The sequence below is a fragment of the Georgenia sp. TF02-10 genome (assembly GCF_022759505.1).
Lineage (GTDB): Bacteria > Actinomycetota > Actinomycetes > Actinomycetales > Actinomycetaceae > TF02-10.
In genome coordinates, this window is the sequence record NZ_CP094289.1 from 2,795,218 (window position 1) to 2,908,090 (window position 112,873).

At 75.1% G+C, this 112,873-nt stretch carries 104 protein-coding genes, 2 tRNA genes and 4 pseudogenes (2 of these 110 running past the window's edge); 41 read left to right on the forward strand and 69 right to left on the reverse strand.

Going from position 1 to position 112,873, the window contains the following annotated elements:
• The 7 genes from MF406_RS12610 to rplU form a co-directional block, all read right to left on the reverse strand.
• Positions 1-433, reverse strand: the 5' portion of a protein-coding gene (locus MF406_RS12610) for a small multidrug efflux protein (protein ID WP_242894244.1). Its footprint begins 137 nt before the window's first position; 433 of the gene's 570 nt are visible here — the first part of the coding sequence; it begins with the start codon at positions 431-433; the stop codon falls past the left edge of the window.
• A gap of 101 nt (positions 434-534) precedes the next feature.
• Complete coding sequence (locus MF406_RS12615) at positions 535-1,287, reverse strand: MerR family transcriptional regulator (RefSeq protein ID WP_242894247.1); 753 nt, start codon at positions 1,285-1,287, stop codon at positions 535-537.
• 37 nt (positions 1,288-1,324) lie between these two features.
• Positions 1,325-2,494: a glutamate 5-kinase gene (proB, locus tag MF406_RS12620; RefSeq protein WP_242894250.1), complete on the reverse strand. Its 1,170-nt coding sequence runs from the start codon at positions 2,492-2,494 to the stop codon at positions 1,325-1,327.
• Between the two features lie 131 nt (positions 2,495-2,625).
• A complete protein-coding gene (locus tag MF406_RS12625; protein WP_242894252.1) occupies positions 2,626-2,880 on the reverse strand; it encodes a hypothetical protein in 255 nt (84 codons plus the stop codon).
• A 269-nt stretch (positions 2,881-3,149) separates the two neighbouring features.
• Positions 3,150-4,673, reverse strand: a complete 1,524-nt coding sequence (gene obgE / locus MF406_RS12630) for a GTPase ObgE (protein ID WP_242894254.1) — start codon at positions 4,671-4,673, stop codon at positions 3,150-3,152.
• A gap of 97 nt (positions 4,674-4,770) precedes the next feature.
• Positions 4,771-5,028, reverse strand: coding sequence for a 50S ribosomal protein L27 (rpmA, locus tag MF406_RS12635; RefSeq protein ID WP_242894257.1), 258 nt, complete (start codon positions 5,026-5,028; stop codon positions 4,771-4,773).
• A 48-nt stretch (positions 5,029-5,076) separates the two neighbouring features.
• On the reverse strand, positions 5,077-5,382 hold the full coding sequence (rplU, locus tag MF406_RS12640) for a 50S ribosomal protein L21 (protein ID WP_242897781.1): 306 nt from the start codon (positions 5,380-5,382) through the stop codon (positions 5,077-5,079).
• A 342-nt stretch (positions 5,383-5,724) separates the two neighbouring features.
• Here rplU and MF406_RS12645 point away from each other — a divergent pair, with 342 nt between their 5' ends.
• Positions 5,725-6,177 (forward strand): hypothetical protein, encoded by a 453-nt coding sequence (locus tag MF406_RS12645; protein WP_242894260.1) that lies wholly within the window; start codon positions 5,725-5,727, stop codon positions 6,175-6,177.
• Positions 6,178-6,289: 112 nt separating this feature from the next.
• On the opposite strand, the gene MF406_RS12650 is transcribed toward MF406_RS12645, so the two are convergent.
• The 3 genes from MF406_RS12650 to MF406_RS12660 form a co-directional block, all read right to left on the reverse strand.
• Positions 6,290-6,946: an SDR family oxidoreductase gene (locus MF406_RS12650; RefSeq protein ID WP_242894263.1), complete on the reverse strand. Its 657-nt coding sequence runs from the start codon at positions 6,944-6,946 to the stop codon at positions 6,290-6,292.
• A gap of 65 nt (positions 6,947-7,011) precedes the next feature.
• Positions 7,012-7,494 carry a glutathione peroxidase gene (locus MF406_RS12655; RefSeq protein WP_242894266.1) on the reverse strand — a complete coding sequence of 161 codons (483 nt, stop codon included), beginning with the start codon at positions 7,492-7,494 and terminating at the stop codon, positions 7,012-7,014.
• Between the two features lie 38 nt (positions 7,495-7,532).
• The gene (locus tag MF406_RS12660; protein ID WP_242894269.1) at positions 7,533-8,099 is read right to left on the reverse strand and encodes a MarR family winged helix-turn-helix transcriptional regulator; all 567 of its coding nucleotides are present in this window, start codon (positions 8,097-8,099) and stop codon (positions 7,533-7,535) included.
• Between the two features lie 264 nt (positions 8,100-8,363).
• Here MF406_RS12660 and MF406_RS12665 point away from each other — a divergent pair, with 264 nt between their 5' ends.
• Positions 8,364-8,789 (forward strand): organic hydroperoxide resistance protein, encoded by a 426-nt coding sequence (locus tag MF406_RS12665; RefSeq protein ID WP_242894272.1) that lies wholly within the window; start codon positions 8,364-8,366, stop codon positions 8,787-8,789.
• Between the two features lie 221 nt (positions 8,790-9,010).
• On the opposite strand, the gene MF406_RS12670 is transcribed toward MF406_RS12665, so the two are convergent.
• The 3 genes from MF406_RS12670 to MF406_RS12680 are packed head-to-tail and all read right to left on the reverse strand — an operon-like array spanning position 9,011 to position 12,274.
• The gene (locus MF406_RS12670) at positions 9,011-9,826 is read right to left on the reverse strand and encodes a carbohydrate ABC transporter permease (protein ID WP_242894274.1); all 816 of its coding nucleotides are present in this window, start codon (positions 9,824-9,826) and stop codon (positions 9,011-9,013) included.
• A complete protein-coding gene (locus MF406_RS12675) occupies positions 9,823-10,905 on the reverse strand; it encodes a carbohydrate ABC transporter permease (protein WP_371744487.1) in 1,083 nt (360 codons plus the stop codon). Before MF406_RS12675 ends, MF406_RS12670 begins: the two co-directional genes overlap by 4 nt.
• The gene (locus MF406_RS12680; protein WP_242894276.1) at positions 10,877-12,274 is read right to left on the reverse strand and encodes an extracellular solute-binding protein; all 1,398 of its coding nucleotides are present in this window, start codon (positions 12,272-12,274) and stop codon (positions 10,877-10,879) included. Before MF406_RS12680 ends, MF406_RS12675 begins: the two co-directional genes overlap by 29 nt.
• Positions 12,275-12,533: 259 nt before the next feature.
• On the opposite strand from MF406_RS12680, the gene MF406_RS12685 reads away from it, so the two are divergent.
• Together MF406_RS12685 and MF406_RS12690 are read left to right on the forward strand one after the other, a co-directional pair.
• On the forward strand, positions 12,534-13,154 hold the full coding sequence (locus tag MF406_RS12685; protein ID WP_242894278.1) for a hypothetical protein: 621 nt from the start codon (positions 12,534-12,536) through the stop codon (positions 13,152-13,154).
• Positions 13,155-13,156: 2 nt separating this feature from the next.
• Positions 13,157-13,471 carry a hypothetical protein gene (locus MF406_RS12690; RefSeq protein ID WP_242894281.1) on the forward strand — a complete coding sequence of 105 codons (315 nt, stop codon included), beginning with the start codon at positions 13,157-13,159 and terminating at the stop codon, positions 13,469-13,471.
• Between the two features lie 337 nt (positions 13,472-13,808).
• Here MF406_RS12690 and MF406_RS12695 read toward each other — a convergent pair whose 3' ends face one another.
• A complete protein-coding gene (locus MF406_RS12695) occupies positions 13,809-17,003 on the reverse strand; it encodes an Rne/Rng family ribonuclease (RefSeq protein ID WP_371744488.1) in 3,195 nt (1,064 codons plus the stop codon).
• Positions 17,004-18,161: 1,158 nt separating this feature from the next.
• Here MF406_RS12695 and MF406_RS18740 point away from each other — a divergent pair.
• The 7 genes and pseudogenes from MF406_RS18740 to MF406_RS12720 form a co-directional block, all read left to right on the forward strand.
• Positions 18,162-18,254, forward strand: a pseudogene (locus MF406_RS18740) (cytochrome ubiquinol oxidase subunit I); the annotation flags it as partial.
• Between the two features lie 103 nt (positions 18,255-18,357).
• Positions 18,358-18,600, forward strand: a pseudogene (locus MF406_RS18745) (cytochrome ubiquinol oxidase subunit I); the annotation flags it as partial.
• 91 nt (positions 18,601-18,691) lie between these two features.
• Positions 18,692-19,519, forward strand: a pseudogene (locus tag MF406_RS18750) (cytochrome ubiquinol oxidase subunit I); the annotation flags it as partial.
• Positions 19,520-19,733: 214 nt separating this feature from the next.
• Positions 19,734-20,936, forward strand: a complete 1,203-nt coding sequence (gene cydB, locus MF406_RS12705; protein ID WP_242894282.1) for a cytochrome d ubiquinol oxidase subunit II — start codon at positions 19,734-19,736, stop codon at positions 20,934-20,936.
• Positions 20,937-20,940: 4 nt separating this feature from the next.
• Positions 20,941-22,749, forward strand: a complete 1,809-nt coding sequence (gene cydD, locus MF406_RS12710) for a thiol reductant ABC exporter subunit CydD (RefSeq protein ID WP_242894285.1) — start codon at positions 20,941-20,943, stop codon at positions 22,747-22,749.
• Positions 22,746-24,821 carry an amino acid ABC transporter ATP-binding/permease protein gene (locus tag MF406_RS12715; RefSeq protein WP_242894288.1) on the forward strand — a complete coding sequence of 692 codons (2,076 nt, stop codon included), beginning with the start codon at positions 22,746-22,748 and terminating at the stop codon, positions 24,819-24,821. The genes cydD and MF406_RS12715 overlap by 4 nt, the downstream gene beginning before the upstream one ends.
• The gene (locus tag MF406_RS12720) at positions 24,822-26,744 is read left to right on the forward strand and encodes a GAF domain-containing sensor histidine kinase (RefSeq protein WP_242894290.1); all 1,923 of its coding nucleotides are present in this window, start codon (positions 24,822-24,824) and stop codon (positions 26,742-26,744) included.
• A 121-nt stretch (positions 26,745-26,865) separates the two neighbouring features.
• Here MF406_RS12720 and MF406_RS12725 read toward each other — a convergent pair whose 3' ends face one another.
• On the reverse strand, positions 26,866-27,114 hold the full coding sequence (locus tag MF406_RS12725) for a type II toxin-antitoxin system Phd/YefM family antitoxin (RefSeq protein ID WP_242894293.1): 249 nt from the start codon (positions 27,112-27,114) through the stop codon (positions 26,866-26,868).
• Positions 27,115-27,609: 495 nt separating this feature from the next.
• Between MF406_RS12725 and MF406_RS12730 the strand changes: the two genes are divergently transcribed.
• Positions 27,610-28,737 (forward strand): ATP-binding cassette domain-containing protein, encoded by a 1,128-nt coding sequence (locus MF406_RS12730; RefSeq protein ID WP_242894294.1) that lies wholly within the window; start codon positions 27,610-27,612, stop codon positions 28,735-28,737.
• A complete protein-coding gene (locus tag MF406_RS12735) occupies positions 28,734-29,561 on the forward strand; it encodes an ABC transporter permease (RefSeq protein WP_242894297.1) in 828 nt (275 codons plus the stop codon). The genes MF406_RS12730 and MF406_RS12735 overlap by 4 nt, the downstream gene beginning before the upstream one ends.
• Before the next feature lie 72 nt (positions 29,562-29,633).
• Here the strand turns inward: MF406_RS12735 and MF406_RS12740 are convergent, their stop codons facing one another.
• The 14 genes and pseudogenes from MF406_RS12740 to MF406_RS12805 form a co-directional block, all read right to left on the reverse strand.
• Positions 29,634-30,416, reverse strand: coding sequence for a hypothetical protein (locus MF406_RS12740; protein ID WP_242894310.1), 783 nt, complete (start codon positions 30,414-30,416; stop codon positions 29,634-29,636).
• Positions 30,417-30,418: 2 nt separating this feature from the next.
• Complete coding sequence (locus MF406_RS12745) at positions 30,419-30,586, reverse strand: CopG family transcriptional regulator (RefSeq protein ID WP_242894313.1); 168 nt, start codon at positions 30,584-30,586, stop codon at positions 30,419-30,421.
• Positions 30,587-30,740: 154 nt separating this feature from the next.
• The gene (locus tag MF406_RS12750) at positions 30,741-32,057 is read right to left on the reverse strand and encodes a BtrH N-terminal domain-containing protein (protein WP_242894315.1); all 1,317 of its coding nucleotides are present in this window, start codon (positions 32,055-32,057) and stop codon (positions 30,741-30,743) included.
• 373 nt (positions 32,058-32,430) lie between these two features.
• On the reverse strand, positions 32,431-33,045 hold the full coding sequence (locus MF406_RS12755; RefSeq protein ID WP_242897783.1) for a response regulator transcription factor: 615 nt from the start codon (positions 33,043-33,045) through the stop codon (positions 32,431-32,433).
• Positions 33,046-33,398: 353 nt separating this feature from the next.
• Positions 33,399-33,689: a type II toxin-antitoxin system RelE/ParE family toxin gene (locus MF406_RS12760; protein WP_242894318.1), complete on the reverse strand. Its 291-nt coding sequence runs from the start codon at positions 33,687-33,689 to the stop codon at positions 33,399-33,401.
• Positions 33,686-33,919 carry a type II toxin-antitoxin system ParD family antitoxin gene (locus MF406_RS12765; protein ID WP_242894321.1) on the reverse strand — a complete coding sequence of 78 codons (234 nt, stop codon included), beginning with the start codon at positions 33,917-33,919 and terminating at the stop codon, positions 33,686-33,688. The genes MF406_RS12760 and MF406_RS12765 overlap by 4 nt, the downstream gene beginning before the upstream one ends.
• A gap of 197 nt (positions 33,920-34,116) precedes the next feature.
• A complete protein-coding gene (locus MF406_RS12770; RefSeq protein ID WP_242894324.1) occupies positions 34,117-34,275 on the reverse strand; it encodes a hypothetical protein in 159 nt (52 codons plus the stop codon).
• A 193-nt stretch (positions 34,276-34,468) separates the two neighbouring features.
• Positions 34,469-34,732: a zinc finger domain-containing protein gene (locus tag MF406_RS19125; RefSeq protein ID WP_371744489.1), complete on the reverse strand. Its 264-nt coding sequence runs from the start codon at positions 34,730-34,732 to the stop codon at positions 34,469-34,471.
• A 12-nt stretch (positions 34,733-34,744) separates the two neighbouring features.
• A complete protein-coding gene (gene mutM, locus MF406_RS12780) occupies positions 34,745-35,785 on the reverse strand; it encodes a bifunctional DNA-formamidopyrimidine glycosylase/DNA-(apurinic or apyrimidinic site) lyase (protein WP_242894327.1) in 1,041 nt (346 codons plus the stop codon).
• A 212-nt stretch (positions 35,786-35,997) separates the two neighbouring features.
• Positions 35,998-36,720, reverse strand: a pseudogene (gene rnc / locus MF406_RS12785) (ribonuclease III); the annotation flags it as partial.
• A complete protein-coding gene (locus tag MF406_RS12790) occupies positions 36,717-37,304 on the reverse strand; it encodes a DUF177 domain-containing protein (RefSeq protein ID WP_242894330.1) in 588 nt (195 codons plus the stop codon). The pseudogene rnc and the gene MF406_RS12790, both read right to left, overlap by 4 nt.
• Before the next feature lie 250 nt (positions 37,305-37,554).
• Positions 37,555-38,058 (reverse strand): hypothetical protein, encoded by a 504-nt coding sequence (locus tag MF406_RS12795; RefSeq protein WP_242894332.1) that lies wholly within the window; start codon positions 38,056-38,058, stop codon positions 37,555-37,557.
• Complete coding sequence (coaD, locus tag MF406_RS12800; protein WP_242894335.1) at positions 38,055-38,588, reverse strand: pantetheine-phosphate adenylyltransferase; 534 nt, start codon at positions 38,586-38,588, stop codon at positions 38,055-38,057. The genes MF406_RS12795 and coaD overlap by 4 nt, the downstream gene beginning before the upstream one ends.
• A 262-nt stretch (positions 38,589-38,850) precedes the next feature.
• On the reverse strand, positions 38,851-39,570 hold the full coding sequence (locus tag MF406_RS12805) for an RsmD family RNA methyltransferase (RefSeq protein WP_242894337.1): 720 nt from the start codon (positions 39,568-39,570) through the stop codon (positions 38,851-38,853).
• Between the two features lie 383 nt (positions 39,571-39,953).
• Between MF406_RS12805 and MF406_RS12810 the strand changes: the two genes are divergently transcribed.
• The 4 genes from MF406_RS12810 to MF406_RS12825 all read left to right on the forward strand — a co-directional run bounded on the left by MF406_RS12810 (position 39,954) and on the right by MF406_RS12825 (position 44,458).
• On the forward strand, positions 39,954-40,718 hold the full coding sequence (locus MF406_RS12810; RefSeq protein ID WP_242894340.1) for a DeoR/GlpR family DNA-binding transcription regulator: 765 nt from the start codon (positions 39,954-39,956) through the stop codon (positions 40,716-40,718).
• A complete protein-coding gene (locus tag MF406_RS12815; protein ID WP_242894343.1) occupies positions 40,715-41,890 on the forward strand; it encodes a 1-phosphofructokinase family hexose kinase in 1,176 nt (391 codons plus the stop codon). Before MF406_RS12810 ends, MF406_RS12815 begins: the two co-directional genes overlap by 4 nt.
• A 50-nt stretch (positions 41,891-41,940) precedes the next feature.
• Positions 41,941-44,061, forward strand: coding sequence for a fructose-specific PTS transporter subunit EIIC (locus MF406_RS12820; protein ID WP_242894346.1), 2,121 nt, complete (start codon positions 41,941-41,943; stop codon positions 44,059-44,061).
• Positions 44,062-44,197: 136 nt separating this feature from the next.
• The gene (locus tag MF406_RS12825; protein WP_242894347.1) at positions 44,198-44,458 is read left to right on the forward strand and encodes an HPr family phosphocarrier protein; all 261 of its coding nucleotides are present in this window, start codon (positions 44,198-44,200) and stop codon (positions 44,456-44,458) included.
• Between the two features lie 140 nt (positions 44,459-44,598).
• Here the strand turns inward: MF406_RS12825 and MF406_RS12830 are convergent, their stop codons facing one another.
• Positions 44,599-45,042, reverse strand: a complete 444-nt coding sequence (locus MF406_RS12830) for a transferase (protein WP_242894350.1) — start codon at positions 45,040-45,042, stop codon at positions 44,599-44,601.
• Between the two features lie 373 nt (positions 45,043-45,415).
• Here MF406_RS12830 and MF406_RS12835 point away from each other — a divergent pair, with 373 nt between their 5' ends.
• Complete coding sequence (locus tag MF406_RS12835; RefSeq protein ID WP_242897784.1) at positions 45,416-46,396, forward strand: LLM class flavin-dependent oxidoreductase; 981 nt, start codon at positions 45,416-45,418, stop codon at positions 46,394-46,396.
• Here MF406_RS12835 and MF406_RS12840 read toward each other — a convergent pair.
• The 7 genes from MF406_RS12840 to MF406_RS12870 form a co-directional block, all read right to left on the reverse strand.
• Positions 46,393-47,973 (reverse strand): DUF6297 family protein, encoded by a 1,581-nt coding sequence (locus tag MF406_RS12840; protein ID WP_242894353.1) that lies wholly within the window; start codon positions 47,971-47,973, stop codon positions 46,393-46,395. The two genes, MF406_RS12835 and MF406_RS12840, sit on opposite strands and share 4 nt — an antisense overlap.
• Positions 47,970-48,668: an ABC transporter ATP-binding protein gene (locus tag MF406_RS12845; RefSeq protein ID WP_242894355.1), complete on the reverse strand. Its 699-nt coding sequence runs from the start codon at positions 48,666-48,668 to the stop codon at positions 47,970-47,972. Before MF406_RS12845 ends, MF406_RS12840 begins: the two co-directional genes overlap by 4 nt.
• A gap of 48 nt (positions 48,669-48,716) precedes the next feature.
• Positions 48,717-49,331, reverse strand: coding sequence for an MBL fold metallo-hydrolase (locus MF406_RS12850; RefSeq protein ID WP_242894371.1), 615 nt, complete (start codon positions 49,329-49,331; stop codon positions 48,717-48,719).
• Positions 49,332-49,573: 242 nt separating this feature from the next.
• Positions 49,574-50,107 carry an SRPBCC domain-containing protein gene (locus MF406_RS12855; protein ID WP_242894374.1) on the reverse strand — a complete coding sequence of 178 codons (534 nt, stop codon included), beginning with the start codon at positions 50,105-50,107 and terminating at the stop codon, positions 49,574-49,576.
• Positions 50,104-50,679 carry a helix-turn-helix domain-containing protein gene (locus tag MF406_RS12860; RefSeq protein ID WP_242894376.1) on the reverse strand — a complete coding sequence of 192 codons (576 nt, stop codon included), beginning with the start codon at positions 50,677-50,679 and terminating at the stop codon, positions 50,104-50,106. The genes MF406_RS12855 and MF406_RS12860 overlap by 4 nt, the downstream gene beginning before the upstream one ends.
• 345 nt (positions 50,680-51,024) lie before the next feature.
• On the reverse strand, positions 51,025-53,328 hold the full coding sequence (locus MF406_RS12865; protein WP_242894378.1) for an ATP-dependent DNA helicase RecG: 2,304 nt from the start codon (positions 53,326-53,328) through the stop codon (positions 51,025-51,027).
• A gap of 196 nt (positions 53,329-53,524) precedes the next feature.
• A complete protein-coding gene (locus MF406_RS12870) occupies positions 53,525-54,718 on the reverse strand; it encodes a transposase family protein (protein WP_242894381.1) in 1,194 nt (397 codons plus the stop codon).
• A 232-nt stretch (positions 54,719-54,950) separates the two neighbouring features.
• On the opposite strand from MF406_RS12870, the gene rpmB reads away from it, so the two are divergent.
• The gene (gene rpmB, locus MF406_RS12875; protein ID WP_242894384.1) at positions 54,951-55,142 is read left to right on the forward strand and encodes a 50S ribosomal protein L28; all 192 of its coding nucleotides are present in this window, start codon (positions 54,951-54,953) and stop codon (positions 55,140-55,142) included.
• A gap of 106 nt (positions 55,143-55,248) precedes the next feature.
• On the opposite strand, the gene MF406_RS12880 is transcribed toward rpmB, so the two are convergent.
• The 4 genes from MF406_RS12880 to MF406_RS12895 all read right to left on the reverse strand — a co-directional run bounded on the left by MF406_RS12880 (position 55,249) and on the right by MF406_RS12895 (position 58,712).
• On the reverse strand, positions 55,249-56,262 hold the full coding sequence (locus MF406_RS12880; protein WP_242894386.1) for an adenosine deaminase: 1,014 nt from the start codon (positions 56,260-56,262) through the stop codon (positions 55,249-55,251).
• A gap of 39 nt (positions 56,263-56,301) precedes the next feature.
• Positions 56,302-56,706: a pyridoxamine 5'-phosphate oxidase family protein gene (locus tag MF406_RS12885; RefSeq protein ID WP_242894401.1), complete on the reverse strand. Its 405-nt coding sequence runs from the start codon at positions 56,704-56,706 to the stop codon at positions 56,302-56,304.
• Between the two features lie 58 nt (positions 56,707-56,764).
• Positions 56,765-57,550, reverse strand: coding sequence for an alpha/beta fold hydrolase (locus tag MF406_RS12890; protein WP_242894404.1), 786 nt, complete (start codon positions 57,548-57,550; stop codon positions 56,765-56,767).
• A 172-nt stretch (positions 57,551-57,722) separates the two neighbouring features.
• Positions 57,723-58,712 (reverse strand): thiamine-phosphate kinase, encoded by a 990-nt coding sequence (locus tag MF406_RS12895; protein ID WP_242894406.1) that lies wholly within the window; start codon positions 58,710-58,712, stop codon positions 57,723-57,725.
• A 122-nt stretch (positions 58,713-58,834) separates the two neighbouring features.
• Between MF406_RS12895 and MF406_RS12900 the strand changes: the two genes are divergently transcribed.
• On the forward strand, positions 58,835-59,410 hold the full coding sequence (locus MF406_RS12900) for a DUF3515 family protein (protein ID WP_242894409.1): 576 nt from the start codon (positions 58,835-58,837) through the stop codon (positions 59,408-59,410).
• A 104-nt stretch (positions 59,411-59,514) separates the two neighbouring features.
• Here the strand turns inward: MF406_RS12900 and MF406_RS12905 are convergent, their stop codons facing one another.
• Positions 59,515-60,804: a D-alanine--D-alanine ligase family protein gene (locus MF406_RS12905; protein ID WP_242894412.1), complete on the reverse strand. Its 1,290-nt coding sequence runs from the start codon at positions 60,802-60,804 to the stop codon at positions 59,515-59,517.
• A gap of 226 nt (positions 60,805-61,030) precedes the next feature.
• Between MF406_RS12905 and MF406_RS12910 the strand changes: the two genes are divergently transcribed.
• The 7 genes from MF406_RS12910 (at position 61,031) to MF406_RS12935 (ending at position 66,596) form a co-directional block, all read left to right on the forward strand.
• A complete protein-coding gene (locus tag MF406_RS12910) occupies positions 61,031-62,197 on the forward strand; it encodes a PLP-dependent aspartate aminotransferase family protein (protein ID WP_242894414.1) in 1,167 nt (388 codons plus the stop codon).
• A gap of 599 nt (positions 62,198-62,796) precedes the next feature.
• Positions 62,797-63,252 carry an RDD family protein gene (locus MF406_RS19130; protein ID WP_371744492.1) on the forward strand — a complete coding sequence of 152 codons (456 nt, stop codon included), beginning with the start codon at positions 62,797-62,799 and terminating at the stop codon, positions 63,250-63,252.
• Positions 63,253-63,268: 16 nt separating this feature from the next.
• Positions 63,269-63,445 (forward strand): hypothetical protein, encoded by a 177-nt coding sequence (locus MF406_RS12915; protein WP_242894417.1) that lies wholly within the window; start codon positions 63,269-63,271, stop codon positions 63,443-63,445.
• Between the two features lie 226 nt (positions 63,446-63,671).
• On the forward strand, positions 63,672-64,226 hold the full coding sequence (locus MF406_RS12920) for a hypothetical protein (RefSeq protein ID WP_242894420.1): 555 nt from the start codon (positions 63,672-63,674) through the stop codon (positions 64,224-64,226).
• 154 nt (positions 64,227-64,380) lie between these two features.
• Complete coding sequence (locus MF406_RS12925; RefSeq protein ID WP_242897785.1) at positions 64,381-64,914, forward strand: sugar O-acetyltransferase; 534 nt, start codon at positions 64,381-64,383, stop codon at positions 64,912-64,914.
• 354 nt (positions 64,915-65,268) lie between these two features.
• Positions 65,269-65,982: a hypothetical protein gene (locus MF406_RS12930; protein WP_242894423.1), complete on the forward strand. Its 714-nt coding sequence runs from the start codon at positions 65,269-65,271 to the stop codon at positions 65,980-65,982.
• Positions 65,983-66,062: 80 nt separating this feature from the next.
• The gene (locus MF406_RS12935) at positions 66,063-66,596 is read left to right on the forward strand and encodes a gamma carbonic anhydrase family protein (protein WP_242894426.1); all 534 of its coding nucleotides are present in this window, start codon (positions 66,063-66,065) and stop codon (positions 66,594-66,596) included.
• Between the two features lie 85 nt (positions 66,597-66,681).
• Here MF406_RS12935 and MF406_RS12940 read toward each other — a convergent pair whose 3' ends face one another.
• The 6 genes from MF406_RS12940 to leuC form a co-directional block, all read right to left on the reverse strand.
• Entirely contained in the window at positions 66,682-67,542 is an 861-nt protein-coding gene (locus MF406_RS12940) for a 1-acyl-sn-glycerol-3-phosphate acyltransferase (protein ID WP_242894429.1), read from the reverse strand.
• A gap of 9 nt (positions 67,543-67,551) precedes the next feature.
• Entirely contained in the window at positions 67,552-68,484 is a 933-nt protein-coding gene (locus MF406_RS12945; RefSeq protein WP_242894432.1) for a cation diffusion facilitator family transporter, read from the reverse strand.
• Positions 68,485-68,503: 19 nt separating this feature from the next.
• Positions 68,504-69,016 (reverse strand): DinB family protein, encoded by a 513-nt coding sequence (locus tag MF406_RS12950; RefSeq protein ID WP_305852955.1) that lies wholly within the window; start codon positions 69,014-69,016, stop codon positions 68,504-68,506.
• A gap of 491 nt (positions 69,017-69,507) precedes the next feature.
• Positions 69,508-70,851 (reverse strand): UDP-N-acetylglucosamine 1-carboxyvinyltransferase, encoded by a 1,344-nt coding sequence (murA, locus tag MF406_RS12955; RefSeq protein ID WP_242894448.1) that lies wholly within the window; start codon positions 70,849-70,851, stop codon positions 69,508-69,510.
• 238 nt (positions 70,852-71,089) lie between these two features.
• Entirely contained in the window at positions 71,090-71,770 is a 681-nt protein-coding gene (leuD, locus tag MF406_RS12960; protein ID WP_242894451.1) for a 3-isopropylmalate dehydratase small subunit, read from the reverse strand.
• 10 nt (positions 71,771-71,780) lie between these two features.
• Positions 71,781-73,214 (reverse strand): 3-isopropylmalate dehydratase large subunit, encoded by a 1,434-nt coding sequence (gene leuC, locus MF406_RS12965; protein ID WP_242894453.1) that lies wholly within the window; start codon positions 73,212-73,214, stop codon positions 71,781-71,783.
• 74 nt (positions 73,215-73,288) lie between these two features.
• Between leuC and MF406_RS12970 the strand changes: the two genes are divergently transcribed.
• Positions 73,289-74,011 (forward strand): IclR family transcriptional regulator, encoded by a 723-nt coding sequence (locus MF406_RS12970; protein WP_242894456.1) that lies wholly within the window; start codon positions 73,289-73,291, stop codon positions 74,009-74,011.
• Between the two features lie 65 nt (positions 74,012-74,076).
• On the opposite strand, the gene MF406_RS12975 is transcribed toward MF406_RS12970, so the two are convergent.
• From MF406_RS12975 to gltX, 4 genes are all read right to left on the reverse strand, one after another.
• A tRNA-Glu gene (locus MF406_RS12975) sits at positions 74,077-74,149 on the reverse strand.
• A gap of 201 nt (positions 74,150-74,350) precedes the next feature.
• Positions 74,351-74,422: transfer RNA gene (locus tag MF406_RS12980), tRNA-Gln, on the reverse strand.
• Between the two features lie 166 nt (positions 74,423-74,588).
• Complete coding sequence (locus MF406_RS12985; protein WP_371744493.1) at positions 74,589-75,473, reverse strand: putative protein N(5)-glutamine methyltransferase; 885 nt, start codon at positions 75,471-75,473, stop codon at positions 74,589-74,591.
• A 110-nt stretch (positions 75,474-75,583) separates the two neighbouring features.
• A complete protein-coding gene (gene gltX, locus MF406_RS12990) occupies positions 75,584-77,104 on the reverse strand; it encodes a glutamate--tRNA ligase (RefSeq protein WP_242894459.1) in 1,521 nt (506 codons plus the stop codon).
• Between the two features lie 712 nt (positions 77,105-77,816).
• Here gltX and MF406_RS12995 point away from each other — a divergent pair.
• The gene (locus MF406_RS12995) at positions 77,817-78,995 is read left to right on the forward strand and encodes a MalY/PatB family protein (RefSeq protein ID WP_242894476.1); all 1,179 of its coding nucleotides are present in this window, start codon (positions 77,817-77,819) and stop codon (positions 78,993-78,995) included.
• Between the two features lie 36 nt (positions 78,996-79,031).
• Here the strand turns inward: MF406_RS12995 and MF406_RS13000 are convergent, their stop codons facing one another.
• Positions 79,032-79,805 carry a fumarylacetoacetate hydrolase family protein gene (locus MF406_RS13000; protein WP_242894479.1) on the reverse strand — a complete coding sequence of 258 codons (774 nt, stop codon included), beginning with the start codon at positions 79,803-79,805 and terminating at the stop codon, positions 79,032-79,034.
• 697 nt (positions 79,806-80,502) lie between these two features.
• Here MF406_RS13000 and MF406_RS13005 point away from each other — a divergent pair.
• Both MF406_RS13005 and MF406_RS13010 read left to right on the forward strand, forming a co-directional pair.
• Entirely contained in the window at positions 80,503-81,048 is a 546-nt protein-coding gene (locus MF406_RS13005; protein WP_242894482.1) for a hypothetical protein, read from the forward strand.
• Positions 81,049-81,285: 237 nt separating this feature from the next.
• Positions 81,286-82,560, forward strand: coding sequence for a heparan-alpha-glucosaminide N-acetyltransferase domain-containing protein (locus tag MF406_RS13010; protein WP_242894485.1), 1,275 nt, complete (start codon positions 81,286-81,288; stop codon positions 82,558-82,560).
• Positions 82,561-82,679: 119 nt separating this feature from the next.
• On the opposite strand, the gene MF406_RS13015 is transcribed toward MF406_RS13010, so the two are convergent.
• Both MF406_RS13015 and MF406_RS13020 read right to left on the reverse strand, forming a co-directional pair.
• Complete coding sequence (locus tag MF406_RS13015; protein ID WP_242894488.1) at positions 82,680-83,366, reverse strand: response regulator transcription factor; 687 nt, start codon at positions 83,364-83,366, stop codon at positions 82,680-82,682.
• Between the two features lie 50 nt (positions 83,367-83,416).
• Positions 83,417-84,571 (reverse strand): sensor histidine kinase, encoded by a 1,155-nt coding sequence (locus MF406_RS13020; RefSeq protein WP_242894491.1) that lies wholly within the window; start codon positions 84,569-84,571, stop codon positions 83,417-83,419.
• A 396-nt stretch (positions 84,572-84,967) separates the two neighbouring features.
• On the opposite strand from MF406_RS13020, the gene MF406_RS13025 reads away from it, so the two are divergent.
• Complete coding sequence (locus MF406_RS13025) at positions 84,968-85,762, forward strand: DUF4352 domain-containing protein (protein WP_242894503.1); 795 nt, start codon at positions 84,968-84,970, stop codon at positions 85,760-85,762.
• A 184-nt stretch (positions 85,763-85,946) separates the two neighbouring features.
• On the opposite strand, the gene MF406_RS13030 is transcribed toward MF406_RS13025, so the two are convergent.
• Positions 85,947-87,179 carry an IS110 family transposase gene (locus MF406_RS13030; protein WP_242894505.1) on the reverse strand — a complete coding sequence of 411 codons (1,233 nt, stop codon included), beginning with the start codon at positions 87,177-87,179 and terminating at the stop codon, positions 85,947-85,949.
• A 488-nt stretch (positions 87,180-87,667) separates the two neighbouring features.
• Positions 87,668-89,179 carry an APC family permease gene (locus tag MF406_RS13035; protein ID WP_242894507.1) on the reverse strand — a complete coding sequence of 504 codons (1,512 nt, stop codon included), beginning with the start codon at positions 89,177-89,179 and terminating at the stop codon, positions 87,668-87,670.
• Between the two features lie 68 nt (positions 89,180-89,247).
• Between MF406_RS13035 and MF406_RS13040 the strand changes: the two genes are divergently transcribed.
• The 6 genes from MF406_RS13040 to MF406_RS13065 all read left to right on the forward strand — a co-directional run bounded on the left by MF406_RS13040 (position 89,248) and on the right by MF406_RS13065 (position 96,135).
• A complete protein-coding gene (locus MF406_RS13040) occupies positions 89,248-91,932 on the forward strand; it encodes an RNA helicase (protein ID WP_242894508.1) in 2,685 nt (894 codons plus the stop codon).
• Positions 91,933-92,000: 68 nt separating this feature from the next.
• A complete protein-coding gene (ybaK, locus tag MF406_RS13045; protein ID WP_242894510.1) occupies positions 92,001-92,495 on the forward strand; it encodes a Cys-tRNA(Pro) deacylase in 495 nt (164 codons plus the stop codon).
• Between the two features lie 41 nt (positions 92,496-92,536).
• Complete coding sequence (locus MF406_RS13050; protein ID WP_242894512.1) at positions 92,537-93,166, forward strand: pentapeptide repeat-containing protein; 630 nt, start codon at positions 92,537-92,539, stop codon at positions 93,164-93,166.
• Positions 93,167-93,414: 248 nt separating this feature from the next.
• Positions 93,415-93,981, forward strand: coding sequence for a hypothetical protein (locus MF406_RS13055; RefSeq protein ID WP_242894514.1), 567 nt, complete (start codon positions 93,415-93,417; stop codon positions 93,979-93,981).
• A 103-nt stretch (positions 93,982-94,084) separates the two neighbouring features.
• The gene (locus tag MF406_RS13060; RefSeq protein WP_242894515.1) at positions 94,085-95,644 is read left to right on the forward strand and encodes an AlkA N-terminal domain-containing protein; all 1,560 of its coding nucleotides are present in this window, start codon (positions 94,085-94,087) and stop codon (positions 95,642-95,644) included.
• Entirely contained in the window at positions 95,641-96,135 is a 495-nt protein-coding gene (locus tag MF406_RS13065; protein WP_242894517.1) for a methylated-DNA--[protein]-cysteine S-methyltransferase, read from the forward strand. Before MF406_RS13060 ends, MF406_RS13065 begins: the two co-directional genes overlap by 4 nt.
• A gap of 120 nt (positions 96,136-96,255) precedes the next feature.
• Here MF406_RS13065 and MF406_RS13070 read toward each other — a convergent pair whose 3' ends face one another.
• Positions 96,256-96,831 carry an HhH-GPD-type base excision DNA repair protein gene (locus MF406_RS13070; RefSeq protein WP_242894519.1) on the reverse strand — a complete coding sequence of 192 codons (576 nt, stop codon included), beginning with the start codon at positions 96,829-96,831 and terminating at the stop codon, positions 96,256-96,258.
• 145 nt (positions 96,832-96,976) lie between these two features.
• Positions 96,977-97,642 (reverse strand): hypothetical protein, encoded by a 666-nt coding sequence (locus MF406_RS13075; RefSeq protein WP_242894521.1) that lies wholly within the window; start codon positions 97,640-97,642, stop codon positions 96,977-96,979.
• A gap of 58 nt (positions 97,643-97,700) precedes the next feature.
• On the opposite strand from MF406_RS13075, the gene MF406_RS13080 reads away from it, so the two are divergent.
• From MF406_RS13080 to MF406_RS13090, 3 genes are all read left to right on the forward strand, one after another.
• Positions 97,701-98,642 (forward strand): endonuclease/exonuclease/phosphatase family protein, encoded by a 942-nt coding sequence (locus tag MF406_RS13080; RefSeq protein ID WP_242894523.1) that lies wholly within the window; start codon positions 97,701-97,703, stop codon positions 98,640-98,642.
• A gap of 10 nt (positions 98,643-98,652) precedes the next feature.
• Complete coding sequence (locus MF406_RS13085) at positions 98,653-99,507, forward strand: YggS family pyridoxal phosphate enzyme (RefSeq protein ID WP_242894524.1); 855 nt, start codon at positions 98,653-98,655, stop codon at positions 99,505-99,507.
• 188 nt (positions 99,508-99,695) lie between these two features.
• The gene (locus MF406_RS13090) at positions 99,696-99,845 is read left to right on the forward strand and encodes a hypothetical protein (RefSeq protein ID WP_242894525.1); all 150 of its coding nucleotides are present in this window, start codon (positions 99,696-99,698) and stop codon (positions 99,843-99,845) included.
• A 284-nt stretch (positions 99,846-100,129) separates the two neighbouring features.
• On the opposite strand, the gene MF406_RS13095 is transcribed toward MF406_RS13090, so the two are convergent.
• The 10 genes from MF406_RS13095 to ilvD all read right to left on the reverse strand — a co-directional run.
• Entirely contained in the window at positions 100,130-100,564 is a 435-nt protein-coding gene (locus MF406_RS13095) for an acyl-CoA thioesterase (protein ID WP_242894527.1), read from the reverse strand.
• 146 nt (positions 100,565-100,710) lie between these two features.
• Positions 100,711-101,760, reverse strand: coding sequence for a biotin/lipoate A/B protein ligase family protein (locus MF406_RS13100; protein ID WP_242894535.1), 1,050 nt, complete (start codon positions 101,758-101,760; stop codon positions 100,711-100,713).
• A gap of 495 nt (positions 101,761-102,255) precedes the next feature.
• Positions 102,256-103,983 carry a citramalate synthase gene (gene cimA, locus MF406_RS13105; RefSeq protein ID WP_256463893.1) on the reverse strand — a complete coding sequence of 576 codons (1,728 nt, stop codon included), beginning with the start codon at positions 103,981-103,983 and terminating at the stop codon, positions 102,256-102,258.
• 722 nt (positions 103,984-104,705) lie between these two features.
• Positions 104,706-105,863, reverse strand: a complete 1,158-nt coding sequence (locus MF406_RS13110; RefSeq protein ID WP_242894536.1) for a branched-chain amino acid aminotransferase — start codon at positions 105,861-105,863, stop codon at positions 104,706-104,708.
• Positions 105,864-106,234: 371 nt separating this feature from the next.
• Entirely contained in the window at positions 106,235-107,278 is a 1,044-nt protein-coding gene (locus MF406_RS13115) for a 3-isopropylmalate dehydrogenase (RefSeq protein ID WP_242894538.1), read from the reverse strand.
• 271 nt (positions 107,279-107,549) lie between these two features.
• Complete coding sequence (gene ilvC, locus MF406_RS13120; protein WP_242894540.1) at positions 107,550-108,578, reverse strand: ketol-acid reductoisomerase; 1,029 nt, start codon at positions 108,576-108,578, stop codon at positions 107,550-107,552.
• 134 nt (positions 108,579-108,712) lie between these two features.
• On the reverse strand, positions 108,713-109,237 hold the full coding sequence (gene ilvN, locus MF406_RS13125; RefSeq protein ID WP_242894542.1) for an acetolactate synthase small subunit: 525 nt from the start codon (positions 109,235-109,237) through the stop codon (positions 108,713-108,715).
• 14 nt (positions 109,238-109,251) lie between these two features.
• A complete protein-coding gene (locus MF406_RS13130; protein WP_242894562.1) occupies positions 109,252-111,204 on the reverse strand; it encodes an acetolactate synthase large subunit in 1,953 nt (650 codons plus the stop codon).
• Between the two features lie 229 nt (positions 111,205-111,433).
• Positions 111,434-112,111, reverse strand: coding sequence for a VOC family protein (locus MF406_RS13135; protein WP_242894564.1), 678 nt, complete (start codon positions 112,109-112,111; stop codon positions 111,434-111,436).
• Between the two features lie 140 nt (positions 112,112-112,251).
• On the reverse strand, positions 112,252-112,873 hold the final stretch of the coding sequence (gene ilvD, locus MF406_RS13140) for a dihydroxy-acid dehydratase (RefSeq protein ID WP_242894566.1). Its footprint extends 1,088 nt past the window's final position; 622 of the gene's 1,710 nt are visible here — the last part of the coding sequence; its start codon lies beyond the right edge, outside the window — the gene reads right to left on this strand; its stop codon occupies positions 112,252-112,254.

A 112,873-nucleotide genomic window follows, 5' to 3' on the forward strand; every position in this document is an offset into this window, starting at 1 on the left:
ACTGCGTCGGGATCGCCAGGGGGCCGAGGATGCTCGCGCCCGGCACGCCAAACCGGACCAGCCACCTCTTGAACCGAACGCTCCCCTTCGACTCGGGCTTGGCGGGCTTGGTCGCGATCTCGGTCGCCAGAGTGCCGGTTGCCGCCCCGGCAACGTCCCCGGCCTCGACCCGGGTCCCGCGGCGGTTCACGACGGCGGTGCGGGCCCCCGAGCTGAGCAGCACGACGACGAGCACGCACAAGAAGTTCCCCGTGGCGGCCGCGATGCCGGCGACGAGCGGGTTGATGCCCCCGACCAGTCCGATCGCTGCCCCTCCCTCCCCCTCGATGAACGGGATTGCGGCCGCCAGCATCACGACGAACGGCTGGACGAGCTCGGGCACCTGGGCCACGAGCTCCTGGAAGTTGCGGACAAGGTTCTCGACGGGGTTCACGCTGCTCTCCTCACCTGGGTTCCGGCCGAGTCCTGGCTCGACCCACCCCCAAGGAGAGGCCGTGTTCCTAGAACAGGGTCAAGTCCCGTGACGAACGAGGATCAACCGGCATCCCCACTCGCACCTCGCTCGAAGCGGACGTGCTCGATCGCGAGGATGCCGGCGCGGCGAAGAACGTCGATCTGGGCCGGGTTGTACAGCTCGACCACCGCGTCGACGAACGTCTGCGCAGTGACGTGCTCGCTCTGGGACAGACGCGCCGCCGGGTCGTTCAGCCAGGGGTAGTCGAGGAGGTACTGCGCGATCGTGGCCGCAAGTCGCTCGACGAGGCGCCGCCGCGCTTCCTCGTCCGCGTCGGGAGGGAGCAGATCGAAATCCCGGGCGACGGCGTCGGTGTCGGTCTCCACCATCCTCAGGACGTCCGCGAGGGCCTCCTCGTCGTACAGCTGGCTGTAGAGGTGGATCATCGAGCTGTCGGCCTCCGACAGCCGCGAGGCGACCGACGCGAACCCCGCCGGCGCATCCGCGGGGGCGCCGTCGCGCAGGACCGCCGCGATATCGGCGCGGGCCTTCTGCAGCCGCTCGATGCTCGCTGCCATCTCGGCGTCGAGCTGGCGCAGCGCGTCCGGGGTGTCGTCCCCGCCCGCACCCACCTCGCCGATCTGCGACAGCGGCACGCCTAGCTCGGCGAGCCGCCGGATCCGCAGCAGGCGCACGAGGTGCGGCACCCGGTACTGCTTGTAGCCGTTGTGCTCGCGCTCGGGCTCGTCGAGGAGGCCGAGCCGGTGATAGTGCCGGATCGTGTTCACCGTCGTCCCCGCCAGCTCAGCGAGCTCACGCGTGCTCCACGCCACGTCGTCTCCGCGTTCCCGGGCTGCTCGCGGGAGCCCGTCAGCGGCCGGCCCGGGCCCGGGTCCGCACCCGGACCTGGGCGAGGTCGTCGCGGTGGACGACGGCGCGCGGGTGGTCGTCGTGCCCGGCCCCGCGCAGCTGGTCGGTGGACTTGCCCATCATCCGCGGCACCTCGCCGGACCCGTAGGCCACCAGCCCCCGGGCGACGACGCCCTCCGGCCCGACCAGCTCCACGACGTCGCCGGGCTCGAAGTCCCCGTCCACCCCGACGACGCCGGCGGCGAGCAGGGACCGCTTCCCGTCCGTGACGGCCCGGGCGGCCCCGGCGTCGATGTGCAGCCGGCCGCGGACCTGGGCGGCGTGCGCCAGCCACAGCCGCCGCGCCGACTTGCGCTTGCCGGTCGCGGCGAACCAGGTGCCCACGTCTTCCCCCTCCAGGGCGGGGCGGGCCAGGGCCGCCGAGGTGAGCACCACCGGGATGCCGGCGCCGGTCGCGATGGAGGCGGCGTCGAGCTTGGTCACCATGCCGCCGGTGCCGATGTCGCTGCCGCGCGCGGTGACCTCGACCCCGGCGAGGTCCGCGGGGCTGGTGACGGCGCGGACGAGCCGGGCGCCGCCGTCGGACGGCGGGCCGTCGTAGAGGCCCTCGACGTCGGTGAGCAGCACCAGCGCGTCGGCGCGGACCAGGTGGGAGACGAGGGCGGCGAGGCGGTCGTTGTCCCCGAAGCGGATCTCGTCGGTGGCGACGGTGTCGTTCTCGTTGACGATGGGCACGACGCCGAGGGTGAGCAGCCGCTCCAGCGCGCGCTGGGCGTTGGCGTAGTTGGTCCGCCGGATGAGGTCCTCGGCGGTGAGCAGCACCTGGCCGACCTGCTGGCCGTAGTAGGTGAAGGCCTCGGTGTACCGGGCCACCAGGATGCCCTGGCCCACGGACGCGGTGGCCTGGGCGGTGGCCAGGTCCTTGGGCTTGGCCGGCAGCCCGAGCGGGGTGATGCCGGCGGCGATCGCGCCGGAGGAGACCAGGACGATCTGCTGGCCGCGCCGCCCCCTCGCGGCGAGGATCTCCACGAGGGTGTGCAGGGCCGGCAGGCTGAGGCGCCCGTCGGCGGCGGTCAGCGAGGAGGACCCGACCTTGACGACGACGCGCCGCGCGCCGGCGAGGCCCGCCCGGTCGGCCAGCGGCTGGTTCACCGAGCCATCATCCCGCATCTGCCCGGCGCGCCCAGGATGCGCCCACGGGTGGCGCGACCGCGGACCCAGCGGGCTGCCGACAACGGTTCCGGCCGGGCCCGGGCCCGGGGTTCGGCTCGTCCGGGTGGCGCCGGCGAGCTGGACGGCGGTCAGCCCTTCAGGCCGCGGGGACGCTTGATGTCCTCCTCGGGCGTGCCGGTGTCCTCCTCGGCGCCGGCGGCCGGGTCGCCGCCGCCCTCCTCGCCGTGCACGGGGGGCGCCGGGGAGAGCTCCTCGTCGACGTCGTCCCGGGCAGCGCCGTAGGTGACGTCGCCGGCGCCGGTGGTCGACGGCGCCGGCCCGGACTCCGGCTCGTTCTCCCGGCCGATGGGGACCGGGGCGTCGTCAGGGCCTGGTGTGGTCATGCCCCTACGGTGGCACCGGTGGGCCGCCCGGGCACGCCGGGAGCCGGGCTGGACGACGGCGGCCGCCGCGGGCGCCGTCGCCAGACGGCAGGTGGCGGGGGCGGTCGTCGGCAGACGGCAGATGGCGGGGGCGGTCGTCGGCAGACGGCAGATGGCGGGGGCGCCGTCGGCAGACGGCAGATGGCGGGGGCGCCGTCGGCAGACGACAGGTGGCGAGGGCCGCCGTCGGCACATACGGCGGTCGGCCGGACGGCGGCCGGCGCGGCACGCTACGCGCGGTCGTCCTCCGGGTCCGTCCAGACCCCGCTCTCCCGCTCGGTCCACAGCTCCTCGCGGGCGGCGGCCTTGGCGTCCATGAGGTCGTGGTAGCCGCGGCGCTTCTCCGCCCGGGAGGGCCGAGCGGCCTCCTCCAGGCGCCGGTCGGACCCGCGGGGGCCGAGCAGCTCGGCCCCGGTGCTCAGGGTCGGCTCCCAGTCGAAGACCACCCCGCCGTCGGCCGGGCCGATGACGACGGTGTCCCCCGCGTGCGCGCCGGCGCGGTAGAGCTCCTCCTCCACCCCGAGCCGGGCCAGCCGGTCGGCGAGGTACCCGACCGCCTCGTCGTTGCTGAAGTCGGTCTGGCGCACCCAGCGCTCCGGCTTCGCCCCGCGGACCTGGTAGAAGGTGCCGTCCGGCCCGGCGACGGGGATGACGGTGAAGCCGGCGTCGTCCACCGGGGTGGGCCTCAGGATGGTGCGGGCCGGGGCGGGCTCCGGCGCGGCGGCCCTGGCGGCGGTGACGATCTCGGCGAGGGCGAAGGACAGCGGCCGGAGCCCCTCGTGGCTCGCCGTCGAGACCTCGAAGACGGGCAGGCCCCGCTGCTCCAGGTCGGGGCGGACCAGCGCGGCGAGGTCGCGGGCCTCGGGGACGTCGACCTTGTTGAGCACCACGACGCGGGGGCGGTCCATCAGCGGCACCCGGCCGCCGGCGATGTCCAGGTCAGCGGCATAGGCGGCGAGCTCGGCCTCGATGACGTCCAGGTCGCTGAGCGGGTCGCGGTTCGGCTCGAGGGTGGCGCAGTCCAGCACGTGGACGATGACCGCGCAGCGCTCGATGTGCCGGAGGAACTCCAGCCCGAGGCCCTTGCCGGTGGAGGCGCCGGGGATGAGTCCGGGGACATCGGCGACGGTGTAGCGCTGGTCGCCGGCCTGCACCACGCCGAGGTTGGGCACCAGGGTGGTGAAGGGGTAGTCGGCGATCTTGGGCCGGGCGGCGGACATCGCCGCGACCAGGGAGGACTTGCCGGCGCTGGGGAAGCCGACGAGTGCGACGTCGGCCACCGACTTCAGCTCCAGGACCAGGTCGGCCCGCTCCCCCTCCTCGCCCAGCAGGGCGAACCCGGGGGCCTTGCGGCGGGGGGAGGCGAGGGCGGCGTTGCCGAGCCCGCCGTGCCCGCCGGCCGCGGCGACGTACCGGGTGCCGGCGCCGACGAGGTCGGCCAGGACGGTGCCGTCCGGTGCCTTGACCACGGTGCCGTCCGGCACGGGCAGGACCAGGTCCGCCCCGTTCCGCCCGGCGCGCAGGTCCCCCGCGCCCGGGGTGCCGGAGGTGGCCCGCCGGTGCGGGGCGTGGTGGTAGCTCAGCAGCGTTGTGGTGCCGGGATCGACCTCGAGGACGACGTCGCCGCCCCTGCCGCCGTTGGCGCCGTCCGGGCCGGCGAGCGGCTTGAACTTCTCCCGCCGGATGGAGACGCAGCCGTTGCCGCCGTCGCCGGCGGCGACGTGGAGGACGACGCGGTCCACGAAGCTGGCCATGGTTCTCCTCTCCTCGGCGCGGGTCGGTTGGGCGGGGTGCCCCGGGATGCAGCAGGGGCGGACGGCCAGCGCCGTCCGCCCCTGGTGTCGGTTGTGCTCAGGCCTGGGCGAGCACCACGTTGACCACCTTGCGGCCGCGGCGGGTGCCGAAGGCGACGGCCCCGGCCTCGAGCGCGAACAGGGTGTCGTCCTTGCCCCGGCCGACGTTCTCGCCGGGGTGGAAGTGGGTGCCGCGCTGGCGGACGATGATCTCGCCGGCCTTGACGACCTGGCCGCCGAAGCGCTTCACGCCGAGGCGCTGGGCGTTGGAGTCGCGGCCGTTCCGGGAGGAGCTGGCGCCCTTCTTGTGTGCCATCTCAGACCTGCTTTCGTTCGTGAGGAGGAGCTTGCGCTGGCCGCGCGCTCAGCTGATGCCGGTGACCTTCAGGCGGGTCAGCTTGCTGCGGTGACCCATGCGCTTGCGGTAGCCGGTCTTGTTCTTGAACTTCATGATCGAGATCTTCGGGCCCTTCTCGTCCCGGACGATCTCGGCCGTGACCGTCACGTTCGCGACGGCGGCACCGGTGGTGACCTTCTCGCCGTCGACGAGCATGATCGGCTCGAGCTGGACGGTCTTGCCGGTCTCGCCGCTCAGCCGGTCCACGACGACGACGTCGCCGACGGACACCTTCTCCTGCCGGCCGCCGGCCTTGACGATCGCGTACACCACGTTGCTGCTCATCTCTGTCGTGTCGGTGGTGCCTGCACGCCCGGGGGCACCGCGGCCCCGGCGGGGTGAGACATTCTCCCGGAAACCGGCGCGCCCGAGCGGCGCACCGACGCTCAAGAGTACGCGGCGCCCGTGCCGGCGGCAAACGGCCGGGGCCGGCCCGGTGGCCGGCCCCGGTGTGGGATCGGGCACAGCGGCGGCGCGACGGCCGCCGGTCCCCCGGCCTGGGCGCCCCGCCGGTCCTGGCGCCGGGTCGGGACCCGGGGTCGGGACCCGACCCCTTCCTGCCGCGGCGAGAGCTGGGCCCGTGGCGATGTCGGTGGCCGGTGGGAGCCTTCGGCCATGGACACCACGGTTCCGCTCTCCGGCGCACAGGTGCTCGCGGCGTACTTCGCCGAGTCGCCGGCCCTGCGCCATCCCGCCCGCCGGGCGCGTGCCGCCCAGGTGCGCGCGCACCTGGAGGTCTACCTGGACACCGAGGGCGACAGCTGGCTCACCGACGATGAGCTGCTGCTCGTCGAGGCCGAGCGCCAGCTCGAGCCGGCCGGGGCCGTCAGCCGGGTCACCGGGCCGGAGGCGCTGGTGGCCATGCTGGCCGGCTTCGTCGACCCGGCGTGGCTGATGCCGGCACCAGCCCAGCGGCAGGCCCAGCTGGTGGTCGTCGAGGACCTGCTGGCGTGGCTCATCGACGGGCGGTTCGTGCACCCCGGCGAGATGGCCTGCTCGCTGCTGGAGATCGAGGTCCGGGTGCAGCAGGCCTGGCGGAACCTGCGGGCGCGGGAGCGGCTGCGGTGACGGCCAAGGGGCGTGCCCTCCGGGTGCCGCCCGGATGCTCCGGGGGCCGCTGGTCGCCGATCTGCTCGGTCGCTCCGCGCTCCGCGTGCCGTCCGGTCGCTCCGGCTGCGGCTCAGTCGGTCAGGTCTGCCAGTGCCACCGCGATCCGCTCGTCCCCGCTGATGGCCTCCACCACGAGGCCGGCGGTGGCCGGGTCGTCCAGGGCGGCGCAGATGACCCGCGCGACGTCCTCGCGGGGGATCGACCCCCGGCCCACCTCGCGGCCCAGGGTCACCGAACCGGTGCCCGGCTCGTCGGTCAGGCCGCCGGGCCGGATGATCGTCCAGTCCAGGTCCCGGGCCATCAGGTCCTCGTCGGCAGCCTTCTTGGCGTCGAGGTAGGCGGCGAAGACCTCGTCGTCGACCCCGGCCCCGCCGGTGTCGGCGCCCATGGAGGAGACCATCACGTAGCGGCGGACCCCGGCGCGCTCGGCCGCGTCGGCGAGCTGCACGGCGCCGGCCCGGTCGACCGTGTCCTTCCGGGCCGCGCCGCTGCCCGGGCCGGCGCCGGCCGCGAAGACGACGGCGTCCGCCCCGGCGAGGTGCGGGGCGAGCTCCTCGGCGGTCCCGCGCTCGAGGTCGTAGACCACCGGACGGACGCCGTCGGCCTCCAGGTCGGGGACGTGGGCGGGGTTGCGGACGAGGCCGATGACCTCATCACCCCGACTGGCGAGCTGGCGGCCGAGGTGACGGGCGACCTGGCCATGGGCCCCGGCGATGACGATGCGCATCCTTCGACCTTACCCGCGCGCATCCGTGCCGCACCGTGAGGACCGCCGGCCCCAGGACCGCACGGTCAGGCCGTCCACTCCTCGATGGTGCGGGTGATCTCGGGGGCGTCCGGGCGGACCCGCGGCCGGAAGCGCTTGACGCGTCCGTCCGGGTGGACGAGGAACTTCTCGAAGTTCCAGGTCACCCGGCCGGCCTTGCCCTCGCCGTCCGGGGTCTTGGTGAGCTCGCGGTAGAGCGGGTGCGCGTGACTGCCGTTGACCCGGACCTTCTCCGCCATCGGGAACGTCACGCCCCAGGTGGCCGAGCAGTACTCGGCGATCGCGTCGGCGTCGCCGAGCTCCTGGAGGAACTGGTTGCTGGGGAAGCCGAGGACGGTGAAGCCCGCGTCGCCGTAGGTGCGCTGCAGGTCCTCGAGCTGCTCGTACTGCGGGGCGAGCCCGCAGCGGGAGGCGACGTTGACGATGAGCGCCACCCGCCCGTCGGCCAGCTCCCCGAACGTGGTTCGCTCCCCGCGGAGCGTGGTGACCTCGATGCTGCTCAGGTCCATGCGACTTCCTCTCGGTTCGTCCGCCGACGGCGGTGTGCTCAGACGGGTCGGGCCGCCGTCGACGGCGCGGGCCGGGACGCCGACGGCGACGCGGGCACTGGCTTCGAAGTCGATGTCGACCGCGACGGCGACGCGGGTAGCGGCTCCGACGGTGCCGCGGGCCGGGGGAAGGTGGACACCGTCTCGCGCAGCCCGCTCAGCCGGGCGACGAGCTCGTGCGCCGCGCCCGGGTCGAGGTCCATCGCCTGGGTCAGGCAGTCCTCGAGCCACCCGAGCTGGCCTCTGACCTCTTGGCTGTCGGGGGTCGCGCGGACGCGGACCCGGCGACGGTCGTCCGGGTCGACCTCCCGGGAGACGAGGCCGGCCCGCTCCAGCCGGTTCAGCAGGCCCGCGACGCTGCTGGAATCCAGCATGAGGGTCTCGGCGATCCGCCCGGGGGTCGCCTCCTCGTGCTCCCACAGCACCGCGAGCACCATGAGCTGCTGGTAGGTCAGGCCCCACGGCGCGAGCAGGTCCCGGTACAGCTGCAGGGTCGCGTTCATGGCCGAGTACAGCGCGAGGCAGACCGCCTCGCTCAGCCGTTCGTCTCGCTCCTCGCCGCTCACGCCATAACTCTTGCATACAAGAAGCACGCGTGCAAGACTTTCCGGACGGAAGCCCGGCGGCCGGCGCCATGCCGCCGCCGGTCGAGCACGTCCTTGTGGTACTTGCGGCCCCTTCTCGCGCCGGGAAGGGGCCGCAAGTACCACAAGGACGTGCGCCTTCCGCACCGGACCGGCCCACGCCCGGCTGATCACGCGATGCCGTGGTGCAGGGCCGGCCACCGCAGAGCGCCTCCTCCTGGGGGCGCGCGATCGAGAGGAACCACCGTGAACGACCCCCTGTACACCACAGAGGCCCTGTCCACCGGCGCCGGCCGCGACGGCCACGTGCGCAGCACGGACGGACGGGTCGACCTGGACCTGGCGGTCCCGAAGGGGATGGGTGGCTCCGGCGACGGGGCCAACCCCGAGGAGCTCTTCGCCGCCGGGTACGCCGCCTGCTTCCACTCCGCCCTCCAGGGCGTCGCCCGGGCCCAGAAGGTCAAGGTCACCGACAGCTCGGTGGGCGCCCGCGTGCAGATCGGGCCGAACGGCCAGGGCGGGTTCGAGCTCGCCGTCGAGCTCGAGGTCACGATGCCCGGCGTCCCGCACGAGCAGGCCCAGGAGCTCGCCGAGGCCGCGCACCAGGTGTGCCCGTACTCCAACGCGACCCGCGGCAACATCGAGGTCAAGCTCTCGGTCGTCGAGGACTAGGACCGGTCAGTGCCGGGCGCGTCGCGGCGACGCTGCCCCGCCTGCACGGGCCCGGCGCCGCGCCGTCGGCCAGCGTCGGCGCTGCCCGGGCCCGCGCCGGTCGACACCAGTGCCGCGTCCGCCCCCGGCTGGCGCCGCCCGCGCGGGGCGCCGTCGCGGCCGACGCTGCCCGCCCGCGCCGGCGCCGCCCGGCGGCCGCAGCGGCCGTCGGCCCTCGGCCCCTACTCCCGCACCGCCCCCTCGAGCAGCCCCTGGATGAAGTGGCGCTGGAGGAAGAGGTAGAGCACCACCACCGGCAGCGCGACGATGACCGCGCCGGCGGCGAGCAGGGTCGTGCCCTGGACGTACTGGCCCTGGAAGAGGGCGAGGCCGAGCGGGGCGGTGCGCAGCTCGCCGTTGGGGGACATGACCAGCGGGATGAGGAACTCGTTCCACGTCCACATGAAGACCAGCAGCACCAGGGTCACGATCGCCGGCCGCGCCACCGGGACCAGGACCTGCCAGAGCACCCGGTGGTGGCCGGCGCCGTCGAGCCGCGCCGCCTCGATCAGCGAGCGGTTCGCGCCGCGGAAGTACGCCCGCATCCAGAACGTGCCGAACGCGACCGACTGCGCCACCTGCGGCAGCGCGATCCCCCAGACCGTGTTGGTCAGGCCGAGGATCTGCAGGTCGAAGAACAGCGGGACGACGATCGCCTCGGTCGGCACCATGATGCCGAGCAGGAAGATGTAGAACAGCACCTGGGAGCCGGGGAACTCGAACGCCCCGAAGGCGTACCCGGCCATGACGGACAGCACCGTCGAGGCGCTGACCACGATCAGGGCGACGAGCACGGAGTTGCGCAGGTACTGCGCGAAGTGGCCCTCGTCCCAGGCGCGGGCGAAGTTCTCCCAGTGCAGCCCGCCGGCGGCGGCGTCCGCGGCGGTCTCCGGCGCCAGCGCGGTGACGACGATGGCGAGCACCGGGCCGAGCGCCACCAGGGCGAAGAGGACGAGGATCAGGTAGTTCGCGGCCCGCTCGGTCGCCGAGACCCTCACCGCTGCCGCTCCCCGACGCGGTTGACGGCCAGGTTGAGCAGGAAGATCAGGACGGTCAGCACGACGGCGACGGTGGCCGCCGAGCCGACGTCGCCGAGCTGGAACGCCCGGCGGTAGACCTCGAAGCTCGGCACGCTCGTGGTCGTGCCCGGCCCGCCGGAGGTGGTGACGTAGACCAGGTCGAAGGTCTTCAGCGCGGCGATGACGGTCATGGTGAGGGCGACGACGATCTCCGCCCGCACGGCCGGGACGGTGATCGCCCGGAAGGACCGTACCGGGCCGGCGCCGTCGAGCGCGGCCGCCTCGTAGAGCTCGCCCGGGATGCGGGACATGCCGGCCATCAGCAGCACGGTGACCAGGCCGGTGGAGACCCAGGTGCCGATGAGGCCGACGGCGGGCAGCGTCCAGGTGAAGTCGCCCAGCCAGGCCCGGGTGACGGAGTCCAGCCCGACGGCGCGCAGGAACGTGTTGAGGTAGCCCTCGGGGGCGTAGATCTGCCGCCAGGCGACGGCGACGACGACCATCGCGATGACCTGGGGAAGGAAGATGACGGTGCGGAAGAACCCCAGGCCGCGCACCTTGGCCCGGGTGAGCAGCGCGGCGAGCACCAGGCCGATCCCGAGCGGCAGGACGGCGAAGAAGAAGATGAGGACCAGGGCGTGCCCGAACGCCGCGCGCAGCTGGGGGTCGGTCAGCACCTCGGCGTAGTTCGCCAGCCCGACGAAGGTCGCCAGGGTCAGCCCGTCCCAGTCGTACAGGGAGATCTGGACCGCCCGGCCGAGCGGGTAGAGCAGGAAGGCTGCGTAGACGACGAAGGCCGGGGCGAGGAAGGCGTAGGGCGTCAGCCCGTACCGGCCGAGCCGCCGTCGGGCGGTGCCGCCGGCGGTGACGTCCCGACGACGGCCGGTCGCGTCCCTCGATGGGCCCCGACGGCGGCCGGTCGCGTTCTCGGGTGCGTCCCGCCGTCGGCCGGTCGCGTCCGCGGGTGCGTCCCGCCGTCGGCCGGCCCTGGCCGCAGGTGCATCCTGCTGCCCGGCCGCCGGACCGGGCTCAGGACCCGCTGGCGACGAAGCCGGCATAGTCCGCCTCGACCTGCTCGGTGAGCTGCTGCGGCGTGATCTCCCCGGCCATCAGCTGCTGGAGGGCCTGGCCGAGCGTGTCGCCCATCGTCGGGGTGGCGTAGTCGAGGTACGGCAGGAGCTCGCCGTCCTCGGTCACCTCGGCGTAGGCGGTGAACACCTCGGCGAGCAGGCCGCCGTCGGGCGCGTGCTCCGCGGTGTCCACGACCGGCAGGTTCCCCGTCTCGGCGAGCACCCCCATGGCGTCCGGGGAGGTGATGAAGTCGAGGTAGGCCGCGGCGACGTCGGGGTCCTCGGCCTGGGAGGTGATGGCGAAGGGGATCCCGGTGCCGCCGGTGGTGACCGGGCCCTGGCCGGCCTCGGTCGGCGGCGGGGCGAAGAACCCGACCTCCTCGCCCATGGCGTCGCCGATGTCGGCGGCGAGCCAGGAGCCGGCGATGAGGTAGACCCCGGCGCCCTCGGTGAAGGACTGCCACACGGCGTCGTAGTCGGCGCCGTTGAACCCCTCGTTGAAGTAGCCGGCGGTGGCCCAGTCCTGCAGGACGGCGGCCGCCTGCTGGTTGATGTCGGTGTCCCAGCTCGCCCCGGGGTTGCCGAAGCCGAGGGTGCGGATCTCGTCGGCGTCGACGTAGGCGCCCTGGACCGGGCCGAAGACGTGCAGCGCCGGCCACTGGTCGAGGTTGCCCAGGAGCAGCGGCGTCTCGCCGGCAGCCTTGATCGTCGGGAGCTGCTCCTCGAGCTCGGCCCAGGTCTCCGGGACCTGCAGGCCGAGCTCGGCCAGCTTGGGCTTGGAGTAGTAGATCCCGACGACCTCGCCGACCTGCGGCAGCCCGTAGAGCGACCCCTCGCCGAAGGTGGCCCCGTCCTCGCTGTAGCTGGCGTACTGGCGCACGCTCTCCGGGAAGCGATCGGTCCAGCCGTACGCCTCCGCGTAGGGGTCCAGCGACCGCAGCTGGCCGGCGGCGACGAACTGCCCCATCTGCGCCCGGGCGTTGTTGGCCTGGGTCACGTCCGGGGCGTCGTTGCCGGTCAGCGCCAGGCGCAGGGTGGCGCCGAGGTCATCGTTGGACTGGGTCTTCCGCTCGATGGTGATGTTCGGGTAGCGCTCCATGAAGGCGGCGTTGAGCCGCTCCATCTGCTCGTTCTGCCCACCGCGGACCTCCTGGTCCCACACCACGAGGGTCTGCTCGGGGGCGTCGGAGATGTCGGTGACCACCTCGGTGGGTTCCGACGTCGTTCCGCCGTCGCCGTCCTGGGCGCCGTTCTGGCCGCCGCCCTGCGAGCCGGGCGTGCAGGCGGCGAGGACGACGGCGGCCGCGGCGGCCAGCGCCGCCGCGGCACCGCGTGCGGGACGCACTGGGGTTCTCATGCTGGGTCTCCTGTCTGCAGTGGTCCTCATTGTGCTGCAGGGCGGTGGTCGCGGCCGGCCGCGCGCCGCCGCGGCGCGCCGCGCGCCAGGCCAGAGGCAGGCAGAGGGTTGGACACCTCACCGATGTGCCAGATAGTCGGCCAGGTGGCACTTGTGCTCGACGACGAACGCCAAACGTCCCGGAACAACGTTCGACAGTCACGCTGCAGCAGGCATGCTACGTTGCGCTCACAGTTCGCTCCTATCGAAGGAGAACATCGTGGTTCAGTCTTTCGCGCTGCGCACACGGTCGGTTGTGATCGTCCTCTTCGGTGTCGTCCTCGCGCTGGTGATGGTCTTGACGTCGTCGCCAGCCACAGCCGCCGCACCGGATGACATAGACCGGCGGTCCTCGCCCTCGCTCCACATCACCGATGCGCCGCTGCTAGGCAAAACCGGCGCCGTACCCGCGACCGCGAGCGGCGATCTGCTCGATGGCGGCGTCGCGCTCGACGCTACAGGCTACAGGGTCGTCTGCAAAGGAAGCGTCGAGTACGCACATCTCTCCCGTGGGGCCGGTGGTGCTGTCTCGAAGATTCGGATCACCTGCACGGGCTCAGGCCTGAGCTCGGTCAACGTGCGGGTGCAAGGCCTGTTGCAGTTCGCAAGGTCATCCTCCCCGAACAACACCAACGTCAACTTCGTCCAGCGGGCGAGCAGCGATCAGTGGCAGCGGGTGATCGTGAATGGCAGCGCCGTGACGTTCTACCTACCCGAGGTCGGGGGGAATGGCGGTCGTGGCACAGGGTTTTGGCGGTCGACCGGCACCTGGTACTTCAAGCACCCCGGAGGGGACTCAACGGTGGGCTCGGATACCGTCACCGTCTTCAAGACGATCTGACCATGAGCCGGGCCCTGCACGCGGAGATGGTCGACCCTCGGTACGTCAACACAGAGGTGGACGATCCGGTTTACCGTGTCGACTTCTGGTCCACGACCTGGCCTGACTCCTGGCCCAGAGAGGACGATGTCCCCGACGATGCGCGTGGGCTCTTCACGGAGGAGTGGCGTGTCACCGGGGCGCGCAGCGTCCACGAGGTCGTCGCGTGGGCGGAGACGAACGGCGGAGGCCGGGAGTACGTCCTGGGAGTCGAGTTCCGATATGACGCCGAGAATGTGGTGCTAATCAGGCTGGCGGGCCAGTTGCCCGACGAGTGACGATCGACCTGAACAACAGCACCGACGGCGGCGGCTGCGTCCCACAACATGTAGCGTCTGAACGCCTCCTTGGGTCCATCTTTAGTGGCGCTCATCAAGAGCATGCCAAAAATGCAACGGGCTCCCGGGGTCACGATCACGATCGCGAAGTACATGCAGCGTTCGGATCCGAGCTGGCCGGGGGCCGCCTTCCCGGCTTCGTCGTGGTACTCCATGACCGCCACGGCGATCAGCGAGGAATACAGGCAACGACAGCACGACGAGCGACGCCGATGCCACCGCACGAAAACGCACTGAGCAGCCTATGCGGGTGAGGTCGAGGGGCGAGTTCTCGGCGTTAGGGCGCACTTGACCTGCCCCCGCGCTCAGGCCCGTCGAAGGGCGGCGAGAAGGTTGTCGTAGGGGGTGGCGATGCCGGCCCGACGGCGGGGGTGCGCCGTCGGGCCGGATCTGTCGTCTGGAGTGGCCCGGGGCACGCGGCCGGGGCCTGCCGCGAGGGGCGAGGGCCGCGCGAGCCGCCGGGCTGGGCTGCTACTCCCGCTCCCCCGCGTCCACCGTGACGATAGAGGTCTGCCCCGGCGTCACCACGCCGGTGGACATCGCCCGGCGGCTCCGCCGCGGGCGGCGGGCCGGCGCGGCAGCCGGGGCTGCCTCCGTGGCTGCCGGCGTCTCGGCCGGCTGTCCGGCCTCCCGTGGCGCGGCCTCGACCGCCGCGGGCGGCCCACCGACCGGCTCGCGCGGCCCGGCCTCGACCGGCTCGCGGGCCGGCTGCGTCTCCGGCGCCTGCGCGTCGGCGTCGGCGGAGACGAGGACCGGCTCCCCGGCCGGCGCCGCTGCCTCCTCGGCGGCGCCGTCGGGGCTCTGCGGCGTGGCCGGCGCCGGCTCGGCGTCGGGTCCGCCGCCCTCGGCATGCTCGCTGTGGGCGCTGGCCGCCGCGGCGGCGATGGTCGCCAGGGTGGCCTTGACAGCCTCCCGCGCGGCCTGGGCCGCCGGGTCCTCCGTCCGGTGCGGGCCGGGGCTCGGGCGCCGCCTCGGCCGGCGGCGGGGTGCGCCGGCCGCGGCGCCGCGACCCGCCGTCGTCCCGGGCCCCGTTCCCGGACGGCCCGCCGCCCGCGCCGTTGGTCCGCTCCACCGGGTGGTCGTGGACGATGAACCCGCGGCCGTTGCAGTGCTCGCAGGGGGTGGAGAAGGCCTCGACCAGGCCCTGCCCGACCCGCTTGCGGGTCATCTGGACCAGGCCGAGGGAGGTCACCTCGGCCACCTGGTGGCGGGTGCGGTCCCGGCCCAGGCACTCCAGCAGCCGCCGCATGACGAGCTCGCGGTTGGACTCCAGGACCATGTCGATGAAGTCGATGACGATGATGCCGCCGATGTCCCGGAGCCGGAGCTGGCGGACGATCTCCTCCGCGGCCTCGAGGTTGTTCCGGGTGACGGTCTCCTCCAGCGTGCCGCCGGAGCCGGTGAACTTGCCGGTGTTGACGTCGATGACCGTCATCGCCTCGGTCCGGTCGATGACCAGGGAGCCGCCGGAGGGCAGCCAGACCTTGCGGTCCATCGCCTTGGCGAGCTGCTCGTCCACCCGGTACGCGGCGAAGACGTCCTGCTCGGCGGTCCAGTGGTGCAGCCGGTCGGCTAGGTCCGGGGAGAGGTCCGCGACGTACGCGGAGATGGTCTCCCAGGCGGTGTCCCCGGCGACCACGAGGGACTCGAAGTCCTCGTTGAACACGTCCCGCACCACCCGCACGGCGAGCTCGGGCTCGCCGCGGAGGAGGACGGGGGCGCTCTTGGCGGCCTTGGCCTTGGCCTCGATGTCGGCCCACTGCCGCACCAGCCGGTCGACGTCGGCCCGGAGCTGTTCCTCCGAGGCGCCCTCGGCGGCGGTGCGGACGATGACGCCGGCGCCGTCGGGCACGATCTCCTTGAGCAGCTTCTTCAGCCGGGCCCGCTCGGTGTCCGGCAGCTTGCGGGAGATACCGGTCATCGCCCCGGACGGGACGAGCACGAGGTGCCGCCCGGCCAGGGTGATCTGGGAGGTGAGCCGGGCGCCCTTGTGCCCGATCGGGTCCTTGGTGACCTGGACCAGGACGGTGTCGCCGGACTTCAGCGCCTGCTCGATGCGGCGCGGCTGCCCCTCCAGGCCGGCGGCGTCCCAGTTGACCTCGCCGGCGTAGAGGACGGCGTTGCGGCCCTTGCCCAGGTCGACGAACGCCGCCTCCATGCTCGGCAGCACGTTCTGCACGCGCCCGAGGTAGACGTTGCCGACCATGGAGGACTGGGTGTGCCGGGCGACGTAGTGCTCGACGAGGATGTTGTCCTCGAGCACGGCGATCTGGTTGAGGCCCTCCTTCTCCCGCACCACCATGGTGCGGGTCACGGACTCGCGGCGGGCGAGGAACTCGGCCTCGCTGATCGTGGGCCGACGGCGGCCGGCCTCGCGGCCCTCCCGGCGGCGCTGGCGCTTGGCCTCCAGCCGGGTGGAGCCCTTCAGGGCCGTCACCTCGTCGCTCAGGCTGCGGGCGCCCTCGGTCTCGGACCGGCCGGACCGGCGACGGCGCCGCCGGCGGCGGGACCCGCCGCCCTCCTCGCCGTCGTCCTGCTCCGCGGGCTCTCGCTCGGTGACCGGCTCGGCGCCGCCGGCCGGGGCGGACGCGGGTTCGGTCACGACGGCCTGCGCGTGGGCCGGCTCCGTCTCGGCCTTGTCGGCGGGCTCGGCGCCGGTCGCCTCCGCGGTGGTCTCGTCCTCGGCGCTGCGGTTGCGCCGGCCGCGACCGCCCCGGCGACGACGGCGCCGGGCGGCGGTCTGCTCCTCGCCCGTGTCCTCCGCCTCGGTGCCCGCCGGCTCGGCCTGGTCGGCCGGCTCCCCTCCTGGCGCGGGGGCCTCGGTGGGCGCCTCGGTGGTGGGCGCCTCGGCGCGGGCGTCGGCGGCCGGGGCACCGGCCGGGGCGGTGGCGCGCCGGCGGCGCGGGCGGGCCTGGGACAGGTCGGGCGCCTGGAACAGCAGCGCGGCGGCGGGTAGTCGAGGGCCCTCGCCCTCCTCGTCCAAGGTGGCGGCGGGGCTGGCGGCGGTGGCGGCGTCGGGGTCCGTCGCGGCGGTGGTGTCGGCGGGCGGGGTGGCGACGGCGGCGTCGTCGTCACCGGTGTCCACGGGCGCCGCGCCGGTCGCGGTGTCGTCCTGGGCGGCGGTGGCCTCGGCCTCCTCCTCGGCGTCGTCGACGCTGGTCGGGGGCGTCGGTGCGGCGGAGGGCTGGGCGAGGCCGAGCTCGGCGAGGACGTCGAGCCGCTGCTCGGGGGTGCGGGGGGCGGAGGTCGCCCGGCGGCTGCGGCGGGCCGGGCGGGTGGGGCCGGCGGTGTCCGGGCCGGCGGTGCTGCCGGCGGCCTGGTCGGGGGCGGCCTGGTCGGTGGTCGGCGCGGGCGGCGCCTGGCCGACACCGTCGGCGGACGCTGCCTGGTCGCCGGCATCGGCGGGCGCTGCCTGGTCGGCGGGCGGCGCCTGGTCACCGGTCTCGGCGGACGCTGGCTGGTCGGCCGGCACGGCGGCCAGCTCCTCGGCGGCGGCCCGCGAAGAGCGCTTCGTGGTCCCGGCGCTGGTCGCCCGCCGCCGGGCGCGCGGCTTCGTCGGCTGCGCCTCGGCGGCGGCCTCGTCCGGCGCGGCTGCCGTGATCGGCTCGGCAGCATCCTGGTCCGGCTCCGCGGCCGGTGCCGGCGCGGCCGGCGCCTCGGAGACCTCGGGCGTCTCGGGTGCGGCCGCCTTGGCCCTGGACCTGGTCGTGCGGGCCGGGCTGCGGCGGGCGCGCGCCTTGGGCGCGGCGTCGTCGGCCCCGGGGTCGGCCTCGCCGGTGGCGGCCGTGTCCGGGGTCGGCCCGACGGACGGGGCGCGGCGTCGGCGGCGGCCTCGGCGCCCTCGGCGGCGGCTGCCGGGGCGGCCTCGGTCGTGGCGGTGGTGGCGCGCTTGCGCGGGGTGCGCCGCGCGGGGGCCTTGCCAGCGGGGGCTGCGGCGGCCGCCTCGCCGCCCTCGGCCTCGGCGGCGGGCGCCGTCGCCGCGGCCTCGGGGGCCGTGGTCCGGCTGGTCGCCCGGCGGGGCCGGCGCTTGGGCGCGGCGGCCGTGCCCGCGGCGTCGGTGCCGCCGTCAGCCGTGCTCGGCGCCGGCGCTCCCGCGCCGGTGACGTCCGCTGCGTTCGTGACGTCTTCGTTCTGCTCGCTCATGGGGTGAACCCCTCCACCCGGGACGCCGTCCACACCCCTCGGCGCCCGCAGGCAGGTCGTCGTCCGCGGCCGCGCCGCGGACGGAAAGTCCAGTGGGTACGTGCCGGGCAGGTGCACCGGCGCGCCGACGGACGGGCGACGCGCCGGCCAGGGGCTCGGCGTCACCGCGGCGGACGGCCCCCTGCTGCAGCGCGCTCGCCCGGGTGGCGAGGCGGCGCGAGGTGGGCCCGTGCCTGGGTGGTCGCGACATCGTCGGACCGAAGAGCGGGGTGTGGAGCGCTCTCCAGCCATAGAGAAGTATCGCACAGGGCGGCCGCCCGGGCGGGAGGGCACGCGGCGTAGGCGCGGGGAGCCCCGCCCCGGCCGGTCCTGACGGCGTGTCATCTCCCGGGACGTTGGTCCCGGGGCCCGCGCCGACCGGCTCCTACGTTGGACGGAGCACCAGCCGCGGCCCGCCCGCGGCACCAGCACGTCCCGAAGGGCGACCATGGAGACCCTCGACCTGGCCCGGTGGCAGTTCGGCATCACGACCGTCTACCACTTCGTCCTCGTCCCGCTGACCATCGGGCTGTCGCCCCTGGTGGCGATCATGCAGACCGCCTGGGTGCGCACCGGCAACGAGCGCTGGCACCGGCTGACCAAGGCTCTTCGGCAAGATCCTGCTGATCAACTTCGCCCTCGGCGTGGCCACCGGCATCGTCCAGGAGTTCCAGTTCGGGATGAACTGGTCGGAGTACTCCCGCTTCGTCGGGGACATCTTCGGCGCCCCGCTCGCCATCGAGGCCCTGGCCGCCTTCTTCCTGGAGTCCACCTTCCTGGGCCTGTGGATCTTCGGCGAGGGCCGGCTGCCGCGGTGGCTGCACACGGCCTGCATCTGGCTGGTGGCGATCGGCACCAACCTGTCCGCGTACTGGATCCTCGCGGCGAACTCCTGGATGCAGCACCCGGTCGGCGCCGTGTTCAACCCCGAGACCGGCCGGGCCGAGCCCGGACGGCGTCGGCGGCTTCCTGGAGGTGATGACCAACAACACCCTGCTCGCCGCCTACGCCCACACGGTCACCTCCGCCTTCCTCGTCGGCGGGACGTTCGTCGCCGGCGTGTCCGGCTGGTGGCTGGTGCGCTCGGTCCGCGCGGGCCGGGAGCGGGAGGCCCGCACGGTCTGGCGGGCCGGGGCCTACGTGGGGCTGGTCACCATGGTGATCGCCGGGGCCGGCGTCGCGATCAGCGGCGACGTGCAGGGCAAGCTCATGTACGTCCAGCAGCCGGCGAAGATGTCCGCCGCGGAGGCCCTGTGCGAGGGCGAGAGTCCGCCGGCTTCTCCCTGCTGACCGTCGGGGACCTCACCGGGGACTGCTCCAGCGTGCGCCACCTCATCCAGATCCCCGGGCTGACGTCCTACCTCGGCACCGGCTCGTTCAGCGGCCCGGAGAGCCTACCTGCCGGGGGTGAACGACGTCCAGGAGGAGTACACCGAGCGCTACGCCGACCAGTTCGGCACCGACGTGGACTACTCGCCCAACCTCGCCGTCACCTACTGGACGTTCCGGCTGATGATCGGCCTGGGGATGCTCTCCCTGGTGCTCGCCGCGGCCGGGCTGTGGCTGCTCCGCGGCGGCCGGGTCACCGGCCGGCCCTGGTTCGGCCGGCTCAGCCTGGCGGTCCTGCCGCTGCCGTTCCTCGGGGCCTCCTTCGGCTGGATCTTCACCGAGATGGGCCGCCAGCCCTGGGTGGTCCACCCCAACCCCGCCAGCCCGGTCGACCAGGTGTACCTGCTCACCCAGGACGGGGTGTCCACGGTGGTCGACGCCGGGTCGGTGATCACCTCCCTGGTCACCTTCACCCTGCTGTACGCCGCGCTGGGGGTGGTCTGGTTCCGGCTGGTCCGCCGCTACGTGCGCCAGGGGTCGAGCCGCTGCCCGACGACGCCGGCGAGGACGACGGCGACGGCGGCCGGCCGCCGTCGGCCAGCAAGGCCGAGACCGCCGAGCCGGTGCTGTCCTTCGCCTACTGACCCCCGAGCCGCCCGCCGCGCCGTCCCGAGACCTGGAGAGCCTCCCCATGGACCTGCCCACCCTGTGGTTCCTGCTCATCGCCGTGCTGTGGACCGGCTACCTCGTGCTCGAGGGCTTCGGCTTCGGCGTCGGCATGCTGCTGCGCCCGCTGGCCCGCGACGAGCAGGAGCGCCGGGTCATGCTGCGCAGCATCGGCCCGGTCTGGGACGGCAACGAGGTGTGGCTGATCACCGCCGGCGGCGCCACCTTCGCCGCGTTCCCGGAGTGGTACGCGACCATGTTCTCCGGCTTCTACCTGCCGCTGCTGGTCATCCTGCTGGCGCTGATCGTGCGGATCTGCGCCATCGAGTGGCGGGCGAAGATCAACGACCAGACCTGGCGGGACCGGTGGGACTGGGCGCACACCTTCGGCGCCTGGGTGCCGGCGGTGCTGTGGGGGTGGCCTTCGCCAACCTGGTCCAGGGCATGGAGATCGAGGTGGTGGACGGCAGCCACCAGGCTCGTCGGCGGGCTCTTCTCGCTGCTGACCCCCTTCACCCTGCTCGGCGGGGCGATGACCGCGACCGTCTTCCTGACCCACGGCGCGGTCTTCCTGGCCCTGAAGACCGACGGGGAGATCCGCCACCGCGCCGGCGTGCTGGCGCAGCGGCTGTCGGTGCTCAGTCTCGCCGTCGCCGGCACCTGGGCGGTGTGGGCGCAGGTCGCGTTCGCCGAGCGGGCCTGGACCTGGGCCGCGGTGGTGGTGGCCGCCGGCGCCCTGGTCGGGGTCGTCGTCGCCACCCGCGAGCGGCGCGAGGGCTGGGCGTTCGCGCTCAACGCGGTGGCGATCGTGGCCGCCGTCGTGCTCATCTTCGGCAGCATGTTCCCGGACGTCATGCCGTCCTCGCTGGACCCGGCGTGGTCCCTGACCGTCACCGAGGCGTCCTCCACGACGGCGACGCTGACCGTGATGAGCGTGGTCGCGCTGCTCTTCGTGCCGGTGGTGCTGGCCTACCAGGGCTGGACGTACTGGGTGTTCCGCAAGCGCCTGGTCGCCGACCCGGCCGGCGGCGACGCGGGGCTGGACCCGAAGGCGCCGGCGTTCGTCGGCGCGGCGGGCGACGGCGCGGGCCGCGGTGACGGCGCGGGCGGCGTCGCGGGCGGCGGTGACGGCCGGGGCGCCACGGTCGACGGCCGCGCGGCCGGCACCGGCGCGGCCGGTGGCCGGGCGGCGGCCGGCGACGGCGCGGACCCGGGCGGGGCAGACTGAGCCGGTGAAGCCCCTCGACCCCCGGCTGCTGCGGCACGCCCGCGCCGCCCGGCGCTACGTCGCCGGCACCGCGGTGACCGGGTTCCTCACCGCGGCGCTGGTGATCGCCCAGGTCCTGCTCATCGCTCACGCCCTCGCGCCGGTGGTCGACGGCGACGCCGGCTGGGCGCAGGTCCGGCCCCTGGTGGGGTGGCTGGCCCTGGTGCTGGCCGCGCGGGTGGTCGTGCTGGTGGTGCAGGAGTCGGTGGCCCACCGGGCCGCCCGGGACGTGATCGCCGACCTGCGCGCCCAGGTGCTGGCCCGGGCGGTCGCGCTCGGCCCGCGCTGGCTCGGCGCCGGGCACGGCGCGGCGGTCGGGACGCTGGTCACCCGTGGCCTGGACGACCTCGAGCCGTACTTCGTCCGCTACCTGCCCCAGCTGCTGCTGGCCGCCACGGTCACCCCGGCCACGCTCGCCGTCGTCCTCCGCCTCGACCTCGCCTCGGCGGCGATCCTCGCGGTGACCCTCCCGCTCGTGCCGGTCTTCATGTGGCTGATCGGGGTGCTCACCCAGCAGTTCGCGGCGGCGAAGCTGGCCACCATGGAGCGCCTCGGCGCCCAGCTCCTCGACCTGCTGGCCGGGCTGAGCACGCTGAAGGCGCTGGGTCGCGAGCACGGCCCGGGCGCCCGGGTGCGGGCCCTCGGCGAGGCCTACCGGCGCACCACGATGGGGACGCTGAAGGTCGCCTTCCTCTCCGGGGCGGTGCTGGAGCTCCTCGCGTCGCTGTCGGTGGCGCTGGTTGCGGTGACGGTGGGGATGCGGCTGGTCTACGGCCAGGTGGACCTCACCACCGCGCTGGCGCTGCTCATGCTCGCCCCCGAGGTGTACCGGCCGCTGCGGGAGGTCGGCGCCCAGTTCCACGCCTCCGCCGACGGCGTGGCCGCCGCCGACGAGGCCTTCGCGGTGCTGGCCACCGCTCCCCCGCCGCCCGGGCGGGTGGCGGCGCCGGACCTGCGCCGCACCGACGTCGTCCTCGACGCGGTCACCGTCGCCGCGCCGGGCCGGGACGTCCGCGCCCCGGACCGGCTCAGCGCCCGGCTGCGCCCGGGCCGGGTGATCGCCCTGGTCGGCCCGTCCGGGGCGGGCAAGACGACGGCGGCCGCGGTGGTCCTGGGGCTGCTGCGCCCGGACGCCGGCACCGTGCGGCTGGAGCCGGCCGGGCTGGGTGGCGGCCTGGACCTGGCCGACGTCGACCCGGCCGGCTGGCACGCCCAGGTCGCCTGGGTTCCGCAGCGCCCGGTGCTGGTGCCGGGCACCGTGAGGTCGGCCGTCCTCGGCTCGGCCGACGCCAACGTCACCGCGGCCGCGGACGCCGCCGCCCGGGCCACCGGCCTCGCCGACGTCCTCGCCGGGCTGCCCGCCGGGTGGGACACGCCGGTGGGCCAGGGCGGCGTGGGCCTCTCGCTCGGGCAGCGCCAGCGCCTGGCCCTGACCGCCGCGCTGCTGGGCACCGAGCAGCTCGTCGTGCTGGACGAGCCCACCGCGCACCTCGACGCGGCCGCCGAGCGCGCCGTGCTGGACACCGTCGCCGCGCTGCGCCGGCAGGGCCGCACGGTGCTGGTCATCGCCCACCGGGCCGCCCTGGTGGCGGCCGCCGACGACGTCGTCGAGGTCACCGCCAGCGCTCGGAAGCACGGGGACGGCCCCGGGGACGCCCCGCAGCACGGGGACGGCCGCGGGAATCCCCCGCAGCACGAGGGCGGCCCTGTGGGGGTCCCGCAGCCTGGGGGCAGTCCCGTGGGTGCCCCGCAGCGCACCGGGGTGGCCTCGTGACCGCCCCGCTCGCCCCCGCGCCGGCGGCCGGCGGGACCGGCCCCGGGCCGGCGACGCCGAGGCCGGCCCCGGCCCCGGACACCGAGCCCCGGCCGAAGCGCCGGTGGGCGCGCGGCCTGCTGCCCACCGCCGAGCGGCACGCCCTGCGCCGCGCCGTCGCGCTGCTCGACCTGGACCGGCTCCGCCTGCTGTGGGCGGTCCTGGCCGGCAGCGCCGGGCTGGCCAGCGCCGTCGGGCTCACCGCCACCTCGGCATGGCTGATCGCCCGCGCGTCCCAGATGCCGCCGGTGCTGGAGCTCTCGGTCGCCGCAGTGGCCGTGCGCACCTTCGGCATCTCCCGGGCGCTGCTGCGCTACCTCGAGCGGCTGGCCTCCCACGACCTCGCCCTGCGCGGCATGGCGGCGCTTCGGGAGCGGCTCTACCTCATCCTCGCCGCCGGCCGCGCCGACGCCGTCGCCGGCCTGCGCCGCGGCGACCTCCTCGCCCGCACCGGCGCCGACGTGGACGCGGTGGGCGACGTCGTCGTCCGCGCCGTGCTGCCGGCGGCGGTCGCCGCTGTGGTCGGCGTGGGCACCGTCGGCCTGGTGACCTGGCTGCACCCGGCCGCCGGCGCCGTGCTCGCCGCGTGCCTGCTGCTGGCCGGGGTCGTCGGGCCGTGGCTGAGCATGCGCTCGGCGCGGCTGGCCGAGCAGGCGCGGCTGACCGCGCGCGGGGAGGTCGCGGCCACCGCGATGACGATCCTCGACGGCGCCGCCGAGCTCACCGTGGCCGGCCGGGTGCCCCAGGTGCTGGGCCACCTGCGCCGGGCGGAGGGGGACCTGGCCCGGGCCAAGGACCGGGCCGCCCGGCCGGCGGCCCTGGCCGCCGGTGTCGACACCCTGGCCATGGGGCTGGCGGTGCTCGGCGCCCTGGTGCTCGGCGTGCCCGCCACGACCGCCGGCGCGCTGTCCCCGGTCGAGCTCGCGGTCATCGTGCTGACCCCGCTCGCCGCGTTCGAGGGCACCGCCATGCTGGGTCCGGCGGCCACCCAGCTCGTCCGGTCCGCGGCGGCGGCCCGGCGGATCATGGACCTGCTGGACGCCGCCGGCGGTAGTGCCGCCGCGTCGGCCGCTCCCGCCGACGGCGGCCCTGCGCCGGTGGCCATCTCCCCCGCCGACGGCGGCCTAGCCCCGGGCACCCCTACCGACGGCGGCCCTGCGCCGGTGGCCGTCTCCCCCGCCGACGGGCGCCCAGCCCCGGGCACCCCTACCGACGGTGGCTCCACCCCGCGCGCCGTCCCCGCCGACGACGGCGACGGCGGCGGCCGCGGCGTGGCTGGCGGTCCGCACCTGGCCGCGCGCGGCCTGGCGGTGGGCTGGCCCGGCGGCCCGACGGTCGCCCACGGCATCGACCTGGACCTGGTGCCCGGCCGCGCCGTCGCCGTCGTCGGCCCGAGCGGGATCGGCAAGACCACGCTGCTGCTCACCCTCGCCGGCCTCCTGCCCCCGCGCGCGGGCACGGTTGGGGTCGACGGCGTCCCGCTCGAGGCGGCGGGGCCGGTGGCCGGCGGCGCGGTGGTGCTCACCGCCGAGGACGCCCACGTCTTCGGCACCACCGTGCTGGAGAACCTGCGGGTGGCCCGCGGCGACGTCTCCGCCGCCGAGGGCGAGGCGCTGCTGCGCCGCGTCGGGCTCGGCGCCTGGCTGGCCGGGCTGCCGGCGGGCCTGGACACCCTGCTCGGGCCGGACGGGGCCACCATCTCCGGCGGCGAGCGCCGTCGCCTGCTCCTCGCCCGCGCGCTGGCCAGCCCGGCCCCGTTGCTGCTGCTGGACGAGCCGGCGGAGCACCTCGACCCGGCGACCGCCGACCACCTGGTGGCCGACCTGCTCCGCGCCGGTCCCGACGTCGGCACGCTCCTCGTCACCCACCGGCTCAGCGCCCTCGCCGCCGCCGACGAGGTGATCCTGCTCGGCCGGGGCGACGGCGACGGCGCGGACGCCGGAGGGGCTACCGTGCTGGCCAGGGGCACGCACGCCGAGCTGCTGGCGACCGTGCCCGTCTACCGCTGGGCCGCCGAGCAGGAAGCACGCTGAATGTCCCACCACCCCCAGCCGGCCGGCGGGGGCGATGCCGGCACCGCCGGCTGCCCCGCGCATCTCTCGGGAGCGCCGGCCGGCCCCGCTCACCAGGGCACCGCCCGCCCCCCGGACACCCGGGAGTCGGCCGCCGTCGGCCGCTCCGGCGACGTCGCTCACGCTCCTGGCCCCACCCAGCCTGACGGCGCCCAGCCGGGCACCGCCACCCGGGCGGCCGCCGTCGGCCAGCCCGACGACGGCGCACCGGCGGGCCGCCAGACCCTCTCCGCCGATACCTCCTCGCTCCTCGCCGCGGCGCTCCAGCTCACCTCCGAGCTGGACCTGCCGACCGCGATGCAGCAGTTCGTCGAGCGGGCGGCCCGGCTGACCGGGGCGCGGTACGCGGCGCTCGGCGTGCTGGACAGCCGCGGCGAGACGACGACGTTCGTCCAGGTCGGCGTCACCGAGGAGGAGCAGCGGGTCCTGGGGCACCCGCCGCGCGGGAGGGGGGTGCTCGGCGCGATCCCCATCGACGGCCCGCTCATCCTTGAGGACCTGACCAAGCACCCGGACTTCGGCGGCTTCCCCCCGGGCCACCCGCCGATGCACTCCTTCCTCGGGGTCCCGGTCCGGGTCGCCGACCAGGTGTTCGGGCGCCTCTACCTCGCCGAGAAGCCCGGCGGGTTCACCGCTGCCGACGCCGAGGACATGATGGCCCTGGCCCAGGCGGCCGCCGTCGCCATCGAGAACGGGCGCCTGTACGCCGAGGCCCGCAACCGGGAGCGGTGGATCTCGGCCAGTCAGGACATCACCACCACCCTCCTCGAGGGCACCGAGGAGGAGGAGGCGCTGGCGATGATCGCCGCCCGGGTGCGGGAGGTGGCCGAGGCCGACACCGCGCTGATCGTGCTGCCCTCGGTCGGGGACGCCTGGGCGTGCGAGATCGCCGACGGCTACCGCGCCGCGGAGCTCATCGGCCTGGTGTTCCCCCCCGACGGCCGGGCGCGGACGGTGCTGCGGGAGGGCACCGGCCTCATCGTGGACTCCCTCACCCGGCTGCGGACGCTGCGGCTGAAGGAGCTGGCCCAGTTCGGGCCGGCGCTGTACGCCCCGATGATGCTCCGCGGGGAGGGGACGGGCGTGCTCATCCTGCTCCGCCGGGTGGGCCGGCCGGAGTTCGGGCCCGGCGACCTGGCGATGGCCGAGTCGGTCGCCCGGCAGGCGGCCCTGGCCCTCGAGCTCGCCGCCGCCCGCCACGCCCAGGACGTCGCCGCCCTGCTGGACGAGCGGGCCCGCATCGGCCGGGACCTGCACGACCTGGCGATCCAGCAGCTCTTCGCCACCGGCATGCAGCTCGAGTCCGCCCGGGCCGAGCTCGCCAGCAAGGGCGAGGCGGGCCTGGCCGGGCTGCTCGAGCAGTCCCTGTCCAGCGTGGACGAGTCGGTGCGGCAGATCCGCTCCATCGTGCACTCCCTCCGGGAGCCGGACACCGCCGTCGTCCTGGTCGAGCGGCTGCGCCGGGAGGCCTCCCTGGCCCGGACCAGTTTGGGCTACGCCCCCTCCCTGGTCATCGACGTCGACGGGGAGGTGCTCGCCGACGACGCCGCGCAGGCGGCGCTGGTCCAGGCCGTCGACGACCGGGTCGGGGCGGACGTCGCCGACGACGTCGTGGCCGTCGTCCGGGAGGGCCTGTCCAACGCCGCCCGGCACGCCCGGGCCGCCTCGGTGCAGGTGCGGGTCAGCGTGCTCGGGAACGGGCCCACCGGCCGGGTGGTGGTGGACGTAGAGGACGACGGCGTCGGGGTGGACCCGGCCGTCACCCGCCGGTCCGGGCTCGCCAACCTCGCCGCCCGCGCCCGGCGCCACGGCGGCACGTTCTCGGTGGGCACCAACGAGCGGGGCCAGGGCAGTCTGCTGAGCTGGCAGGTGCCGCTCAGCTGAGCGGGGGGCGCTGCTGGGCGGGGGTGCCCGCGCGCACGGGCACGGCGGGGAGGTCGGCCGATCGCGGACCGGGAGGTGCGTCCGACGTGGCCCAGCCGAGCCAATCCGTCTCGGGCCAGGCTCAGCCGCGGTCCAGGTCGTGGTGCTCGACCCGGCCCGCGCAGGCGCGCTCGTGGGCGTCCAGCAGCCGGCGCGCGTTCGCCGGCGAGCGGAACAGGTGGGCCGTCTCCTGCCAGGCGGCGTACTCGTCCGCGGGCACGAGGACCACGTTCCCGCGCCGGGAGACGATCTCGACGGCGATGCGATAGTCGTTCACCTGCTCGATCAGGCCGAGCAGGTTCTTGCGGGCCTGGCTCGCCGTGACGGACATTCCGCACCTCCACGTGGACGCCATCATTGTGCCGGTGGGCGGTGACATTCAGTAGGTGGAGAGCGGCTCTGCATCCCTGACAGGCCGTGCCACACGCATGCTCGTTGGTGTCTCTGTTGCGGCGAGCGGCGCAGAGACTCGCATAACGCCGTCAGGGGTGTCCGATAATGCAGGAGTTCAATCTGATGCAGTCCGCGAGCGGCTGCGCGGAAGGGGCTCGTCTGCCTGCCTGTTCGCACAGGACACGATGCTCGACTGGACCGGATGGACGCCGTCGGAAACTGCATGACCAGCGGCCGCCGGCCAGGTGCGGCCGCCCCTTGCTGCCGTCAGCGAAATTCGCTGTCCAGCACCGCTCCGCAAACGGTACGTTTCTCCGGCCACGCTGCCCGCTACCCGCCAGTCACGCTGCCCGCTGCCAGTCCCGCTGCCGCTGCCCGCTGCCCCCGCCCGCGACAGAACGCCCTCGCGGACCGACACCTGGAGAATCAGCCCATGCCCGCAGACCTCGCCGTGGAGGCCGTCGGCCTCGTCAAGCACTTCGGAGAGACCAAGGCGGTCGACGGCGTCGACCTGGCCGTGCCGGCCGGCACCGTCCACGGCCTCCTCGGCCCCAACGGGGCGGGCAAGACCACGGTAGTGCGCATGCTCGCCACCCTGCTGCGCCCCGACGCCGGCACCGCCCGGGTGCTCGGCCACGACATCCTCGGCGAGCCGGACGCCGTGCGCACGAACGTGGGCCTGACGGGCCAGTACGCCTCGGTCGACGAGGACCTGACCGGCACCGAGAACCTGGAGATCCTGGCGCGGCTCTACGGGTTCGGCGCGGCGGCCGCCCGGCGGCGCGCGGCGGACCTGCTCGCCGCGTTCGACCTCAGCGACGCCGCCGGCAAGCAGGTCAAGACCTACTCGGGGGGCATGCGCCGGCGCATCGACCTCGCCGCCTCCCTGGTGATGAGCCCCCGGGTCCTCTTCCTCGACGAGCCCACCACCGGCCTGGACCCGCGCAGCCGCAACCAGGTGTGGGACATCGTGCGCCTGCTGGTCCACGAGGGCGCCACCGTGCTCCTGACCACCCAGTACCTCGACGAGGCCGACCAGCTCGCCGACCGGATCGCCGTCGTCGACCACGGCAAGGTCATCGCCGAGGGCACCGCCCCGCAGCTGAAGGCCTCCGTCGGCTCGGGCACGGTGAACCTGCGCCTGGCCGACCCCGCCCAGCGGGCCGAGGCCGCGCGGATCGCCGGGGAGGTCCTCGGCGGCAGCGTCACGCTCGGCGCGGACGCCACCTCCCTGGACGCCCAGGTGCCGGAGTCGAACGAGCCGGCGGCCGCGCAGGTGCTGCCCGCCCTGCAGGCCGCCGGCATCGCGGTGCCGGAGTTCAGCCTCGGCCAGCCCAGCCTGGACGAGGTGTTCCTCGCCCTCACCGGCAAGCCGGCCGAGGCCGGGGACGGCGTGACGGCGGACGGGACGACGGCGGGCCGCGGCGGGGCGAGCACGGCGGGTCCCGCCGGGGCGACGTCGGCGGGTCCCGCCGGGGCGAGGACGTCGGGCGGCGGTGCCGCGCCGCCGTCGGGCAGCGAGGAGGCGGCAGCCAGCTACGAGCGGGAGGAGGCCCGATGAGGACCCTGGACATCGGTGAGAACACGGCGCTGCGGGCGGCCATCGCCGTCCCGGAGCGGCCCGAGCGCTCCACGCCGGTCGGTGCGACGCTGACCTTCGCCCGCCGGGCGCTGCTGAAGATCAAGCACGTGCCCGAGCAGCTGATGGACATCACGTTCACCCCGGTGATCTTCACCCTGATGTTCACCTACCTGTTCGGCGGGGCGATCGCCGGGGACGCGCGCACGTACCTGCAGTTCCTGCTGCCGGGGATCCTCGTGCAGACGGTCCTGATCGTCACCGTGTACACGGGGTTCACCCTGAACACGGACATCACCAAGGGCGTCTTCGACAGATTCCGGTCGCTGCCGATCTGGCGGCCGGCGCCAATCGTCGGGGCGCTCATCGGGGACACGGTGCGCTACACCATCGCCTCGGCCATCACGATCGGGCTGGGCCTGGTGCTCGGGTTCCGGCCGGCGGGCGGGGTGGTCGGCGTCGTGCTGGCCGTGCTCCTGCTGCTCGTCTTCGCGTTCGCCCTGAGCTGGGTGTTCACCATCCTCGGGCTGCTCATGCGCACGCCGAACGCGGTCATGGGCGTCTCGATGCTCGTGCTCATGCCGCTGACCTTCGCGTCGAACATCTTCGTCGCGCCGGAGACGATGCCCTCGGTGCTCCGGGCGTGGGTGGACATCAACCCGGTGTCCTACCTGGTCACGGCGGTCCGGGGGCTGATGGGTGGGACGGCCACGTTCGCCGACGTCGCCTGGGTGCTGGTCGCGGCCGCGGCCATGACGGCGGTGTTCGCGCCGATCACGATGCGGATCTACCGCAACCGGTCCTGACCCCGGCCGAGGCGGCGCCGCTGCGCCGACCCAGGCAGCGGCACCCCCGGCCGGTGGTGCGCGGCTCGCCGGTCACGGCGAGTCCGGGTGGATCTCCATGTCACAGCCGTCCGGGTCGACCACATGGACCCGGGTGGCCGCCCGGTCGCTGATGACGTGGGCGCTCGGGTAGCCGGCCGACCGCAGGCGGGCCGCGAGGTCCTCGAGCGGCTCCTGGGTGGCGAAGCCGATCCGGGTCAGCGCGATCCGCTGGGTCGGGTCCGGGGAGTCGAAGGCCGGGAGCTCGCCGGGGGCGGACGGGCGGTGCAGCCCGATCACCCCTGAGCGGGTCCCTGCCCGCAGGCCCTGCCACCAGACGCCGTCGCCATGGTCGGGCTCGAAGCCGAGCCGGCGGAAGAACTCGGTGTCGCGCGCGAAGTCCGGCGAGTACCGCAGCGCGGAGACGGACAGCCGGGGGTCCGGCTGCGGAGACGCTGCACGGGTGTATCCGTAGTCGTCGAGCTGCTCTTCGTTGATCACGATCAGCTCGCCGCCCGGGCCGGTCAGGTAGCCCTGCCGGCCGTAGGACTCGTCCACGACGGCGATGTCGAGGCCGTTCTGCTCGCCGAGCTCGACGAGGCCATCGGCGCTCCTCGTGATGAAGCAGAGGTGCGAGAGCCCGTGCTCGCTCGCCGTTCCCGGTCCGCCAGCGGCGTGCACGATCACCCGGCCGGCGCCGGCCACGAGATCGGCGAACTGCGTCCCGCGGGTCAGGACCGCCGCCATCCCGACGGTCTCGAGGAACGCGACCATCCGGTCGGGGCGCGAGCTGAAGCGAACCGGGGCCACAGCGAAGTCAAGAGAAGGTCTGCTCACGTCTACTCCTCGTCTTCCAGGTACTGCTCGAGGGCACGCTGCACCAGCGCGGACAAACTGCTGTTCTCGTCGATCGCGCGGTGCTTCACGGCGACGACGAGGCGAGAGGGCAGGTAGACGTTGAACTGAACCTTCCTGTCCGCCCCAGGAGAGCCGATCTCGTTGGGCATGGGCGAGATGCTAGCATCCTCGCCTGCTATGAACCAGGGTTCAGGCTCCTGCGGCCCGATCACTCCGGGCGGCCCGCGCGGCCCGGCCCCGGGCTCACCAGGCACGCCGGGGCCGCGCTTGGCGACCCGGCCGCCGCCCGCACCAGCGCTCGGCTCAGCGGCCGAGCACCGCGCGCAGCGACGCGACCGCGCCCGTCTCGGCCTCGTGGATCTCGGCCAGCTGCGCGCTCATCGCCGTGCGGATCGCGGCGAGCCGCTCCTCGTCCAGCGGCGAGGCGTCCGCGTGCTCGGCCCGCAGCCGCCACAGCTGCTCGGCGGCCGCGGCGCGCTCCGCGGCGCCCGCGTCCCCCTCGGCGACGGCCCCGGTCACCGTCGCGGTCAGCTCCCGGATCCGCCCGATCGCCGGGACGTCGTCCGGCAGCGCGGTCTCGGCGAGGCGGTGCCAGCGCTGCCCGATCTCCCGCCACCGCTGCGCCTCGTCCGCCAGCGCCGGCTCCCCCAGGACGGCAGCGGCCTCCGTGAGGCCGTCGGCGAACAGGTCGCGCAGGTGCCCGCCGTCCATCCCGGCGGGCTCGACCGCCTCCCACACCCCGGCCAGCGCCCGCAGCAGGCCGCGCCGGTCGGCGAAGACCGTCGGCCAGCCCTTCGCCGCGCGCTGGTCGACCAGCAACCGCGACCACTTCCGCCACGCGGGCAGCGCGAACGACGTCGACGAGCCGGCCAGGTGGTCGACCGTCGCCCGCAGCCCGTCCCGGACCGCGGCACGCAGCCGGTCGGCCGGCACCACCGCGCCCGCCGACCGGACGACGAGCATGGTGTTCCGGTAGCTGCCCACCCGGGCCCGCGCCCGGTCCAGCGCCGCGACAGGCACGGTCAGCGGGGCCAGCGTGCGGTCGTCGACGTGCACGCGGCCGTCCGCGGCGGCGTAGGCGACGACGGGGTGGCCGCCGTGGCCGTCGAGGAGCTCGGGCAGGTTCCAGTAGCCGACGTGGTACCGGTCCGGCCAGACGATGGCCGGGTCGCCGGCGGCCAGCGTCGAGCCCAGCGCCCGCGCCGCGGCGACCGTGCCGCCGGTGCGGGACCAGGTCACGTCCAGCCCGAGCCGGTCCACGGTCGTGGCCAGCCGGCGGTCGAAGTACTGCCAGGAGTGCGTGAACCCGAGGGTGACGATCCGGCTGTCGTCGTGCGCGAACTCCCACAGGATGTAACCGGCGCCGAGGCCGCCGCCGACGACGAGCAGCAGCGGCTCGGTCAGTGGCCCGTCCGGGCCGGTGACCCCGCGGTGCGCGAGGACGTTGGCCAGCGCGGCGGTGTCCGGGTCGGTGCCGCCGCGCAGCGTCCACCCGGCGTCGACGACCGGGCCTCCCCCGCCGGTCGCTCCCAGTACGTGCGCCCGGGCCACGGCGTACCGCTCGCCGGTGCGGGCCATCCGGGCGCGCACGCGCGCCTTCAGCTGCTTGCCGCTTGTCATGTAGGACCTTCCGGCTGCGCCCGCGACGGCCGGCTCCACGCCCCGTCCGCCGCCGCAGCCGTACCGTCCGTTGGTGAGGGCAGGCGTCGTGCGGCGCCTCGAGGCTCTCGAAGTCCCCTTTGCCCCGCGGTGCCGGCCCGCGTGGAGAACCGGTCTGGGGTTGGGCGTGAGGCGCGCCAGAGATGAGTCTAGGTGGCCGCCCGGCGCAGGGGAAGCACGCTCAGGTCTGCGGAAGGTGCTGCCCCCGGGCCATCCACGCCCCGCCGGCGGGATCCTGCTGGGCGGCTAGCGACGGATGACAGGGCCCCGCAGCGAGCTGCCAGGCTCCAGGACGACAGGGCGGCGGACGGCGCCGAGCCGGCTGGCGCTGCTCTCAGCCGCGCCAGCCGGCGGCACGCTGGCCGGCGACCCAGGCGGCCACCTGGGTACGGCGCTGCAGGCCCATCTTGCTCAGCAGCGCGGTGATGTGGTTCTTCACGGTCTTCTCCGCCACGCCGAGCCGCTCGCCGATCTCCCGGTTGGACAGGCCGTCGCCGATCAGCTCGAGCACCCGCCGCTCCGAGGGCGTGAGGTCGGCGGTCGGGTCCTCGTGGTCGGCCCGGCGCCGGGTGACGGTGCGCTCGTCGAGCAGGGTGCGGCCGGCGGCGACGGCCTTGATCACGTCCGCCAGCTCCGCCCCGCGGACGGTCTTGAGCAGGTAGGCCTTCGCGCCGGCCTTCAGGGCCTCCGCGAGGGCGTCGTCGTCGTCGAAGGAGGTCAGGACCACCGGCCGGGCATCGGGCACCTTCTCCCGCAGAGTGGAGATGATGTCGATCCCGGTGCCGTCAGGCAGCTGGAGGTCCACGAGCACCACCTCCGGCCGTACGAGCGGGGCCCGGCGCACCGCCTCGGCCACCGTCCCGGCCTCGGCGACGACGGCGAGGCCGTCGGCGCGGTCGACGATCTCGGCGATGCCGCGCCGGACGACCTCGTGGTCGTCGATGATCATGACGCGGATGTCGCGCGGGAGCTGCGCGGCGCTGAGGTTGGACACGGCGGACAGCCTAGCGAAGGGCGTGGTCGCTCCCGGGCCGGCTCACGCCGGCGGCCGGGCGGCGCCGGCAGCGCGGGCAGAGAAGGAGCTGCGTTCATGAACTCCTCCCGCCGGACCGGCGCGCTGCACCGGGGGCAGGGCCGGCCGGCCTGCCGTAGACCGCGGGGGACCGGGCGGAGAACCCCGACTACCCCCGTAATAGACGTTCATCTCGCCTCGTCGACTCAGCGCGTCCAACCTTGCGGCAGTCAGCCGGCCAGGTCGCTGACCGGAATCATGAGCACGCCGGTCGTCGGTGCTCGACCCGCTCACAGGTGCCGCGTCGGGTCCATGCGCTGGTGCAGGATCCGAATCACGTCCACGCCGTCGGCGTTCTCGACGTAGAAGAGCATGTGGCTGCCGATCCCGTACCGGCGGTAGCCCTCGCGGATCTCCTCGCAAGCGCGCCCGCGGCCCGGGTCGTCGGCGACGCGCTCGATCGCGGCCCTGATCTCGGCCACGTAGGTCTCGGCCTGACGGACGTCCCAGCGCTCCTCGGTGAAGTCCCAGATCGACGAGAGGTCACGCTGCGCGGCAGGTGTGAGGCGGTACAGGCTCACGACTTCTTCGCCGCGACGAAGGCGTCGAAGTCGAAGGGCTCCGGTGCACCGCTCTCCTCGCCGGCGACGAGGGCGGCGCGGAGCGCGGTCAGTTGCGCCTCCTGATCCTCCAGCAGCCGGAGAGCGGCGCGGACGACCTCGCTGGCCGACCGGTAGCGCCCGGACGAGACCTGGCGGGCGAGGAAGTCCGAGAAGTGGTCGTCCAGGCTGATGGAGGTGTTCTGGGCCATACCGCCACGGTACCAAAGATTGGTAAGGCTTGACGAGCCGCAGCCGGAACCGCGAATCCACGATCCAGGAACGCCTCGTACGCGCGTACGACGTGATCAAAGCACACCTCATCGTCGTCCCAGCACGACAAGCACCGGCAGCGACAACGTCCGCAGCTCATCTTCCGTTGTCGCGGACTCGGCCTCGTGCATCCGGTTCACTTGCCGACCACGGCCGGCCAGTGGTCCGCATCGTCAGGCGACAGCTCGGCGTAGGCCTCGGCCATAAACGCCGGCGGTTCTCCGCCCAGCACGCCTCGCGCCATCGTCGACATTGAAGGGCGCACCCGGTAGACATCGGCGAGCTCCTCCAGCAAGGGTCCGAGCATCCGCGAGTCGGTGCCACCGGGATACAAGCACCAGCAGTTTCTGCCCTCACCGTCGTCGGCAACCACAGCGCACCCATTCCCACCCCCAGGCGATCTCGACGTGCAACCAGTATCGCTTGGCCGATATCCCATGCACTCAGGCAACTCGATGCCAACGGCGCAACGGTCAACCGGTGGAAGGTTACCGGCGCGAGTGAGTCGGCGGCTGGCAGTGCGGGCAGAAGTACGAAGAGCGGTTCATGAACTTTTCCCGCTCGATGGTCGTGCGGCAGCGGCGGCAGTCCTCTCCGGCCCGACCGTAGACATTCGTCCCGGCCTCGGCGACCACGGCGAGGCCGTCGGCGCGGTCGACGATCTCGGCGATGCCGCGCCGGACGACCTTGTGGTTGTCGATGATCATGACGCGGATGTCGCCCGGGAGCTGCGCGGCGCTGAGGTTCGACACGGCGGACACAGCCTAGCGAAGGGGGTGGTCGCTCCCGTGCCGGCGCAGGCCTGCGGCGGGGCGCCGCTGGCAGCGCGGGCAGGAGAAGGAGCTGCGGTTCATGAACTCCTCCCGCCGGATCGGCGCGCCGCACCGGGGGCAGGGCTTGCCGGCCTGGCCGTAGGCGGCGAGGGACCGGGCGAAGTACCCCGGGGCGCCGTCGGCGTCGACGTAGAGGGCGTCGAAGGAGGTGCCGCCGACGGCGAGCGCCTCGGCCATGACGTCGGCGGCCGCCTGCAGCAGGGTGCGCACCCGGGGCGGCGCGAGCCGGTCGGTGGGGCGGGTGCCGTGCAGGCGGGCGCGCCAGAGCGCCTCGTCGGCGTAGATGTTCCCGACGCCGGAGACGAGGGTCTGGTCCAGCAGGGCCCGCTTGACCTCGGTGCGGCGGGTGCGCAGCCGGCGCACCAGGGCGTCGCGGTCCAGGGCGGGGTCGAGCAGGTCCCGGGCGATGTGGCGGACCGGCTCGGGGAGCAGCGGGGCGGGGCTGCCGTGGCCGCCGGGCCCGCCGTCCGGCGTGGGCACGGTGGCGGTGACCATGACGTGGCCGAACGTGCGCTGGTCGACGAACCACAGCTCGCCGCCGTCGCCGAGCCGGAGCCGGACTCGCAGGTGGGTGTGGGTGGCGGGGAGGGGGCGGACCATGGTCGGCAGGGCGGCGCCGGGCGGGGCGGCGTCGGGCAGGACACCGTCAGGCGGGGCGCCGTCGGCCAGGACGCTCTCGGCAGGCGCGCCGTCGGCCGGCCTGCCGGAGCCCTGGACGAGGAGCTGGCCGGACATGCCCAGGTGCGCGAGGAGGGCCTGGTCGCCGTCGTCGAGGGTGAGCCAGAGGTACTTTCCGCGGCGGACGGCGGCGGTGAGGGTGGCGCCGCGCAGGCGGCCGGCGAGCTCGGCAGCGCCGCCGGGCTGGCGGCGGACGCTGCGCGGGTGGTGCACGTCCACGCCGACGACCGTGCGGCCGAGCACGTGGCGCGCCAGGCCGGCGCGGACCGTCTCGACCTCGGGGAGCTCGGGCATCAGCCGGACCCGGCGAGGTCGGCGAGGCTGGGCCCGTCGCCGGCGTCGTCGTCGTCGGCTGCCCGCAGGTCGCCCACCGGGGCGCCGCCTCCGCCAACCTGGGCGGCGTGGTCGGCCGCGGTGGCGTCATCCGCCGCCGGGGCGTCGTCGCCACGACCCGCGCCCGCCGCACCGTTGCCGCCCGCCCCGCCGGCCGTCGTCGGCAGGGTGCCGGCGGCCAGCCGGCCGTAGGCGTCCTCGGCCGCGTGCTGCTCGGCGACCTTCTTCGACGTCCCCACGCCCTCGCCGGCGACGGCGTCCCCGAGCAGGACGACGGCGGTGAAGGTGCGGGCGTGGTCCGGCCCGGTGCCGGTCACGGCGTAGGTCGGGGCCGCGACCCCGCGCTCGGCGGCGAGCTCCTGCAGGGAGGTCTTCCAGTCCAGGCCGGCGCCGAGGCTGGCGGCCTGCGCGAGCAGCGGCCCGACGAGCCGCTCGACCACTGCCCGGGTGTGCTCCAGGCCGTGGCCGAGGTAGATCGCCCCGATCAGCGCCTCGACGGTGTCGGAGAGGATGGAGTCCTTCTCCCGCCCGCCGGTACCGAGCTCGCCGCGGCCGAGCAGGATGAACGGGCCCAGGCCCAGCCTTCGGGCGACGGCGGCGAGGGCGCGCTGGCTCACCGTGGCGGCCCGCATCCGGGCCAGGTCGCCCTCGGGCTCGTCGGGGTGGTGCCGGTAGAGGTACTCGGTGACGATCACGCCGAGGACGGCGTCGCCGAGGAACTCCAGGCGCTCGTTGGTGGGGATCCCGCCGGCCTCGTGCGCGAAGGACCGGTGCGTCAGGGCCAGGACGAGGAGCTCGGGGTCGACCTCGGTGCCGAGGCGGTCGAGCAGGGTGGCCACGTCCTCCCGCGCCGGTGCGGCGAGCTCCCGGTCGTGGCGAGGACGACGGCGGCTCATCGGGCCTCGTCACCGTCCTCGCGGTCCGCGGCCTCCCCGCCGTCGGGGAGGAGGGCACCCAGCGCCGCCCAGCGGGGGTCGAGGTGCTCGTGGTGATGGCCGGGCTCGGCGTCGGCGAGCGGGACCCCGCAGTCCTGGCACAGGCCCGGGCAGTCCGGCCGGCACAGCGGCTGGAACGGCAGGGCCAGGACGACGGCGTCGCGCACGGCGGGCTCGACGTCCACCTGCTCGCCGTCCACCTCGGGCAGCTCGGCGGCCTCCTCGTCGCCGTCCGCCACCAGGGACGCCTTGGTGCTCGGGTAGAAGAAGAGCTCGGAGAGCCCGACGGTGGTCTCCGCGCGGACCGCGCCCAGGCAGCGCACGCACTCCCCGACCAGCGGGGCGTGGACCTCGCCGGTGACCAGGACGCCGTCCATGACTGCCTCGAGCCGCAGGTCGAGGTCGACGTCGGCGCCGACCGGCACGCCGATGACCTCGGTCCCCAGGTCCGCCGGGGCCGGCACGGTGCGCTCGATCGTGCGCATGCCGCCCGCCCCGCGACCGAGGTCGCGGGTGGTGAGGACGTACGGGGATCGTGCGGGCATGACTCTCCAGGGACGTGGGACGGCCCCGTTCCGGTGCGGGGCGACCACATATCATACCTCGCGGGGTCCCCGCGTGGCGGGCGAGGGCCGCGGCGACGGGATGGGGTGGCTGCCTCCGGACCGGGCGCTCCCCGCGCCCGTGCGGCGGCCGCGCGACGACCCAGCGCCGGTGTCCCGCGCACCGCGATCGCTCGTCGCGTGCGAGCGGCCGCTCGCGGCGCCGCAGCCGCTCAACGCGACGAGCGGCCGCTCACTCCCCCGCCGGACGGTTCCGGGCGGCCAGCGCCTCCCGGCCGGCGCGAACCTGGGTCGTGATGGCCCCGAGGTCGATCTCGAACTGGGCGAGCTGGCGGTCGCAGTAGTCGTTGGCGTCGGCGGCGAGCTTGGCGGCGCGCGCCTCGGCGGCCGCGACGATCTGCTCGGCGCGCTCCTCGGCCAGCCGCACCACCCGCTCCTGCGCCACGAGCTCCTTGGCCCGGGTCTCGGCGTCGGCCAGCACCTGCTCGGCCCGTCGTCGCGCCTGCTCCATTACCGCGTCCGCGCCGGCGACGATGTCGTCGGCGGCGTGGATCTCCTCGGGCACGACGGCCCGGGCGGCGTCGAGCAGGTCCAGGGCCTCGGCGCGGTTGACGAGCACGGAGGCCGACATCGGCATCGTGCGGGCCTGGCTGATGAGCGTGGTCAGCTCGTCCAGGATCGACACCAGGGACTCCCCGTCGGTCTGGGGGCCGGTGCGCGGCTCGGTGGCGGTCATCGCTCTCCTTCGGGATCGGCAGGCAACGCCTGGTCGGGTGGCCCGGCACGGTGCGCGGCGGGCAGCGCCTGGCGCAGGGCGGCGGCGACGGCGGTGGGCACGAGCCCGGTCACGTCGCCCCCGTGCCGCGCCACGTCCTTCACGAGCGAGGAGGCCACGTGCGCCAGGGCCGGGTCGCCGAGGACGAACACCGTCTCCACCCCGCTCAGGTGCCGGTTCATCAGGGCCATGGCCAGCTCGGCGTCGAAGTCCGCGGCTCCGCGCAGGCCCTTGACGACGGCGGTGGCGCCAACCTCGGTGCAGAAGCGCGCGAGCAGGCCGGGGACGAGGGCCACCCGGACGCCGTCGAGGTCACCGGTGGCCTCCTCGGCCAGCCGGACGCGGGTGTCGGCGTCGAACAGGTAGCGCTTGGCGGGGTTGTGCGCGACGGCGACGACGACCTCGTCGAAGAGGGCGCGGGCGCGCCGGACGACGTCGACGTGCCCGAGCGTGACCGGGTCGTAGGACCCGGGGCAGACGGCCAGGCTCATCGGTGCCCGCTCGCTTCGGCCATGGCCGTCACGGTAGCCCTCGGCCGGCCGACGGCCCGGAGGCGCGCCGTGCCCCACCGGCTCTCGGCCGGTCTGACCCCCGGAGGTGCGCCGGCCGCTCGCGCAACCAGGGCCGGGGTGCCGCCGCTCGGCCGCAGGCGGGCGGCGCTCAGCCGCCGGCGCGCGGGAGGTGGGCGGTCGACGCTCAGGCGCCGGCGGGCCTTCGGCGCTCAGCCGTCGACGCGCGGTGGGGCGCCAGCGCTCATCCGGCGGGCTCCGCGAACCATACCTGGGTGTCTCCGTAGGAGCGCTGGTCCACGCGCCGCAGGCCCGGCGGCCAGGGCGGCTCGGGGCTCCGCCGGGAGCGCTCGACCACGACGAGCGCGGTCGGCCGCAGCCAGGGGCGCCGGTCAGCGGTGGGGTCTACGCCGGCGGCGTCGCCGGGCGCCCGCGCAGCGGAACCCGGGCGGCGCACGTCGCTCGCGGCGTCCACTCCGGGGGCCTGCGGCGCGGCCGAGCCCGGGCGGCACACGTCGCTCGCGCCCGCGGGGCCGGGTGCCTGTGGCGCGCCGGCGAGCAGGGTCAGCACCCGGGCGAGCTGCGGGCCGGGGACGTCGTACGGGGGGTCGAGCAGCACCAGGTCGGCCGGCTCGCCGTCGGACCCGGCCGCGAGGTACGTCTCCACCTTGGCCGCGACCACCTCGACCGCCAGCCCCAGCTGTGCCGCGTTGCGCCGGCACGCTGCTGCCGCCGGCTTCGCCGCCTCGACGAGGGTGACCCGGGTCGCGCCGCGGGAGGCCGCCTCCAGGCCGAGCGCGCCGGAACCGGCGTACAAGTCCAGCACCCGGGCGCCGTCGACCACGCCGAGGTGCTCCAGCCGGGAGAACAACGCCTCCCGCACCCGCTCGGACGTCGGCCGGGTGCCCGAGCGCGGCACCTGCAGCGTGCGCCCGCCCGCGCTGCCGGCCACGATCCTGGTCACCGCGCCACCCTACGGCCGACGCACCCGGCCACGACCGCCGGGCCTGCCGCCCGGTGCTAGGCGCCGGGGCTGCCGCGGACCAGCTGTCCCAGCCGCCGCAGCCGTCCCCGGCACGTCGAGACTGGCAAAGTGGTTGCTGGCAGCAACCGTTTTGTCGTTCTCGGCGTGACCGCCGGCGGACGGCGCCCCCCCGTGCACCCAGAAGCGCCGGGAGCGGCGACGTCGCCCGGGCCCCAAGATCAGACAGCGCTCCGGGCGCCCAGATCAGACAGCGCTCAACCGTTGCGCGCGCCCAGCAACCGGTAGTACTCTCACACCACCCCACATCCGGTTGTGTGGGAACGATGACGTCGGGCCCGAGGACGGGCCAAGGAGGTGACCGCGTGTACGCCGAGGAACGCCAGCACCTCATCACCTCGACGGCGCACGGCGAGGGACGCGTCTCCGTCACCCGGCTGGCCGAGCGCTTCGGGGTCACCGCCGAGACCATCCGCCGGGACCTGGAGCTGCTCGACCGCCGCGGGGTGCTGCGCCGGGTGCACGGCGGCGCCGTACCGGTGGACAAGGTCCGGCTGAGCGAGCCCGCCCTGCCGCAGCGTGCGGTGACCCACGTGGCCGAGAAGAAGCGCATCGCCCGCGCCGCCCTGGCCCACCTGCCCACCGGCCCCGGCAGCATCGTCCTCGACGCCGGCACCACCACCGGCCACCTCGCCCAGCTGCTGCCCGACGACCCCGACCTGGTGACCATCACCAACTCGCTGCCCGCCGCGGCCGCGCTGACCGGCCGGGCCAGCGGCGTCTTCCTGCTCGGCGGCCGGGTCCGCGGGCTGACCCAGGCGGCGGTCGGCACCGACGCCGAGCGGGCCCTGGCCCGCACCCGGGTGGACGTCGCCTTCCTCGGCACCAACGGCCTCACCCCCGCCCACGGCGCCTCCACCCCGGACCCGGCGGAGGCCGCCGTCAAGCGCGCGATGGTGCAGGCCGCCCGTCGCGTCGTCGTGCTCGCCGACGCCGCCAAGATCGGTCAGGAGCACCTGGTCAGCTTCGCCTCCCTCGAGGAGATCGACGTCCTCGTCACCGACGCCAGCATCTCCATTGAGGACCGCCAGGCCCTGGAGGCCCGCAACCTGGAGGTCGTGGTCGCATGATCGTCACCCTCACCGCCAACCCCAGCCTGGACCGCACCGCCGCCCTGGCCGGCCCGCTGGCCCGCGGCGGGGTCAACCGGGCCCGGGCCGTCACCGTGGAGCCGGGCGGCAAGGGCGTCAACGTCGCCCGCGTGGTGACCCTCGCCGGCCAGCCCGCCCTCGCCGTGCTCCCCGCCGACCCGGCCGGGCCGCTGGTCGCCGCCCTGGCGCGGCTCGGGGTCCCGCACCTGAGCGCGCCGACGACGTCCGCCGCGCGCACCAACCTCACGGTGACCGAGCCGGACGGGACCACCACCAAGATCAACGAGCCGGGCGTGCCGCTGTCGGAGGCGGAGGCCGCTGTGCTGGCCGAGCTGCTGCTCGACGCAGCGGGGGGCGGCGACGGCGCGTCGCGGACCGCCGTCGGCACGCGCACCGCGGGCCGCGGCGGGCCGGTCGCCGTCAGCGCCGGCGCGGCGGCGGCCGGGACGCCGGGGGCAGGCGACGGCGCAGCACGGACGGTCGTCAGCACCGGCACGGGGGCCGACGGCGCACTGGTCGCCGTCAGCCCCGGCACGGCGGGCGCGGGCCACCCGAGCGGTGCCGGCGACGGCGCGGACTGGGTGGCCCTGTCCGGCTCCCTGCCGCCCGGGGTGCCGGTCGACTGGTACGGGGCCCTCACCCGCCGGCTGCGGGCCGCTGGCCGGCGCGTGGCCGTCGACACCTCTGACGCCCCGCTCCGGGCGCTGGCCGCCGGGTTCCCGGCCGCCGCCCCGGACCTGCTCAAGCCCAACGCCGAGGAGCTCGCCCAGCTCAGCGGCGGGGACCCCGAGGCGCTCGAGGCCGCCGCGGCGGCCGGCGACCTGGCGCCCACGGTGGGCGCCGCCCGCCGCCTGCTGGACCAGGGGGTCGGCGCGGTGCTGGCCACGCTCGGCGGCGCCGGCGCGGTGCTGGTGACCGCGGCTGGCGCCTGGGCCGCCACGCCCCCGCCGATCACGCTCCGCAGCACCGTCGGGGCCGGGGACTCGGCCCTGGCCGGGTACCTGATCGCCGCCGTCGCCGGCCGCGACGAACCCGCTCGGCTGCGCCACGCCGTCGCCTACGGCTCCGGCGCCGCGGCCCTCGCCGGGACGGCGCTGCCGCGTCCCGACCAGACCGACCCGGACCGCGTCGACGTCGTCCGGCTGCCCTGAGCCCCGCGGCGGCGCTGCTCCCGACGCCGTCGTCCAGGAAAGGAATCGCCATGTCCCAAGAGGCACCGCCGCTGATCACCGCCGAGCTCGTGGCGCTCGACGTGGACCTCGGCACCACCAAGGACGACGTCATCGCCGCCCTCGCCCGCACGGTCGCGGCGGCCGGCCGGGCAGACGCGGACCAGCTGCTGGCCGACGCGATGGCCCGCGAGGCCCAGTCCGCCACCGGCGTCCCGGGCGGCATCGCCATCCCGCACTGCCGCTCGGCCGGCGTGCACGAGGGGTCGCTCGCCTTCGCCCGGCTCTCCCCCGCCGTCGACTTCGGCGCCCCGGACGGCCCGGCCGACCTCGTCTTCCTCATCGCCGCCGCCGAGGGCGGCGGGGCCGACCACCTCAAGCTCCTCACCAAGCTCGCCCGCGCCCTGGTGCGCAAGGACTTCGTGGCCGCGCTGCGGGCCGCCGGCACGCCGGTGGAGGTCGTGGCGCTCGTCGACGGCGTCCTGGACCCGGCGCCGGCGCCCCCAGCCACCGGCCGCGACACCACTGCCGCCACCCGCGAGCAGGCGGGGGCCACCAGCGCCCAGGCCGGGCCGGCCGCCGACCAGGCCGGCGGCGACCGGGCCACCGAGCGGGCCGGCAGCGACCAGCCCCCGGCCGCGGCAGCCGCCGGCGACCGGCACCGGGTGGTCGCCGTCACCGCGTGCCCGACCGGCATCGCCCACACCTACATGGCGGCCGACGCGCTCGTTGCGGCCGGCCGGGACGCCGGCGTCGACGTCGAGGTCGAGACCCAGGGGTCCTCGGCGACCACCCCGCTGCCGCCGGAGACGATCGCCGCCGCCGACGCGGTCATCTTCGCCACCGACGTCAACGTCAAGGGCCGGGAGCGCTTCGCCGGCAAGCCGGTGGTGGAGTCCGCCGTCAAGCGGGCCATCAACGAGCCGGGCGCGATGATCGCCGAGGCCCTGCGGGCCGCCGAGGACCCCGGCGCCCGCCGGGTGGCCGGCGCGGCGGGGACCGGCGAGGCCGCCGGTGCCGGCGGCGGGACGGGCGGTGGCGGGCTCGGCGTCGGCGCCCGGCTGAAGCAGGCGCTGCTCACCGGCGTGAGCTACATGATCCCGTTCGTCGCGGCCGGCGGGCTGATCATCGCCCTCGGCTTCCTCTTCGGCGGGTACGACATCACCTCGGTCTCCCGCGACATCGTCCTGAACAGCTCCCTCGTCGACCTGCCCGACGGTGGCTTCGCCCAGTACCTCGGCGCCGTGCTGTACGAGCTGGGCTCGGCCGCGTTCAGCTTCCTGGTCCCGGCCCTGGCCGGCTACATCGCCTTCGGCCTGGCCGACCGGCCCGGCATCGCGCCGGGCTTCACCGCCGGCGCGGTGGCGAACATCGTCGGCGCGGGCTTCCTCGGCGGCATGCTCGGCGGCCTGCTCGCCGGGGCCGCGGCCCTGGCCATCTCGCGCATCGACGTCCCGCGCTGGCTGCGCGGGCTGATGCCGGTGGTGATCATCCCGCTGCTCGCCTCCATCGCCTCCGGCGGCCTGATCTTCCTGCTCGGCCAGCCGCTCGGGGCGATCATGACCGGCCTGACCAGCTGGCTCGGCGGGATGAGCGGGGCCTCGGCGGTGATCCTCGGGATCATCCTCGGCCTGATGATGTGCTTCGACCTGGGTGGCCCGGTGAACAAGGCGGCCTACACCTTCGCCACCGCGGGCCTGGTGGTCACCGACCCGGCCACCATGCGGATCATGGCCGCGGTGATGGCCGCCGGGATGGTCCCGCCGCTGGCGATGGCGCTCACCACCGCGGTGCGGCCACGGCTGTTCACCCCGGTCGAGCGGGAGAACGGCAACGCCGCGTGGCTGCTGGGCGCCTCGTTCATCTCCGAGGGCGCGCTGCCCTTCGCCGCGGCCGACCTGCGGATCATCCCGCCGTTCATGGCCGGCGGGGCGCTGACTGGCGCGCTGGCGATGGCGCTGGACGCCCAGTCGCGGGCGCCGCACGGGGGCATCTTCGTCTTCTTCGCGATGGACAACGTCCTCGGCTTCGTCCTGGCCGTGGTGGCCGGGACGGTCCTGGCCGCCGTCCTGGTCATCGCCGTCAAGGAGTGGGCACGACGGCGGGGCGCCACCGCCGACGTCCCGGCACCGGTCGCCGCCGCCGCGGCCTGAGCCTCGGGCGGGGCCTGCGAGACTGCGCCCGCGCCGCCCTACCGTCGCGACCGACCTGCCCGAACGTGACGACCGACCTACCCGCCCGTCACGATCGATCTACCCGCTGTTCCACCCATCCCCGAAAGGACATCCCATGCCCAGCCAGACCGCCGTCGTCGGCTCCGCCGTCGGCCTGCACGCCCGTCCCGCCGCCCTGATCGCCCAGGCGGCCGGGCAGTACGACGAGGAGATCACCCTGGCGACCGACGGGAACGAGCCCGTCGACGCCGCCTCGGCGCTGATGATCATGACCCTCGGGGCCGAGAAGGGCGCCACCGTCACCGTCACCACGGAGTCGCCGGAGGCGCTGGCGGAGATAGTCGGGCTCGTCGAGCAGGACCTCGACGCCAGCTGATCGCGTCCCGGCGGCGACGCCGGGGACCGGCGGTCGGCGGCACCAGTGCTGCTGCCGGCGCCGCTGACAGGACTGGGCCCGCCGTCGCAGTGCGACGGCGGGCCCAGCTCGCTGTTCCGGCGACGGCGGCCGGCTCCGGGTCAGGCCGCGACGTCCCGGCGGTTGGCGCCGGACCAGCCGGCGCGGGCCGGCTGCGGCTCCGCGGCGCGGACCGCGCGCTCGGGCACGACCTCGTCCGCGGCGACCTGGCCGCCGGCCTCGACCCGTGCCTGCGCCCCGACCCGGGCCCGCGGCCCGATCCGGGCGCCACGACCGATGACGGCGCGGGACCCGACGTGAGCGTTCGTGCCGACCACGACGTCCTCCTCGACGACGGCGCCGGTGTCCACCCACCCGCCGGCCTCGATCCGGGCGTCCGCGCGCACGTCGGCACGGGGGTCGACGTAGGCGGCCTCGCCGAGGAAGGCGGACGGGTGCACCCGCGCGCTCACCTCTACCAGCCCACCGCCGTTGGGGTGCGGCCGGTACTGCCGCAGGACGCCCTCGTCGTCCTCGAACTCGATCCGTCCCTTCCTGCTGCGCATGCTTTCCTCCCTCGCTGGTGCGGCGTACGCACCCCTTGCTGGTGCCGCGTACGCACCCTTCTCCCGGTGCTTAGCGCGCACCGAACGTCTGTACTTACCAACGCCGCAACCGGCCCGGTGATTCCAACCCAGACTGGTGACGTGTCTGGCAGACCGGCGACGGCGGCGAGCTCTCACGAAGGGGGACCAGAGCGCGTCAGGCAGGGGACGAGCGCGAGGGCCGGGGACCCCCGAGCACGCCCACCAGCGCCACCACCCCCGGAGGAGTACCGTGCAGAAAGCGCAGAACAGCGTCCGTAAGAGCCCAGAGCCGCCGTCGCCGTCGGCCGCCCCGCACGCATCCGGAGGAACGATGCCCGCATCCGACGGCACCATGGCCGTGCCCGTCACCATCCTCGACCTCGCGACCGTCCACCCCGGCGGCTCCGTCAAGGACACCTTCGACGCCTCCGTCGACCTCGCCCAGCACGCCGAGCGGTGGGGGTACCGCCGGTACTGGTTCGCCGAGCACCACAACATGCCGACCATCGCCTCCTCGGCGACGGCGGTGCTCATCGGGCACATCGCCGGCGCCACCAGCACCATCCGGGTGGGCTCGGGCGGGGTCATGCTGCCCAACCACTCCCCGCTCGTCGTCGCCGAGCAGTTCGGCACCCTCGCCACCCTCTACCCGGACCGGATCGACCTGGGCCTGGGCCGGGCGCCGGGCGGGGACCTGGCGATGCTGCGCGCCCTGCGCCGGGACCCCTCCGCCGCCGAGGCCTTCCCGCAGGACGTGCTCGAGCTCCAGGCGCTGCTCGGCCCGGAGCGGCCCGGGCAGACCGTCCGGGCGGTCCCGGGCACAGGCACCGAGGTCCCGCTGATCATCCTCGGCTCCTCCCTCTTCGGGGCCCGGCTGGCCGCCGCGTTGGGCCTGCCCTACGCCTTCGCCTCGCACTTCGCGCCCGCCGCGCTGCTGGAGGCCCTGCGCGTCTACCGCGCCGAGTACCGCCCCAGCCCGGCCCACCCGGAGCCCTACGTGTTCGCAGCGATGAACGTCTTCGCCGCGGACAGCGAGGACGAGGCCCGCACCCTGTTCACCCAGGTGCTGCGCGACCGCGTCGGCCAGCTCACCCGCCGCGGGCTGCCCCTGCCGGACCGCGACGCCGACGCGTTGCTGGCCTCCCCGGCCGGGGCCCAGGTCCGGGAGATGATGCGGTACACCGCCGTCGGCGCGCCGGGCACGGTGCGGTCGGAGGTCGACCGGTTCGTCGAGCTGACCGGCGCCGACGAGCTGGTGGTCGCCAGCGCCGCGCCCACCAACGAGACGCGGCGCCGCTCCTACGAGCTGCTGGCGGAGGTGCTGACCGCCTAGCTGCCGACCGCCTGCGGGCGGTGCGGGGCCGGCGGGCCGTGCGGGGCCTCCGGGCGGTGTGGGCGGGCCGGCACCCGCGCGGCCACCGCCAGCGCGACGACGGCGAGCCCGGCCTGGGCGGCCAGCAGCGCCGGCGGCACCGCGCCCAGCACCAGGGCGATGAGGACCGGCACCGACCCGAGCGCCGCCAGGTCCGGCCCGACGGCGACCACCGCCCCGATGCCCGGCGGGATCGACCCCATCGGGGTGTGCACGAGGGGGCCGGAGAAGTCCGGCAGCGGGCGGTACGCGGCGCGCACGCCGGCCGCCGCCCACACCGGGCCGGCCAGGGCGCCGAGCGCCAGCCAGCCGGCCGGGTCCCCGTAGCGCCAGGCCAGCAGGGCGCCGAGGACCAGCCCCCACCCGGCCAGCACGACGGCGGGCACCACCAGCCGGCACCGGCGCACCGCCCGCTCGCCCAGCGGGAGCAGCGCGTCCAGCGCGGTGTTCGCCTGCGCGCGCCGGGCGCCCTCGGCGGCGGCGAGCGCGGCGGCGTAGGCGCCGAGGAGGACCGCGGCGAGGGTCAGCAGCGGCGCCGGCCGGGGCGCGGCGAGCGCGAGGGCCGGCAGGCAGGCGGCGACGAGCACCTGGACCAGGTGGCGCGGGCTGCGCGCCAGGAGCAGCAGGTCGCCGGCGACGACGGCGGCCGGGGCGCGCCACCGGGCCGGCACCCGGCCGAGGCCGCCCAGGCTGCGCGGGCGGCGCCGGGCCGGCTCGGTGGCGGCCGACAGCGCCCGGCCCAGGGCCCGGGTGTCCAGGGAGAGCAGCGAGCCGAGCGCCTCCCCGGCGACCGCCCCACCCTCGCGGAGCACGGCGTCGCGCAGCCGCCCCAGGGACCGGTCCAGGACGAGCGCGAGCAGGCCGGCGGCGGCCAGCGCCGCGGCCCCCACAGGCAGCAGCGCGGGGGTGGCCACCGGCGCCGGGACCGCCGCCACCGCCAGCCCCATGCCCAGGATCGGGGTCGCCGCCAGGGTGGCGTCCGCCGCCCGGCGTACCCGGCGGTGCGCCCGGGTGTCCGCCTGGGCCAGGCCGGCGAGCAGGGTGCCGGCGGCGGCGGTGCCGGCGCCGGCCAGAGCGGCGCCGGCGAGCCAGGCGGGGTCGTGCCCGACCACCAGCCCGGCGGCCAGGCCGACCACCGCCCCGGCGGCCGCGGCCACCGCGGGCCAGTGCAGGGCGGCCGGGCGCAGCAGGGAGCGCCGGTCCACCGGCAGCCCGAGCCACCAGGACGCCTGCGGCCGGGACAGTACGACCGGGCCGAGCCGGGCGGTGAGCCCGGTCAGCGCGGCCAGCGCGGCCAGCCCGAGCAGCGCCCCGAGCCAGCCCGGGGCGAAGACGAGGCCCCGCCCGGCCGTCGGCGGCGCGGCGGTCACCGCCCCGCCGAGCCAGCCGGCGGTGGACAGCGTGAGCGCCGTCGTCACCGCGACAGTGAGCAGCGCGACGTAGACGTCGGCGAGCAGGTCGGACAGCGGGGCGGCGGCGCGGCGGCGGGACCGCCGTCGGGTGAACCGCCGGACGGCGGCCCCGGACGGCAGGCTCACAGCAGCTCCAGGGCGGCGGCGCCGTCGGCCGGCGCGGCGAGGGCAGCCCGGTCCTCGCCGAGGACGAGGACCGCGGTGGCCGCGCCGCGGACCACCGCCGGGTCGTGCGTGGCCACCAGCGCGGCGCCGCCGGCCTCGCGCTCGGCGCGCAGCCGCTCGACGAGGTCGGCCCGCATCCCGGGGTCTAGCCGCTGCTCGGGCTCGTCCAGGACGAGCAGGGAGCGCGGCCGGGCGAAGGCGGCGGCGAGGAGCAGCCGGCGGCGCTGGCCGGAGGACAGCGCGGCCGGCAGCGCGTCGGCCCGGGTGGTCAGCCCGAACTCCTCGACGAGCTGGTCGACCACCTCCCGCGGGGCGGGGACGCCGTGGCCGTAGCAGGTCAGCAGCAGGTGCTCGACGGCGGTCAGCGCCGGGAAGAACGCGTCGTCGCCCAAGTCGGCGGCCACGCTGGCGCGGAAGTCCCGGCTGCGGGGGTCCCCGCCGGGCACGGTGACGGTCCCCGCGAGGGGCTCGAGCTGGCCGACGACGGTGCGCAGCAGGGTGGACTTGCCGGTGCCGTTGGCCCCGACGACGGCGAGGAGCTCCCCGGCGGCGAGGGTGAAGGTCACCGGCGGGCACACCGGCAGGTCGTAGCCGACCTCGAGGCGGGTGGCGCGGACCAGGACGTCCGCGGGCGGGGCGGTGGTCGAGGTGGCCATCGGGGGGATGCTATCGGCCGGCCGGTTCCCCCGAGGAAATGGTCGAACTCATGGGCGGAGCCGCCAGGCCTGCGGCTCATGAGCAAGCCACACCTGCTGGGGATCCAGCGAACGCACCAGGCGCTGACCTTCCGTCGTGGGCTGATCGAGCTCCCCGAACCAGACTGCGGTGTCGCCGGCGACGACGACCGGCTGCTCACCGGTCTCGACGACGACGACTTGCGAGCCGCGGGTGTGACCGGGTGCGGGCACGAGCCGCACCCGGGGAAGCAGCTCGAGCTCCCCGTCGACCGGTACGTACCGCGCCGCAGCACCGGGCGGATCGACCCATTCAGGGATGGTGTAGCTCTCTTCGTGGCGGGCGTCGTCGAGCTCCCGTCGTTGGACGTAGATGGGCTTTCCGGCGAAGAGGTGGTTGCCGCCGCAGTGGTCGAAGTGAAGGTGGGTGTTGACGACGATGTCGATGCTGTCGATATCGAAGTCCTGCTCGTTCAGGGGGCGGATGCGAGGATCGAGGTCGGCAGCTGCTGGATGGAGGTCCGTCAGGCCGGTATCGACCAGCACGCGCGCGTCGGGGTGGTTGATGACGTGAACGTAGATCGGCATGCCGGGGCCGAGCAGGTCTCCTACGTGGACGGGTGTGACGGTGATTGCGCCGGACATTATCCTGGGACTTCCTTGTCGGGTTGTGGCGCGGACGTCGCCGAGGCGAGCCCGCCGCGGAGGGTTGTGACCACGGACGCCACCGCGGCCGATGGCGACGACCGTGACCCGGATGGCTGCACGGCCACCGCGGCCGATGGGCGACGACCGGGGCGCGGATTGCTCCAGCAGCCCCGGCGAGAGCGACGGAGGGAACGTGCCGCCAGATGCTCACGGCCGGCTTCGCAACGATCGTTCGATCGTTATCGCGGCACCAGCTCGGTGAAGTAGCCAGCGAGCCTGTCCCAGATCGGGATCGTGCTGGCGACCATCTCGGCGAAGAACTCGTTCTCCCAGTCGGCGTCGTTCCCGTAGGCGCTCGTGACGATGCGAACGACACAGCTACCGCCGGATGCCGTCTCGATGAGAAACTCGGTCGCGATCGGGGTCGTCAGTGAGAGGTCCTCGTACACCGTCGAGAGCGGCACGCCGATGCTGGCGAACCACTCGACCATCCGGGGCGGGACATCTTCGATCCGGTCGGCGATGGGCCAGGGCTCTTCGTAGGCGAACCGGACGTTCGGTGTGTAGTCCGTGACCACTCCGGTCGTCGTGAGGTCCCCAAGGTCGAACGACACCTCTCCGCCGACCCGTGGGTCGAGCCGGGTCGGCACCATCCAGGAGGAGATGCCGCCGGCGGTGGCGATCGCCTCCCACACCTGCTCGGGGGTCGCGATCACCTCGAAACTGCGCTCTGCACGGTGCTCGATACGTCTTGGCCGGTCGGGCGTGCTCATGATGATTCCTTCGGTCGAGGGTAGGAAGAGATGGTCAGGCGGTGCGGCCGCCCGTCGTCGTGGTGGTATCGGGCGACCAGGGAGGAGACCGCTGCTTGCAGGTCTGTGGCGAACGCGGCGCGGTCCTCCGCCGATCTGAAGCCGATCACCGTGTCGAGCGTCAGGGTCGGCAGGCGCGTCCCGGTTGTCTCGCTGCTCGCGATCGCCGCCACCTCCGAGACGGTCCGGGCGCTCACCGCGACGAGATACCCGGCCGAGAGGTGATCGGCGACCTCGTCGGGGTCGATGGCGGCGCCGGGCAGCACGTTCGGTGAGACAACGAGGTGGCGCGCCGTGCGGCGCACGAACCGCTCGGTGATACCGCCCCAGGTACGTGTCTCTGCCAGCTCGACCAGCCCGTGGGCCTCCAACGCCTTCATGTGGTAGTTGACCTTCTGACGGGTCAGTCCGACTTTCGCTGCAACCGTGGTCGCCGAACCCGGTTCATCAAGCGCGTCGAGGATGGAGACCCGGATCGGGTCGAGCGCCGCTTCCACGGCGGACGGGTCGGCGAGTACTCGGACGTCGTCCATGGGTGCCAAGCGTGGTCTTGACAGTTACGGTTGTCAAGGGGTGACCGCAGGCGCGGAGGCCACCGCCGAGCGTCGGAAGAGCCCGGCCACGAGACACGGAAGCCACACCACGGGCGCGCTGTCCGCTCGCGGGCCGCGGGCGCCGGCCACGCCCTGGCCGGGGCGCCCGGGCGCCCGGTCCGGCCGCCGTCGGGCCCGCCGCTCCCCCAGCCGCGTCCGGTCCGGCCGCCGTCGGCACGCCGCTCCCCCAGCCGCGTCCGGTCCGGCCGCCGTCGGCACGCCGCTCCCCCAGCCGCGTCCGGTCCGGCCGCCGTCGGCCCGCCACTCCCCCGGCCGCGGCGCCGGTCAGCTGCGCTCGAGGTAGGCGGCGGCGTCCTCGTCCACCCGCCGGGCCACCGCGGCGGCCAGCGCCGGCTCGGTGGTCAGCTCCGGGTCCCGGGCGATCAGGTCGCGGGCGGCGGCGCGGGCCTCGTCGATGATCGTGGAGTCGGTGAGCACCCGCAGCAGGCGCAGCGAGGAGGACCGGCCGGACTGGGCCGCGCCGAGGACGTCGCCCTCCCGGCGCAGCCGCAGGTCGGTCTCGGCGAGCACGAAGCCGTCGGGGGTGGTGGCGAAGGCCTCCAGCCGCCGGCCGGCCTCGCTGCCCGGCGGGGCGTGGCTGACCGCCAAGCACACCCCCGGCCGGGTCCCGCGGCCGACCCGGCCGCGGAGCTGGTGCAGCTGGGACAGGCCGAACCGGTCGGCGTCGAGGATGACCATGACGGTGGCGTCCGGCACGTCCACCCCGACCTCGATCACCGTGGTGGTGACCAGGACCGGGGTGGCGCCCGCGGCGAAGGCGGCCATGGCGGCGTCCTTGGCGTCCGGGGGGAGCTGGCCGTGCATCTGCCCGACGGCGACCCCGGACAGGGCGGGCAGCTCACCGAGGTGGGCGGCGACGTCGGGCACCGCGGCCACCGGCGGGCGGGTGGCGTCGACCAGGTCGAGGAGGTCCGTCACACCCGGGCCGACGCCGTCGTCCACGCCGGGGGCGTCCTGCTCGCCCGGGGTGAGGCGGGGGCAGACGACGTAGGCCCGCCCGCCGGCGTCCACCTCCTCCCGGACCCGCTCCCACACCCGCTGCATCCACCGCTCGTTCCAGGCCGGCACGACGGTCGTGCTGACCCCGGGCCGGCCGACCGGCAGCTCGCGCAGGGTGGAGGTCTCCAGGTCCCCGAAGCTGGTCATCGCCACCGTGCGCGGGATCGGGGTGGCGGTCATCACGAGCAGGTGCGGGGTGGTGGCGGCCTTGCCGCGCAGCGCGTCCCGCTGCTCCACCCCGAACCGGTGCTGCTCGTCGACCACCACCAGCCCGAGGTCGGCGAGCTGGACCTGCTCGCCGAGCAGGGCGTGGGTGCCGATGACGATGCCGGCCTCGCCCGAGGCGGCGGCGGCGAGCGCCTGGCGCCGGGCGGTGGCGCCCTGGGAGCCGGTCAGCAGCGCGACCCGGGTGGCGTGCTCGGCGCCGCCGAGCAGGCCGGCCTCGGCGAGCGGGCCGAGCAGGGCGGTGATGGAGCGGTGGTGCTGCTGGGCCAGGACCTCGGTGGGCGCGAGCAGGGCGGCCTGCCCGCCGGCGTCGACGACCTGGAGCATCGCCAGCAGCGCCACCACCGTCTTGCCGGAGCCGACCTCGCCCTGCAGCAGCCGCATCATCGGCACCGGCTGGGCGATCTCCTCGGCCAGCACCGCCCCGATCTCCCGCTGCCCGGCGGTCAGGGTGAACGGCAGCCGGTCCAGCAGCGCCTCCCGGATGCCGCCCGGGCTGGGCGGGCGGGCGACGGCGACCTGGGCGCGGGTGACCGCCCGGCGCTGGGCGAGCGCGGTCTGCAGCACGAACGCCTCCTCGTGCCGCAGCCGGTGCTGGGCGCGCTGCCACTCCCGGTCGCTGTGCGGGCGGTGCAGCAGGCGGAACGTCTCGTACAGGCCGGGCAGGCGGTGGGCCGCGCGGTAGGCGGCGGGCAGCGGGTCGGGCACGTCCTCCGGGCGGAGCTGGTCGAGGACGACGCCGGCGCACTCCCTGATCACCCTGCTGCGCACGCCGGCGGCGGAGGGGTAGACCGGGATCGGCGCGTCGATCCGTTCGACGGCTGCCGCCTCGGCGTCCAGGTCCGGCAGCGTCTCGAACTCCGGCTGCAGGAGCTGGCGGGTGCCGTACCGGTCCTGGACCTTGCCGTAGAAGATCGCCGTGACGCCGGGCCGGAGCTGCTCGCGGTGGTACGTCAGGGCGTGCGCGCGCTTGGCGAAGAAGGTCAGCTCCAGCCGGTTGACCCCGTCCGTGATGGTGACGGAGAGGATGAACCCGGGCCGGCTCCTCATGGGTCGCTGGTGCGCGGCGGCCACCCGCGCGATGACGCTGGCGTCCTCCCCGGGCCGCAGCCGGCCCAGCGGCGAGAGCTCGGCCCGGTGGTCGTAGCGGCGGGGGTAGTGCCGCAGCAGGTCCTCGGCGACCTCGAGGCCGAGCTTGCCGAGCGCCCGTCCGGTGGGGGCGCCGACGAGCTTGGCCAGCGGCTCGCCGAGGGGGCCGGTGCCCTCGCCGACGACGGCGGGGTCGTGCCGGGCGCCGCTCGCCGGCGGTGTCCCGGTGCCCGCCGTCCGCCCGTCCTCGCCCACGCTGGCAGGCTAGCGCGGGGCGGCGACATCCCGGGGGCAGCACCGGCCTCGACCGACCGGCCGTGGGCGCGAACGGGGCGTCCCGCCGCCGTCGCTTCGTGGCGGCCGACACCGGTAGCAGCGTTCGTGGTGCCTCATGTCAAGGTGCTCGCGAAACGGGACCGCGTGCCTCAGCTGGGTCTGCTCGCGTAGGCGGTCAGGAGGCGTCGCGGCGGGCGAGGGTCTTGGCTCGGGCGTGGCGTTCGAGCTGGGCCTGGATGGCGGTGATCCGGCGGGTCAGGTCGGCCGGGTTGAGCTCGGCCCGCACGGCGGTCAGCTCGGCGGCCTGCTCGGCGGTCAGCACCCCGGAGTCCAGGACCCGCTGGTAGGGGGTGCGGGGGGCGTCGTAGGTGCGCACGTGCCGCCCCGCGGGGGTCTCGCGCCAGCCGGTGACCTTCTTGGTCGGGAGCAGGTAGTTCTTGCGCAGGTTGACCAGCTCCCACAAGTCGCCCAGCAGCTCGAGCTCGGCGGGGGTGTCGTAGCGGTAGCGGAAGGCGTTCCTGCGCACGATGTCGCCGTTCTTCTGCTCCACGTGCGCGTTGTCGTTGGAGGTGTGCGGCCGGGACCGGGTCATGAACACCGCCCGCTGGGCGCACCAGGCCACCAGCTGGTGGTTGATGAACTCTCCGCCGTTGTCGGAGTCCAGCCCGACCAGGGGGTAGGGCAGGGTGTCGGCGAGGAGGTCGATGGCGGCCACCACCCACCGGTGCGCCCGGTTCTTGATCGCCAGGTTGGTGGTCCACCCGGTGACCACGTCGGTGCCGGTCAGGGTCCAGGCGTGCTCCCCGGCCAGGGAGTGCCCGCAGTGGGCGACCAGGTCGACCTCGAAGAACCCGGGCCGGGTCTCGGCCTCGTCGGTGGAGCGGCGCACCGCCAGCTCGCTGCGCAGCGTCGACGACGGCCTGGTGGCGGCCTTGGCGCCCGGGTAGCGGGCGGCCCGGGTCGGGGCCAGGTAGCGGTCGATCGTGGCCGGGCTCATCGCGAGCACCTCGGCGCGGACCTCCTCGGTGAGCCGGTCGGCCACCGCTGTCAGCTCGCCGTGGGCCTGCAGCACGTCCAGGGACTCGGCCAGGATCACCTTCAGGTACTTCCCGCACGGCTGCCCGCACAGGGTCCAGACCTCGATCAGGACCTTCAGCGCGTCGTAGGAGTACCCCCGCCCCCGCGGCTTGCGCACCACCGCCCGGGCCGGGCCCTTCCGGACCCGGGCCGCGGCCAGCGCGCGGCGGGCGTTGGCCCGCGACCACCCGGTGGCCCCGCACAGCTCATCGAGCATGCGGCCCTTGTCCTTCTTCCCCGCCGCGGCGTAGCTCGCCGTGTACCGCTTGGTGATCTCACGCCTGGCACCCATCGACAACCGACCCATCCGGCCAGCCCACCACCGCGGCCACGGTTCGCGAGCAGAACCCATCTGAGGCACGCGACCCGTTTCGCGAGCAACTTAGGTGAGTCTCGTCGCGTTTGGGGCTGACGGCGGCGGTCGGGTACTCTTGTCCGGTTGCCCGTCCCGGCGCCTCGCGCCGCGGGCCCACCGACCCTGTGCGGCAGCGCCGCGCGTCAGCGAGAAGATCAGGAGAACGACCGTGGCTGCCACCTGCGACGTCTGCGGCAAGCGCCCGAGCTTCGGCAAGAGCGTCTCGCACTCCCACGTGCGGACCAGCCGCCGTTGGAACCCGAACATCCAGCGCGTGCGCGCGCTCGTCAACGGCGCGCCCAAGCGCCTGAACGTGTGCACCTCCTGCCTGAAGGCGGAGAAGGTCGCCCGCGCCGTCTGAGCCTGCCCCTGCCCGAAGGGCCGCCCCCACCCGGGGGCGGCCCTTCGGGCGTTCCCACCCGCACCGACCGCCGTCGGAAAGACCCGCGGGCGCCGCACGCGCAACATCAGGCCCCTTCGTCCCGGCGCGCCCGGACCCAGCTCTCGACCTCCGCCCGCAGCTCGGCCCGGCGGGCGTCGCCGACGAAGGCGGCGTCCACCGCGTTGCGGGCCAGGGTGGCGAGCTCGTCGGCGGTGAGGTCGAGCGCGGCGGTGAGCGCGCGGATGTTGTCGTCGACGTACCCGCCAAAGTAGGCCGGGTCGTCGGAGTTGACGGTCACCCGCAGCCCGCGGCGCAGCATCTGCCGCAGCGGGTACGCGGCCAGGTCGCGGACCACCCGCAGGCGGACGTTGGACAGCGGGCACAGGGTCAGCGGCACCTGCTCGGCCGCCAGGCGCTCGACGACGGCGTCGTCCTCCAGCGCCCGGATGCCGTGGTCCACCCGCTCGGCGCCCAGGACGTCGAGCACCTCGGTGACGTTCGCGGCCGGCCCCTCCTCCCCCGCGTGCGCGACCCGGCGCAGGCCGTGGGCGGCGGCGAGCGCGAAGGCGTCCCGGAAGGGGGCGGCGGAGCCGGTCTCGCTGGAGCACAGGCCGACGCCGAGGAGCGGGGCGTCCAGGCGGAGGACCTCGGTCAGGGCGGCCAGCGCCGCATCGCCCGGGAGGTGGCGGAGGAAGGTGACGATCAGCCCGGCGCTCAGTCCGTGCTCGCGCTCGGCGGCGGCGAGCGCGTCGGTGACGCCGGCGAGGACGACCTCGGCGGGCACCCCGCGGGCGGTGTGCGCCTGGAGGTCGAGGAAGACCTCGGCGTGCCGCACCCCGCCGCGGGCGGCGCGGCGCAGGTAGGCGCGGGTGAGGTCGGCGAAGTCCTCCTCGGTGCGCAGCACCGCCATGTTGGCGTAGTACAGGTCGAGGAAGTGCTGCAGCCCGGTGAAGTCCAGCCGGGAGCGCAGGTCCGCCACGTCGGCGTACGGCAGCCGCACCCGGTTGCGCTCGGCGAGGGCGTAGACGTGCTCCGGCTCGAGGGTCCCCTCAAGGTGGACGTGCAGCTCGGCGGTGGGCAGCGGCGTCGGCGTCGGCATGGCCCGCATCATGGCAGGGGCACCCGCGGGTGGCGCCGGTCAGCCCCGCCCGATCCGGCGGCCGGAGACCTCGGTCAGCGGCACGACGACCAGGGAGTCCCGCTCGCCCGGCGCCCACGGCTCGGGGGCGGCCAGCAACAGGGCCGCCGGGTCGTCGTCGTCGACCACGCGGGCCCGGCCGGTGATGAGCACCGACCAGCCGGTGCGCCCGGCGCCGTCGATGGACCCGGCGCCGAACGTCATCATCTGGTGGTGGGCGGCCGCGGCCAGCTTGGCGCCGTACCCGGTGCGGATCACCACGCCGTCGTCGTCGACCGTGAAGTTGACCGGGACCAGGCCCGCCCGGTCCCCGGCCGGGTACGCCAGCCAGCCCACCGGCGCGGTGCGGAGCAGCGCGAGGCACTCCTGCCGGCCGAGGACTTCCAGGTAGGTGTCTGCGGCCATGGCCCTGCCCTTCGCCGGTGCGGTGCGGGCAGGCGGCGCCTGCCCGTCGGGGGCAAGCCTACGAGGGACGGGCCAGGACGAGCTCGCCGACGGCGGCCGCCACGTCCGCCGGCCGCTCCCAGAGCAGGAGGTGGCCGGCGCCCGGGCAGACCTGCAGCTCGGCGGCGGGGATGGCGGCGCGGAGCCGGTCGACCTCCGCGCGGGGCACCAGGTGGTCCGCGTCGCCCCAGAGCAGGAGGGTCGGCGCGCGGACCGTCCCCGCCTCGGTGGGCGGCACCGCCGTCGCCAGGCCGTCCAGGCTGGCCCGCCAGACCCGGGCGGGCATCTTCGTGCCGTCGTGCAGGCGGGCCGCGACGAACCCCTCCGGCACGGCCGGGGACACCGGGAGGGTGCCGAGCACGCGGCGGACCTGGTCCAGATCGACCGGGTCGACCAGCCGGGCCACCTCGTCGGCGAACGGCGGGCGCCCGCGCAGGCTGCGCGGCGCCCCGACGAGGACCAGCCCGAGGACCCGGCCGGGGTGGTCGACGGCGACCGCCTGGGCCACGTACCCGCCGCTGGAGGCGCCCACCAGCCAGGCCGCCGGCAGCCCGACGGCGTCCAGGAACGCCACGACGTCGGCGGCCACCTGCGGCAGGGCGTAGCCGTGGGCGGGCTTGTCCGAGGCGCCGTGGCCGCGCAGGTCCGGGACGAGGACGCGCAGCGCGGGCGGCAGGCGGGGGCGGAGGAGATCGAAGCTGCCCCCGGACTCCGCCCAGGCGTGCAGCAGCACCACCGGGACCCCGTCCGGCGGTCCCTGGGCGGCGTAGGCGAGCCGGACACCGGTCGCCAGCCGGGCCTGCATCGGCCCATGGTGCGGCGTTGGTCCGGGGCGTGCACGCGGGCGGCGCCGGGCTGGGACGGGCGTGAGGCGGCCGTCGGCCGGGGCGGACGCGCGGCCCCGGGGTCGTGCACGTGGAACGCGGCCGGTTCCGGGTCTGCATCAGCCGCGCATACTTCGGCCGACAGCTACCAGCTCACCCGCTGAAGTGGTCCCACCCCGGACGGACCTGCGGCTGCCGCCCGCCGACGGTGACGGTGCCGGCGGGTCGCCCGGGCGCCGGCTCGTCGGCCCGGCCGAGCGGGATGAAGCCGGCCGGCAGGGGCACCCCCGCCGGGAACGTCGCGAGCATGCCGTGGTCCTCCCCGCCGGTGAGCACCCACTCGACCGGGTCCGCCCCGAGCCGGGTGGCGGCGTCGGCAAGCGCCGCTACCGCCGCGGGGACGGCGTCGGCCGGCGGCGCGAGGTCCAGCACGACGCCGGAGGCCCGGGCCAGGCGCCGGGCGTCGCGCAGCAGTCCGTCGGAGACGTCCATCATCGCGCGGGCTCCGGCGCGGGCGGCGGCGACGCCGGCGGAGAGCGCCGGGCGTGGCCGTAGGAAGTCCCGGACGAGATCCTCGTCGTCGGCCCCGCCGCGCCGGCCGCCGCTGAGCAGCGCGTACCCGGCGGCGCCGCGGCCCAGCACCCCGGCGTGGGCCACGACGTCGCCGGGCCGGGCGCCGGAGCGCAGCACCGGCTCCCGCCCGCCCAGGTCCCCGTGCACGGTGACGGCGACGACGAGCTGCTCGCCGGCGGAGAGGTCCCCGCCGTCGACCCCGACCCCGAGCGGGCCGCACGCCTCCGTTAGTCCGCGGGCGAGGTCGTGCACCCAGGCCACCGGCGTGGCGGGCGGCAGGACGAGAGAGACGACCAGCGTCGTCGGCTCGGCCCCCATGGCGGCGATGTCGGCCAGGTTCTGCATCGCGGCACGCCACCCGACGTCGGCGCCGGTGGACCAGGCCGGGCGGAAGTGGTGGCCCTCGACCAGGACGTCGGTGGAGACGCAGAACCGGCCGTCGGGGGCGGCGATGACCGCGGCGTCGTCACCGGTCGGCACCAGGGTGTTCCGGCCGCGGGGCAGCAGGGGGACGAAGGAGGCGATGAGCTCGTCCTCGTTCAGGGCGGAGACGGGACGGTCGGGGCGCACGCGCACAACCGTAGGGTCTGGGACCGCCGGCGCCCGCACCGGCCGGCCGGCCCGGGCCGCACCGGGCCGCCAAGACCGGCCCGCCCGATCGGCCCGCCCAGGTCCCGCCGTACAGTGGCGCCGTGGCCCGCCGACCCGTCCCCCGCCGTCGCCGGGCCCTCGGGCCGGCCGCCGGCGGGCTGGTCGCCGCGGCAGTGCTCGCCGGGTGCGCGGCGCCGGTGTCCGTGACCCCCGGGGAGGAGGCGCGAGAGCCGGTGTGCGCGGAGGTCCTGCAGGCCACGCCGGACGACCTCGGCGGCCTCGAGCGCCGGTCCACCACCGCCCAGGCGGCCACCGCGTGGGGGGAGCCGGCGGTCACCCTGCGCTGCGGGGTGAGCCCGCCGGGCCCGACGACGGACCGGTGCCTGAGCATCGAGGCCGATGGGCAGTCGGTGGACTGGATCGCGGTGCCGGACGAGGACGCCGGCGCCGGGGCGGAGGACGCCGAGACCGAGGCCGAGGCGGAGGACGCCCCCGACGACCCAGCCGGCCGCGGCGGGTGGACGTTCGTCACCTACGGGCGAATACCGGCGGTGGAGGTCGTCGTGCCGGTGGAGCAGGCCGGCGAGCAGCCCACCGCCGCACTGGTCGAGCTCGCCCCGGCGGTGGCGGTCGTCCCGGCGGAGCGGTTCTGCGTCGGCCCGGACGACGCCGGCTGACCGGACCTTCCCGCCCGGCGACGGCCCGGCCGGGCCACCGCCCACCAGCCGCCTGGCCCGCCCGGGTACCGATCAGCGCAGCCTCCCGGGCCGCTGCCCTACGATCAGCGCAGCCCGGCGGGCCGGGCCAGGGCCAGCCGGATCAGCTCGTCGATGAGCTCGGGGTAGCTCAGCCCCGACCGTTCCCACACCAGGGGGTACATCGAGAACGGGGTGAAGCCCGGCATTGTGTTGACCTCGTTGATGATCACCTCGCCCGGGCGGCTGTAGAAGAAGTCCACCCGCGCCAGCCCCTCGCAGCCGAGGGCGGTGAAGGCGGCGGCCGCGAGCTCGCGGACCCGGTCGGTGGCCTCCGGCGGCAGCTCGGCCGGCACGGAGATGGTCAGCGGGTCGGTGTCGAGGTACTTGGTGTCGTAGTCGTAGAACCCGGTGGCCGGGGCGGTCAGGATGATCTCCCCGGGGACCGAGGTCCGCGGCTCGGCGTCGTCCGGCCCGCCCAGCACCCCGCACTCGACCTCCCGGCCGGCCACGCCAGCCTCGACGATCACCTTCGGGTCGTGCTGCTGGGCCGCGACGACGGCGGCCTCGACGTCCGCCAGCCGCTCCACCCGGCTGATGCCCAGGGAGGACCCGCCGCGGGCAGGCTTGACGAAGACCGGGAAGTCCAGCGAGGCGACGGCGTCGAGCGCCCGGGCCTTGTCCGTGCGCCACAGCCGGGGGGTGATCACCGTGTACGGCCCCACCGGCAGGCCGTGCCCGGCGAGGATGACCTTCATGTAGTGCTTGTCCATCGCCGCGGCCGAGGCGAGCACACCGGAGCCGACGTAGCGGGCGCCGGTCATCTCCAGCAGGCCCTGGAGTGTGCCGTCCTCGCCGTACGGACCGTGCAGCAGCGGCAGGACCACGTCGACGGGGCCGAGCTCGACGGGTGCGGGCTCGGCGCCGGCGGGCGCGGCGTCGTTGGTGGGCTGGGCGCCGTCGCCGGTCCCGTCGAGGACCAGCGGGGTTGTGCCCTGGCCGGGGGCGAGCAGGATGCGGGGCCCCGCCGGGCTGACCTCGGCCCGTCCCCCGGCGAGCGCGGCCGGGTCGTCCGGGGCGAGCACCCACTCCCCGGCCCGGGTGACCCCGACCGGCACCACGTCGTAGGTGTCCCGGTCGATGGCGCTCAGCACGCTCGCGGCGGTGGCGCAGCTGACGGAGTGTTCTCCGCTGCGGCCCCCGAAGACGACGGCGACCCGCACCCGGCGGGGGGCGCCGGCGGCGGTGGCCCCGGTGGGGGCGGCGGCCGGGCTGACGGGGGCGGATGCGGGGGGCGCGGTGGCCGTCGGGGGCGCGGCAGGCGCGGGGCGGGCGCTGGCGCCCTCCTGGGCGGCCGGGCCGGGATCGGTGCTCATCGACGGCGAGGCTACCCGCCACCCCCGGCAGGCTCCGGGACGCCATGCGGGCCCGCTTCCGTGTCGCTGGTCGCGTGTCACCGGACCGCCGTCGCTGTCGCCGTCCCTGCCCTGCCCTGCCAGTTCTGGTCCCGTAGCGGCGTGGCCCCAGTCCCGGTGCGAGCGAGGCTGCCGGTCCCCGGACGCGGCGCGCCCCGAACCCGTCGGCCGACCTACGCTCGTCGTCGTGGACACCTCGGACTCCCCCGCCCAGCTCGCGGCCGCCACCCTCGCCGTCACCGCGGGCCGCCCGGAACGGACCCAGGGCGCGCCGGTCAACCCGCCGGTGGTGCTCTCCAGCACCTACGTCTCCACCCGGGAACCAGGGCCGGAGCTGCTCTACGCGCGCTACGCCACCGAGACCTGGTCCCCACTGGAGGAGGCGGTGGCCGCGCTGGAGGGCGCCGAGCTGCCCGGGCTCGTCTTCTCCTCCGGGATGGCCGCCGTCGACGCGGCGCTCCGCCTGGCCGCACCCGGCACCGCGATCGTGGTCCCGCGGCACGCCTACCTGGCCACCCTGACCGCCGCCCGGGAGCAGGCCGAGCGCGAGGGGTCGGTGGTCCGGGAGGTCGACATCGCGGACACGGCCGCCGTCGCCGCCGCGCTCGCGCCGGCCGACGGCGTGCCGGCCGGGCTGCTGTGGATCGAGTCCCCGACCAACCCGATGCTGGAGGTGGCGGACATCCCGGCGCTGGTCGCCGCCGCCCGCCTGGCCGGCGCCCGGACCGTCGTGGACAACACCTTCGCCACGCCGCTGGCCCAGCGCCCGCTCGCGCACGGCGCGGACGTCGTCGTGCACTCGGCCACGAAATACCTGGCCGGGCACTCCGACGTCCTCCTCGGCGTGGCCGTCACCGACGACCCCGACCTGCGCGCCCGGCTGCACGCCCGGCGCACCACCGGCGGAGCGGTCGCCGGGCCGTGGGAGGCCTGGCTGGCGCTGCGCGGGCTGCGGACCCTCGCCCTGCGGGTGGACCGCTCCCAGGCCAGCGCCCTCGAGCTCGCCGGCCGGCTCGCCGCGGACCCCCGGGTGGTCCAGGTGGTCCACCCCGGCCTGCCCAGCCACCCCCAGCACACCCGCGCGGCGGCCCTGATGACGGGTTTCGGCTCGGTGCTCACGCTGCGTCCGGTCGGCGGGGCGACGGCGGCCGACGCGCTCACCGAGGCCGTGCGGCTGTGGGTACCGGCAACCAGCCTCGGCGGCGTGGAGTCCACCCTGGAGCGCCGGCGCCGCCTCGCCGCCGAGGCGCCGACCGTGCCGACGGACCTGCTGCGCCTGAGCGTGGGCATCGAGGACGTCGCAGACCTGTGGGCGGACCTCGACCAGGCGCTGGACGTCGCCACCGGGAGGTGACGGCCGGCCCGTCACGGCAACACCTCCTGGCTACGGGTGCTCCATCCACCCCCTTAACCGAGGGAGACCCGAACCGACGACATCCTCACGGCTGGTACGAACTGAGGTCGCGGCGCGGACGAGCCATCCTCGAGGCGTCGCTACCAGTTGGGGCCTGAGCATGGGCCGGTCGCCCGACTGCACGATCATTCCTACCCACGGCGGGTGAGGCTGGCCCCGGTCTAGCAAGGGATACGCGGATGGGTCGATGGTCGTCGCCGCCTGCTGCTGCTCGGCGACCGGTTCTGTTGATCCCCGCGGTGCGTAGTTGGAGGATCAACCGCCTGGCCCACCCTCTCGCGCGGGCCGCGGCTGGTAGGCGAGGCCGAACCTCACAACTTCGCCGCTGTCCACGTCGGCTGCCCGCACGGCCTGCCGAGACGTCCCCGGCCGCCGGGTGGGGCGAGCCAAGCCGATCTGCTGTCCCCTGTCCATGCCAATACTCTTTGACCCATTGCCACAAACGTTGACGGCGTGTACCGTCCGCTTCAAGGCGTCAGGAGCGCCTGATCTACCGGAGTCAGAGAGGAAGCCGGAGTACTATGACCGGCCCAAGTTCCATGGCCCGCGGCACCCAGAGCGGTGTCAGTGGGACCAACTTGCGATGCTGGTGGAGGCGGGTCATTGCGTACCTACTAGGCATGATCTTGCCCTGGTCGCTACTTTCGCAGTTGTTGGGCACCCTTCTCGTGGGGCGCTCCGCCCCGGAGGGACCCGCCGGCTGGCTAGCCGACGTCATTGCCTTCGGACTGATCGTGGTCGTGTCCGCGCTCTTCACGAGCGACGGTCAGTCATTGACCCACCGCCTCGTCCGGCTGCAAATCCGAGAGCTCTCTGGAGAACCTGCGTCTCGCCTGAGAATGGGCCTACGCAATATTGCTCACCTTGCGGATTTTGGCTCGCTAGGTTTAGGATTTCTCTGGCCCCTTTGGGACTTGCGAGGTCGGACGTTTGCAGACAAACTAGTTGGCACTCGCGTTGAATCAGTAGGCGGCGACACGACCGTCAGAAACTGATCAGCCGCTCGCCCTCGTGGCCACGATGAAGGCGGGCACCGTGGTCCGTCGCGGCTCGGCCCAGGACACGGCCCGGGCCGCCGTGCCGGCGGCGATCCCCTTCGGACTGCTCGCCCTGATCACCGTCGTGTCACCGAACCTGCACCGGGTCACCGCGGCGGCCGTGGAGATGATCTGCGAGCCGGACGACTGAGCCACGGTCTGCCTCGCCCGCGACGACCGCGCCCTCCTGCCCGACGCGAGCGCGACCATCGGGAGGCTTGTCTCACTCGCGCCTCCCCCGAGCCCGTCCTCGTCACCTCACAGGTGGGCTCGGCGCCCGACGACGGTCGAGCGACGATCTGGCTGCCCGAGGTGGCGAGGGCCTCAAGAAGGGCGAGTTTTGATCAGCAATCGCCACCCAGGGCCTCACGGCTCGCATGCCGGCCCTCGACCTCATCTCTCCGCGACCGCTGCACCGCCGAGCCGCCGTCGTGGCCGCATGCCTGCTCGCCGGGTTCACCGCGGTGCCCCTACTGATCCTGGCCGCGGTCAACCTCGTGCCCGAGATCATGCCGCCCGGCACGTACGCCGACATCAGCACCGAGGACCGACCGCTCCACCTCATGTACACCCCGGCCATGGCAGTCAGCATCGCCGCCGCGATCGCCCTGACGTGCGCGCTCGCGCTTCTCGCCGCCGCGACGGTCGGCTCGGTCGCCGGTCCGATCGTCTTCCTCGCCGTCTCCGGCGCCATCGTGATGGTCCAAGGGACCGTCACCGGCACCGTGATCGCGCTCGGCGGCGCCGGTGACCCGCCCTACGAGCTCCATCCGTGGGGACTCACCCTCGCCGCTGTCACCTGCTGCGCCGCCGTCCTCGCCTGGTCCCGCACGCACGCCGCCGCAGCGCCGCTGACCGCCCAGCTGCGTCAGGGCTCGTGGCCCGGCCGCACGGGCCCGCGAGCACGGCGGCGAACGCTGCTCACCCCCTGAGCTCCTAGACCTCGGATGCGCAGACCGGGAGCACCGGCGCCCGGGAGGGCGTGAGGACGCTCGTGCACGCGTAGGTACGGTCGTCCACGTGACTGATGAAGCCCCGGCACCGATCGACTACTTCGCCGACGACCCGCGGTCGAACCACGAGCGCATGCTGGCCGGTGACCTGTACATCTCCGACGACCCGACGATCGTCGCCGCGCAGCGGCAGGCGGTGCGCCTGTCCGCGCGGTTCCTGGCGGCCTACAACGAGGATCCCGAGGCGGGCCAGACGCTGGCGCGGGAGCTGTTCGGCGAGGTGGGCACGGGCGCCTTCGTGCGCGCACCGGTGTACGTGGACTACGGGAGCCGGGTCTTCATCGGGCCGCGCACGTTCGTCAACATGGGGCTCGTCGCGCTGGACGTCGCGGAGATCCGCATCGGGGCGGACTGCCAGATCGGGCCGAACGTGCAGCTGCTGACGCCGACGCACCCGATCGACCCGCAGCCGCGCCGGGACAAGTTCGAGGCAGCCAAGCCGATCACCATCGGCGACAACGTCTGGCTCGGCGGCGGCGTAATCGTCTGCCCTGGCGTGACGATCGGCGAGAACAGCGTGATCGGGGCGGGCGCCGTCGTCACCCGGGACGTCCCGGCCAACAGCCTGGCGGTGGGCAACCCGGCCCGGATCGTCCGCAGCATCTGACGAGAGGACGTCCTGCGAGGCTGGGTGGGATGCAGCCGTCGCGAGCTCGAGGGTCACTTCGACACTCCCGTCACCCGGCAGGTCGACGCGCTCCGCGCGGGCCGCGCGCTGCACCGGGCGCTGGATGCCCAGCCCGTCGACCGGTCGGCGACGCGGAACGCCGTCCGCACGATCGCCGAACCCTCCCCCGCTGCGGAACATCGCTGACCCGAGGTGCCCGCCCTGAACGGCCCTGAACGCGCGGCCGAGGATCCCGTGGTGCTCACCGCCGGGTTCTCGACCCGGCCACCGGCGCGGCCCGCTACCGTCGCCCCAGACGGTCGAGGCGCGGCCACCGGACGGCGAGGAGCACCGATGAGACGCAGCACACGAACCCTGGCGGCGGCGGTCGCCGCGGCGGCCCTGGTCGGCGCCTGCTCGCCGGGCGGCGAGGAGCCAGCAGGGACGGCGACGCTCACCTCCAGTCCGGCCGCCGTCACCGCTACCGACGACGCCCCGACCACCGACGCCCCCACCGGCGAGCCCACAGCGACCGGATCTCCGGCGACCGAGCAGCCCTCGCCGTCGTCCACGCCCGACGACGACGCCACGGCACCCGCCGCGCCGGAGACGGAGCAGCCGGACCTGCCGTTCAGCACCGAGGCGCAGCAGGACCCGAGCTGGCCGACGGCCGGCGGGGACCTGCTGCCCACGACGGTCCGCGTCGCCAGCCACCCGGGCTTCGAGCGGGTCGTCTTCGACTTCGCCGGCACGGGCACCCCGGGGTACCGGGTGGAGTACGTCGACGCCGCCGTCGACGACCCCAAGGGCACCGAGGTCGACCTGGACGGGGACGCCGTCCTCCAGGTGGTGGCCAGCGGCACCCGCTACCCGGCCGAGGGCGAGGCGGAGCAGATGGCCCTGGGGGAGATCGACGTCGAGGACGACGACATCGTGGCGGAGGTCCACGTGACCGGGGTGTTCGAGGGCCTCAATCAGGCGTTCCTCGGGCTGGACGCCCAGCGTCCGTTCCGGGTCTTCACCCTGACCGACCCGGCGCGGCTGGTCGTGGACGTCCAGGCCGGCTGACCGCGCGACGGCGCCCGGCCCGCCCGGCCCGGCCGCGCACCGACGCCACGGGCGGGCCCGGACGTCAGTAGCCTGACCGCATGGCAGCTCTGGTGCTCCCCTGGGACGGCCGCTCCCCCGCCGTCGACGCCACCGCGTTCGTCGCGCCCACGGCCGCGCTGATCGGCGCCGTCCGGGTCGGCGCGGACGCCGGCGTCTACTTCGGCGCGGTGCTGCGCGCGGACAAGGAGTCGATCACGATCGGCGCCGGCAGCAACGTGCAGGACAACGTGACCATCCACGTCGACGCGGGGTTCCCGGTGTCCGTGGGCGCCCGGGTCAGCATCGGCCACAACGCGGTCGTGCACGGCTGCACGATCGAGGACGACTGCCTGATCGGCATGGGCGCCCGGGTCCTCAACGGGGCCAGGATCGGCGCCGGGTCGCTGGTCGCGGCGGGTGCCGTCGTCCTCGCCGGCACCGAGGTCCCGCCGGGCTCGCTCGTGGCCGGCGTCCCGGCGAAGGTCCGCCGCGAGCTGACCGCGCAGGAGGTGGCCGGCAACCGGGACAACGCCGCGACCTACGTCGAGCTGTCCGCCGGCTATCGCGACGCGCTGGGCGCTAACGAGGGCTGATCCCGCGCACGAACGGGCGGACGGCGACGCCGGCGGCTCGCTGCCGGGATCACGTCTTCCGTTGTGCTCCCCGCCGCCGGGCGGCCTACGCTCGCCGCCGGGCTCCCCATGCCCGCCGGCGAGCCTCCCGCGCCCGCCGCCGCGCCACCCGCTCGCGCCGCCGCACCTCCCGCGCCCGCCGCCGGGCGGCCCGCTCGGCCCGCCGGGCCGCCCGGGCGGCGTCGTACGCGGCCCGCGGGTCGCCGTCGACCCGGACGTCGTAGGGCCGCGCCGGCGGCACCTCCCCGCGCACCCCGGCGAGCAGGGCGGTGATCGCCACCATCACCCGGGCGGTCGCCTCGGTGAGCACCGCGGCGTCGAGCGGCCGGCCGTACAGGTCCGACAGGTCCACCGGCGAGCCGGCCACCACCACCACCGGCCGCGGCGGGAACGGGTGGACGGTGGCGGTGAACCGCGGGATCACCTGCTGCGCGCCCCACTGCGCCAGGGGCACGACCGGCGCCCCGGTCCGCAGCGCGAGCCGCGCCACCCCGGTCCGGCCGCGCATCGGCCACTCGCCGGGGTCCCGGGTGTGCGTGCCCTCGGGGAAGACGACGACGCACTCCCCGGCCGCCAGCGCCGCCTCCGCGGCCACCAGGGCCTCGGCGGCCCGGTCGGTACCGCGGCGGACCGGGATCTGCCCGAGCGCCCGCAGCGCCACGCCCAGCAGCGGCACGTCGAAGAGCGTGTCCTTGGCCAGGAACCGCGGCGGGGCGCCGTGGGCGTTGAGGAAGTCCGCGACGGTGAGCGGGTCGAAGTTGCTCACGTGGTTGGCGACGGCGATGAACCCGCCGGTGCGCGGTAGGTGCTCCCCGCCGCGCCAGGTGCGGCGGGTGGTCAGCCGCAGGACGCCGACGACGACCACGGCGGCGACCCGGTACGCGGCGGACCTCCGGCGGCTGGCCACGGCCCGATGCTACGGACGGCCTGCGCCGTCGACCGCCGCCACCGCCTCCTGCCCGCGGGAGACGGTCAGGACCGCCTCCACCACGAGCTGCTCCTCCTCCAGCCGCCGCTCGAGCGCACGCAGCCGGGTGGCCACCGCGGACTCGGCGGCGTCGCCCGTGAGGTCCACGCCGGCGACGAGGTAGAGCTGGCGGGGCCCGACGAACTCCACGTGCAGGTAGTTCACCGCCGCCACCTCCGGCTCGGCGCGCAGCAGCCGCTCGAGCGTGCCGCGCAGCGACGCCGAGGCCTCCACGCCGACGATGAACCGCCGGTTGCGGTCCAGCAGCACGAGGGCGACCACGCCGAGCAGGACGCCGACGGCGATGGAGCCGACGGCGTCGGGCACCGGTGAGCCGGTGAGGTCGTGCGCGAGCAGCCCGGCCGCCGCGAGCACGATGCCGATGAGCGCCGCGGCGTCCTCGGCGAACACGGCCCGCAGGGTGGGGTCGGAGGTCTGCAGGGCGTGCTCGAGCAGGTCCCGGTCCGCCCGGCGGGCCTCCCGCCGGACCTGCCGGACGGCCTGGAAGAAGGAGGTGCCCTCGAGCACGAACGCGATCCCGAGCACGACGTAGCCGACCACGAAGTCCGAGGCGGGGTCCGGGTCGAGAAGCTCCTGGACGCCGTGGGTGATCGAGACCCCCGCGCCGACGGCGAAGAGCCCGATCGCGGCGAACATGGACCAGACGTAGGCCTCGCGGCCGTACCCCAGCGGGTGGGCGGCGTCGGGACGACGGCGGGCGCGCCGGTCGGCCACCAGGAGGAAGACCTCGTTGCCGGTGTCCGCCCAGGAGTGGGCCGCCTCGGCCACCATCGACGCCGACCTGGTGATGTACCCGGCCACCGTCTTCGCCACGGCGACCAGCAGGTTGGCGCCGAGGGCGAGGATGACGGTGACGTTCACGGTGCCCCGCCGGCCGGGGTCAGCCGCGGGCCCGGAGCAGGATGCCCCTGACGTAGGCGGCCTGGCCGAGGTGCTCCAGGTCGTCCGCGACGATGCTCACCAGCCGCACCCCGAGGGTCACCGGCGGGTCCCACGCCTCGTCGACCACCCGGTCCAGGTCCGCCTCGGTGAGGCCGGCGAGGTACTCGCTGGTGCGGCGGTGGACGGCGTCGAGGTACCCGGTGAGCAGGTCGGCGGGGGCGCGGACCTGGGCCACCTGGTCGCTGGTGTGGCCGTAGCCGGTGTCACCCGGGCCGAACGGGAGGCCGAACCGCTCCTGCCAGCCCGCGCTGGTCCACACCTGCTCGCTGCCGGCGACGTCGGCGATCTGGGCGTCCTCGCCGCGGGCCAGGTGCCACACCAGCCAGGCGATCGGGTTCGCGGCCGGGTCGATCCGGGCGGTCAGCTCGTCGTCGGTGAGCCCGTCGAGGACCTGCTGGGCCTCCTCGGGGACGCGGGCGTAGGCATCGGTGAGCAGCGCGGAGACGTTCATGGCGCCCAGTGTGGTCCAGCGGTGCGGGCCGTGCATCGCGGGCGGCGGGCTTACCGCGCCACCCGCACGGGCGCGTCGGCCGCCACCCGCGGGGGCGCCGTCGGCTCCCATCGTCCCGGGGCGCCGTCGCCGCGCCACCCCGCGCGGGCGCCGTCGGACGCCAGGGCATCGGGACCGGGGCACCGCGTGACAAGCCGCCGCGTGAGCCACCTACACCGTTGGCACCACCCCAGCGCCCGACTCCTCGCGCCCGGCCCGGCCGCGAGTTCGCAGGTTCATGCCGAGTTCGAGGTTGAGCGCCGAGTTCGCTACGTGGGACTAGCGAACTCGGCTCGAGCTGGCCAACTCGACACCGTCCGGCTGCACGAGTTCGCTAGTTTCGAGTCGAGGTCGCCGCGCGCCGTCGGCCGCCACCTGCACGGGCGCCGTCGGCTACCCGCGCGGGCACTCCGCCCGCCCCGACCTTCGGGCCGGGGCAGTCCGCCCCGCCCCTACCGGGCGGCGACGGCCGGGGCGGGGTCGGCGATGGTGGCCCGGGCGCCGAGCGCCTCGAGCTTGCCCAGGAAGTTCTCGTACCCGCGGTTGATGAGCGTGATGCCCCGCACCCGGGAGGTGCCCTCGGCCGCCAGGGCGGCGATCAGGTGGGAGAACCCGCCCCGCAGGTCCGGGACGTCGATGTCGGCCGCGCGCAGCGGCGTCGGGCCGGAGACGACGGCGGAGTGCAGGAAGTTGCGCTGGCCGAACCGGCACCGCAGCCCGCCCAGGCACTCGCGGTAGACCTGGATGGTGGCACCCATGCCGCGCAGGGCCTCGGTGAACCCGAACCGGTTCTCGTAGACCGTCTCGTGCACGATGGACAACCCGTCGGCCTGGGTGAGGGCGACGACGAGGGGCTGCTGCCAGTCGGTCATGAAGCCGGGGTGGACGTCGGTCTCCAGCACGATGGAGCGCAGGTCCCCGCCCGGGTGCCAGAACCGGATGCCGTCCTCGCGCACGTCGAACGCGCCGCCCACCTTCCGGAAGGTGTTCAGGAAGGTCATCATCTCGGGCTGGCTGGCGCCGCGGACGAAGACGTCGCCGTGGGTGGCCAGGGCGGCGGAGGCCCACGAGGCGGCCTCGATGCGGTCCGCCAGCGCGGTGTGCCGGAACCCGCCGAGGTGCGCCACGCCCTCGATGCGGATGGTCCGGTCGGTGTCCACGGAGATGATCGCGCCCATCTTCTGCAGGACGGCGATGAGGTCCATGATCTCCGGCTCGGTCGCCGCGTTGCGCAGCTCGGTGAGCCCCTGCGCGCGCACGGCGGTGAGCAGGGTCTGCTCGGTGGCGCCGACCGAGGGGTAGGGCAGCTCGATCCGGGTGCCGTGCAGCCCGAGCGGGGCGGTGATGTAGATGCCCTGGACCTGCTTGTCCACCACGGCGCCGAAGCTGCGCAGGATGTCCAGGTGGTAGTTGATCGGCCGGTCCCCGATCCGGCACCCGCCGAGGTCGGGGATGAAGGCCTCGCCGAGCCGGTGCAGCAGCGGGCCGCAGAAGAGGATGGGGATGCGGGAGGAGCCGGCGTGGGCGTCGATGTCGGCGACGTGGGCGGACTCCACGTTGGAGGGGTCCAGGTGCAGCACCCCGCCCTCGACGTCGTAGTCGACGGTGACCCCGTGCAGCCGCAGCAGCCCGGCGACGATCTCGACGTCGCTGATCACGGGGACGTTGCGCAGCTCCGAGGGGGTCTCGCCGAGGAGGGCGGCGACCATCGCCTTGGAGACGAAGTTCTTGGCACCGCGCACGGTGATCTCACCGTGCAGGGGGGTGCCGCCCTCGACCGTCAGGAGCCCGCTCATGCCCACCTCACCTGCCCCGCCGGACGGGGCCTCGGAAACGCTGCCGCAGCGGTGGCAGCGACAGCCCAGGATACGTCGGGACCCCTCCGCGGGTCAGCGCGACACGGTGTCGGCTGCGCCACGACTGCGGTTGGCCGGGCGTTGCCGGCTGCACGACGGCGGCCGGCCGGCAAGGCCGGCTGGCGGACGACGGTGGCCGCATCCGCCCCGCAAACCCGGCCGGCCGCCGTCGGCGGGCTCAGGCCAGCGGCGCGTCGGCGTGCGCCGGCAGGTGCGCGGTGTCGGTCACCGGCCGGGCGGCCATCACGTGCACCGGCGGCAGGTGCCGGGCCGGCAGGGTCCGCGGCCGCCACGCGGCGCGGGTGGCCTCGTAGGCGGTGATGTCCGCCTCGTGCTGCAGGGTCAGGCCGATGTCGTCCAGCCCCTCGAGCAGCCGCCAGCGGGTGTAGTCGTCGATCTGGAAGGTGCACTGGAACTCCCCCGCCAGCACCGTGCGGGCCTCCAGGTCCACGGTCACCTGGGTCCCCGGGGCGCTCTCCAGCACCTTCCACAGCATCTCGGCGTCCTCGGCGGTGACGACGCCGGCGACCAGCCCCTGCTTGCCGGCGTTGCCGCGGAAGATGTCCGCGAACCGCGGGGCGAGGACGACCTTGAAGCCGTAGTCCTTCAGCGCCCACACGGCGTGCTCGCGGGAGGAGCCGGTGCCGAAGTCCGGCCCGGCCACCAGCACCGACCCGGCGGCGTAGGCGGGGTCGTTGAGGACGAACTCCGGGTCCCCGCGCCAGGCGGCGAACAGGGCGTCCTCGAACCCGGTGCGGGTGACCCGCTTGAGGTACACGGCCGGGATGATCTGGTCGGTGTCGACGTTGCTGCGGCGCATCGGGACGCCGACCCCGGTGTGCGTGGTGAACTTCTCCATGGTGGGCTCCTCAGGCGCCGACGGGGACGGGTGCGGGGACCGGGGCGAGGTCGGCCGGGGCGGAGAGGGTGCCGCGCACCGCCGTCGCGGCGGCCACCAGCGGGGAGACGAGGTGGGTGCGCCCGCCCTTGCCCTGGCGGCCCTCGAAGTTCCGGTTCGACGTCGACGCCGCCCGCTCCCCGGGCCGGAGCTGGTCGGGGTTCATGCCCAGGCACATCGAGCACCCGGCGTTGCGCCACTCGGCGCCGAAGTCCAGGAAGACCTGGTCCAGCCCCTCCGCCTCGGCCTGCAGCCGGACCCGGGCCGAGCCGGGCACGACGAGGACCCGGACGCCATCGGCCTTGGTGCGGCCCCGCAGGATCCCGGCGACGGCGCGCAGGTCCTCGATCCGGCCGTTGGTGCACGAGCCGATGAAGACGGTGTCGACGGCGATCTGGCGCAGCGGGGTGCCCGGGACGAGGTTCATGTACTCCAGCGCCCGCTCGGCGGCGGCGCGCTCGTCCTCGGCGGCGATGTCCACCGGGTCGGGCACGGCCGCGGACAGCGGCAGGCCCTGGCCGGGGTTGGTGCCCCAGGTGACGAAGGGCTCCAGGTCGGCGGCGTCGAGGGTGACCTCGGCGTCGAAGACGGCGTCGTCGTCGGAGCGCAGCGTGCGCCAGTACGCCACCGCCTCGTCCCAGTCCGCGCCGGCGGGGGCGTGCGGGCGGCCCTTCAGGTAGGCGAAGGTGGTCTCGTCCGGGGCGATCATCCCGGCCCGGGCGCCGGCCTCGATGGACATGTTGCAGATGGTCATCCGGGCCTCCATGGAGAGGCTGCGGATGGCCTCGCCGCGGTACTCCAGGACGTAGCCCTGGCCGCCGCCGGTGCCGATCTTGGCGATGACCGCCAGGATGATGTCCTTGGCGGTGGTGCCCTCGGGCAGGACACCGTTGACGTTGATCGCCATGGTCTTGAACGGGGCGAGCGGCAGGGTCTGGGTGGCCAGGACGTGCTCGACCTCGGAGGTGCCGATCCCGAACGCCAGGGCACCGAACGCGCCGTGGGTGGAGGTGTGGGAGTCTCCGCAGACCACCGTCAGGCCGGGCATGGTCAGGCCGAGCTGGGGGCCGACGACGTGCACGATGCCCTGGTCGGCGTCGCCCAGGGAGTGCAGCCGGACGCCGAACTCGGCGGCGTTGCGGCGCAGGGTCTCGATCTGGGTGCGCGAGGTCGGGTCGGCGATGGGCCGGTCGATGTCCAGGGTGGGGGTGTTGTGGTCCTCGGTGGCGATGGTCAGGTCCGGCCGGCGGACCTGCCGGCCGGCGAGCCGCAGCCCCTCGAACGCCTGCGGGCTGGTGACCTCGTGCACGAGGTGGAGGTCGATGTAGAGCAGGTCCGGGGCGCCGTCGGTCCCCCGGCGCACCACGTGCGCGTCCCACACCTTCTCGGCCAGCGTGCCGCTCATCGCCACTCCCTCCGCCCCGCCGTCCTCCGCCGGGACACTTGCGGTCTCAGTCCCTGAGATGCCAGTATCGCTGCATGGACAACTCTAGCGGAGTCGGCGTCCTTGACAAGGCCGCCACCGTTCTCGGGGCGCTGGAGGCCGGGCCGGCCACCCTCGCCCAGCTGGTCACCGCCACGCACCTGGCCCGGCCGACGGCGCACCGCCTCGCCGTCGCCCTGGAGCACCACCGGCTCGTCGCCCGGGACATGCAGGGCCGGTTCATCCTCGGCCCGCGGCTGGCCGAGCTCGCCTCCGCCGCCGGCGAGGACCGGCTGCTGGCCGCCGCCGGGCCGGTGCTGGTGGCCCTGCGCGACCACACCAACGAGTCCGCCCAGCTCTTCCGCCGGCAGGGCGACCAGCGCATCTGCGTGGCCGCGGCGGAGCGGCCGGTGGGCCTGCGCGACTCCATCCCGGTGGGCGCCACGCTGAGCATGCACGCCGGGTCGGCCGCGCAGATCCTGCTCGCCTGGGAGGAGCCGGACCGCCTGCACCGAGGCCTGCACGGGGCGAGCTTCACCGCCACGATGCTCTCCGCGGTGCGCCGCCGGGGCTGGGCGCAGTCGGTGGCCGAGCGGGAGGCGGGGGTGGCGTCGGTGTCCGCGCCGGTGCGCGGCCCCTCGGGCCGGGTGATCGCCGCGGTGTCCATCTCCGGGCCGATCGAGCGGATGGGCCGCCAGCCCGGCCGGCTGCACGCCGCGGCGGTCGTCGCCGCCGCCAACCGCCTCACCCAGGTGCTCGGGCGCACGGACCAGGGCTGATCCAAGAGCGGCACCCGGGCAGCGAAGAGGCTCCCACCCGCACCGGGTGGGAGCCTCTCTCGTCGTACCCCCAGCCGGATTCGAACCGGCGCCGCCGCCGTGAGAGGGCGGTGTCCTAGGCCACTAAACGATGGGGGCCTGTTCTGTTGTCTGCCACCTCGCGGCGGCTCGTGGAACGCTACCAGAGGCTGCCCGCCGACTTCGACCCCGCCCGCCGGGCGCCGGTGTGAACTCGTGCACAGCGCGGGTTCTTCCCCGTCACCGGACCGGGTCGGCTCGACGGCCGGTTAGGTGGCGAGGCCTCGACCGCGTCAGCGCGGGAAGCGGCGCGGCCGTCCGCTGGGGTACCAGGACTCGAACCTAGACTAACTGAACCAGAATCAGTCGTGCTGCCGATTACACCATACCCCAAGGGGGTATCCCCGCCTCCCCTGCCGGACGGCGTCGGGGCGGTTCCACCGACGCAAGACCTTACCCGAGCGCCCCGGGGCCGGCCAACTGCCGTCGGGCCTTGGTGACTGACCTCACGACGGCGGCCGCGGGGCCGATCGCGGAGCCGGCCCGGACTCAGCCCCGGTCATCGGGGTACCCGCAGCGGCGCCGTCCCGACGACGGCGACCGCGCCGCGCTCGGGGTCCTCGGCGACGGTGGCGGCCAGCCCGGCACCGGCCACCACGGCCACCGCGGCATCCCGCTGGTCCTCGCTGGCCTCGACGAGCAGGTGGCCGCCGGGCGCGAGCCAGCCCGGGGCCAGGGCCGCCACGGCGCGCAGCAGGTCGAGGCCGTCCGCGCCGCCGTCGAGCGCTGCCCGGGGCTCGTGCACCCGGGCCTCCGGCGGGAGGAGGCGGAGGTCGGCGGTGGGGACGTACGGGACGTTGGCGAGCAGGACGTCCACCCGGCCCCGGAGCCGGGCCGGCAGCGCGGCGTCGAGGTCACCGAGGTAGGCGGTGCCGCCGACGGCCGCCACGTTGGTGCGGGCGCAGGCGGCCGCGGCGGGGTCGTTGTCGACGGCGTGCAGCTCGCCCCCGCCGATCGCCGCGACCAGGGCCATGCCGAGCGCACCGGTGCCGCAGCACAGGTCCACCACGACGGGCGCCGGGGCCGCGGCAGGGTGGGTCCCGCCGTCGGCCTGCACCTGGCGGGCGCCGGCGTCGGCCTGCACCAGGCGGGCCGCCTCGCGCACGAGGAGCTCGGTGCGCCGGCGCGGGACGAAGACGCCGGGCCCGACGGCCACCCGCAGCCCGCAGAACTCGGCCCAGCCGAGCACGTGCTCCAGCGGCTCCCCGGCCACCCGCCGGCGGACCAGCGCGTCGACGTCGGCCGGCGTGGCCGCCGCGTCGAGGATGAGGGCGGCCTCCTCCTCGGCGAAGACGCAGCCCGCGGCGCGCAGCCGGTCGGCGAGCGCGGCGACGTCGGCCGGTGGCGCGGAGGCGGGCGAACCGCCGGCGGGCCCCGGGTCCACCGGTCCACGGGACGCCGACCCGGTGGGTTCCGGGTCTACCGGTCCGGGCGCCGTCGACCCGGGTGCCGACGACCCCGGCCGGGCCCCGTCGTCGCCCGGCACCGGCCGGCTCAGGCCGCGGCGCCGAGCCGCGCGCGCAGGGCGCGGAGCCGGGCGAGGGAGGAGTCCTTGCCGAGGATCTCCATGGACTCGAACAGCGGCGGGGAGACCCGCCGGCCGGTGACCGCGGTGCGCAGCGGCGTGAACGCGAACCGGGGCTTGATGCCCAGCCCCTCCACCACTGCCGCCCGCAGCGCCTCCGCCACGACGTCGGCGGTGAAGGAGGTCAGCGGCTCCAGGGCGGAGACCGCGGCGTCGAGCACCTCCGGCGCCTCCTGGCGCAGCGCGGCCAGGGCGTCCTCGGTCACGACGAGGTCGTCGTCGTCGACCAGGAGGAAGCCGAGCATTCCGGGCGCCTCGCCGAGCAGGGTCATCCGCTCCTGGACCAGGGGGGCGGCCTGGTCCAGCACCTCCTGCTGGCGGGCGGGCAGGTCCGGGTAGGACGCGGCGGCTACCAGCCCGGCGGCGTGCAGGTAGGGCACCAGGCGGTCGCGGAAGTCCGCCGGCTCCAGCAGACGCAGGTGCGTGGCGTTGATGGCCTCGGCCTTCTTCAGGTCGAACCGGGCCGGGTTCGGGTTGACGTCGGCGACGTCGAAGGCCGCGACCATCTCCTCCTTGCTGAAGATGTCGTTGTCCGGGGAGATGCCCCAGCCGAGCAGGGCGAGGTAGTTCAGCAGCCCCTCGGGCACGAAGCCGCGCTCACGGTGCAGGAACAGGCTGGACTCCGGGTCCCGCTTGGACAGCTTCCGGTTCCCCTCGCCTATCACGTAGGGCAAATGCCCGAAGACCGGGCGGACGGTGGCGATGCCGAGGTCGAGCAGCGCCTGGTAGAGCACCACCTGCCGGGGGGTGGAGGAGAGCAGGTCCTCCCCGCGCAGCACGTGGGTGATGCCCATCAGGGCGTCGTCGACCGGGTTGGTCAGGGTGTACAGCGGGTAGCCGTTGGCCCGGACGATGACGAAGTCCGGGATCGAGCCGGCCTTGAAGGTGACGTCGCCGCGGACCAGGTCGGTGAAGGTGACGTCGGTGTCCGGCATGCGCACCCGCAGCACGGGCTCGCGGCCCTCGGCGCGGTAGGCGGCCCGCTGCTCGGCGGTCAGGTCCCGGTCGTACCCGTCGTAGCCGAGCTTGGGGTCCCGGCCGGCGGCGCGGTGGCGGGCCTCGACCTCCTCGGGGGTGGAGAAGGACTCGTAGGCGTACCCGGCCTCCAGCAGCCGGGCGGCGACGTCGGCGTAGATTTCCATCCGCTGGGACTGCCGGTAGGGCCCGTGCGGGCCGCCGACCTCCACCCCCTCGTCCCAGTCCAGGCCGAGCCAGCGCAGCGCGTCGAGCAGCTGGCGGTAGCTCTCCTCGCTGTCCCGGGCGGGGTCGGTGTCCTCGATCCGGAAGACCAGCGTGCCGCCCACGTGCCGGGCGTAGGCCCAGTTGAACAGCGCGGTGCGGATGAGGCCGACGTGCGGGGTGCCGGTGGGCGAGGGGCAGAAGCGGACCCGGACGGCGGAGCCGGTGGCCGGGGCGGTGGAGTCGGTCATGATCGGCCCAGCCTAGTCGGGGGCTGCCGGGCGGCCTGGCCGCGGTCTGGGCCGAGGACGACGGCGCGGCGGGCCTGCCGCCGCTGCCGGGCGGCCCGGTCGCGGTACGGTCGCGGGCGCCGCACCCGGCCGGCCGCCGAGGCGGCAGCCGCAACGCCGTCGCGCGGGAGCGGGTGCTCCTGACCGGGTGCGGGCCGCGGCGACCGGCGCTCGCGGGGGCGCCGCCCGCACCACAGAACCACCTCCGCCCCTGGTCGAGCTGGCGCTGGTCAAGAGGAGGATCTTGCGGATCGCTGGCCGCGCGACGTGTCGGATCCCGTGCTCAGTGGCATCCGGCCCGGGAAAGCTGGTACGGCCGGCGTCAGGATCGATCCGGCTTGTGCTTGGCTTGGAGAAATATCTCAACTCCGCTGAGCACTGCACCGAGACCGCCGACCACTGCGGCGACAACGGAACCTGTCAAGAATCCCCAGGCGCAGAGCACAACAAAGCACAATGTGCGAGCGGCCACCACCAAGTAGTAAATCAGCCCTCGTCTCCTGTTAGTTCGAGCAGCTTGTGGCAACGCCAACAAGGCCCAGCAAGGCACTGGCGCCCTCTGTGCAAGAATAACCACCCTGGTCCCGCCGGCCACCCGCACCCGGCAGGCGAACCAGACCCTGCTGCCGACCACCGACCGGCGCCCGCCGCTGGGCGCATGGAGAGGAGCCCCGTGACCGCCGTCGACTTCGACAGCATCACCGCCGAGGACCTGCGCCGGGCCGGGTCGATGAAGTGGACGACCTTCCCGGACTGCCTCGGCGCCTTCCTGGCGGAGATGGACTTCGGGGTCCCGCCGGTGGTGCGCGACCTGGTCCGCCGCGCGGCCGACGACGGCGCGCTGGGCTATCTGCCCGGGCCGGAGCGGGCGGCGCTGCGCCAGGCCACCGCGGGCTGGCTGGGCCGCACCACCGGGTGGCACGTCCCCGCCGACCGGGTCCACCTGGTCCCGGACGTCCTCTCGGTGCTCCGCGCGACCATCCGGCACTTCACCCCGCCCGGCTCGGCCGTCATCGTGCCCACCCCGGCGTACATGCCGTTCCTCACCGTGCCCGGGGCGGCGGACCGGGAGGTCGTCCAGGTGCCCTGCCGGCCGGACGCCGCCGGCCGGTACACCCTGGACCTGGCCGGCATCGACGCCGCCTTCGCCGCCGGCGCCGGCCTGCTGGTGCTGTGCAACCCGTGGAACCCGGTGGGCCGCGTCCTCACCCGGGAGGAGCTGCTCGCCGTCGTCGACGTCGTGCACCGACACGGCGGCCGGGTCTTCGCCGACGAGATCCACGCCCCGCTCCTGCTCGACGACGTCCGGCACGTCCCGTACGCCGCCGTCGACGAGCGCGCCGCCGCGCACACCGTCACCGCGGTGGCCGCCTCCAAGGGCTGGAACGTCCCCGGCCTGAAGTGCGCCCAGATGATCCTGTCCAACGACGCCGACGCCGCCGCGTTCGCCCCGTACAGCGTCGACGCCGGGGACACCGTCGGCCTGCTCGGTGCCCGGGCCGCCACCGCTGTCTACACCGACGACGGCGGCTGGCTGGCGGAGGTCCTGGCGTACCTGCGGGGCAACCGGGACGCCCTCGCCGAGCTCGTCGCCGAGCACCTGCCCGGCGCGGTGCTCAGCCGGATCGAGGGCACCTACATCGCCTGGCTGGACTGCCGCGGCCTGGGGCTGCCCGCGCCGCCGGCGGAGTTCTTCCGGCAAGCGGCCGGGGTGGCGCTCACCGACGGGGCCGCCTGCGGGGCGGCGGGCGAGGGGTTCGTCCGGCTGGTCATGGCCACCCCGCGCCCGCTGCTGCGGACGATGGTGACGCAGATGGGCGCCGCGGTCGCGGAGCAGCGCCGCGACGGCTGACCCCCGGGCCCGCCGTCCGCGCCGGGCCGCCGCCGGTCAGTCCCGCCGCACCACCGGGTTGTCCAGCGTGCCGATGCCCTCGACCTCGACCTGCACCCGCTGGCCCACGTCGATCGGCCCAACACCGGCCGGGGTGCCGGTAAGGATGACGTCGCCGGGCAGCAACGTGAAGATCGAGGACACATACGCCACCAGCTCGGGCACCGAGCGGACCAGCTGGGAGGTCCGCCCGTCCTGGCGCAGCTCCCCGTCCACCCGGGCCCGCACGGCCAGGTCGCTGACGTCGATGTCCACGGCCAGGTAGGGCCCCAGCGGGCAGGAGGTGTCGAAGCCCTTGGCCCGGGTCCACTGTCCGTCGGTGCGCTGGACGTCCCGGGCGGTGACGTCGTTGGCGGCGGTGTAGCCGAAGATCACGTCGCCGGCCCGCTCGGCGGGGACGTACTTGCACAGCCGGGAGATCACGACGGCGAGCTCGGCCTCGTGGTGCACCTCCTGGCTGTACGGCGGCAGCACGATGGGGTCGTTGGGGCCGACGACGGCGGTGTTGGGCTTGAGGAAGACGAGCGGCTCGGCCGGGACCTCGTTGCCCATCTCGGTGGCGTGCGCGGCGTAGTTGCGGCCGATGCCGATGACCTTCGACCGCGGGATCACCGGGGAGAGCAGCCGCACGTCCTCGACCCGGACCCGTTCCCCGGTGGTGTCCAGGCCGCCGTAGATGGGGTCGCCCCGGAGGACGACGAGCTCGTCGGCCTCCTCGTCGAGGACGCCGTACCGGGGGTCCTCCCCCGCGCTGAACCGTGCGATACGCATGGCCCCAACCGTAGTCAGGACGCGGCGGGCCGCCCGACGGCGGCAGGCGCTGCGGACGCTGGGCCGACCGCCGTCGTGCCGCACCCCCGCCGGGACGCCGGGAACGGAAGGTGTTGTGGGGCTCGGAACGATGGTGACGGGGTGGGTTCACGGGGGTGGATGGGCGTCCTGGACCAGGGCATCGGGACCAGGGCATCGCGTGACGAGCCGGCGCCTGAGCGGCTGACCGGTCTGCGGGCCTTGCCGGTGAGACGCCGCGCGTCCGTGTGGTACTTGTGGCGGTTTCAGCCGCCGTCAAAGGGGCCACAAGTACCACACGGACGGGTGTCGATAGCGGCGGAGCATGTCTCAGCCGAGCCGCTCGTGGACGCGCCCCGGCATTCGTTACCGATTCGTCGCCGTCGGCCCGTTCCCCCGTCCGCGGCCCGCGCGTACCGTTCGAGGATGCGCGGACGGTGACGTCCGCCCGTTCCCGACGGTCCAGCCTCGCTGGCCCGCTGTCGGCGCACGCCGAGCGGATCCCCACGAGCCGCACCGGCGAGGGGTGAGGCCCCCCGCCCTGTCTGGGCACCCGGCGCGGCGCCGGACCACACCACCCCGTGCTGGTGCCCTCGCCCGTCCGACCACCGGGCGGGCGCCAGCGGGCCGCGGCCGCGGCCCGGTTCCTCACCTTCCTCACCGCACACAGGAGAACGCCATGAGGCGTCTGACGAAGTACCTGCTCGCCCTCGTGCTCGGGCTGACCTTCCTCGTCCCCGCCGGCGCCGCCCAGGCCGCGACGCCGTACTGCGGGATCCACTGGGGCTCCCTCGCCAAGCAGGCGGGGAGCCTCTCGGCCGCGCAGCTGACGAACGTCCGCACCGGCCGGCACACCTGCTACGACCGCATGGTCGTGGACTTCCGCGGCGACGTCACCGGCTACTCGGTGCAGTACGTCAGCCAGTTCGCCGCGGAAGGGTCGGGGGCGGCCATCCCGCTGCGCGGCGCCGCCGACCTGGCCGTCACCGCCCACGCCCCGGCGTACGACGCCAGCGGCAACCCCACCTACGCCCCCGCCAACCCGCGTGAGCTCAGGAACGTCATGGGCTACCAGACGTTCCGCCAGCTCGCCTGGGGCGGCTCCTTCGAGGGCTCGTCCTCGATCGGGCTGGGCGTGCGCGCCCGGCTGCCGTTCCGGGTCTTCGTGCTCGACGGCCCGGGCACCGGTTCCCGGCTCGTGGTGGACGTCGCCCACTTCTGGTGAGGCGGCCACCGAGGTAGGCCGTCGTCAGGCACCGGGGGCGGGCGCACCGCGCCGTCCGGCCCCGGTGCTTGCCGTCTGCGGTGGCCAGAGTCGTGCGGTGGTCGGCCCGGCCTGAGGACCGGCACCATCTGACGGCCGGCACCGCCTGACGCCGGGCCCCTCCCGACGGCCCACCCGGCGTGCCCCGCCCGGTGGCGCCCCGAGCGGGAGGCGGACCCGCGCGTCTACGCTTCCCGGATGAGCCGACCCACCGCAGCCGGCGCGCCCGAGCTCACGGTCCCGGGCCGCCCCGCCCGCGCCGGCCGGCTCGGCGGGATCGACGTCGCCCGCGGGCTGGCGATCCTGGGGATGTTCGTCGCGCACCTGGGCGACGACGGCCCGGACGGCGAGCACGACCCGGCCTGGTTCGTCGTCGCCGACGGGCGCTCCGCCGCCCTCTTCGCCGTCCTGGCCGGGGTGTCCCTCGCGCTGTCGTACGGCCGCCGCACCCCGCCGGCCGCCCTGGCCCTGGTCCGGGCCCGGCTGGCGGTCTTCGTCCGGGCCGCGGTCCTGCTCGTCATCGGCGTGTTCCTGGTGGCGCTGGGGACCCCGGTCCTGGTGATCCTCCCCGCCTACGCCGCCACCTTCGCCCTGGCCACCCCGTTCCTCGGGCTGGCGCGGCGCTGGGTGCTGACCGCCGCCGCCGTGGTGGTCGTCGTCTCCCCCACCGTCCTGTTCCTGCTGACCACGCCGACGGCGGCCGGTGACCCGAGCCCGCTGGCCCGCCTCACCGGTATGGCGGACCCGGTCGAGCTGCCGATGGACGTCTTCGTCACCGGCGCCTACCCCGCCCTGGTGTACCTGGCCTACGTCCTGGCCGGGCTCGCCGTCGGCCGCAGCGACCTCGCCCGCACGCGCACCCAGCTGGTGCTGGTCGGCGCCGGCGCCGGCCTCGCCGCCCTCGGCTGGGGCACCTCCCGGCTGGGGCTGGACGCGCTCGGTCCCGACGCCGCCCCGCTCACCCGCCGGCTGCTCAGCGCGGAGGCTCACGACGACTCCACCCTGGAGGTGCTGGGCAACTGCGGCACGTCACTGGCGGTCATCGGCCTGTGCCTGCTGGCCACGACCGCACCCGTCGTCGGCCGGGCCGCCCGGGCCGTCCTGGCGCCGGTGGCGGCCGCCGGGGCGCTGTCGCTGACCGTGTACTCCGTGCACATCGTCGCGATCTTCCTGCTCGGCAACGACGTCGTGTGGTACCCGGAGTCCAACGCCGTGCTCGGCTGGTTCGTGCTGGTCGCCCTGGCCGGTGCGTGGCTGTGGCGCCGGTTCCTCGGCCGGGGCCCGCTGGAGCGCCTGGTACGCGGGGCCGTCCGCGCCGTCGTCCCGCCGCTCGGCCCTGGCTCCGGCGCCGGGCCTACCGTCCCGGCCGGTGGCGCGGGAACCGCCGTCCCAGGCGCCGGCGCGGGCCCGTCATCCCGGGCAGCGTCGCCGACCAGCCACGCTCTCGGCAGTAACGAACCCCCCGGCCCGTGACGCGGGCTCCGGCGACACCTCCTGCCTGAGTCCCCACCTGTGGTGGCGTGGTCGTCCGCCCGCCTGCGCGCGCAGCAGACGTCGAGCCCCTCGCGCTGGAGGCTCCCCGACCGCCCTTGTCAGCCGTGGCCCGGCAGGCCGCCCGACCGGAGCAGCCCGGCCCGCTCGGCCAGCACGGCCAGCGCCACCCGGTTGCGGACCCCGAGCTTGGCCTGCGCCGCGGCCAGGTGAGTCTTGACCGTCGCCTCGCCGAGGAACATCTGGCGGGCGATCTCGCCGTTGGACAGGCCGTGCCCGACGGCGACGACCACCTCCCGCTCCCGGTCGCTCAGCCGGGCGATGGACCGGGCGGCCTCCTCCTGCTCCTGGTGCCCCCGCTCGCGGGTGAGGTGGTCGAGCACCTGCCGGGTGCTGCGCGGGGAGAGCACCGAGTCGCCGGCGACCACCGCGCGGACCGCCCCGATGATCTCCGCCGGAGCGGCGGACTTCAGCAGGAAAGCCGCCGCGCCGGCCGTGATGGCGCGCAGCACGGCGTCGTCCACGTCCCAGGTGGTCAGGGCGATGACGTACGGCGGGCTGGGCAGGGCCACGATGCGCTCGGTGGCGGTCAGGCCGTCGGTGCCCGGCATCCGCAGGTCCATCAGGACGACGTCGGGGGCGTGGGCCTGCACGGCGGTGACCGCGGCGTCCCCGTCACCGGCCTCGCCCACCACCTCGATGTCCTCGGTGCTGGTGAGGATGAGCCGCAGCCCGCGGCGGACGAGCGGGTCGTCGTCCACGAGGAGCACCCGGTGCGGCCGGTCCATGCCCCAGATGCTAGGCGCGACCGCCGACACGCGGAGCGGTGCGGCGGCGCTCAGCCGTCGCTCGTCTCCCAGGGCAGCCAGGCGGTGACCCGGAAGGTGCGACCGTCGTCGTCCAGGCCATACGTCAGCTGGCCGCCGAGGAGCTCCACCCGTTCCGCCATGCCGCGCAGGCCCTGACCGCCTGCCCCGTCCGCCGGCCCGACGTACGGGTTCCGGGCGTCGATGTGCACGCCGTCAGCCGGCCCCCCGGAGACGTCCAGCCGCAGCGGCTGGCCCGGGGAATGCTTGCGGGCGTTGGTGAGCAGCTCCTGGACGATCCGGTACACCGCGCGGGACAGCGCCGGCCCGGCCTGTTCGGCCCCGTCGAGGTAGACGGTGGAGGTCACCGGCGCGCCGGTCTGCGCCGTCTCCTCGATGACCCCGCGCAGGTCGGTCAGCGACAGCTCCGGTGCCGCCGGCGCGGTGCCGAGGGGCTCGCGGAGCACCGCGAGCAGCGAGCGCAGGTCCTCCATCGACCGGGCGGCCATCGACCGCACGAGCTCGGCGCTCTCGGCCAGCTCGGGGTCGTGGGCGGCCCGGGTGGCCACCGCCCCGGCGTGCAGGTTGAGCAGCGAGAGGCGGTGCCCGAGGACGTCGTGCACCTCCCGGGCGATGCGTTCGCGCTCCTGCTGGCGGGCCAGCTGGTCGCCCAGCCGGTCGGTCGTGGCACGTTCCACGCTGGCCTCCCGGGCGGCGGCGTGCGCCTCCCGGCTGGCCCGCACGAGCAGCCCGGCGCCGACGGCCACCCCCATCGCCAGCGCCACCGCCGCCGGCACCACCCACCAGGCCAGGACCACCTGGACGGGCTCGGCGCCGACGGACGCAGGGCCCATCACGGTCTTGAGCAACGACGAGGCGGTGTCCGGCCCCCTGGCGTCCCTCGCCACGGACACCGCCGTGGCCAGCGTGACCGCTCCGGCCGTCCACCACACCTGCTCGCCGCGCCGGCGGGAGACCAGGCCGGCCAGGGCCACCAGGGCGGTCCAGGAACCGATCGGCAGGACCACGGCGACGGCGGCGGCCACGAGCGTCACCGCGTAGGGGTAGCGGTGGCGCCAGAAGAGCAGGACGGGGACGCCGAGCCCGGCGCCGAGCGCCACCAGCGCCAGCAGGAGCTGCCAGCCGCGGTCGCCGGAGGTCAGCCCGGAGTAGGCGGTCGTGGTCACCGAGGCGATCGCGCACACCGGGAGGTACAGCGCGGTGCGCCACCACGGCGCGGCCTCGGTGGGTGCCGGTGCCGCGGCTGGCGGGGCCGGCGTCTGGCCGGGTGGGCCCGCAGCCGCGCCGGGCGCGTCCGACGCACGGGCGCGCTGACCTGACACCGGGGCGGTTGGTCTGGACGCCGGGGCGCCCGGCACCGCCGCGGGCTCCGGAGGTCCATCCATGGCCACACGGTAGGGCGCCCCGCCCACACCCGGTTCCCCCGATCGGCCGGCCGTGTGCGCCTTCCCCTCCCCCGACCGGCTGCCGCGCTCCGGCTGACCAGGCGATGTGGCTGACCGCCGCGCCGGCGTTGGCTTGTGCCGACCTTCCGAGAACGTCCACGAACAAGGAGAGACGCCATGAGCACCACACCTCCGCAGGGCCCCCGGTCCGACGGCGCCGCCCACCAGGCCATGCCCGGCCAGACCTTCAACCCCCAGGGTCCGGACGCCTACGCCACCGGCCAGTACGCACCGACCGGTCAGTACTCGCAGCCCACCGGCCCCGGTCCCCGCCCGGAACGGCGGCGCAGCTGGTTCGCGCGGCACAAGATCCTCACCGGCCTGCTCGCCATCATCGTGCTGGTCATCCTCGTCAACGCCCTCGGCGGCGGCGGCGACGACGACAACCCCACCGCGGGCACGACGGCGCCCGGCCAGGAGGCGCCTGCTGATGAGGCGGCGCCGGAGGCCCCGGCCGAGGAGCAGGACGCGGCCGAGGCGGACGCTGCCGCGCCGGAATCGGCCGCGCCGGAGGCACCTGGCCTGGCCACGCCGGTGCGGGACGGGAAGTTCGAGTTCACCGTCACCGCGGTCCAGCCCGGCGTCGGGCAGATCGGTGACGAGATGCTCGGTGAGCAGGCTCAGGGCCAGTTCGTCCTGGTGGACCTGACCGTCACCAACATCGGCGAGGAGCCGCAGACCTTCTTCGCCGACAACCAGACGCTGGTGGACGAGCAGGGCCGGGAGCACGCCGCCGACAGCATGGCCAGCATCTACCTGGAGGGCGACGACACCTTCGTCAACGAGATCAACCCGGGGAACACGGTCACGGGCACGATCGTCTTCGACATCCCGGTCGACGCCGTGCCCACCAGCCTCGAGCTGCACGACTCGGCCTTCTCCGGCGGGGTGACCGTCTCCCTGGCGGAGTAGAGCGGGGGACATCGGCCCGGCCGGTCCTGCACCGGCCGGGCCGGTGGACGGTCAGAGAAGCATTCCGCTCCGGAGCCCGACATGTTGGAGATGCCGACATCCTTCAGAGAGAGAACCGAGGGGTTTCTCCCGATCAAGGTCGAGTCGGAAGCCGCAAGGACGCTGAGGTGAAACCAAGGTGACGTCATGCGGCTGGCGCCTCCGCGGTGACCTTGTAGCCCAGGGCGGTGAGCTCGTTGATGAGGCGCTTGGCGCGGCGTTCGGGGCTGTGCCGCCGGACGAAGTAGTCGGCGCCGAGGTCCTGGTAGGGCTGGTCCCGGTCGAGCATGTGGAAGACCGAGACCAGGATGGAGTGCTGGACGGCGCCCAGGGCCTTGGCGTGGCCACGGCGTCCCTTGATGCGGGCGTACTGCGCCGCGGAGTAGGAGGCCTTGGTCCGCACCGCCGCGGTCGCGGCGTCGTGGAGGTAGGTCCGCAACCACTTGTTGCCCTTGCGGGTCCGCCCCGACCGGGACTTCCCGGCGGACTCGTGCTGCCCCGGACAGCGCCCGGCCCAGGACGCCAGGTGCTCGGCGTCGCCGAAGACGCTCATGTCCACCCCGATCTCGGCGATGATCCCCTCCGCGGTGCGCTTGTCGATCCCGGGGGCGGTGGCCAGCAGGTCACGCTGGCGGGCGAAAGGGGCGATCACCTCATCGATCGCCTCCGACAGGCGCTCGATCGTCTCGTCCAGGTAGTCCAGCTTGGCCAGGATCTCCCCCACGACCAGGGCGTGCTGGGCACCGAAGCGCCCCCGCAGCGCCTCGCGCAGGGCCGGGATCTTCGACCGCAGCCGCCCCTTGGCCAGGTCCGCCAGCGCGCCGGGGTCCGGCGCCCCGCCAACCAGGGCCCTGAGCATCGCCCGCCCGGAGACCCCCAGGATGTCGGTGGCCACCGAGGAGAGCTTCACCCCGGCGTCCTGCAGGACCTTGTCCAGCCGCTGGGCCTCCCGGCCCCGCTCCTCGATCTGGGCCTTGCGGTACCGGGTCAGGTTCCGCAGCTCCCGGATCTCCTTCGGCGGGACGAAGGAGGGCCGCACCAGCCCGTGCGCCACGAGCTGGGCGATCCCCGCCGCATCGGCCATGTCCGTCTTGCGGCCCGGGACGTTGCGCAGGTGCCGGGCGTTGAGCAGCCAGCACCCGAAGGCGTCCTCCAGCACGTAGTACACCGGCTTCCAGTACACCCCGGTGGACTCCATCCCCACCAGCAGCACCCCGAAGGACGTCAACCAGTCCCGCAGCGCCAGCAGGTCCTTCGTCATCGTCCCGAACGTCGCCGTCTCGGTCTGCACCTCCGTGCCGGTCGTGATCCGCACGCACGCCACGACCGTGTCCTTGTGCACGTCCAGACCCGCGCACCGCTCCACCAGCGTCTCCACCACAACCACCTCCACCAGTCGGCACCGACAAGGGCGGGTCGCCTGGGGAGCTTCACCACAGAGGAGTCTGAGGTACGCGCTCGAAGCAGCAGTTCCAGGTGCCCGAAGCTCCCACGTCACACTCCGGAGCGGGCTCGACCAGCACCAAGTCGATCCGACGTCGACAGGCGACCCACAGACAAGGTTTCCCCCGCTCCATGCGGGCCGCAAGGCCCCGCCACCACTCCGGAGTGGATCCGGCTGACGACGATCAAATCCGGAGCACGCAACCGCGATCATCTCCGGAGTGGATATCGGTCATATAGCACGCATTTTCCACTCCGGTGTGAGTATGAGTAACTGCAAACCACCTCCGGAGTGGATGTCGGTCATATAGCACGCATTTTCCACTCCGGAGTGAGTACGAGTAACAGCAACCATCTCCGGAGTATATATAGATGCCAGGCACATGGCACGCATTTCCTGCTCCGGAGTCACGACGCCGCCGGTCAGCGTTCCCCGGTCGGCTCCCCACGAGCGAGCGCCCGGGCGGCGGCGGGCCGCGCCCGCAGCAGGACCAGGCCGAGCAGGAACCACCCCGCGGCGATCACCAGCGCCAGCCGGCTCGCGCTGACCAGCACGGTCAGGATCACCAGCCCGCCGACGACCGGCACCACCACGTACGCCGGCCCCTTGCCGGCGAAGTAGCGCACCGTCGCGGCGTGCAGGAACACGAACGCCACCAGCGCACCCACGGTCACCATCGAGGAGAGCACCTCCAGCCCGTCCGCCCGGGTAGCGGCCGCCGTCGCCATGACGAGGGTGACGGCGGCGGAGAGCAGGATGCTGTTGCGGGGCGCCCGCCCGCGGGGGTCGACCCGGGCCAGCACGGAGGGCAGCGCCCCCTCCCGGCCCATCGCGAAGAGCAGCCGGGCGACCGCCGCCTGGGCCACCAGCGCGGAGAAGACCGGTCCGACGGCGCGCACCACCGTCACCACCGAGGAGAACCAGCTGCCGACGGCGGCGTCGAGCATGGTGTAGAACGCCGTGCCCTGCGCGGCCGGGTCGGCCTGCAGCGCCGCGGCGGAGACCGGGTTGAGCAGCGCCCCGAGGTAGGTCTGGAGCACGAACAGCGCGCCGGCGAGGACGAGGCAGAACTGCAGCGCGCGGCCCACCTGGTCGGTGCTGCCGGTGACCTCCTCGGCGAAGGTCGCGATGGCGTCGAAGCCGAGGAACGCCAGGATGGCGACGGTGGCGGCGCCGAGCACGCCGGTGACGTCCAGCCCGGCCTCGCCGGTCAGCGGGGTGAGCCAGCCGCGCTCCGGCCCGTGCCGGACCAGGAAGGCCGCGGCAGCGACGACGAACGCGCCGAGCACCACCAGCTCCACCACCAGCACCGTCATCCCGACCCGGGCGGCGAGCTTCACGCCGCCGAGGTTGAGGGCGGTGACCAGGACGACGGCGGCCAGGGTGAAGACCCACACTGGCACCGCGGGCACCAGGGCGTGGCAGGCGATGCCGGCGAACAGCGAGGCCACGGACGGGATGAAGAGGTAGTCCAGCGCGATCATCCAGCCGGCGAGGAACCCCGGGCGCGGCCCGAGCCCGGCGCTGGCGTAGGCGTAGACCGAGCCGGCCCGCGGCACCGCGGCGGACATCCGGGCGTAGGACCAGGCGGTGAAGGACATCGCCACGGTGGCGACCACGAACACCAGCGCGACGGCGCCGCCGCCGCGGGCGTCGAGCACCCCGAAGGTCCCCATCGGGGCGGTCACGCCGATGAAGAGCAGGCCGTAGACGACCAGGTCGCGCAGGCGGAGGACGTGGCGCAGCGCCGGCGCGGCCGGGCCAGGATCGGAGGCGCCGGGACCGGCGGGACCGGCGGAACCGGCGGCACCAGCAGGACCGGCACCGGCACCAGCGGGACCGGGCCCGCCGCCAGGACCGACGCCCGGGCCGCGACCGGGACCGCCGGAACCGTCACCAGGACGGGCGCCGTCGGCACCCGCGGGAGTAGCCACCGGCCGAGCCTAGGCACGACCCGCCAGGCCCCGCACCGGCAGCCGGGTGAGGCTGAGAGGATCGGGGCATGTCCGCCGCCGCCCCCGCCCTGAACCTCCTCCTGGACGACCTCGAGGACGCCGGCGGGCCCACCCCGGACGGCCTGTACGACGCCTTCACCGCCTGGGCGGCGGGGACGGGCCTGGCGCCCTACCCGCACCAGGAGGAGGCGCTGATGTCGCTGGTGTCCGGGGAGCACGTCATCCTCTCCACCCCCACCGGCTCCGGGAAGTCCCTGGTCGCCGTCGGCGCGCTCTTCACCACCCTGGCCAGCGGCCGGACCGGCTACTACACCGCCCCGCTCAAGGCGCTGGTCTCGGAGAAGTTCTTCGACCTGGTGGACCTGTTCGGCTCGGCCAACGTCGGCATGGTCACCGGCGACACCGCGATCAACCCCGCCGCGCCGATCATCTGCTGCACCGCGGAGATCCTGGCCAACCAGGCGCTCCGCGACGGCGCGGACACCGACGCCGGGGTGGTGGTGATGGACGAGTTCCACTTCTACGCCGACCCCCAGCGCGGCTGGGCCTGGCAGGTGCCGCTGCTGGAGCTGCCCAAGCGCCAGTTCCTGCTCATGTCCGCCACGCTCGGCGACGTCTCCTTCTTCGCCGCCGACCTGCGCCGGCGGACCGGACGGGAGGTCTCCGTCGTCGCCGACGCCGAGCGGCCCGTCCCGCTGACCTACGCCTACTCCGTCGAGCCCATCCAGGACGTCCTGCTCGAGCTCGTCCAGACCCACCGGGCGCCGGCGTACGTGGTGCACTTCGCGCAGAAGGACGCCGTCGAGCGGGCCCAGTCCCTCACCTCGGTGCAGGTGGCCACCCGGGAGCAGCGTGACCGGATCGCCGACGCCCTGGGCGACTTCCGGTTCGGGCCCGGCTTCGGGGCCACCTTGTCCCGGCTGCTGCGGCTGGGCATCGGGGTGCACCACGCCGGGATGCTGCCGCGCTACCGCCGGCTGGTCGAGCGGCTCACCCAGGCCGGGCTGCTGGGCGTGGTGTGCGGCACCGACACCCTCGGGGTGGGCATCAACGTGCCCATCCGCACGGTGGTCCTGACGTCGCTGACGAAGTTCGACGGCGAGCGCTCCCGGCACCTGACCGCCCGGGAGTTCCACCAGATCGCCGGGCGGGCCGGCCGGGCCGGGTTCGACACCACCGGCGAGGTCATCGTCCAGGCCCCGGAGCACGTGATCGAGAACGCCCGCGCGCTGGCCAAGGCCGGCGACGACGAGCGCAAGCGCCGCAAGGTGGTGCGCAAGAAGGCCCCGGCCGGCGTCGTGAACTGGACGGACAAGACCTTCGAGCGGCTCCGGGACGCCGCGCCCGAGCCGCTGACCAGCCAGTTCCGGGTGACCCACACCATGGTCCTGGCCGTCCTGGCCCGGCCCGGGGACCCGGTGGCCGCGATGTACCGGCTGGTCACCGACAACCACGAGCCGAAGGTCGAGCGCAACCCGCACCTGCGCCGGGCGGTGGAGATCTACCGGTCGCTGCGCGCCGCGGGCGTGGTCGAGCACGCGGACGCCGGGTGGCGCCTGGCCCACCCGGGCGAGCCGTACGTGCGGCTGACCGTGGACCTGCCGCGGGACTTCGCGCTCAACGCCCCGCTGTCCCCGTTCGCGCTGGCGGCCCTGGACCTGCTCGACGCCGACAGCCCGGACTTCGCCCTCGACGTCGTCTCGGTCATCGAGGCGACCCTGGAGGACCCCCGCCCGCTGCTGTACGCCCAGGCGCACGCCGCCCGCGGCGAGGCGGTGGCGGCGATGAAGGCCGAGGGCATCGAGTACGAGGAGCGGATGGCGCTGCTGGAGGACGTCACCTGGCCCCGGCCGCTCGCCGAGCTCCTGGACGCGGCGCTGGCCACCTACCGGCAGACCAACCCGTGGGTCGCCGACTACGAGCTCCGGCCCAAGTCGGTGGTGCGGGAGATGGTCGAGCAGGCGATGACCTTCACCGAGCTGGTCTCCCGCTACCAACTCGCCCGCTCCGAGGGCGTCGTGCTGCGCTACCTCACCGACGCCTACCGGGCGCTGCGCCAGGTGGTGCCGGACTCGGCGCGGACGGCGGAGGTGGTCGCGATCATCGACTGGCTCGGGCAGCTGGTGCGCTCGGTGGACTCCTCCCTGCTGGACGAGTGGGAGGCGCTGGCCGCCGGCGCGGCGGCGTCCGCCGGGGCGGCGGTGGTGCCGGACGAGGGGGCCCCGGTCGAGCGCCGGTTCGGGGAGGGGCCCGACGGCGAGCTGCCGGTGACCCGGAACCGGCACGCCTTCCGGGTGGCGGTCCGCAACTCGGTGTTCCGGCGGGTCGAGCTCCTGGCCCGGGAGGCCTACGACGCCCTCGGCACCCTCGACGGCGCCGCCGGGTGGGACGCCGACCGGTGGGCACGGGCGCTGGCGCCGTACTGGGCGGAGAACGACTGGCTCGGCACCGGGCCCGAGGCCCGGGCCGGGGCGCTGGTGCAGGTGCTGGAGGAGCCGACCGCTGCCGACTGGGCGGCGGTGGGGTCCGGCGGCCCGGAGGGCGGCGCGGACGGCGGCCCGGAGGGCGGCCCCGACGGCGGGCCGGAGGGCGGCCGTCGCTGGCTGGTCCGCCAGACCTTCGACGACCCGGCCGGGGACCACGACTGGGGGCTGACCGTGGTGGTGGACCTGGACGCCTCCGACGCCGCCGGGCAGCCGGTCCTGCAGCCGGTGGCGCTCGGGCCGCGGTAGGGGGCGCTGCTCGGCGGCGGTTCGCCGGGTCCGAGCCTGCGCCCGGCGGGAGGTGGCACGATCACCGCATGAGCCGGCCACGACGCACCGCGAGCACACCGGCGCTGAAGGTCCTCGCCGGGGCCGGGGTGCCGTACACGGTCCGCGCGTACGACCACGACCCGCGCGCCGGCGTCGGCTACGGCCAGGAGGCGGTCGCGGCGCTCGGGGAGGACCCGCGGCGGGTGTACAAGACGCTCCTCGCCAGCGTGGACGGGCAGCTGACCGTCGCGGTCGTCCCGGTGGACCACCAGCTCGACCTGCGCAAGCTCGCGCGGGCGCTGGGCGCCAAGCATGCCGAGATGGCCGACCCGGCCGCCGCCGAGCGGGCCACCGGATACGTGCGCGGGGGCATCTCACCGCTCGGCCAGCGCACCGCGCTGCCGACGGTGGTCGACGCCGGCGCGCTGGAGCATCCGACCGTCCTGGTCAGCGCGGGCCGGCGCGGGCTGGACGTCGAGCTCGCGCCCACCGACCTCGTCGCCCTCACCGGCGCTTCCACGGCCCCGCTGGGCCGCCCGTGAGCGTCGGCCGTGGCCGCTCGGCGGCGCCCGGGCGGCCGCGGGTGCCCGAGCCCGACGTCGCCGCCCACCTCGCCCCGGTGCCGCCCGTGGCGCTCGGCGCGGCCACGGTGACCGCGGCGGACCTCACCGGCGCCGACCTGGTCGGCGCCGAGCTGTCCGCTGCCCAGGTCGAGGGCTCGGCGCTGGACCGGCTCCGGGCCGCCGGCGGGAGCTGGCGGCGCACCACCCTGGTGGACTGCCGGCTCGACGGCGCCGACCTGGCCAACCTGCGCACCGCGGACCTGGCCCTGGTCCGGTGCAGCCTGCGCGAGGTCCGCCTCACTGGCGCCCAGCTCACCGGTGCCCGGCTGCGGGCGGTCCGGCTCGAGGGGGCGCAGGCGTCGCTGAGCAGCTGGCGCGGCGCGCGGCTGCAGCACGTCGTGCTCACCGGGTGCGACCTGCGCGAGGCGGACCTGTCCGGGGCGAAGCTGACCGACGTCTGGTTCGAGGACTGCGACCTGGGCGGTGCCCAGCTCGACGGCGCGCGCTGCGAGCGGGTCCGGCTCTCCGGCTGCCGGCTGACCGGGATCGGCGGGGTAACCGGGCTGCGCGGCGCCGCGGTGGACGCCGACAGCGGGCACGACCTGCTCCCGCTGCTCGCCGGCGCCCTGGGCATCGCCCTGGTGGACTAACGGCGGGCGAGAACGTCCCAGCCCCGAGCAGCCGGCGCGGCCTCACGCGCAGCAGCGGGACGTCCAGTCCTCATCCCACCACCGGAGCGGCTGGACATGGCGCGCAGCCAGAAATGACATCGGCAACCCCATTGTGCCCGGTGCACGCCGGCGTACCTTCAAGCCTGGGGACACCACCCAGTGGAGGAGCACATCGATGTGCATCGCAGACACCCGACCCCTACGCCAGGGCCAAGACGCGGGGGATCATGGCGAACGGCATCGAGGTGTCGTTGCCTCTGGGGAGGGTGCCCAGCCGGAGTCCAGCCATGAACGGTGATGTGCTCCGACGGGATATCGATTGGGACGCGCTAGACCTCGCGGGCGCGTTCGAGAGGGCGGCACAGGCCGACTCGGGAGCAGGTTCTGACGGGTTACTGGCCGCAGCAAGTGGCGAGGACGGAGCCAACTTCTTCCTGGTCACCGTGCCGTCGAGCCCGACGTGGGCCGCGGAGTACCTCTTCTATACCCGACACGACGGCGAGCGCGACCACTTCCGCATCAGCTACATCGTGCGCATGGACGAGCCGGAGCTCACCGAGGCAGGCTGCGCCTACGAACGGCGGGAGGGTGGTCGGCGCTACCACTACGGCGTCCTTCGTCGGACAGATCCCCTCGCGGTCATCCGCGTGCGCGTCGGGGACTCCGGCTGGACGATGCTCGGACGACAGGCCGGAGGGTGGTTCGTCTTCCTGCAACTCTCCGACGACCCCGCAGCGGAGCTGCTCGTCGAGCAGCAGTCTCCCGACTGCTGGGAGGAGATCATCTCCTTGTGAGCAATAGATGCACCGGTACGTGGCTCGAGCCGGCGGGATGCGGCGCCACTTCCGTGGCCGAAAGCCGCCAGCCGCCGTCGGCGGGGCGTGCCAGGGTGGAGGCATGGCCCCGCAGATGACCTTCGGCGAGCGGTACGCGGCGATCTCGTCGCGCGACGCGCGGTTCGATGGGCAGTTCGTCACCGCCGTGCGGTCGACGGGCATCTACTGCCGGCCGTCGTGCCCCGCGCGCACGCCGAAGCCGGCGAACGTCACCTTCTTCCCGACCAGCGCCGCCGCGCACGAGGCCGGGTACCGGGCGTGCAAGCGATGCCTGCCCGAGGCGGCGCCCGGATCCCCCGACTGGAACGTGCGCGGCGACGTCGCCGGCCGGGCGATGCGACTCATCGTCGACGGCGTGGTCGAGCGGGAGGGCGTCCCGGGGCTGGCCGCGCGGCTGGGGTACTCCTCGCGCCACCTGACGCGGCTGCTGGCGGCCGAGCTCGGCGCCGGGCCGCTCGCGCTGGCCCGCGCGCACCGCGCCCACACGGCGCGGGTGCTGCTGGTGGGCACCGACCTCCCCGCCGCCGACGTGGCGTTCGCGGCGGGCTTCGCGAGCGTGCGCCAGTTCAACGACACCGTGCGCGAGGTCTTCGGGATGACCCCGACCGAGCTGCGCGCGCGTCGCCGCGGCACGCCCCACGCACCCACGGGCATCGACCTGGCCCTGCCCTACCGCGAGCCGTTCGACCCCGCCGGCCTGTTCGCCTGGATGGGCGCGCGCGCCGTGCCGGGCGTCGAGGAGGGCGACGAAGCGTCGTTCGCCCGCACGCTCAGGCTGCCCCACGGCCCGGCCTGGTTCCGGCTCAGCCACCGGGACGGGCGGCTGCGGCTGGAGGCCCGGCTCGAGAGCCTGGCCGACCTGTCGACGCTCGTCTCGCGCGCCCGGCGCTTGTTCGACCTCGACGCCGACCCGGTCGCGATCGACCAGGCGCTGGCGCGGCACCCCGAGCTCGCGCCGCACGTGGCGGCGAACCCCGGCACCCGCCTCCCGGGGACGGCGGACCCGCACGAGCTGCTGATCCGGGCCATGGTCGGCCAGCAAATCTCGGTCGCCGCGGCCCGCACGCACCTGACGCGCCTCACCGAGGCGCTGGGCGAGCGGGTCGAGCTGGCCGGCGAGCAGCGGCTGCTGTTCCCGACCATGACCGCGATCGCCGAGCGCGGGGCCGAGGTGCTGCGCGGCCCGGCCGCGCGCACCCGGGCGGTCACCGGTGCCGCCGCCTCGCTCGCCGCGGGTGATCTGACGCTGACGACCGGCGACGACGCGACGGAGCAGCGCGCCGCCCTGATGGCGATGCCCGGCATCGGCGCGTGGACGAGCGACTACGTGCGGATGCGGGTGACCGGCGACCCCGACGTCCTGCTCACCGGCGACGTCGCCCTGCGGGCGGGAGCCGCCCGGGCGGGGATCCCGCCCGGGCCCCGCGAGCTCGCGGCCTGGGCCGTGCGCGCCGCTCCCTGGCGCTCCTACCTGTCCATGCACCTGTGGCGCCTGGCCGCCGGGCCTGCCGTCGCCGTCGGTAGCGCCGGATCGACAGCGGGGCCGGCCCGCGGCCAGCCGCGCCAGGTCGCACCCCGCACGTCCGTCCGGCTCCCGGACCCCGCCGAGGAGGCATCATGACCGCGACCCTGCAGACCGTCGACACGCCCGACGGGCCGTTCACGATCGTCGCCGACGCCGACGGCGCGGTGCTCGCGTCGGGCTGGACGGGCGACCCCGAGGCGACGCTCGCCCGCATCCACCCGACGCTGCGCCCGACCGGGGTGCGCGAGGGTGACACCGACGCCGCCGGAGCCGTCCGCGCCTACTACGACGGCGACCTGGCCCGGATCGACGGCGTGCCGGTGCGGCAGCGCGGCACCGCGCTGCAGGCGGCCGGGTGGGCGGCCCTGCGCCGCATCGCCCCGGGCTCGCCGCTCAGCTACACCGCCTTCGCCGACGCGCTGGGCTCGCCGCGCGCCGTGCGCGCCGCCGCCTCGGTCTGCGCGCGAAACGCCCCCGCGCTGTTCGTGCCGTGCCACCGCGTGCTGCGCGGCGACGGATCTCTCGGCGGCTTCGCCTGGGGGCTCGACGTCAAGCGCGCGCTCCTCGCGCGGGAGGCCGCCACTTGAGCTGACCCGGCCTGAGGCTGAGCTGAGGTGTCGGTCTCGGCGCCCGCGGTGAGGCCGCCACTCGAGGTGGACCCGGCATCGGCGTCCGCGGGCGCGCCGGTCGGACCCGAACCGGCCGGGTCACGCCCGGGCGGCCTTCGCGGCCGCCTTGGCCGCCCGCTTGGTCTCCCGCACCCGGGCCAGGGACTCGCCGTCGACGATGTCCGCGACGGACCGGAAGGACCCCTCCTCGCCGTACGCCCCGGCCGCCTCGCGCCACCCGGGGGCGGTCAGCCCCCGCTGCTTGCCGAGGAGCGCGAGGAAGATGCGGGCTTTCTGCTCGCCGAAGCCCGGCAAGGCCTTGAGGCGACGCAGCACCTCCGCGCCGTCGGGGTCGCCGGCCGTCCAGATCGCCGCGGCGTCGCCGTCGTAGTGCTCCACGAGGTAGGCGGCCAGGGCCTGGATCCGCTCCGCCATGGCTCCGGGGTAGCGGTGCACCGCGGGCGGGGTCCGGCACGCCTCGGCGAGCGCCTCGGGGTCGAGGTTGGCGACCAGGTGCGGGTCGAGGCCGCCGAGCCGGTCGTGGAGCTTCTGGGGGCCGGCGAACGCCGTCTCCATGGCGACCTGCTGGTCGAGCAGCATGCCGACGAGCAGGGCGAAGTCGTCGCTGGAGAGCAGGGCGTCGGCGGCCGCGTCGCCGGTGATGTGCAGGTCCATGGGGCGATCCTGCCACCGGCGGCGCCGGCCCGTCCGCCCCCCGCCGTCGTCGTCGCACGGGCAGGCGCCGGGCCGCCGTCGTCAGCCGGGCAGGCGCACCGGGCCGCCGTCGTCAACCCTGCAGGCGCACCCTCCCCGGCCGTCGTCATCCGGGCAGGCGCACCGGGCCGCCGTCGGCCCGCTCCGCGGAGTGCTCCACGGTCCGCCCACCAGACGGACCGTCCCCGCCCTCCTCCGCCGCGCCGCCGACCTCGTCCCGCGGCGCGATGATCCCCAGCCGCTCGAGCAGGAAGAGGAAGGCGGCGGCATAGGGGTTGTCCGCGGTCCGCGCGGCCACCTCGGCCCAGTCGACCTGCTCGCGCAGCGCGCGGGCCACCGGCAGCAGGTTGCCGAAGTCGCAGCGCTGCTCGGTCAGCACCCGGAGCTTCTCGGCGAGGACGTCGGTGGCCGGCAGTACAGGCATAGGCACCCCGAACACGGTGTGCTCGCTCGTTCGGTCGAGCATGTCCTCGCCCACCGGGTCGCGGCCGAGCCGGAAGATGAGGTCGACGAGCGCGTCGCCCTTCCAGGCCTTGAACAGCCAGTCCTCCACCGGGTCCTCGACCCGCAGGTCGGTGGCCGCCAGCGCCTCGCGGGCCTGGGCGACGTCGGCCTCGCGGATGACGAAGTCGGCGTCGTGGTCGGACTCGGGCGCCCCATGCACCCACGCGGCGAACCCGCCGGCCAGGGCGAAGCGCAGCCCGGCCCCGCTCAGGGTGGCCCCGACGATGCGCATCGCCTCGTGGAGCTCGTCTCGGTCGCGGTCGTCCATGGCACGGGTGTACACGACGAGGGGCGCCGCCGCACCGCCACCGGCACAATCGAGGGTGATGCGCATCGTGACCTTCAACATCCTGCACGGCCGGTCCGTCGACGACGGCGAGGTGGACCTGGACCGGTTCGCCGACGCCGTCCGCACCCTGGACCCCGACGTCCTCGCCCTGCAGGAGGTGGACCGGGACCAGCCCCGCTCCCACGGCGCCGACCTGACCACCGTGGCCGCAGAGGTGATGGGCGCCGTCGAGCACCGGTTCGTCGCCACCATGCAGGGCACCCCGGACCGGTGGACCGCCGCCACCGGCGAGGAGCAGCCGGGCGCGGCGGTCTACGGCACCGCGCTGCTGAGCCGCTACCCGGCCGACGCCTGGCGGGTGCTCTCCCTGCCCGGCCCGCAGCAGCGGGTCCCGGTGACCTTCCCGGGCCGGCAGCGGCCGGTGCTGGTGCAGGACGAGCCGCGCACCGCCCTGGCGATGACCGTCCGGACCCCGGCCGGGCCGTGCACGGTGGTCGGCACGCACCTGACGTTCGTCCCGGGCTGGAACACTGCCCAGCTGCGCCACCTGGTCCGGGCGGTGCGGGACATGACCCGCCCGCTGCTGCTCATGGGCGACCTCAACCTCGCCGGCGGCGCCCCGGCCCGCACCAGCGGCTTCCGCCCGCTGGCCACCGCCATGACCTTCCCGGTGGACGAGCCCACCGAGCAGCTCGACCACATCCTTGCCGACGGCGACGTGCGGGTCAGCGAACCGGCCCGGTCCCTGCGGATGGCGCTGTCCGACCACCGCGCGCTCACCGTCTCGGTCGAGCTCGGCCCGGCCGCTGCTGAGCCGGTCGCGAGCGGGGCCGGGCGGACGACGGCGTCCGCGGCGTCCGGGCCGGCGGCGTCCGCGGCGTTCGGGACGACGGCGGCCGGACCAGCGGCAACTGGGACGACGGCTTCCGCGGCGGCGGCGTCCGGACCGGCAGCGTCCGGGGGCGAGCCGCCCGCGTAGGGTCAGGGCCGTGGAGGACATCGCGGCGAACCTGGCCGCCGTGCGGGCGCGGATCGCCGAGGCCGCAGGCGTCGTCGGCCGGGACCCGGGCGAGGTCCGGCTGCTGCTGGCGGTGAAGAACCAGCCGGTCGACGCCGTCCGGGCCGCGCTGGCCGCCGGGGCAGACCTGCTCGGGCACAACCGCGTCCAGGAGGCCGCCACCATCGGAGCGGCGCTGGCGGAATCGGAGGTCCCGCCGCACGAGACGCACTTCATCGGCCGGCTGCAGAGCAACAAGGTAAGCCAGGTGCTGCGCTGGGTCTCGTGCGTGCAGGGGGTGGACTCCGCCCGGCTCGCCGAGCGCCTGGCTGCAACGGTCGCCCGCGCAGGGCGCCCGGACGACGGGCCGGCGCAGGCAGCAGGTACGGCGCAGTCAGCGGGTGCAGCGCAGGCCGCGAGTGCTGGCCAGCTGGGGCAGGCCGCGAGTGCTGGCCAGCCGGGGCAGGCCGCGGGTACTGACCAGCCGGGGCAGGCGGCAGTGGTCGACCCGCTCGACGTCCTGGTCCAGGTCAACGTCTCCGGCGAGGCCACCAAGGCCGGCTGCTCCCCCGCCGAGGCGGTGGAGCTGTGCGCGGCCGTCGGTCGGCTGCCTCAGCTGCGGCTGCGCGGGCTGATGACGATCGGTGCCCACTCGGCCGACCTCGGCGTGGTCCGGGCAGGTTTCGAGCACCTGGCCGCCCTGCGCGCCGAGGTGCTGGCCAGCGGCGCGCCCGGGACGGAGACGGCCCGGGAGCTGAGCATGGGGATGAGCGGGGACCTGGAGGCGGCGATCGCCGCCGGCGCGACGATCGTGCGGGTCGGCACCGCGGTCTTCGGCGCGCGGTAGCGGCGCCCGGCACGGTCGGCTGCCCGCCCAGGCTCCCTGGCCGCCTCACTCAGCTGTCGCTACTGCTGGACTGGCTCACGGGCCCAGCGCTGCCGACGCCGAGCCAGCGGTCGCGGGGACGGCGGATCCTCGACTACTGTTTCCGACAGCAGGACCACGGGTAATGCCGAGCCCCAGCGGAGGACGAGATGGGATTCATCAAGAACGCGCTCAAGTCAGGTGTGGCGCTCAAGGGCGTCCAGATCCTCCGTCGGGAAGCAGCGAAGCCGGAGAACCAGCGCAAGGCCAGGGAGCTGGCCAACAAGCTGCGCCAGCGCGGCGGCAAGCGCCCGCACTGACACCTGCCCGGGTTGGCGCAGCTGTTGGGCGCGTAGCCCTGGACCCCCAGCACCTCCTGCACGAGCACTTCAGCCGGTGAGCGCTGGGGCGTCGGCGCGTATGCCGGCGGTGGCGTACTGACCGAGTCGCCAGCGGCGGCAAGACCAGAGGACGCCGGCAACGGCCGCCTTCACCCCCAGCCCTCGGCTCGGGGCGCCTTCCCAGCCATGTCGGCGCGGGCGCCATCCCAGCCGGCCAGCGCCGGGCGCCGTCGACCCGGCCGGCACCGGGCGCCGTCAGCCGGTCAGCTCCGGGCCCTGTCGCGGAACCGCTCCGGCACCCGGTCCCGGGCGTAGGTGATCTCGGTCTGGCCGTGCGGGGTCGGCCGGCCGTCCGCGCCGAGGTTCACGAAGACCAGCGTGTCGATGGTCAGGATGGTGTGCCGGGTGAAGAGGTTGCGGACCTGCGCGCGCATGGTCAGCGACGTCCGGCCGAACCGGGTGGCCCGCAGCCCCATCTCGACCACGTCGCCCTGCTCGGCGGAGCTGACGAAGTTGATCTCCGACATGTACTTCGTGACGACCCGCTCGCTGCCGAGCTGGATCATCACGTAGATCGCCGCCTCCTCGTCGATCCACCGCAGCAGGCTGCCGCCGAAGAGCGTCTGGTTGGCGTTGAGGTCTTCGGGCCGGATCCACTTCCGGGTACGGAAGTTCACCTCGTCGTCGTCAGGGCTCATGGGGCACACGGTACGTGCACTTCCGACCGCGGCGCCCTGCCGGCCGCGCGCCGGACGCACCACCGGGCCGGGGGTCCCCCGGCGACCTCTGAGCCATCCGACCCACCGCAGGTCCGCCGTTACCGACGGACCGACCGGTCGGCCGGTCAGGGCACCCGGTAGGTCCAGCCGTCGCTGAGGAACTTCGTCTCCATGAGCTCCTCGGCCCGGGCGATCTCCTCCGGCCGGTAGTCCGAGAGCTGGGTGCGGTACCGGCCGCGGAAGTGGGCGAGGAAGGCCTCGATGATGGCCTCCCGGCTCATGCCGGTCTGCGAGCGCATGGGGTCCACCCGCTTGTTGGCGCTCTTGACGCCCTTGTCGGACATCTTCTCCCGGCCGATGCGCAGGACGTCGAGCATCTTGTCCGCGTCGATGTCGTAGCTCATCGTCACGTGGTGCAGCACGACGCCGGAGGCGAACCGCTTCTGCGCGGCGCCGCCGATCTTGCCGGCGTCGGAGGCGATGTCGTTCAGCGGCACGTAGCGGGCCCGGACGCCGACGTCGGCGAGCGCGCCGAGCACCCAGTCGTCGAGGAAGGCGTAGGACTGCTCGAAGCTCAGGCCCTCCACCAGCGAGCCGGGCACCACCAGCGAGTAGGTGATGCAGTTGCCCGGCTCCATGAACATGGCGCCGCCGCCGGAGATGCGGCGGACGACGCTCATCCCGTGCCGCTGGAGCGCCTCGAGGTCCACCTCGTTGCGCACGGACTGGAAGGAGCCGATGACCACGAGCGGGGCGTTCCACTCCCAGATCCGCATCGTCGGCCCGCGCCGGCCGGCCGCCACCTCGCCGGGGATGACCTCGTCCAGGGCGACGTTGAGCGCGGGGTGGACGGGCTCGCCGTGGATGACGTCGAAGGTGTGGTCGCCCCAGCCGGTGGCCCTGCCCAGGGCGCGGCGCACCGCGATGCCCACGGCCTCCGGGGAGAAGCCGACCATGGCCACCCCGTCGTGCAGCGCCCCGCCGATGGCCTGGGCGAGCTGGGCCGCGGTGGCGGTCTCGGGCATGCCGTCCAGGGCTGCGTCGATGTCCTCCAGCGCGCTGTCCGGCTCGAGGAAGAAGTCCCCGGAGACGCGCACCCCGGCCAGCCGGCCGTCCTTGACCTCCAGGTCCACCGCGACGAGCTTGCCTCCGGGAACCTTGTACTCACCATGCACTCCCCCAGCCTAATGATGGGCTCGTCGAGGATCGCGCGCGCTCGGACCGCCGTCGCCCGAAACACCGGGTGCTGGCCGCCGTCGTTGGCGGCACCGGATCCGCCGGCCGCCGTCGCCGACAGCACCCGGCCCGCAACAGCTCCGGACGCCGGGGTAGCTACCGCAGCGATGGTGTTCGCCCCGAGCTCTGCCCTGGCTCGCGCCGACCGGGCTCCGCGCTCGTCCCCCGGGTGCACCTGCCCGGCATTCACCACCCCGCGCCGGCACCGTCCGTGTGGTACTTGTGGGCGGTTTCACGGCGCCGGAAACCGGCCACAAGTACCACACGGACGCGCGCTGCAGCCGGAGTCGAGCCCACCCGTCAGCTCAAGGGGTCGCTGCAACACCTCGCGAGGAGGCACTCGCACGCGCGTCGTTCGCGGCAGTTGCAGGAACCGGGGGCTCAGGCACCTCGCCCGCCGTCGTCGGCCCCCCGGCGCCGTCCGTCGCCGGCCGTCAGCGCGGCTCGACGCCGTGGTGCAGCAGCCCCCACACGACCGACTCGGTCAGCGCCTGCCAGGACGCCTCGATGATGTTCGTGCCCACCCCGACCGTGGACCAGCTCCGGACGGTGTCGGAGGTCTCGATGAGCACCCGGATGGTGGCGTCGGTGCCCTGCTGGGTGTCGAGGATGCGGACCTTGTAGTCGATCAGCTCGAAGGCCTCGATCTCGGGGTAGGTACCCACCAGCGCCTCGCGCAGCGCGTGGTCCAGGGCGTTGACCGGGCCGTTGCCCTCCCCGGTGCGGACCATCCGGCCCTGCCCGGTGCGCAGCCGGACGGTGGCCTCGGCCTCCTGCCCGCCGCCCGGGCGGTGCTCGACGAAGGCGCGCCAGCTCTCCACCTCGAAGTAGCGCGGCGGGCGGCCGTCGATCTCGGTGCGCAGCAGCAGCTCGAAGGAGGCGTCGGCGGCGTCGTAGGTGTACCCGGCCGCCTCGGCCTCCTTGACCCGCTGCGTCACCCGGCCGAGCAGCTCGCCCTGGCCGGCGAGGTCGAAGCCGAGCTCGCGGCCCTTGAGCTCGATGGAGGCCCGGCCGGCCATCTCCGAGACGAGCATCCGCATGTCGTTGCCGACGGCGGTGGGGTCGACGTGCTGGTACAGGTCCGGGTCCACCCGGATCGCCGAGGCGTGCAGGCCGGCCTTGTGCGCGAACGCCGACGCCCCGACGTAGGGCTGGCGCCCGTAGGGGCTGATGTTGGTGATCTCGGAGATGGCGTGCGCGACGCCGGTGGCGTCGGCCAGGCCGGTGCCGGCCAGCGCCGGCCGGCCGAGCTTGAGCTCGAGGTTGGCCACGCAGGTCAGCAGGTCGGCGTTGCCGGTCCGCTCGCCGTAGCCGTTCACGGTGCCCTGGATGTGCCCGGCGCCGGCCTCGACGGCGGCCAGGGTGTTGGCGACAGCGCAGCCGGAGTCGTTGTGCGCGTGGATGCCCAGCCGGCCGGACGTGCTCGCCCGGACCGCGGCCACCACCTCGCTGACCCAGGTGGGCAGCATCCCGCCGTTGGTGTCGCACAGCACCACGGTGGCGGCGCCGGCGTCGACGGCGGCCGCCACGCACTGCAGGGCGTAGCCGGCGTCGTGGCGGTAGCCGTCGAAGAAGTGCTCCAGGTCCACCACCACCTCCCGGTCCAGCGCGACCAGGTGGCCCACCGTCGCCCGGATCATCCGCAGGTTCTCCGCGCCGGTGGTCCGCAGCGCCCGCTCGACGTGCCGGCTGTCGCTCTTGGCGACCAGGGTGACCACCGGCGCCTCGGCCTCCACCAGGGCCCGCACCTGGGCGTCCGCGCCGGGCTCGGCCCCCGGCCGGCAGGTGGCGCCGAACGCGGCGAGGCGGGCGTGGCGCAGGTCGAGCTCCTTGGCCGCCCGGGCGAAGAACTCGGTGTCCTTGGGGATGGCGCCGGGCCAGCCGCCCTCGATGTAGCCCACGCCGAGGGAGTCGAGGTGGGCGGCGATGGCCAGCTTGTCGGCCACCGACAGGTTCATGCCCTCCTGCTGGGCGCCGTCGCGCAGGGTGGTGTCGTAGACCTGGACGACGGCGGCCTCGGCAGCGGGTGCGGCGGCGGCCGTGGGGCGGGCGGCGGGCCCGGCGTCGGCGGCGGCCGGCCGCGCTGGGTCGACGGCGGCGGGGCGGGCGTCGTCCGGGTCGACGGCGGCCGGGCGCCCACCGGGGGCGACGGTGCTGCGCATGGTGCTCCTTGCGGTGGGCCGGCGTGGCTCGGTGGCGCAGCCCCAGCGTAGGCCGGCGGGGTGGTGCCGGTACCGGTCGCGGTCGCCGCGACGGGGCGGCGGCGTCGCTGGGAAGGTGCCCCCAGCAACAAGAAGACCTCCCGTGGTACGGGAGGTCTGCGCATCGAGCGGGTGTGCTCGATGCGCTAGCCGATAAGCAGCTGGGAGCGCGTCACGCGAGCGAGTGTGCCACACCGCCGCCCGGTGGGTGGTCGCCTGCGCCACCATGTGAGACGGGCGGGCGCGACCGGGCGCCGCGGTGCCCGCGGCGCGCAGGGTGAGGGCCTCCCGGTGCCCGCGGCGCGCGGTGCGTCGAGCCCCGGCCCGTCGTTGACAGGCGGCCCCCTGCGGCCGACGCCGCGCTGGGGCTCAGCTCACCGCACCGTCGACCGACCTCCATGTCTGTACTCGCTGTGGCGGCTTCAAGCCGGCTCGAAGCCGCCACAGCGAGTACAGACATGCACGACCTCCGGTGGGCGGCCTGCGTGGCATCCGATGCACGGCCCGCGGTGCGCGGCCTGCATGGCCTGCGGTGCATGGCCTGCGGTGCCCAGCCCGTGCTGCCCACCTGCGACACGCGGCTTCCGCACCGGGACCGGCTTGGCTCCGGCTTCTCAGACTCGCGCGACGCCGTGGTATCGAGCGGTCCGTCCGGGCGGCACGCCCGGCGCTCCGGGGCTGCGTCAGGCCAGGCGGTACATCCAGCCCGCCGGGTCGGGGCGCCGGCCGTACTGGATGTCCGTCAGCGTGGTGTAGAGCTCCGTCGTCGTCGGCCCCGGGGTGCCGTCCCCGACCGTGACGTCGAACCCCTCCCCCGCCAGGCGGCCGATGGGGGTCACGACGGCGGCGGTCCCGCACGCGAAGGCCTCCCGGACGCGGCCGGCGCGGATGTCGTCCAGCAGGCCGGCCAGGTCGATCATCTCCTCGCGGACCTCCCGGCCGTCGGCGCGCAGCAGGTCCAGGATCGAGGCGCGGGTGCCGCCCTCGAGGATGGTGCCGGTAAGCGCGGGCGTCCGGACGGCGCCGTCGTCGTCGACGACGAAGAGGTTCATCCCCCCCAGCTCCTCCAGGTAGGTGTTGGTCGCGGCGTCGAGGTAGCAGACCTGCTCGAACCCCTTGTCGTAGGCCTCCTGCTGGGGCAGCAGGGAGGCGGCGTAGTTGCCGCCGGTCTTGGCCGCGCCCATCCCCCCCGGGCCGACCCGGTGGTAGTCCGCGGCCACCCAGATCGCCACCGGGGTGAAGCCCTGGGTGAAGTACGGCCCGACCGGGGAGGCGATGAGGAGGTAGGCGACCTCGCGGGCCGCGCGCACGCCGAGGAAGGGCTCGGTGGCGATCATGAACGGCCGCAGGTACAGGCTGGCGCCGGTGGTCTCCGGCACCCACCGGCGGTCCGCGGCGACCAGCGCGGCCAGCGAGGCGACGAAGTCCTCGGCGGGCAGCTCGGGCAGCGCCAGGCGGCGGGCCGAGGCGTTGAACCGGGCGGCGTTGAAGCCGGGGCGGAACGTCCACACCGACCCGTCGGCGTGCCGGTAGGCCTTCAGCCCCTCGAACACCTGCTGGCCGTAGTGGAGGACGGCGGCGGCCGGGGAGAGCGCGATGGGGGCGAAGGCGACGGTGCCGTGGTCGTGCCAGCCGGCGTCGGCGGTCCACCGGGCGCGCGCCATGTGGTCGGTGAACGCGACGCCGAAGGTCAGGCTGCCCATGACCTCGGCGTGGGTCTGGGCGGTTGCCGGGCTGGCGGCGGGGGTGTGCGGGAACCGGCCGGCGAGGGCGTCGGCGGCGGGAAGCTCGGCGGCGTCGGGGCCGGTCAGGGGCGCGGTGGGGGCGGGCGAGGTGCTCATGGGACCTTCTTCGGGTGCTGCGGGTGGGATGACGGTATCGCCGGTGGCCGGAGCGGCGCAGGGGCCGGTCGGGTGGTGGCCGGAGGCCGGGAGGCGGCGGGCGCCGGGACCCAGCGGCCGGGCGCCGTCGGCGGGGTGGTGGCGGGGCCCGCTGGGCCGCCGTCGGGAGGGTGCCAGGGGGTGGGACGCCGCAGGCGGGATGGTGCTGGATCGGCGGGACCGGGCGCCGTCCGCGGGGTGGTGCCGGCGGGACCGGGCGCCGTCGGCGGGATCGTGCCGGACCGGTGGGGCCGGGCGCCGTCCGCGGGGTGGTGCCGAGACGCCGGCGGTCGTCGTCCCCGACGGGCGGGCGGGCGGGTGCCGCCCCGGGGTCAGCCGGATACTCGGGCGGCGAGGGCGTCGCCGACGACGGCGGTGGGCCGGGCCTGGCCGTCCCGCTCGGCGACGTCGGCGGCGACGGCGGCCTCCACCCGCCGTGCCTCGGCGCCCAGGCCGAGGTGGTCCAGGAGCAGGGCGACGGAGAGCACGGTGGCGGTGGGGTCGGCGATGCCCCGCCCGGCGATGTCGGGGGCGGAGCCGTGGACCGGCTCGAACATCGAGGGCGTGGTCCGCGCCGGGTTGATGTTGCCCGAGGCGGCCAGCCCGATGCCGCCGCTGATGGCGGCGGCGAGGTCGGTGAGGATGTCGCCGAAGAGGTTGTCGGTGACGATGACGTCGAACCGGGCCGGGTCGGTGACGAGGAAGATGGTGGCGGCGTCCACGTGCAGGTAGTCGACGGCGACGTCCGGGTACTCCGCCGCGACGGCCTCGACGGTGCGCCGCCAGAGGTGCCCGGCGTGGACGAGGACGTTGTGCTTGTGCACGAGGGTGAGCCGGCGGCGGGGGCGGGCCTGGGCCCGGGCGAACGCGTCGCGGACCACCCGCTCGACGCCGTAGGCGGTGTTGACCGAGACCTCGTTGGCCACCTCCGCCGGGGTGCCCACCCGGATCGCGCCGCCGTTGCCGACGTAGGGCCCCTCGGTGCCCTCGCGCACGACGACGAAGTCGACCTCGCCCGGCGCGGCGAGCGGGCTGGGCACGCCGGGGTAGATGCGGGAGGGCCGGAGGTTGACGTAGTGGTCCAGGGCGAACCGGAGCCGGAGCAGCAGGCCGCGCTCGAGGACGCCGGAGGGCACGGTGGGGTCGCCGATGGCGCCGAGCAGGATGGCGTCGTGCTCGGTAATGGTGGCCAGGTCGGCGTCGGTGAGGGTCTCCCCGGTGCGGTGCCAGCGGGCGGCGCCGAGGTCGAGCTCGGTGCGCTCGACGGTGACGTCGGCGCCGGCGACCGCGGCGTCGAGGACCTTCAGGCCCTCGGCGACGACCTCCGGGCCGATGCCGTCGCCGGCCACGACCGCCAGCCTGATCGTGCGCGTCATGCCGTGCCTCTCCTCGTGTCCCTGCTGCTGCGGGCGGCGCCGGGAGCCCGGGGGTCTGCCCGTCGGCGGCCGGCGCGGTCGCCCGGGTCGAACCGTAGCCGCGCCGTCCGTGATCGGACGGGGCGTCTCATGTCCGCCTTGGTGCGCCCCGGGCCGGCCGGGCCCCCGGGCTGTCGGGCCGGACGGCCCGGCCTGGGCGGCCAGGCACGGCCAGGCACCCGGCGCCGCCCCTGCCGGGCCGCCAGCGCGCGGCTCCCCTGCCCCGAAGCCGTCAGCGCGCGGCGCTGCCCTCGACGTAGTCGGCGTCCCCGGCGTCGACCCAGGCGAAGAGCTTGCGCAGCTCCCGGCCGGTGGCCTCGATCGGGTGCGCCTCGCCCCGGGCCCGGAGCTCCTTGAACTCCGGCGCGCCGGCGTCCTGGTCCGTGATGAACCGGTCGGCGAAGGCGCCGGACTGGATGTCCGCGAGCACCGCCTTCATGTTCTCCTTCACCTGCGGGGTGATCACCCGGGGGCCGGAGACGTAGTCGCCGTACTCGGCGGTGTCCGAGATGGACCAGCGCTGCTTGGTGAGGCCGCCCTCGTAGATGAGGTCGACGATGAGCTTGAGCTCGTGCAGCACCTCGAAGTAGGCGACCTCGGGCTGGTAGCCGGCCTCGGTCAGGGTCTCGAAGCCGTACTGGATGAGCTGGGAGACCCCGCCGCAGAGCACCGCCTGCTCGCCGAACAGGTCCGTCTCGGTCTCCTCGGTGAAGGTCGTCCGGATGCCGGCGGCACGCAGCCCGCCGATCGCCTTGGCGTAGCTCAGCGCCGTGTCCCAGGCGGTCCCGGAGCCGTCCTGCTCGACGGCGACGATCACCGGCACCCCCCGGCCGGCCTCGTACTCCCGGCGCACCAGGTGCCCGGGGCCCTTCGGGGCGACCATGACGACGTCGTGGCCGGCCTCGGGGGTGATGTAGCCGAACCGGATGTTGAAGCCGTGCGCGAAGAGCAGGGTGGCGTCGGGCTTGAGGTTCGGGGCGATCTGCTCGGCGTAGAGGGTGCGCTGGACCTGGTCGGGGGCCAGGATCACGACGACGTCGGCGCCGGCCACGGCGTCCGGCACGGTGGCCACCGCCAGGCCCTCCTCCTCGGCCTTGGCGCGGGAGGCGGAGCCCTCGCGCAGGCCGACGGTGACCTGGACGCCGGAGTCGCGCAGGTTCAGCGCGTGGGCGTGGCCCTGGCTGCCGTAGCCGACGACCGCCACCTTCTTGGACTGGATCACGGACAGGTCGGCGTCGTCGTCGTAGAACAGGTCAGCCACGGTGGTTCTCCTTCGGTTGGGACTGCTGGTGCGGTTCAAGGGTGCCAGGCCGGCCGCCGTCGGCCCGGGACGGCGGTTCCCGACGGCGGCCGGTGCGGTGCGGGCACCGGTGCGGGCGCGGGTGCCGGGGGCGGTCAGGCGCTGCGGGCCACCCGCTCGACTGCCCGGTCGGTCATCGAGCGGTTGCCGCGGGCGATGGCCACCGTGCCGGACTGGACGATCTCCCGGATGCCGTGCGGCTCCAGGGCGGCGAGCAGGGCGCGGATCTTCCCGGCGGCGCCGGTGGCCTCGACGGTCACTGCGTCGGGGGCGACGTCGACCACGTGGGCCCGGAAGAGCTCGACGACCTGCAGCACCGCCGTGCGGGAGGCGTCGTCGGCGCGGACCTTGACCAGCAGCAGCTCGCGCTGGACGGAGGAGTCCGGCTCGAGCTCGACGATCTTGATGACGTTGACGAGCTTGTTGAGCTGCTTGGTCACCTGCTCCAGCGGGAGGTCGGCGGCGTCCACCACGACGGTGATCCGGGAGATCTCCGGGTGCTCGGTGGGGCCCACGGCCAGGGAGTGGATGTTGAAGGCGCGGCGGGCGAAGAGCGCCGAGACGCGGGTGAGCACGCCGGGCTTGTTCTCCACCAGCACTGACAGGGTGCGCGTGGTCATCGGTCTGCTCCGGCTCACTCGTCGCGGTCCCACACGGGGGTGATCCCGCGGGCGTACTGGATGGCGTCGTTGCCGACGCCGGCGGCCACCATCGGCCAGACCATCGCGTCGCGGGAGACCACGAAGTCCACGACCACCGGGGCGTCGTCGATCTCCATGGCGCGGCGGATGGTGTCGTCGAGGTCGGCCGTGGACTCGCACCGCAGGCCCACGCAGCCGTAGGCCTCGGCGAGCTTGACGAAGTCCGGGATGTGCTGGGTCTGGTGCCCGGTGTGCAGGTCGGTGTGGGAGTAGCGGCCCTCGTAGAAGAGGGTCTGCCACTGCCGGACCATGCCGAGGGAGGAGTTGTTGATCAGGGCGACCTTGATCGGGATGCCCTCCAGGGCGCAGGTGGCCAGCTCCTGGTTGGTCATCTGGAAGCAGCCGTCGCCGTCGACCGCCCAGACGGTGGCGTCCGGCCGGCCGACCTTGGCGCCCATGGCCGCGGGCACCGCGTAGCCCATGGTGCCCAGGCCGCCGGAGTTGAGCCAGGTGCGGGGGTGCTCGTAGCGGATGAACTGGGCCGCCCACATCTGGTGCTGGCCCACCCCGGAGACGTACACCGCCTCCGGCCCGGCGATCTCGCCCAGCCGGGAGATCACGTGCTGGGGGGCCATCAGCCCGTCCTCGGTGGGCGTCCAGCCCAGCGGGTAGCGCTGGCGCAGGTCGTCCAGCCGCTGCCACCAGCCCTCCAGGTCCGGCCGGCCGTGCTGGGCGTGGGCCGCGGCCAGCTCGGTGGTCAGGTCGGCGGCGACCTCCTTCAGGTCCCCGACGATGGGCACGTCGGCCTGCCGGTTCTTGGAGATCTCGGCCGGGTCGATGTCGGCGTGGACGATCGTGGCCTTCGGCGCGAAGCTGTCCAGCCGGCCGGTGACCCGGTCGTCGAACCGGGCGCCCAGGGCGACGATGAGGTCGGCCTGCTGCAGCGCGGCGACGGCGGCCACCGAGCCGTGCATCCCGGGCATGCCCAGGTGCTGGGGGTGGGAGTCGGGCACCACGCCGCGGGCCATCAGGGTGGTGACGACGGCGGCCCCGGAGAGGTCGACGAGCCGGCGCAGCTCGGCGGCGGCCTCGGCGCGCACCGCCCCGCCGCCGACGTAGAGCACCGGCCGGCGGGCGGTGGCCAGCAGCCGGGCGGCCTCGCGGACCTGGCGCAGGTGCGGTTTGGTGACTGGGTGGTACCCGGGCAGGTCGAGGGTGGGGGGCCAGACGAAGTCGGCCGCGGCCTGCTGGGCGGACTTGGCGACGTCGACCAGCACCGGGCCGGGCCGGCCGGTGGCGGCAATGTGGAACGCCTCAGCGATGCGGGCGGCGACCTGGCTGGGATCGGTGACCAGGAAGGAGTGCTTGGTCAGCGGCATCGTCGCCCCGACGATGTCGGCCTCCTGGAAGGCGTCGGTGCCGATGGCGCTCGCGCCCACCTGCCCGGTGATGGCGACCACCGGCACGGAGTCCATGTGGGCGTCGGCGAGCGGGGTGATCAGGTTGGTCGCGCCCGGGCCGGAGGTGGCCATGCACACGCCGACCTTGCCGGTGGCGGCGGCGTAGCCGGTGGCCGCGTGCCCGGCGCCCTGCTCGTGGCGGACCAGGATGTGGCGCAGCCGGGTGGAGTCGTAGAGCGGGTCGTAGGTCGGCAGGATCGCCCCGCCGGGCATGCCGAAGATGACCTCGGCGCCCACCTCCTCCAGCGCCCGGACGATGTTCCGCGCGCCGGTGGACGGCTCGGTCACCACGGCGGGGCCGGGGGCCAGGGCGGGCGCGGCTTGGGTGGGCCCGGCCGGCGCGGGCATGGCCTCGCCGTTGCCCTGGGCGGGCCGGGCGGCCGGGGTGCTGCGGGCGGCCGGGGCCGGCCGGGGGGCCGGGCGGAGGGCCGCCGCGGACCTGGGCGGGGCCGGGCGGGGCGGGGCCGGGTGCGGGGCCTTGGCCATCGGTGCCTCCTGGCGGTGGTGCTCGTGGCGGTGGTGCTCGGGACGGGCATGAAAAAACCCCTCGTCCCTGTCCAGGGTGCCGAGGGGTGCGCGCAACAGCCGGTTCAGGCGACCGTTGCGCGCGGGGTAAGTACGAGGTGCCGCTGCATGGTGGCCACAGTAGCGGGCGCCGTCGCCGGCGTCACGCCGTCTCAGATGGTGGATCACGTACTCGGATGCCGGACCGAGGTCAGCCCGCGGGCTCCTCCTGCCAGGTGCACACGCAGGCCTCGTTGCCCTCCGCGTCGGCCAGCACCCACCAGGACGGGGCGTGCGCGTCCGTGACCAGGTGGCCGCCGGCGGCCAGCGCGGCGGCCACCCGGGCCGGGGCGTGGTCGGCGGGGACGTGGACGTCGAGGTGGATGCGGTTGCGGCCGGGGCGGGGGGCATCCATCTGCTGGAACCACAGGGCGGGCCCGCGGCCGGCGGGGTCGACGAGGTCGACGGAGGTCTCCTCCTCGCCGGGCGGGGCGAACCGCTTGTAGCCGAGCACGGCCTGCCAGAACGGCAGGACGGCGGCGATGTCGAGCGCGTCGACGGCGATCTCGACGGCGGTGCACCGGTGGGGCTCGGGCCGCAGGCCGAGCTCGCGGGCGATGGTCGAGATGCGCTCGCCGAGCGCGACGTCCCGCTCGGTGAGCCCGCCGGCGGCGTAGGTGATGAGCGAGACGTGCACCCGGTGGTAGCGCAGGTCCAGGTCGGGGTGGTGGTCGAGCTCCTCGGCGACGTCGCCGATGCGCCGCGCCAGCTCGATGCCGCGGGCGAGGGAGCCGGTGCGGAAGGTGCCGACGAGGCGGGGGCCGACCACGCGCCACTCCTGCAGGCCCGGGCGGGCCTGCACCTCCCCGGCGGGCAGCAGCCGTGTCATGGCCCCAAGGGTGGCACCGGGACCCGGGCCCGGCGAGCGGGACGGCAGCGCGTTCCGGCACCAGGTGGGGCGCGCCGCCCGGCCGCCCGACCGGCGCTTACCGGCAGCCGGCCCGCGGCGCACCGGCGCCCCGCCCGGGCTCACTCCAGGATGGCTCCGCGGGAGGCGGACTGGACGAGCTTGCTGTACTTGCCGAGCACGCCGCGGGTGTAGCGCGGCGGCAGCGGGGCCCAGCCGGCGCGGCGGCGGTCCAGCTCGTCGTCCTCGACGAGGAGGTCGAGCCGGCCGGCGGCGACGTCGAGGCGGATCCGGTCCCCGTCCCGGACGAGGGCGACCGGGCCGCCGTCGACGGCCTCCGGCGCGACGTGGCCCACGCACAGCCCGGTGGTGCCGCCGGAGAACCGCCCGTCGGTCAGCAGCAGCACGTCCTTGCCGAGCCCGGCGCCCTTGATGGCGCCGGTGATGGCGAGCATCTCGCGCATCCCGGGGCCGCCCTTCGGGCCCTCGTAACGGATGACGACGACGTCGCCGGCGGTGATCGTGCCGTCCTCGAGCGCGTCCATCGCGGCGCGCTCCCGGTCGAACACCCGGGCGGTGCCCTCGAAGACGTCGTTCTCGAAGCCCGCGGACTTCACGACGGCGCCCTCCGGGGCGAGCGAGCCGTGCAGGATCGTGATGCCGCCGGTGGCGGCGACCGGGTCGCTCGCCGGCCGGAGGACCTTGCCGTCCGGGTCCTCGGGGCGCAGGGCCTCCAGGTTCTCC

Bases quoted from the DNA above. Each gene is read 5' to 3' on its own strand.
- proB (WP_242894250.1), bottom strand. From the start codon at position 2,494: ATGCGGGATGATGGCTCGGTGAACCAGCCGCTGGCCGACCGGGCGGGC.
- MF406_RS12625 (WP_242894252.1), bottom strand. From the start codon at position 2,880: ATGACCACACCAGGCCCTGACGACGCCCCGGTCCCCATCGGCCGGGAG.
- obgE (WP_242894254.1), bottom strand. From the start codon at position 4,673: ATGGCCAGCTTCGTGGACCGCGTCGTCCTCCACGTCGCCGCCGGCGAC.
- rpmA (WP_242894257.1), bottom strand. From the start codon at position 5,028: ATGGCACACAAGAAGGGCGCCAGCTCCTCCCGGAACGGCCGCGACTCC.
- MF406_RS12645 (WP_242894260.1), top strand. From the start codon at position 5,725: ATGGACACCACGGTTCCGCTCTCCGGCGCACAGGTGCTCGCGGCGTAC.
- MF406_RS12650 (WP_242894263.1), bottom strand. From the start codon at position 6,946: ATGCGCATCGTCATCGCCGGGGCCCATGGCCAGGTCGCCCGTCACCTC.
- MF406_RS12655 (WP_242894266.1), bottom strand. From the start codon at position 7,494: ATGGACCTGAGCAGCATCGAGGTCACCACGCTCCGCGGGGAGCGAACC.
- MF406_RS12675 (WP_371744487.1), bottom strand. From the start codon at position 10,905: ATGCCGGCTTCGTCGCCAGCGGGTCCTGAGCCCGGTCCGGCGGCCGGG.
- MF406_RS12680 (WP_242894276.1), bottom strand. From the start codon at position 12,274: ATGAGAACCCCAGTGCGTCCCGCACGCGGTGCCGCGGCGGCGCTGGCC.
- MF406_RS12690 (WP_242894281.1), top strand. From the start codon at position 13,157: ATGAGCCGGGCCCTGCACGCGGAGATGGTCGACCCTCGGTACGTCAAC.
- cydB (WP_242894282.1), top strand. From the start codon at position 19,734: ATGGACCTGCCCACCCTGTGGTTCCTGCTCATCGCCGTGCTGTGGACC.
- MF406_RS12720 (WP_242894290.1), top strand. From the start codon at position 24,822: ATGTCCCACCACCCCCAGCCGGCCGGCGGGGGCGATGCCGGCACCGCC.
- MF406_RS12725 (WP_242894293.1), bottom strand. From the start codon at position 27,114: ATGTCCGTCACGGCGAGCCAGGCCCGCAAGAACCTGCTCGGCCTGATC.
- MF406_RS12730 (WP_242894294.1), top strand. From the start codon at position 27,610: ATGCCCGCAGACCTCGCCGTGGAGGCCGTCGGCCTCGTCAAGCACTTC.
- MF406_RS12735 (WP_242894297.1), top strand. From the start codon at position 28,734: ATGAGGACCCTGGACATCGGTGAGAACACGGCGCTGCGGGCGGCCATC.
- MF406_RS12745 (WP_242894313.1), bottom strand. From the start codon at position 30,586: ATGCCCAACGAGATCGGCTCTCCTGGGGCGGACAGGAAGGTTCAGTTC.
- MF406_RS12750 (WP_242894315.1), bottom strand. From the start codon at position 32,057: ATGACAAGCGGCAAGCAGCTGAAGGCGCGCGTGCGCGCCCGGATGGCC.
- MF406_RS12755 (WP_242897783.1), bottom strand. From the start codon at position 33,045: ATGATCATCGACGACCACGAGGTCGTCCGGCGCGGCATCGCCGAGATC.
- MF406_RS12765 (WP_242894321.1), bottom strand. From the start codon at position 33,919: ATGGCCCAGAACACCTCCATCAGCCTGGACGACCACTTCTCGGACTTC.
- mutM (WP_242894327.1), bottom strand. From the start codon at position 35,785: ATGCCCGAGCTCCCCGAGGTCGAGACGGTCCGCGCCGGCCTGGCGCGC.
- MF406_RS12790 (WP_242894330.1), bottom strand. From the start codon at position 37,304: ATGCCCGCACGATCCCCGTACGTCCTCACCACCCGCGACCTCGGTCGC.
- MF406_RS12795 (WP_242894332.1), bottom strand. From the start codon at position 38,058: ATGACCGCCACCGAGCCGCGCACCGGCCCCCAGACCGACGGGGAGTCC.
- coaD (WP_242894335.1), bottom strand. From the start codon at position 38,588: ATGAGCCTGGCCGTCTGCCCCGGGTCCTACGACCCGGTCACGCTCGGG.
- MF406_RS12815 (WP_242894343.1), top strand. From the start codon at position 40,715: ATGATCGTCACCCTCACCGCCAACCCCAGCCTGGACCGCACCGCCGCC.
- MF406_RS12820 (WP_242894346.1), top strand. From the start codon at position 41,941: ATGTCCCAAGAGGCACCGCCGCTGATCACCGCCGAGCTCGTGGCGCTC.
- MF406_RS12825 (WP_242894347.1), top strand. From the start codon at position 44,198: ATGCCCAGCCAGACCGCCGTCGTCGGCTCCGCCGTCGGCCTGCACGCC.
- MF406_RS12830 (WP_242894350.1), bottom strand. From the start codon at position 45,042: ATGCGCAGCAGGAAGGGACGGATCGAGTTCGAGGACGACGAGGGCGTC.
- MF406_RS12835 (WP_242897784.1), top strand. From the start codon at position 45,416: ATGGCCGTGCCCGTCACCATCCTCGACCTCGCGACCGTCCACCCCGGC.
- MF406_RS12845 (WP_242894355.1), bottom strand. From the start codon at position 48,668: ATGGCCACCTCGACCACCGCCCCGCCCGCGGACGTCCTGGTCCGCGCC.
- MF406_RS12850 (WP_242894371.1), bottom strand. From the start codon at position 49,331: ATGTCCGGCGCAATCACCGTCACACCCGTCCACGTAGGAGACCTGCTC.
- MF406_RS12855 (WP_242894374.1), bottom strand. From the start codon at position 50,107: ATGAGCACGCCCGACCGGCCAAGACGTATCGAGCACCGTGCAGAGCGC.
- MF406_RS12860 (WP_242894376.1), bottom strand. From the start codon at position 50,679: ATGGACGACGTCCGAGTACTCGCCGACCCGTCCGCCGTGGAAGCGGCG.
- MF406_RS12870 (WP_242894381.1), bottom strand. From the start codon at position 54,718: ATGGGTGCCAGGCGTGAGATCACCAAGCGGTACACGGCGAGCTACGCC.
- MF406_RS12880 (WP_242894386.1), bottom strand. From the start codon at position 56,262: ATGCCGACGCCGACGCCGCTGCCCACCGCCGAGCTGCACGTCCACCTT.
- MF406_RS12885 (WP_242894401.1), bottom strand. From the start codon at position 56,706: ATGGCCGCAGACACCTACCTGGAAGTCCTCGGCCGGCAGGAGTGCCTC.
- MF406_RS12890 (WP_242894404.1), bottom strand. From the start codon at position 57,550: ATGCAGGCCCGGCTGGCGACCGGTGTCCGGCTCGCCTACGCCGCCCAG.
- MF406_RS12905 (WP_242894412.1), bottom strand. From the start codon at position 60,804: ATGAGCACCGATCCCGGCCCGGCCGCCCAGGAGGGCGCCAGCGCCCGC.
- MF406_RS19130 (WP_371744492.1), top strand. From the start codon at position 62,797: ATGGCCCGCGGCACCCAGAGCGGTGTCAGTGGGACCAACTTGCGATGC.
- MF406_RS12920 (WP_242894420.1), top strand. From the start codon at position 63,672: ATGCCGGCCCTCGACCTCATCTCTCCGCGACCGCTGCACCGCCGAGCC.
- MF406_RS12925 (WP_242897785.1), top strand. From the start codon at position 64,381: ATGCTGGCCGGTGACCTGTACATCTCCGACGACCCGACGATCGTCGCC.
- MF406_RS12930 (WP_242894423.1), top strand. From the start codon at position 65,269: ATGAGACGCAGCACACGAACCCTGGCGGCGGCGGTCGCCGCGGCGGCC.
- MF406_RS12935 (WP_242894426.1), top strand. From the start codon at position 66,063: ATGGCAGCTCTGGTGCTCCCCTGGGACGGCCGCTCCCCCGCCGTCGAC.
- MF406_RS12950 (WP_305852955.1), bottom strand. From the start codon at position 69,016: ATGAACGTCTCCGCGCTGCTCACCGATGCCTACGCCCGCGTCCCCGAG.
- murA (WP_242894448.1), bottom strand. From the start codon at position 70,851: ATGAGCGGGCTCCTGACGGTCGAGGGCGGCACCCCCCTGCACGGTGAG.
- leuD (WP_242894451.1), bottom strand. From the start codon at position 71,770: ATGGAGAAGTTCACCACGCACACCGGGGTCGGCGTCCCGATGCGCCGC.
- leuC (WP_242894453.1), bottom strand. From the start codon at position 73,214: ATGAGCGGCACGCTGGCCGAGAAGGTGTGGGACGCGCACGTGGTGCGC.
- MF406_RS12970 (WP_242894456.1), top strand. From the start codon at position 73,289: ATGGACAACTCTAGCGGAGTCGGCGTCCTTGACAAGGCCGCCACCGTT.
- gltX (WP_242894459.1), bottom strand. From the start codon at position 77,104: ATGACCGACTCCACCGCCCCGGCCACCGGCTCCGCCGTCCGGGTCCGC.
- MF406_RS13000 (WP_242894479.1), bottom strand. From the start codon at position 79,805: ATGCGTATCGCACGGTTCAGCGCGGGGGAGGACCCCCGGTACGGCGTC.
- MF406_RS13005 (WP_242894482.1), top strand. From the start codon at position 80,503: ATGAGGCGTCTGACGAAGTACCTGCTCGCCCTCGTGCTCGGGCTGACC.
- MF406_RS13010 (WP_242894485.1), top strand. From the start codon at position 81,286: ATGAGCCGACCCACCGCAGCCGGCGCGCCCGAGCTCACGGTCCCGGGC.
- MF406_RS13015 (WP_242894488.1), bottom strand. From the start codon at position 83,366: ATGGACCGGCCGCACCGGGTGCTCCTCGTGGACGACGACCCGCTCGTC.
- MF406_RS13025 (WP_242894503.1), top strand. From the start codon at position 84,968: ATGAGCACCACACCTCCGCAGGGCCCCCGGTCCGACGGCGCCGCCCAC.
- MF406_RS13040 (WP_242894508.1), top strand. From the start codon at position 89,248: ATGTCCGCCGCCGCCCCCGCCCTGAACCTCCTCCTGGACGACCTCGAG.
- ybaK (WP_242894510.1), top strand. From the start codon at position 92,001: ATGAGCCGGCCACGACGCACCGCGAGCACACCGGCGCTGAAGGTCCTC.
- MF406_RS13055 (WP_242894514.1), top strand. From the start codon at position 93,415: ATGGCGAACGGCATCGAGGTGTCGTTGCCTCTGGGGAGGGTGCCCAGC.
- MF406_RS13060 (WP_242894515.1), top strand. From the start codon at position 94,085: ATGGCCCCGCAGATGACCTTCGGCGAGCGGTACGCGGCGATCTCGTCG.
- MF406_RS13065 (WP_242894517.1), top strand. From the start codon at position 95,641: ATGACCGCGACCCTGCAGACCGTCGACACGCCCGACGGGCCGTTCACG.
- MF406_RS13070 (WP_242894519.1), bottom strand. From the start codon at position 96,831: ATGGACCTGCACATCACCGGCGACGCGGCCGCCGACGCCCTGCTCTCC.
- MF406_RS13075 (WP_242894521.1), bottom strand. From the start codon at position 97,642: ATGGACGACCGCGACCGAGACGAGCTCCACGAGGCGATGCGCATCGTC.
- MF406_RS13080 (WP_242894523.1), top strand. From the start codon at position 97,701: ATGCGCATCGTGACCTTCAACATCCTGCACGGCCGGTCCGTCGACGAC.
- MF406_RS13090 (WP_242894525.1), top strand. From the start codon at position 99,696: ATGGGATTCATCAAGAACGCGCTCAAGTCAGGTGTGGCGCTCAAGGGC.
- MF406_RS13095 (WP_242894527.1), bottom strand. From the start codon at position 100,564: ATGAGCCCTGACGACGACGAGGTGAACTTCCGTACCCGGAAGTGGATC.
- cimA (WP_256463893.1), bottom strand. From the start codon at position 103,983: ATGCGCAGCACCGTCGCCCCCGGTGGGCGCCCGGCCGCCGTCGACCCG.
- MF406_RS13110 (WP_242894536.1), bottom strand. From the start codon at position 105,863: ATGAGCACCTCGCCCGCCCCCACCGCGCCCCTGACCGGCCCCGACGCC.
- MF406_RS13115 (WP_242894538.1), bottom strand. From the start codon at position 107,278: ATGACGCGCACGATCAGGCTGGCGGTCGTGGCCGGCGACGGCATCGGC.
- ilvN (WP_242894542.1), bottom strand. From the start codon at position 109,237: ATGACCACGCGCACCCTGTCAGTGCTGGTGGAGAACAAGCCCGGCGTG.
- MF406_RS13130 (WP_242894562.1), bottom strand. From the start codon at position 111,204: ATGGCCAAGGCCCCGCACCCGGCCCCGCCCCGCCCGGCCCCGCCCAGG.
- MF406_RS13135 (WP_242894564.1), bottom strand. From the start codon at position 112,111: ATGACACGGCTGCTGCCCGCCGGGGAGGTGCAGGCCCGCCCGGGCCTG.